Origin of the sequence: Plectonema radiosum NIES-515 (genome assembly GCF_025753815.1) — a bacterium.
Lineage (GTDB): Bacteria > Cyanobacteriota > Cyanobacteriia > Cyanobacteriales > Nostocaceae > Hassallia > Hassallia radiosum_A.
On the sequence record NZ_JAOWRF010000211.1, the window covers coordinates 1 to 87,491 of the forward strand.

Sequence of the window (87,491 nt, forward strand, 5' to 3'; positions counted from 1 at the left end):
CCTCCCCCAACTACAGGCTGGCAAACGCTAAAATGGTTGCTACAGTTAAATTTCATTCACCGATTCATGTTCACAATCGACTTAACCTTAAGAAATACGCCTTTCCCCGTATCAGTACAACGTAAAACATCTGAGGATGCTGAAGCTGTTTACCAATTGATTTTGGCAGCGATGCGCTCTGGCAACCCTGATATTGTGGAATTAATATGTGAAGGCAAGACAGAGAAAAAAATTGCCGTCCGTGCTAGTGAAATTTCTGGGGTACAAATATCTCAGAAAGATGGTGTAGCTGCTGGTGGTGCTAGACCACCTGGTTTCTTTGCCCTAGCGTCTGAGTAAGCCATCGGTGGTATAAAAATGGCGGAACTGGGCATTGAGGTCAAGGATTTAAATTTCAGTTGGACTAATGGAGAGAAAGTTATCAAATCTTGCTCTCTAGAAGTACCTCTTGGTGAATTTTGGATGCTTTTGGGTACTAATGGCAGCGGCAAATCAACTTTGCTCAGATTACTTGCGGGATTATTAGCACCTCAGTCTGGAGAAATTCGGGTTTTGCATCCCGTTGGCTTTGTCTTCCAAAATCCGGATCATCAATTGGTGATGCCAACTGTTGGTGCAGATGTGGCTTTTGGACTGGTGGAAGAAAAATTGCCGCTAAAAATAGTCAGAGCAAGGGTTGAGGAAGCGTTGGGGGCAGTGAATTTGCTTTCACTGCAACGACGCCCCATCTATGCTTTGAGTGGTGGACAGAAGCAGCGAGTGGCAATTGCTGGTGCGATCGCTCGTCGCTGTGAGGTCTTACTATTAGATGAACCTACTGCTTTACTCGATCCAGATAGCCAACTGGACTTGGTAGCTCAAGTACGTCGTTTAGTCAAAAGTCGGAATATGACGGCTCTTTGGGTAACGCATCGCCTAGACGAGTTAAATTACTGTGATGGCGCTTTCTTACTAGAAAAAGGCTCTCTAGTTGATCAAGGTGAAGCTTCACGCTTGAAACAACGTTTGATGGAGGTACACAACGAAGCCTCTTAATATTTACTTGTCCAGCTTTCTTTTATCCCAAGCTAATAATTAATCAATTAGGAATTACAAACAACTGCAACGCGCCTTTTAAAAGGCGCGTTTTCAGTTTATAGAGCAACTTTACACAACTCCAGTACATTTTTTGTTTTCTGTAATATAGTGTTACAACCAGTGCTTCAATTACTATAAAAGTTATGAATGAATTTTGTTAACTCTAGATAATTGTGATTAAAAACCATGCCCCCCTCCTTACTTCCAGCCGTTTTGTTAGTGGACGGCTACAATATAATTGGCGCTTGGCATTGCCTGAAAAAAACCCGTGACCATGTTGGATTAGAGGCAGCACGCGGCGAATTGATTGAAACTTTAATCAGTTACACTGCTTTTGAGGGTTATGAGACTCAAATCGTGTTTGATGCCCAATATCAAAATTCCTCTAGCAATAAAGAAATTATTACAGAGCTTTTATCAGTTCATTACACTGATTTTGGACAGACTGCTGACACGTACATCGAAAAAACCTGTGCGTCTTTGCGCTCTTCATTAGCACAGTCTCTGATTTCTCGCGTAATTGTTGCCACATCAGACCGGGCACAACAGCTGATGATACTAGGTTATGGTGCCCAATGGATGTCCGCTCAAAAACTATGTTGGGAAGTGGAAGCCACTGTGTGTCGATCGCGGCAAAAGTATCAAACAAGAAAACAACCTAAAACTAGATTTCTCGCAAATTCTATCGATCCCAAAGCGCGGCAGCGTCTGGCGCAATTGCGAATGGGAGTAAATTAAATATTAAGATTAATTTATCGCCAAGTTACCTCTGTCATTGGGTTTGGATGGAAAGGATTATGGACTCTAAGTATCTTGGAAAAAGTTTTTTGGAAAAATTTTCGCTCAGGTACTTGCCAAATCCTATCTTTACCCTTAACATAAGAAATTGTGATCCTCAGTAGCTCAGTGGTAGAGCGATCGACTGTTAATCGATTGGTCGCTGGTTCGAATCCGGCCTGGGGAGTTAAAAAAGTTAGGAGTTAGGAGTGATGAGTTAGGAGTTGCTAACTTATAGCTTCTGAGTAAATGCATGTTCCAGAATACGCTTACTGAATACGAGACAGGCAAGTGGGTAAAGTTATGGTTGCTTGATTCATCGGTAACGTTTCTGAATCATGGTTCGTTTGGTGCTTGTCCTAAGGCTGTGCTGTCAGGGCAGCAACGATTGCGGGAGCAGTTAGAACAAGAACCACTGCGATTTTTTGGCAGGGAGTGGGAAAAGTTGCTGGATGAGGCAAGGAGGAAACTAGCGGAATTTGTGGGTGCGGATGCCGAAAATTTGGTATTTGTTCCAAATGCGACGACTGGTGTAAATTCTGTGTTGCGATCGCTTGTCTTTCATCCAGAAGATGAAATTCTCACAACTAACCATGAATATAACGCTTGCCGTAATGCTTTAGATTTTGTCGCTAGTCGCACTGGGGCGCGGGTGGTGGTGGCAAAAATTCCTTTTCCTTTAGAATCCTCAGAACAAATTTTATCAGCGGTAATTGAGCGAGTTTCACCCAAAACACGATTAGCACTTTTGGATCATGTTACCAGCCAGACTGGGTTAATCTTCCCGATTCAGCAGTTGGTGAAACAGTTGCAACAGCGCGGTGTGGATACGCTTGTAGATGGTGCCCACGCGCTGGGAATGCAACATTTAAATTTATCAGAAATTGGGGCGACTTATTACACCGGGAATTGCCATAAATGGCTGTGTGCACCAAAAGGTGCGGCGTTTTTGTATGTACAACCCCATAAACAGTTAGAAATTCGTCCGTTGACAATTAGCCACGGTGCAAATTCACCACGAACTGATAAATCACGCTTTCAGTTGGAATTTGATTGGATGGGTACAGACGATCCTACAGCTTATATGTGCGTACCGGAAGCGATCGCTTTTATGGGTTCTCTGTTACCTGGTGGGTGGAGTGAATTAAGACAGCGAAATCATCAGCTAGCATTGCAGGCAAGACAGCTACTTTGTGAAGCGTTGAACGTGTCGGTGCCATGTCCAGATGAGATGATTGGTTCTATGGCAGTTGTTCCTATGCCTACTGTGTTGGAAAGTCGCAATTTTATGTCTTTGCACGATGAATTATTTGATAGATTTGGGATTCAAGTGCAAGTGGTTCCCTGGCAGGAAAAACCGAAGTTACTGGTAAGGGTTTCGGCGCAAATTTACAATACACTGGAACAGTACGAGTATTTGGGAAAGGCGTTGAAAGAGTTAATTCTTAAAAATGTTAATTAACTGTTGTTATATCGTGGGAGCGCAAATCACACATACGCTCTGAGACGTTCCACACAGAAACGTCTCTAGGACGGTAGGTAGGTTTTTATTGCTGTTAATTAAACAGATATGATATTAAATACCTATAAACCTAGTAGTTGTAGGATTGCTTGCACTGTACCTAATACTAACTCAAACTGAGTAGATAGTTAATGAAAGTATACATTTGACTATGCAAAAAGTAACTATGATTCAACCAATCTACCCTATAAGTAGAATTGTTTAAATGCTTCGGATGGAAACATGAGAGTTTGGCTTGCCTGCTTTTTCGTGCTGTTTGCCCTAGCAAAATTGTTTGATTGGGTGCAAGAACTTTCTCTACCGCTGCCAATCTATATTTTAGGTGGGGCTTTTTTAGCCGTTGCTTCTAACTACGATAAGATTGTCGGCTCTTACTTCAGCGATGCTATTAGTGAAGCGCTACCTGAACAACCGCAGGTAGATTCATCTTCTGTCGAAAAAGTCAATACATCGTTATGAAAAAATAATTATACAGGGATGGTGAATTACCTCAGAAACAGATAAAGTACTATAAGTTGATCGAGACAGTGTATTATCACGCGAAAACGCCAAAAAAGTAAGCGATGACCTGAGTGGAAGCGGATAAGTAACGAGTGAGTAGTTACAACATGCGGCTCAAGGCTATAAATCGGTGTTCAATTTACTTGAAATAATTACACAGAAAAGTTAATTTACTAACCTGTGAGTCATGAATTCAACACTCGGTCGTTTGGGTGAAGTTGCCACACTGTTTTTCAAATTGGGTATCATCGGTTTCGGGGGTCCGGTTGCTCATATCGCGATGATTGAAGATGAGGTAGTTAAGCGGCGCCAGTGGATGACACGAGAGCATTTTCTGGACTTAGTTGGAGCAACAAATTTGATTCCGGGTCCGAATTCTACAGAAATGGCAATTCATGTAGGATATGTCTACGCGGGATGGTTGGGACTGATTGTTGCGGGTGTTTGTTTTATTTTACCTGCGGTGTTAATTACAGGCGTATTTGCCTGGATTTATGTTAGCTATGGCAATTTGCCCCAAGTCGCTCCTTTATTGTATGGAATTAAGCCTGCTGTTTTAGCGGTGATTTTGGATGCGCTTTGGCGTTTGGGAAAAAAAGCTGTAAAAAGTAGTCAAATGTTGGCGATCGCCTTGGGTGTAGTAGTCTTATTATTGGTGTTGAAACTCTCGGAAGTGATTGCCCTATTAATTGGGGGTATCTTAGGTATGATTTGGTTGCGTAGTGGCGATCGCAATAATACCCCACCAAACACAGCAAACTTTATCATTGCTAATTTAACTTCTTGTGCGGCTTTTAAAACAACAGCTTCTTGTGCGGCAACTAGTGCACATACAATAGCAAACGTCTCTTTGTGGAAATTAGGTTTATTTTTCCTGAAAGTCGGTAGTGTGTTATTTGGCGGTGGTTTTGTGTTGGTAGCGTTTCTCGAAGGTGGATTGGTTCAGGAATACGGCTGGTTAACGCAACAGCAGTTGCTCGATGCCATCGCGATCGGTCAATTTACCCCAGGACCAGTTCTTTCTACCGCTACCTTTATCGGTTACATCATTGCAGGTGTTCAAGGTGCAATTGTCGCTACGGTGGGAATTTTTCTGCCGTCGTTTTTTTTCACGGCTATTCTTAATCCCCTTGTTCCTCGCTTACGCACATCTTTATGGACAAGTGCCTTTCTTGATGCGGTGAATGTCAGTGCTGTGGCATTGATGGTTGTTGTCAGCTTGGAATTAGCAGCAGCGACTTTAATCGCAAAAACTGCGTATAAAGTGGACTTTTTAGCTGTGGCGATCGCTATTATCTCAGCCGTTTTGCTGATTCGCTTCCGCATCAATGCTGCATGGTTAGTTTTCGGTGGTGCTTTCATCGGATGGGTAGCTTCGCTTTTAGGTTACACTCCTTGATCCCCAGAGCGAATATGAACAGTTTCAACTGTTTGATTGAAGCGTGAATCTCCGTCCTTTAAGGACAAAGAGGATGTTAACTATTTAAATTACGATTGCTTCGGACATTTGATAAGTAATCAACTTCATATGGTATGATGACTCTGAGATTAGAAGTTGGTTAAATTATCAGCCGCTTTGCGATCGCACAAGGATTAAGACGATATAGGGGTTCTCACTCCCATGAGATAGATAAAAACGCTGATCTAGCAATAGCTTTAGTCCCAAAAACTGCACTTTTTCAGAGCAGGAAATGCGGTAGTATATGAGCTAGCCCATTAATATCCTGTCGTCTGCCCTCTGTCTTTCTTTGTCAGGTCAGAAACCTCAAATAAAAATATTACATCAATTGTCAACTCAAATAATGAATAATTTCTCTTTAGTTCCAAATATCATCGCAGAGGTTACACAGAATTTGCCTTCAATGCCGCTTACGAGTCCTTGGAAGACGTTAGTAATGAATGCAATTGTAATCCTTGTATTGTATATTTTTATCTTTTACATTCTTCGCTTCTGGTTTCGTCGATTCCGCTCAGATGCAGCGATTATGGCGCTGAATGTCTCGAAAATCCCCGCCTTAATTGTTAGTATTCTTCTCAGCCTAAAACTCTTTTTCGTGTCACTAGGAACAAGCCAGTTGCTGGCACAGGTTCAGAAAAGTTTCTCTGCAATCATCATCCTTACAGTAACTTTCTGGCTAGTTCGTTTTATGACCGAAGTAGTTGTCTACTATCTAGTGGATTTTGCCGAGAAAAGTGAGGCGCAGTGGGATGATGTCTTTGTACCACTGCTGCAAAATGTCTTGCCAGTGATTATCTACATAACTGGAGGGTTATTCTCTCTTCAAGCTTTTGGTGTCGATTTGACTGGATTGTGGGTTGCTCTGGGAGGAGCAGCCTTTATTCTCGGTTTTGCCTTAAAAGATATCTTGGGTAATTTTTTTGCTGGTTTGGTGTTATTGATTGATTCTCCGTTCCGTTTTGGTGATGTGGTGATTCTAGGGAGTGGAAAACAAGCAATCATCAAGAAAGTTGGGTTACGGTTGACTACTTTTTATGTAATTGATCAACACTGCGATTTATATGTACCCAACAATTCAATTCAAAGTGAATCGATTCTTAACTTAAGTCGTCCCACAGCCCATTACTACTACACCCTTTCCTTTCCTGTAAAGAGTGATGCCGATCCATCTCGTGTGATTCAACTGATGCAGTCAGTCATTCTTGCTCATCCGGATACCTTAGGCAATGTGGATCACAAGCTTCAAATGCTGAATGAATATTTTGGAATGTCGGAGGAACCGACTAAAGCACTTGAAAAGCGAGAGGCTGGGCAGTTGCGATTGTTGGCTGAGAAGGAGGTCAATGCTCTGTTAGCAAAGGTGGAACAAGGATTTGATGATCTTTCAGATAAAATTGCTCGCATGGAAGATGGAGGTTTAGATAAAGAAGAGATTAGAAACCTTCAACGGGTTTTTATGGATGTTTGTCAAATGATTGGGATGGAGGTATTATCTGACCGCTTAGTTAGGAGCAAACGTGTGTGGTTGGAGGAATCCCCCCAAGCAATTGCTGCCGAGGGAGCGCTGATTGGTTTAATCCGCTGTTGGTATCAATCTTGGTTAAAAGATCCAGATTTGCTCCATGAGGATCGAGTTCAGCTACCGAAGTATTGGGAGCAAAAGATTAATCTGCTCAAGATCAAAATGAATAAACTTTTTGTGAGAGTGAATAAAACTTCATCAGACGATACTCGCTTGGATGATGCCATGACATCTCTACGGATGTGGATGCAAGAAAATTTCAAAACTACCCGCAACGAATGGCAAGAACCTAAAATTTGGGTTAGCGAAGTTCAGCAATCAGAGCGAAATTTTAGCGTTAAGTTCTACGTGGACGATATTACCTTAGAACACTGCGAACGGGGCGTGCGAATTAAGAGTGAAGTCAATCGAGAACTGACCTGGCAATTGAGACGGTCTTACCTTTCTTTGTAGGTTCAACATCGCCTTTACCGGTTAATTAGTTATTATGGGCGTGCATCTGTGCAAAAAGTTGAAAACGCTCTCCCCCTGCACTATGAAGCCCCCAAGCTGCGGTCTGAATAACAACGCTCTCCCCCGTCTTTAAAGACGGGGTTTATCCCTATAAGTCTTTAACCGGGGTTGATCCAAACCAGTTATGTATGCGTTTTCCGCAAATGTCCACTAAATCAGCGATTAGAGGTATAGCGATCGCTGTCGCAAAAATACCAAATTCATCAAGAGATTGCCTTGCCTAGCCATGACCCTAGTAAAAGGTCGTACTGTGTAAGCATAAAGGTAATATAGAGGCAGACCGACATGACTATTGAAACAGCCACGAAATATTACATAGCCAATAAGCCAGTACGCCATAAAATATTAGGAGAAATGTTCATTGTCGATTTGTACCCGTCTAGAGTTGGCAGCGTGCGGGTAAAACTTGCCAACGGTGTAGAGATGGATTGCCAGCTAGAGTTTCTAGACCCTGTGTAATACTCAGGGCAAACGGATCTAAATTTGCTTTAACTCACCTGTTGCATCAAGCTCCAACACCAGATATTACTGTATTAAAAACACGCTTTATCTACGTGATTTAGGTCAAGTTAAGGGTTTCTTAGCTTGCCTAATCGCGGGCTTTGTTAGTATAGTCCCAGGCTAAAGCGTCTGAGGGCAAAGACGATGACAGATAAAATTATTCAACAACAAATCGCGTATTACCGTGCCAGGGCAAAGGAATATGATGAGTGGTTTTATCGGCTTGGTCGCTACGATCGCGGTGAAGAATTCAACCAGCGCTGGTTTGACGAAGTTGCTGTTGTCAAAGCCGCATTATATCAACTTCAAGCCGCAGAGAACATCTTAGAATTAGCCTGTGGAACAGGTATCTGGACGCAAGAACTTGTAAAGATTGGCAAGAAAATTACTGCGATTGACGCTTCAGAGGAAGTAATTGAAATTAATCGCCAAAAGTTACTTTCATTTCCTGTGAAATATCACCAACTTGATTTATTCACATGGGAACCGGACATTGAATATGATTTGGTATTTTTTGCTTTTTGGCTTTCTCATGTACCACCAGCATTACTTGATTTGTTTTTGAGAAAAGTTTATAATTCTGTTCGCGTTGGCGGACAAGTTTTTTTGGTAGACTCACGCTTTGAGCCTACATCTACAGCCAAGAATCATATCTTTGAATCCGACAAAAACATTTATCAAACCCGGAAGTTAAATAATGATGAAGAATTTCAGATAGTCAAGATTTTTTATCAGCCTGATGAACTTTATAACAAGTTGCTAAAAGTTGGATTTAAGGCTGATATCAAGGTAACGAACAACTATTTTATTTACGCTAATGGAACAAAAATTTAGGTATAAATTAAAATACTTACTTTAAAGGTATCAGTTTTGACCAAAATTATTCATGATAAAACTTCATATTTTTTTACAAACGATTTATTATATTTATCCGTCAGCTATGATCTACAAAGATATATTTGACAAGCAAGGTTTAAAATAATTTTTTCCCATAAAATTATTGATGAGTTGCATTATTTAAGCAACATTTGAGAAATGAAAATACATAAATATCAGCAAAAAATACTACAAAAGCTTAAGTGGACAATTGGAATATTTTTTGCTGTATTATTGGGTATCATTCTATCCATTCAGCAAGTTTTATCGCAGCAGCCAGTAGTTTTGAACTTGTTGATGACGGCACCCGATGCCCAACCTTGGAAAATAGGCATTGTCAAAGACTTTGAAGCGAAAAATCCGGGAATTCGGATCAATGTTATTGAAGGACCCAATGCCACAAATTTGCTTGAAGACCTTTATACTTCGGCTTTTATTTTGGGTGACTCTCCTTATGACCTAGTAAATATGGATGTCATTTGGACACCGAAATTTGCAGCGGCTGGATGGTTGCTTTCTTTGAGCGATCGCATCACAAAAGAAGAATTAGCCGCATTTTCTAGAAAAGATGTAGAAGCCGGAATTATCGAGGGCAAATTATATCGAATTCCCATGCGAAGTGATGTGGGAGTACTCTATTATCGGCAAGACTTACTCAAACAAGCAGGATTTCAACCACCAGAAACCATTGCAGATTTGCTGAAAATTTCTCAAGCGCTGAAAAAACAGGGCAAAACTAATTGGGGTTATCTTTGGCAAGGTCGGCAATATGAAGGTGCTGTAGCGATGTTTGTCGAAGTTTTAGAAGGGTTTGGGGGATTTTGGGTAAATCCGAATACGTTAGAAGTTGGACTGGATCGACCAGAAACATTAAAAGCGATCGCCTTTCTCAAACAAACAACTCAAGAAGGCATTTCTCCACCTGGAGTCACAACATACATCGAAGAAGATACAAGGCGAATTTTTCAAAGTGGTCAAGCCGCATTTTTACGCAGTTGGCCCTATGTTTGGTCTTTAGCAAACGCCAAAAATTCGCCAATTCAAGGCAAAATCGGCATTAAATCAATGGTTGGTATTGACAAAAAAAATGGCGCAGCTTGTTTAGGTGGTTGGGGTTTAGGAATTAGCAAATCATCAAAACATCCCGAAGAAGCTTGGAAAGCAATTAAATATTTTACAAGCGAAGAAGCACAGCGGCGATTTATTTTGAACGCCGGTTTTGTCCCCAGCCGACGCGCATTATTTACAGACCCAGAAATTATCGCCAAATATCCCCACTACCCCAAATTATTAGAAATAGTTGATAAAGCAGTTTTACGTCCACCTATAGCCCAATATGCCCAAGCCTCAGACATTTTGCAACGTTATTTAAGTGCCACTTTAACAAATAGCATGACTCCGGAAAACGCCATGAAAGCCGCTGCAAATGAAACACGGAGATTGTTGAAATAGATAGTGGATAGTGGATAACTGTTGACTGTCAACCAACAACTAACAACCAACAATTAACAAATATGCAAACAATTCGAGGTAGAGAACAACGCACAGCATTAATTTTATTATTGCCCGCTTTCTTAATGCTATTGTTTGTTTTTGGCTACCCGATCGCTCGTGCTTTTTGGTTAAGTTTGTTTACTCAAAATTTGGGAACGAAACTGCAACCTGTCTTTTCTGGCTTTGACAATTACGCACGAATGGTGGGAGATGGTCGTTTTTGGCAAAGTTTTTGGACAACTTCAATATTTACTACAGTAACCGTGTTTCTAGAATTAATTCTCGGAATGGGTGTTGCTTTGATTCTCAACCAGCCTTTTTTGGGACGCGGTGTAGTGCGAACCATCGCGATTTTACCTTGGGCTTTGCCAACAGCGCTGATTGGTTTAGCTTGGACGTGGATTTTTAACGACCAGTTTGGTGTTGTCAATGATATTTTGCGGCGATTGAATTTAATTCAAGTTGATATAAACTGGTTGGGAGAACCAACATTGGCAATGATAGCGGTAATAGTTGCTGATATTTGGAAAACTACGCCTTTTATTAGTATTCTACTATTAGCTAGTTTGCAGTCAATTTCATCAGATTTGTATGAGGCTCATGCCATAGATGGTGCGACATCTTGGCAAAGTTTTCGGCAAATTACGCTACCGCTGTTGATACCGCAAATTCTCATCGCTACGTTATTTAGGTTTGCTCAAGCTTTTGGTGTATTCGATTTGATTGCGGTGATGACTGGGGGTGGTCCTGGGGGTGCAACCGAAGTCGTATCGTTGTATATTTATTCTACCATTATGCGCTACTTAGATTTTGGTTATGGTGCGGCGTTGGTAGTATCTACTTTCAGTTTGTTAATTTTTATGGTGGCGATCGCACTTTTTTTTCTCAACAAATATCGGAAGTAGGGACGCTTGGACTGTCTAAGAGATATTTTTATTCCTATAGAAAATCTAAAATCCAAAATTGCTATGGCTGTAATTCCTGAAGTAACTCCCACGACTCCCAAACCTACAACTAAAGTAAAGAATCCTAGAAAAAATATCTTGCTTTGGATAGCGATCGCTTGTGTGGTAATCTTCTGTTTAGCACCTGTAATGTGGCAATTGTTGACTTCATTTAAGGTAAATCAAGATATTTCCCAAGTTCCCACCGTTTACTTTCCGACTCGCATCACCCTCAATCACTACACAGAATTATTTACTCGCCGTCCGTTTTGGCGCTACATTTTAAATAGCGCTTTCGTCTCGATTATTTCTACCGCTTTCTCTCTAATCTTCGGCGCACCTGCTGCTTACGCATTAGCAAGATTGCGTCCTTGGGGTGGAAAATTAATTATAGCGAGTATTCTGATTATCACCTTATTTCCGGGAATTTTATTATTTTTGGGGCTGTTAGAAATTATTCAAAAGCTACACTTGGGGAATAATTATTTAGCTTTAATTATTCCCTACACCGCAATTAATTTACCTTTAACAATTTTAGTATTACGTAGCTTCTTTGAACAATTACCAAAAGACTTAGAAGATTCGGCAAAGGTAGATGGTTATAATACCTTAGAAATGCTCTTACAAATTTTATTACCAATGACAATTCCCGCTTTAGTCACAACAGGAATTCTCACCTTTATATTTGCTTGGAATGAGTTTATCTTTGCCCTGACATTTATTACTCGTGAAGAGATGAAAACAATTCCCGTAGCCGCAGCGCAATTAGGTGGTGCAACCCAATTTGAAATTCCCTATGGTCCGATCGCCGCAGCAACAATTGTCGGGACATTGCCTTTAGTTTTACTTGTTTTGTTCTTCCAACGCAAGATTATTCAAGGTCTAACAGCTGGTGCTGTTAAGGGATAGAGTTAAAAGTTAGGAGGAGCGGAAGAACCGGAATTAGGTAGAGACGTGACGCCGGAACGTCTGTACGGTAGGCGCGGAGTTAATAATTATAAAGTATAAATCAGAAATTTTCCCCCAAATTTTATCAAGATTAATTTAAAACTATTAATTACTCACTCCTAACTTTATTTAACTCCTCACTCCTAACTCCTAACTCCAAACTCCAAACTCCTAACTCCAAACTCCTAACTCCTAACTCCTAACTCCTAACTCCAAACTCCTAACTCCAAACTCCTAACTCCTAACTCCAAACTCCTCACTCCTAACTCCTCACTCCTAACTCCTAACTCCTCACTCCTAACTGCTAACTCCGCTCCTCCGCTCCTCCTAACTAAATAAAATCATGGCAAAACTTGAACTAAAAAATTTAAATAAGACCTATAACCCGAAAGTTATTCCAGTTAAAGACATTAGCTTAACTGTCGATGACAATGAATTTCTGACTTTACTTGGTCCGAGTGGTTGTGGAAAATCGACGACGCTGCGGATGATAGCGGGGTTGGAAGAACCTACCGAGGGTCGAATTTTGCTTGGTAGTGAAGATATTACATGGAAACGACCAGGCGATCGCAATATGGCAATGGTCTTTCAAAGCTACGCGCTTTATCCTCACATGACCGTCTTTGAAAACCTTGCCTCTGGACTAAAGCTGAAAAAAACACCCCGATCCGAAATTCAACAGCGGGTCACAGAAGTATCTCAACTTTTAGGATTAGAAGAATTATTACAACGCAAACCTGGTCAATTATCAGGGGGACAACGGCAGCGAGTTGCAGTCGGACGAGCGCTGGTGCGTCGCGCTCAAGCGTATTTATTAGATGAACCGCTGAGTAATTTGGATGCGCTACTCCGCGAAAGAGTCCGCGCAGATATCAAGCAAATATTCGCCGCTCAAAAAGCCCCGGTAATTTATGTTACTCACGACCAAACAGAAGCGATGACGCTTTCCACGAAAGTCGCAGTTTTAAACAATGGTTATGTGCAGCAACTCGACCCCCCAGAACGCATCTATAACCATCCGGCTAACTTATTTGTGGCTGGATTTGTTGGCAGTCCACAAATGAATTTGCTGACATTGCCTTGTCAAGAAGGTTACGCAATATTAGGGAACTTTCGCGTAAATTTACCACATATACCGACAGTTCCACCGCAAATTGTCCTCGGTATCCGTCCAGAAAACGTCCGCATTGCCCGACCAGAAGATACACAAACGATTCAAGGTCGAGTTTATCTAGTGGAAAACTTAGGTATGCACAATTTGGTCAGCGTGCGTGTTGCCAGTTACCAGACAGAATCGCCAACTGTACGTGCTTTGTTACCTACAGACCAAAATTGGAGTGATGCCGAAATTACACTAGCTCTACCGCCACAGAATATCCACTGGTTTGATGTTCAGTCGGGGGATGCATTTGGCTAAGTTAATCAAAGCAACTTTGATTAATTAAAATAGGTGAACTTGGAGCCAACAGTAGAGCAATTAAGTCTAAAAACTGAGGAGAGCTATTTTTTCCAAGGTAGCTTAGTACCCATCTCAGTTAGCGCCGAGAAGACGAGATACAAGACGAGTACACCAATACTAATAATAAAAATAAGTAGGTCTTTATTCATTAGAATATGCTATTCCTAAATGAATTGTAAAAATTAATATTTTGCAATATAGAAATGTTTAAACGGTAAATTTAACGAATGATTAATGGTGATGAAATAAGCCTGCGGTGATTATTTTTAAATTATTTTGCAGTTCTGACACAAGGCGCTTCATTATTGGAAGGAGGGTCAGCGTAAATTGCTAAAGTGCTATATTCGGGGCTACCCTCGCCATATATTACTCGAAATGCATACAACTTGGTTTTGCCTTGTTTTTCAGTAACTACTGTTAAAAGCGTATTACTAGTATTCGGTAATCCAGCAATTTTCAGCTTGGGAATTCGTCTAAGTTGAATTACATTCGCGGCTGAGTTTTTACAATCTCCCTGACTAACATTACGGTTTTGACCAAACTGCATACAGATCGGACCATCAAAATCTATAGTTACCTGTGAAGGGTCGTTTAACCAAACTTTCTTAATTATTTCTCCAGCTTGAATAAAACTTAAGTTTGTTCCTTGTTGATACCAAATATCGATCTGAGGTGTTGCTCCCCCCAAACCCTGTGCTTGGCAAGAAAACATCGAACGAAGAACGGCATTATTAGCTAAAACACGACCTGCAACTAATAAAATTGCAGTTGAAAAAATCAAGGTAGCCAGATGTAATAAATAAGATTTATCTGGAGTATTTCCTTGTGATGTCTCGTTTTTCATGGCTGCAAAGATTGAAATAGATAAATAGTTCAAGCAAATTAAATGCGGGCGTTATTAAATGATATCATGTCATGCATTAATAAAAACACCTTAACCCTTCTAGAAACGTTCCGCCGAATTAGTAAAGACGTTCCGCCGGAACGTCTCTACCAGAGATTAGGTATTTCATGTCTTAATTCAGCAACGCCGAAATTTTTAATGTTTCATTCTCAAAATTATAAATCTTAAAACTGTGTTGTTTGATTGATATATACTTCAATTTCTTTGCCTGCGGGCAGAAACCAAACGTTAGTGCGTTGCGCCAGTCTTTTAGAGATATTTTGTTGATTGCGTTGGGAAATTTGTTGAGCTATATTAGTCGCACCACCTTCCAAAACGCCGGCTAAGATGTTGCGTCTGGTGTCGGTGGTTTGAAAACAATTATTAGTAACAATATTAGTTCCATTAGTAGTAGTATTATTAGCAGTATTAGTACTATTATTGACGCACTGGATTCTGGTATCAGGACGATTAAATATCTCTGCTGCTTTACCAGCACCATTCAAGACGAATACTCCTACATCCGCTATCCCTACCCCAGACCCTCCTTGATTGGAATATTGGCTTGCGATGAGAGGTTTGCCTTGAGAAGCGCGAATTGTTATTGCATTTGGCGGTAAGCTTCTTTCGGTGAAGGTGTTATTATTTGGGAGAATAACTTTGACTACATCCAACTGTAGGAAGCCTTGCTCGGAAATAGAACGAACTTGAGCTAAGAACTCGGTTTTAGCAGGTAAAGCGATCGCACCATCCACGGATTTTAATGGTTCTTTCAAACGCACTACAAATACATCTTTGCCGCTTTGGTCTTTTTTATCATCCCTACTGGTTGACCTAGTAGTTTCCCCAAATACAGCGGTCGCAAATACAGCTTTTGCCTTAGTTCCTACAGCTACGGATTTCGCGGTCTGCTGTTTTGTTTGGCTGACCGCAGGGGTTGACTCTTCTTCTGGTTCGTCGTCTGGGTTGGTATTTGTTGCCTGTAACCGAGTATTATTTACAGGTACAGGTGTAGGTGTAGGTGTAAGTGTAGGTGTAGTTGCTTTAACACTATTTTCAGTGATAGTAACCATACCGTAGCTACCTAATTTTGCTAACTTTGCCCATTCCTCAAGCGGATCTGGTGTGGGTTTGGGAGTTGCTGTAACTATTGGCTGAGTGTTTGCTGCAACTATCGGCAAAGGTGATGGTAAAATTTTCGAGTTAGCAGGCTTTTGTGGAATAGGCTTTTGTAGAATAGGCTTTTGTGGAACAGAGGGTACCTTAACGACACGCTCAACAGTGACTACGCGAGGCACATAAACTGTTCGCACGGGTGTTGGTATCCTTTGCAGTGGTATCCTGACTGTATTGACAGAAGCTGATGGTTGTGGTTGTGAAACTGGTCGAGATGCAACCTGAGGAGAAGGCGTTGGTTTTTGAAGTCTCAGCTTTTGTTGTGCTGCTTTCACCGCTTCTGCTTGTTCAGTCAGGGCTAATTTAGTTTTTAAAGTCTCTAGTTCTGATTGTAGCTGTTGCGGGCGGGAATCGCTGATTGGTTGCGATCGCGTAGAAACAGAATTATTCTTTTTTGGCTGTTGCTTGCCAGTGTTCATTAGCTGCGACAAAAACACCCCAGCCACCAAAACTATACCCAAAGTACCAGCACCCACCAAGCCTAACTTAGCAAAGGGGTTAGATGAGAGAGATTCCTTAGTGCGAACTTCTTGAGGTTCAGACAAAGGTTGCAACGAAGAAGTTGATTCTTCTGCTGCTTCTTTGGTATTAGCTTCGGAAGATTCTTCTACCAAGCCAACCAATCTTGCCATCCGTGATTCCCAATCTAAAGTGTCCAATTCGGGTGGACTAACTAGATTTTGTGGCAAATTTTCTGAAGGAATTGAATATCGAGTCATATAGTAATTTTAAATTTAAAATTCAATAATGACATTATGGCAGGCACCTTCAGCGGTGAGTATAAATTCAACAAAGTGCGATTAGAACGAAAACTCCGCGTCCTTTTGCACTTAGCGATCGCGCTCCTCTGCGTTGAAAAACGCGCTCGGATTAATGCTCTTCTGTACTTAGTATAGTTTAACTGAAAATTTTATGAACATTTTTTATCTTGTATCTCACAGATATTATAGATTTTTAATCTAGCTTCACCAAGGCGATAAGCTGCCAAGTTCAAAGGTAACGGAGAGTTTGGTAGTGAAGCAGCTTGTTCATCAATTGCTCTCACTAAAATTATTTTATTAAACGAAACTGACTTTCCCAATCTATCAGAATTTGTAAAAATTATTTGATTAGCAAACATTTCCACTTTCCACTTTCCATCTTCTATTTTTGTGGGTTGAGAAATACTTTGTATAACCAATACATTTTCAGTTCCTTTACTTAAGTTTTCAGTGGGACTAATTTCTGATTGTAATTTTGGCTGTAATTCATTCGCTATTAGTTCAGAACTAACTTCCCAGACAGTTTTTGGCTGCTGTTGCTGCGACCAAGTAAGCATTAAGGTCATAGTTTCACCAACAAAGCGCCGAATTGTCTCTGGATGTCGCTCTAAATTCTGTTTGGGGTCTACTGTTATGGCATGTCCATCAGCAAGTTGCACTAAGCTTTGAGGTGTTAATCGTCGTTGTAACTGCTGCAACATAGACCAGTGGAAAAACAGTACTAGTAAAGTGAGCAGATGCAAACCAAATGTTGCGACGGCAAATAATGGTAGAATACCGCTTTTCTTATTTTCCGACTTAAGTATCTGCATTAATATTCTCCCAAATAATACAACGCAAAAACTCTCTCAAACTCTTATCCCTTCTCCTTACGGAGACGCTTCGCGAAGGCTTCCTTGGCGCCCTTGGCGGTTCGTTTTTCATTATCATAAATAAATTTAAATATTATTTAATAAAATTATCAGTTTTTTGTCTATTCCCGCATACATTTATATCTTGATTCTGGTTATTGTATTCATCGATTAAACATAAGTTACGAATTTCGTAAATTTCTAGTTGATCGGCGCGGACGCTATAAATTGCTTTTTGCAGAACAGTGGTATTATCAACTTGTGGATAAGCAAAAGAATCTACCGCACGGACAAGTAAATCTTTATTAAAAGGAGTTACTATTGTTCTATTGTCAGCTTGTTTTTTTTGAATCAGGTCGGCTACCATCCCAACTCGCCATTTACCCAAACCAATTTTTTCTGGTGGATAAACTCGCTTAATAACTAACTGTCCGGAAATATTTTGACTGGGGTTATTATAAAAAACTTCTGGTGGTGTCATTTCTGCAATTTTACTTAAGAAACCTTTGCGGAAATCTTCAGATAAAGCAAAACTGGCTATCCAACTGGTGGTGCTAATTTTTTTGCTACCCCCTCGTGAAGTTTGAATTGATATTCCTGCATCTGCTTGAGGTTGTGTGACTTCTTCGATAGATTGCGGTGGTAGTTTTCCCGACCAATTAAACATTGATGTCATCGTTTTACTGACGAATTGTTTCATTGCTTCAGGTTCTCTTTCCGCATCAGTAACATTTGCTGGTTTCCCATCTATCAGTTGGACAAAGTTGGGAGGTTTTTTTGAACTGAGTTGGCGAATATTTATGCCTTGAAATATTAATAAAAATATAGCTGAGAGATGCAAACTAAAAGTAGCGATCGCAAAAATTGTTAAAATACTTCCTGTTCGTTGTCTTTTCTCCAGTAAACGTACCATTTAGTCATCCCCCTTACTTGAGATTTATACCCTCTCCTTCACCCACGAAGCCGTATTGTTAATAGCACTAAAGACTGCAAATCCCCCAGCAGCAGCTACAAATAAAGATACAATCGGGGCTAAAATTCCCAGAAAAATTATAAACCACATTAAGTCTGGATCGGCATTCACATCTTGTCCCGGTCCATTAACAATAACTGCGGCAGTTAATCCGGCAATAATATTAAATGAAATCTTAGAAATTCCTATCGATAAAAAGCCAGTCAGCCATGCAAAAATGGGTTTACCAGCTACAGGTAGTAAAGATGCACCCACAGCTAACGGTCCCAAAGCTGCTATCAGCAACATTGTCGCTTCTATCAAATTTTGGAAAGCATATTGCAATGAAACTAAAAAGTTTTTAATACTAATTTGGACTGTAGAACCTAAGAAAGAATCAAATGAATTTTCGGAGATGCTAGCTGTATTATATGTAATATTATTTACTTTATTTTCTAGTCTATCTATCCAAGGTTTATCACCGTATAAATTTCTATATTCCACCCAAAGGGTGTCAGCTTTTTCCTTAGCTTTCACAAAGCATTGATTTTGTTGCTCACCAGTTAGTGACTGACAAGGACGCAATAAAGAACCGGCTATTTCTTCACCTACAGTCATATTCAGTGCTTGCTGATAAGTTTGATTAGCGTCTGCTGTTGTGACTACTTGCTGATTCACCGTATTCAGAAAATTCCTTACTCCTAATGTTAAATTGGACAATACAGTGCCGTTTCCGGAATTAGTTAATAGTATCACTACTACAAAAGGCCAAATTAAAGCTGATATTGGACGAGAATAATCGCTATTTATAGCATCTTGTAGCCACTGTACCATAAAAAACAGTAGGGTTCCTACGGCAAAAAAGACACCCAGATTTGTGATCGCTCCATATAAATTATTAATAGTATCATTTTGTAATAAATCTACCCATTGTTTATCCCAACCTTCGGCAATACTTCTAGCAGTTGTGGCTCCATTACCGAGAACATCATTTATACCGATTTGAATTAATAAAGTTGGGAAAATATCTTTCATTTCTATAGCTTTCCTTTAAAAGGAAGTTAAGGCTCAATTAAATTATGTATGATAAGTGTAAATAAAGGTTTCTCGTAGTCAGGGCTTCAGCCCTTAAAAAGGAAGATTTGAGCGGTAAACCGCTCACTACGTAAGAATACGTTATTAATCATGATTTTTAGTTGTTAACTTTTCTGCCAAACAAATCTGCTTGAGAAGTGGTTCGCAAAAGTCGCGCTGCTTCTGCGGATGCATCTACTCTTCGAGCACGATTTGTATCTTCTATTTGTTGAGAAAGACTTGCGAGATTTAAGTTAGAGTATTGCAAAGATTGATTTGTCTGTATTGTTTGACCAAGTGTTTCGGCTACAATTTTTACTTGTTCGCGTTGAATTTTAGTTTGTTGGTATTGTAAATTGGTTTGCTCGCGGATACCAAGCAGTTGTCCTACTTGTCCTGCAAGTGAAGCATTACTCGCAATTTTAGCAATTTGATCTTGAATATCATTGAGAAAAGTTTGCTGATTTTCGTCTAGGTCTTCCTTAAACACACCAATATTTTCTAGTCTGTTTTCAGTATCTTGTAACTTTGTTTTTGACCGAAGTTGACCATTTATACCCAATACACCTGCGGCTGAACTACGAGTAATTAAACGATTTATTTCATTACTAACTAAAGTTGAACGTACCACAGGATTATTTTCAAACTTACCTGATAGAGAGTTGAGAAATATATCACTAGTAACTCTTTCTCCAGCGTCAACAGGATTAGGTATACTCAATTCTCCTGTTGCACCAGTAATGGCATTTTGAGATTGAAATTCTACAGGTTTTAAACTGTCGTTTACATTATTTGTTAAATAATTTTGTAAATCTGTAGAATATGATTGAAAATCAGTCCAAACTTTGCCTAGTTGGGCTGTTGCTGGTAGGATGATGAGGAATGATAGAGAAAGTGTCAAAAGGGTGATTTTTTTCATAGGTCTGAATCGTGAAAAAATATCTAGAAATTATATAGGAATTTTGTACTTTATTTTATTAAGTACTTCAATCATATTAAAGGCAAAACCTCTCCCTGACTTTGACTGGTGTCAAAGTCGTCCCTCCCCTACAAGGGGAGGGAAATATACTCCCCGTTATGGAGGAAATGTACTCCACCTTCCCTACAAGGGAAGCGGGTTGGGGGGTTAGGTCTTTTTAAGATTGCCATGTTAACTACCACGTAATGAAGCCACTAACTGACGTGCAAATGTAGAAATTGCTTCATATTTATCGCTGTGTTCTCGCATTATTTTACTCCGTGCAGCTTGTTCATTGGGGTTGTTAGCAACTACTGCTAATTGTTCGTAACCTGGATAATAGCGGCAAAAGGTATAAATACCGTTATTATCTAATAGCCATTGGCTATAAATGCCTTCTTTGCGAGGAAAGAAGCCTTCTGAAGCATTACGAGAAATAATTTCACGGGGATATTTTAATATTTGCATGAAACTATCGACGGCAACGGGTTGAATGCGTCCGATTAATCGTGTTGATAAGTTTTGTAAAATTTTCGATGCAGCTTTAGATTTGGCGATGGTATCGGGGTCTTGTGCTGATAAAATAACTCTAATTCCAGCTTTTGCACCATTGGCACAAATTCTGCCAACTAAGTCAGCAATTTGGTCAAATTCAAATAGAATTGGTGCTTCATCAATGAAGAATATGGAAGCTGGACTGCTAAGTGCGCGTCGTAATGCTGCTGAATAGGCACTTAAAGATAGGATTGCTGCATCTTCATTATCTGAGAGGTTTCTCAAAGCAAAAACCAAAAGTTGTGCATCGGTGGGAAAGCTAGATGGTGCAGAAATCGATTGTCCGACACGACTAGAAAGCCAAAATCGCAAGCGCAATTGAATTTGACTTAAGGCATCTTCAACTCTGCCACTTACAGAATTAATTTGTAGATGTTCTGTTGTGCAAAAATAAAGAAAATCTCTTAATGTGGGGGTTTTCTGCCAAGCTGGAGTGCCAAATCCCCCTGCAATTGCGATTCGATATCGCTCTTTTATCCCTTCATCAGCAAAGAAAGCTGTTAAAGCCAAATTAAGAAGCGATCGCACGGTTTGCGATAACAGTGGATTTTCTGTAGATGAGCCTAAAACCATTGTCATTAAGGCTGATTCTAAAAAGGCAGTATAATCGAGCAGACGATCGCGCTGTTGTTCTGGATCTAGCGATCGCAAGTCTGGCTGCTCAAATAAGTTATTCGATTGTTTAGAAATATCAAAATATGCTCCACTATCCTCCATAAACTCTGTATAGTCGGTGAAGGTAGATGTACCATCTGGTTTGGGGAAATCTAACGCCACTACCGGAATACCATGCGCCAAAGCTTGAGTTAATATTCCTGACACCAATACTGATTTACCAGCACGAGTTGTTGCGAACAGCGCTAAATTTTTATGCTCGTTAAATAAATCTAAATATACGGGTGTTCCTCCCTCTTCGGCAATCAATTCAAAACCTTGGCGATCGCCTACTTTCGTTAATACTAAAGGCATTAATCCGGGAACTTCACTTGTTAAATACAACTGCCGACGGTTGAAGGGTTTTGCTAACAAACCTTCCCAAACTATCGGTAAAGTTTGCAGCCAAATTTTCCAAGCATATTCTGTTTCTCTAATTACCCTTGCTGGACGTTGAAAACAGTTTTCAATATATCTTGTTGCTTCGTCTAATTTCTCCACACTTGGACGATGTACAAAAATCGCTATCCCCGTATAAATAGGTACTGCACCTTCATATAATTGTTCTTGTGCTGCAACGGATTTTCTTAATTTTAATTGAGCGTTGACATCAATAGTTCGGCTTTTTTCTTGAGCCATTGTTGCTGTCACATTCGACTGCTTCAGCACTCTTTGCAAAGTGTTTTTTACTATTGCTGGATTTGCCGCAGTTAACTCACAAAAAATCTCTGTATCAACAACTGTTTCTCTTGCTAACAATTCCCATAAATAGCGCAGTTGAGAAGATTTATTCTGCCAACCGCCAGGTTTTTCTAAAAATGTTAATGCACCAATATAATTATTCTTAACATGAACCCACGAGCGATCGGCACAAGGTACACTAGATTCCATCAGCAAAGTTGTACTGTGGATATTATCTACAAGTAATTTGGTACTAGCTAAATCTGAATAACCTTCTTCGTGCAGTCCATTTTCATCTAAAGTCATTAATTGGGGAATATCTATCGGTGGAGTATCATTAAATCTTCTCCAGATTTCTCCCCAAAGTTCCTCACTAGTTAATGGCTTAACATCCAACGCCATTTGATTAGATAAAATTTGTTCCCAGCGACAAAAACCTTGTATGTAAGCATTGCTCACAATGGTTTCTATACGCTGATTTTCAACTTCTGCCATATCTCCTTTGAATTTCAACCACCACAATTCAGCTTTGACTAAAAGCTTTTCTATCGAATCATCTGTATTGGTGGAGTTTGGTTCTACGGTATAAGTGACATAAATTTTGAGAAATTTAGGTTTGCGAATACCAGAAGCAGTAAGTTCTTTTGTTCTTGCTCTTTCCGCCATTAACAAGTATTTTATATCTTTTGATGGCGTTTTTTTGATAATTGAGTTTAGTTCTTTTTGTCGCTTTTCATCGGAACTAAAAGAACTCAAATGAAAGGTTATTCTTTCATTGCCGGGAATGTCTTTTAAACCAGATTCAATATTATTAACAATTACATCTATTTGGTCTGTTCTTAAAGTTGTATGAATACCTCGACATTCAAAACCAAAAACAAAGCAAAATCTATTTTTTTGAGTTCCCTTTGTCAAAAGATAAGCACCTATATCACGTCCACCAAGTGAGATTCGCAACATTGTCGCTAGGTGTAAAGCATCTTCAAATGGTGTTAATCTCTCACTACCTGCGACGCCGACGCTTTGTTTTCCGATTTTTTGCTTCATGGTTAACGAATAGTATGCTTTGATAACGAGCAAAGCCTCTAGTCCAAGCAGGAACACCAACAAATTTACTTAAAAAACGCCAACTCCTACCACCTGTTAATATCCACCAAGTTGCCATTCCCCAAATAGTAATTAGTACCGTCCACAACCATTTTTGAAAGTCGTCTGGAAAAATTCCCCCAAAAATTCCATTGATGATAAAATAAGCTGCTAAGGCAATAAGCGTCCAAGGAAGGACTTGATCGGCGGGAATTGGTCCTAATGAAGGTTGGCTTCCTAAAATTTGATTGACTGGACGAAAGTCTTTTTCTTTGTCTTGAGTCATGGAAAATTTTTCAGCTTTTTTTCATTTTATCTAAATAAATTATGGAGTACTATTAGGAGTGCCAATTACAAAGCCTGTGAGAACATCAGCAATTGTGACAGCGACAACTACTAATAAGGGAGTTCTAGCGATAGTTTGCCAATCTTCATCTTTGCGAACTGCATTAATAACACCAATCAAAGAAACTGCTATGTAAAGTAGGTAAAGTGCTCGCAACACGTTGAATATTAAACTAACTGCTTGGGTGCCATTGTTTGCTCCTGCATCTCCAGTTGTGGTTAGAGTCTGTTTAAAGAAATCTTCGGCTTTCTTAAAAAATTGGGCTTGTGCGGGAACTGCAAAATAGTCTAACCAAAATAAACTCAGGACGATGGCTACTGCTAAGATTTGTAACAATATAAGCGATCGCCTGGGTAGATGAATCTGCTGCCCAATTTGCTGTATAGTTATTGTGATTAAACTACCTACAAGTAGACAAAAAAGCAGGATAGGGCTTTTCAGGCTGATAACGCTTATAAATACTGCACAAGCAATCAAAAATGGAACAGATGAAATCAGCCGAGAACGCCAGTATTCGACTGTTCCTGTCAATTGACGAGATATTTTGCTCGCACTACTAGTCAAGGTTTTGAGAAAAATTATCTCATGAATACTTTGTCTGGACATGAATTTTACTGTTACTGGCGACAAACATATTTTATACATTATAGAAGAAGTAGCATAAAAATTATTCCTACTAGGCATAACTGCCAGTATTATAGTTAATTTATTCCATGAGTTGCTGGATAACTTCTGTCAAGCTGAAAAAAATCGCTTTCAGGGTTGTGAAAATTAATCAAACGATAAAAAAAGATACATTAATCAAGGTTGATGTCAAGTCTAAAATAGATGCGATCGCCAAAAATCCCAAAAGACAACAACAGTTGTTTAAAATCTTCAAGGAGGGTAGTAAAATTGGTAAGGGTATCTGCCGCACAGTTGTCGATTCGCTTGGGGCGATCGCCAAAAATCGCAACACTCGAAACTTACATCTGGCACCTCGACGAAGCATGTTAAAAATTGTTCCTGATTATTCGGCTTGGTTCTAGTCCGAGAGGGATTGTAAAGCCCTGTCTCATACCTAAACCAAATAATCAGACTAACAATATAGTTAAATAAATTCTAAATTTATATTGATTTTTACACTTAAAAATTAAAAGACGCGATACCCAAGCGTCTCTACAAAAGATATCTCCAGAGTCATACGTAGAGACGTTGCATGTGCCACGTCTAATCAAGGGTTTCGGGCAACGCATATAACAACGCTCTCCCCCGTCTTTAAAGACGGGTTTTATCCCTATTAATTTGTGCAGATGTCTAAAGGGTTTCGGGTAACGCATAGTTAATTTTCGGAAATGCCTATTAGACGTTTCCGAAAAAGAATGTAGAGACGTTAAATTTAACGTCTCTAAGTAGGAGAACTAAATTAAACTTCAGATCGGAGTAAGGACTTTAGTCCTTAGAATGCTTTCCCAGAGGGATAAATCGCTCACTACGAACTCATATTTTATTTTATATTTAATTATGTCCACCTACTTACAAGGGTTTCGGGTAAAGCATAGTTAATTTTCGGAAATGCCTATTTAATATCGTTGCGTTCTACATAATAAGAACCCAAAACAATAGCATCCATATGAGTTCTTAAGAAGCACTTGATAGCTTCATCTGGTGTCCGGACGATGGGTTCATTTTCGTTGAGGGATGTGTTTAGGACAATGGGAACACCTGTACGTTGAGCAAATGTATTAATCAAGTCCCAATAGAGGGGATTGGTACTGCGACTGACACTTTGTAAGCGTCCTGTGCCATCAACATGGGTAACAGCAGGAATTTGGTCTCTTTTTGCTGGGTGAATTTTAAAGACTTTTTCCATAAAGGGTGCCGGTTCATCGATTTCAAAGTATTCGCCGACTCTTTCTTCTAAAATGCTAGGAGCGAAGGGGCGAAACTTTTCTCGGAATTTGATTTTCAAGTTGATTATATCTCGCATATCAGCGCGACGGGGATCGGCTAAAAGGGTTCGATTGCCTAAAGCTCTAGCTCCAAACTCCATTCTGCCTTGGAACCAACCGATTACTTTACCTTCACAAAGAGTATCAACAACATGATGTAAGAGTGCATCCCGCTCTAATTTTTTGGGTTGTAGATTGTGATGTTGCAAAGCTAACAAGCATTCCTCATCAGAAAATTCTGACCCCCAGTAAGCATGGTCTAGGACAAATTTTCTCGGTTGCTTTAGCAGTTGATGCCAAATATAGAAGGCTGCACCAAAACATGTGCCGTTGTCAGCTGCACCTATGGGAGTGTAGACATTTTTAAAGGGGGTATTTTGAGTTATTTTGCCGTTAGCGACAGAATTCATGGCTACACCACCCACCAAACAGAGATTTTCGCTTTTGTAGCGATCGCTTAAACACCTCAGCAGATGAAAGATAATTTCTTCAGTCACAGCTTGCACAGATGCGGCAATATTTTGATGCTTTGATGTCACTTCCGATTTCGGATCTCGCGCTGCACCGAGTAATTTTTCTAACTCTGGGCTGTGGAATGCCTGGACAGTTGGAGAACCACTTTCCCAGTTCATCGCAATACCTTGGGTGTGGTGGTTAAAGTAGTCGAGATTTAATTCAAAGCTGTCTCCTTTAGGATATATAATGCGGCGAAAGGCTTCCAAGTATTCAGGTTCACCATAGGGAGCCAATCCCATAACTTTATACTCATCACCGTAAGCCGGAAAGCCGAGGTATAAAGTAATAGCGTTGTAGAGGTAGCCGACGGAATGGGGATAGTGAGTGCGAGAAAAATATTCTAACTCGTTACCGCGTCCGGCAGCCGAGAGAGTGCTGACAAAATCTCCCATACCGTCGATTGAGAGAATTGCCGCTTCTTCAAAAGGAGAAACAAAAAAACCACTTGCCAAATGGGTGGTATGATGCTCTAAGTTGTGGATTTTGGCGCGGATATCTTCTGCTTGGCAGTGACAGGCATCGGCTAATTGTTGCAGAAGACTCGCAGATTTGCTTTGCTTGTTAAATCGATCCAAAAGCGATCGCACCGAAGGACGATTTTGCAGAGTAAACAGTAGCTTGCGATTTAAGTTGGCTTTGGGATTGAAGGATACAGCGACATGCTCTAAATCTGCGGCACTAATACCACCCACTTTTAAGCAATAGCGAATAGATTCTGCGGGAAATCCAGCCCAATGTTTAACTCGATTAAATCGTTCTTCTTCAACTGCGGCAACGAGTTCACCGTTTTGGAGCAAGCAAGCTGAGGCGTCACCGTGGTAAGCGTTAATTCCGAGAATGTTCATGTTGGTTTTAATGTACTAAATTATAAGTTTTTTTCAGTTCTGCTCCAGTGTAGCCTGTAAAAATCCACACTATAGAACGGATTAAATCACGTAGGATGTGAGTTCTCTTTTCTGGTGGATTGATCGATGGAGCAGAGACAGGAGTAAATGTTATACCTTGGCTACCAAGGATGATGGTGGCGATCGCCTTTGCTCTGGGCATATGAAAGCTGGAAGTAATTAGAAATAAGTGTTGTATATTGTGTTGTTTGAAGTCATTCACTAGAGAGGTAAAGTTAGTGACTGTATCAACAGCACGACGATCAATATGCACGCGTGTCAGAGATATACCTGCGGTTTGAAAAGTTTTGTGTATCTCGTCTCGGCTTGAGCCAGAAGATATCCAGATATCTAGGGATGGATACCACCGTGCTAGTTCCGCAGTCAAACTTTCCCGCTTTGATCCACCACCTAAGGTAAGGAAAGCTTGAGGTTGGGGTGTTTGGTAGGAGGCGATCGCTAATCGAATTGGAATGATGCTCAGTAGGGTGAGGATAAAACCTACAAGAGCAAATATCCAATATTTCTTGGCTAGTAAATAAAATCGTTTCATCTAAAACCTTGTCAATTGACTGCTGATGTTCCAGTCAGGCGATCGCTACAAATCCATTGACATGACAAACTGATTTTGAATGATGGATCTGGTAGCTTAAGAGCTTTAATTCTGCCTTGTGCCCACAACTAACGGCTTAATAGGTTAAGAAATTTCTTCCGGATCAATCCCCATAACCCGGAGTCTTTCAGCTAATCTAACAGCTTTTTGTTCGGCTTGTTCAGCCCGTTGACGTTCTTGTTCAGTCCGTTGACGTTCTTGTTCTGTCCGTTGACGTTCTTGTTCAACTAACTCACTTCCCCAAAGCAATAAATTTCCAGATTTATCCCACCAGCGTAACCAATAACCCTCAAACTCCGCTTTTTTACCCATCCACGTACCCAGAAATAAGTTCAAAGCTTCTATCCAAAAGCGTTGATTTTCATCTGGGGATTGTGCTTCGTACTTACCATTCACCAAGTTGTAAACTTCTAAAATAGCTATTTGCGGATGGAAAATCACGTAAGTGGGAATTTTTAAAATATGTTCGTAAAAATACCACTTTCCGTAGGGATAATGAGGATTAATCGAGTATTCCCCTCCTTCCGTTGCTGAGATAAATTCCATGACAATAGTAGGGTTTTCTCCCTCAGCATGAGGAGTGTAGCTACGGCGAATTTCCCCTGGGGGTAAAGGCTTAACTGATGGGACATAAACCCAATCAGGAGCTTTGACAACAGTTTTGTCGCCAACTGTAGCACAAATACCAAAATTGGTGGCAATTAACATTGATTCGAGAATTAAGTCAGCTAATTCTAGAGATTCTCGCAGAGCAGCAGCGAGCAGGGGTTGCAGGTTATTTTCCACTGGTTCATCCGGTAGGGGAAAATCCGCCGGTAGTTTCTCCCAGGTTATAGGGGGTAGGGTATTTCGCGGCTGAAGTTGCAAAGGTGTCATGGTCAGATGCGATCGCTAAAGGTATCCATTTCTTCTATGATAATTTGTACTTCTGACAGGGAATTATCGATGGTGCGTTACGCTGGTAAAGGGTTTTCATCCGTAATTGCAGAGTAAACTGAGGAAAGATTTTGAGCGATCGCACTCCAAGAGTATCGGCTATTCACCAGACGTTGACCATTTTCACCTAACTGTTGCCGTAGAGCCGCAGATTTGAGTAATTGAGCGATCGCAAATGCTAGAGTATCCTCTTCTCCCTCCACAACTAATCCAGCTTCGGATAAAGCAATTTCTGGAGCTATTTGCACACCAGGAGTAACAATTACTGGTAATCCCACTGCCATAGCTTCTGCGACTGCAATGCCAAAGTTTTCTGAAAACGATGGCAAAACAAAGATATCAGATCCTTGGAGGAGCAATTGTTTATCCTCACCTGTGACGAAACCGGCAAATGAAGTTTGAGAAGTTAAACCGCAGTTTGCGATTAAATTTTTTAAATCATCAATATAGTCTGGCTCTCCTCCACCAGCTAAAATTAGATGGAAATTGTCATTTTTAGCAGCCAATTGCTTAAGCGATCGCACCAGCAAATCCGGACGCTTTTTGTAATGGAGACGAGAGAGAAACAACACTACTGGTATCTCACTCTCGATTCCATAAACATAGTGCAGCTTCTGTTTAGCTTCTGGCAAATAAATTGGCTGATTCACTCCTAAAGGTAAGGTAATCGTAGGAGTTTTAATACCAAAGTTGCGGACATCTTCGGCTTCACTAGCTGACGTGCAATGTATAGCAGCAGCACGATTCAAATTATGTCGTTCAATCAAAAGTGTATATATTTGTTTTTTGAGCCTACTTTGGGCTAAAGCCCAAGGCTCTAATTGTCCCATCGCTCGGACTGTGTAGGGAATATTTTGCCATCTAGCAATTGTCCCGGCACAGCTAGAGCCATAAGAAAATAAATAGTGGATATCCAACAAGTCGTAATCTTTCATATGCTGCCAAAGCCAACGAGTCAGTGCTTCCGAGAAGATAAACTCTTTCATTCGATGAGAATATCGGGGCAAAAACCATACAGGAACTTGCTGATATTCGACACGTTGATTGAGGGGTACATCTAACACTAATTCATCTGGACCATTATCATTGGTCGTGGCAATTTCAGTGTCAACACCACACTCACGCAAAGCTTTAACTAAATTCAAAACTACTTCGGTTGGTCCCCCTAAACTTGGACTGACTGAAGGAATAACATGTAAAATTTTCACCTATAATTCATTAAGCTAGCTAGGGTTTGTTTGAACTTCTCAAATCCGAAAGTATCAATTACTTTCTGCCGAAGAATTTCCGGCTGATACAAGATAGGATGGAGATAAGTGCCTTTTAAAATTTGGATCAAAGATTGGGCGATCGCTTCCACATCATCTGGGTTGACTAAAACACCTAATTCTCCCCCGCAAAGAGCATCAATTGCTCCATCTTGGTTTCCTCCCAGAACGGGTTTGCCACAGGCTAATGCTTCTAAATATACAATACCAAAGCCTTCGCCTTTACTGGGCATGGCAAAAACATTACAAAGATTGTAGTAGTCACACAGTTCATTATCAGGGACGAATCCTACTAGAGTAACGCAATCTTGCAAACCCAGTTGAGTAATTAGTTGCTCAATTCTGCGGCGATCGTCGCCTTTACCAGCTATTATATAATGGACATCTGGAAGCTGACGCCTAATTTCAGGTAAAGCTTGAATAATTTTGTCATAACCTTTGTAGCCATCAGCACTTGCTAATCGAGCTACGGTTAAAATAACTGGCTGTTCAGGTTTTAGTCGGTATCGGTCTAACAAATATTTCGGTTTCTCAGTAATTTGGAAACCACTGACATCAAATGTATTAGGTAAAATATCGATTTTACTAGGATCTAAGTTTTGTTCTTTTAGCAGGCGATCGCGTGTGTAATTGCTCACTGCTAGAATGCGATCGGCATGAAATAAAGCAGTTTTGAGGGCAGGGTTTCTGATATTCCAAGCATCAACACCGTGAGCAACAGTCCAGTAAGGTATACCAGTTAGACGTTTTAGTAAATAGGCAACGACCGTAAAATTCAGATGGGAAGAGATAATTAGATTAGGAGATTGCCAAAAACTAAATTGGAAAATTTGAATAGCAAAAGCAAGCGTCCTTAACTTTATATGCCACTTACCTGCAAAGTGAAATCGGGTATTATTTATCAATGAAAATTTGGAAAAGCTGCGAGTATCGTGTTTGAGAAAAACATCATATTCAATATGAGGATATAAACTTTGTAACGCTTCCAGTAAGAAAGCTGAATATACCTGTACACCACCTTTAAATTCAAAAATATTAGGAAACCATATGTGTAAATGCTTATATTTTTTATATTCCCGATTATTTGTGATGCTTATATGCTGATTTAAAAAATAATCGGAGTCAACATTTATCTTCGTCATACCAGAGATTTATTCACATAATTTTAGCTTTTTTCAAAGATTTGTCGCCAATGACTTGTTGATAATTTTCAATATATTGACTAATCATTGTTTCAACTTGAAATCTTTGGCAATTAACAAATCCTTTTATTTTACATTCTTCCAATATAGGAAAATAGTCAATGATTTTTTCTGCGGCTTTTTCAGGATTATCCGGTTCTATATATATAGCTGCATCTCCTCCCACATCATTCATCGGAAGACGGTTTGATGTAAACACAGGACAACCACAAGCTTGAGCTTCTATAATAGGCCAGCCAAACCCTTCATAAAGGGAGGGAAATAGTAAGGCAGTAGCAGAAGAATAAAGCGATCGTAAATTTTCATTATCAATATTCACTAATTCTATAATCTTTTGAGTCATATTATGCATATTGATAAACTGATGCATTTCTTCTGTCATCGGTTTACCAGCCATGACTAAATAAAAATCTCGTTCTTTGAGTTGTAGCATTAAATGATAAAAAATTTCTAAAACTCCTAGCCGATTTTTGTACCAAAAATTTCCCCCAACATGAAGAATAAATTGGCAATCTGGAGGAACTCCTAAAGCTTCTAAACGTTGCTTGGCTTCTATAGTTGTCATTGGGGTATAGGGATAGTTTAGCCCCATAGAAATACAACATACAGCACTTTCAGAAAGAGAACTCAGCCTTAACACATCGCTTCTAGTTTCTTGGGAAACGCAGACAACTTTTTTAGCTTGATTCAGTCCCTTCATCATCATTTGCTGCAATTGTTTCCCACTCCATCCAGTTTTATATTCAGGAAACTCTCCCAAACCCGAACGAACGGCTAATAAATCATGACAAGTCACAACATGAGGTATGTTTGCCAAATATTTTGTGTAAACGGCATTGCCGTGATCGCATATATGAACTACATCTGCCCAAGATAATGCTTGACGCAATTGCGATGGAAAGAGAATTAATTTATCAATATAACCTAACCATTTTTTTAATAACTGCGAAGATAAACCAAGCCTACCATAATACGGTATTGGACGAATGACACGCACTTCGTGACCAAATTTAGTTAAATAAAATTCCAGCATAGAAGCAAACCTATCCATGCTTTGTATTGCATCTGACTGATAATTACCTATCACTAAAATTTTCATTTCTTTTGATAAATCTGGCTTATTTATGATTATTTATTTTGTTTGAGATCCCATAATATTCGCTTGGCATTAATAATTACGTTAGCAGGCAATAAAGAATTTACTATATATTTGAAAAAAGCTTCTACTGTTTGAGGTAATAACCTTTTTTGTAGTGCTAATATATCTTGAGGTTTCAGAGTAGCAACTGAAGAGTTTGGGAAAGCCGGATAAGTTCTTGAAAAACCAAATCCGAGATAATCCATTACTTCTGGAGTTAAATTATCAAGATATTCAGTATTAACTAGATTTTTTTCACCATGTCCTACATATTCACTACCAACTTGATCCACTTGAAAAAGTAAAGTAGTTCTGTTATAATTATCATCCTGAAAAGGTTCAGCCCGATGAATACCGTGAATATCAGAAATTATCAAGCTTCCCTTTTTCATGGGGAATGAAAGTATATCGGGTTTGTAATTTTTTTCGATAAAATCATCACTTAAGTAAATTTCGTGGTCATATTTACTAGACCACTTATGAGAACCTTTAAGATATTGAAATGCATTTGTTGTCACATCCGAGAAATAAATTAAAAATAATAGACCAGGCATATTATGCTTGGCAGCTAATTGCTTACCACTCTGCAAGTTATTGTCTGTATGCCAAGGCATATGAGCTTTTTGATTAACTTGATAAACTCGATGATTTGTTAATTTATAATTATCATCAAAATATTCCTTACAAATCTCTAAAATTTTTCTAGATGTAATGATATCGTATGTTTTTTTAGAGCTCGCTAGGCAATGGGTGAAAAATTTAATATTTTGGGCAATAACTACACCAACATCATTATTGTTGACTAAAATCGAGTTGAAATCTACTTCTTGAAGTAGTTCATCAATATATTGTTCTTCCAATGCTTCTTCAGCAGCAAAATATCCCTTGTTTTTGAGGTCATTAACTATTTGAGTAGTACTGGCATTTGTAAAATTTAAATTAAACACCAATTAATATCTCCTTTTTGATATACATTATTTCTGATTGAATAAATAGTAAGAGGTTTCAAAAGTTCAAACAAAGAACGATTTTTTTGATTTTATCATCTCAATTAATTCATAGGATATATATAGGAATATTGATTTTTATATTTGTTTAGATTGACCTCCCAATAACAATTTAAACATTAAATATAAACCGAAAGAAATATTAACTGCTGCTCCTATCATCAGAGACAAATTAGACTCTTGATAAATTAGAGGAAATAAGATTGTAGCTCCGATCACAACTTCTAGTGAATCCATTCTAGAAGCATTAAGTTTTTGCTCAAGAAAGGCTAAAAATAATCCTACCAGTGGCATTCCTATCAGCACACCTAAAGAGCCAAAGTTAGCGTACATTTCTACAATCCAGGGAAGGTTCCATGCGGTGGTATAGTCGTTACTTCCTAGATACTTATAACGTCTACCAAACTCATTTGCTATCTGTTCTGTAGGTTTATCAGGCCACAACGCACGAGGAATATAACTGGTCAATAAGTTTGAGTAAGTTTTGCCACCCCAGTAAGGGACTATAGTTGGTGTGTCATCAACTATATTTGAGAATAGGAGAATATGTGCTGTTCGCTCTGTAGCGGAAACTTTATGCGAGTCTTTTTTTTTGTATTCAGCACCAAGATTAGAGTATTGCTTAATAACAAGATCTGTGAATAATTTAACCTTTTCGATGGGATTTGAGTGAGAATATTTTCCACCCCATGTTAAAGCACGAAATTCGTATTTGACTGGATTGAAAATTATATAAAATATAATTGAAAGACTTATCAATGTAACTGGAAAGCGCTTACGCTCATACCAAATAACTATAGTCATGAATAGACCTAGAGTCATCATTTGGGCTAAAGCGCCAGTAGCAAGACGAGAAATTAGTTCTATTGGCAGACATACACCTAAAAATACCCATGTTTGAAAAGATGGTAGTCGGCTACGCGACCAAAGAATATAAAGTATCCCAAAAGCTAAATATCCAATTGGCTCTAGTAACTGGTTTAAAGAGGGAATTGCTCTAATAAATGGAATAAATAAACCAGCCAAGTGTAACAGAAGTAGTTGCCAGACAATAGTTAGGAGTTTACTTTTTGAATATGCTCCTGATAGCTGAATAGGAGAAATTTTCTGCAATAAAGATGATTTAGAAACATAGTAGGAAATATTCATTCCAAGTAGACTTATAAATACTAAAATTAAAGCTTCATTAGTCACATTTGCCAAAGAAAAGCGCTTGATAACAGCAAATTCTAGTTCTTTAGAAAAGATAGGTAAACCAAAGCTAGTGACGTAAAAAATACCAACTAGTGGGAAAAATGGTATCGGTGGTCGTTTGCGGTCTGATAAATACTGTATACTTGGCAAAAAACCTACCCAAATTATCGACAATGCCATGAGTGCTTTGTCAATAGAGATTGGTTCTGGACGATGCTTCAGCAGGTAACCACTAGCTACAACTAAAATAAAGATGAGAAATAGGCGCAGTCTTCTAAAATAACGTTCTTGCTTTATTTTCGCTTGAATAAGAGCAATTTGCTCATAATTTTGCGACTGATTTAAATCACCGTCAATTTCACCATGATAATTATACACAGTGTTTAATTACCTAAAGTTTTTCTATCTGGAATTCACTAAGTCTTTAATTTTGCACAATAGAGGAGAAAAAGCAGATTCATAATTATACCTTTCTTCAAAAGCTTGTCGAGCGGCTAAACACATTTCTTCGTATTTGCCAAAGTCACTCAGAATATCCTGAACAGCAGATGCAATAGATTGAGGATCGTCAGGATCTGCAAAACGAATCCAACTCTCATTAATAAGATATTCTTGGTAATTTGGAAAATTACTGACAATTACTGGTACTCCACAAGCAGCATATTCATAAATTTTATTACAAGCAGTTACGCAAGCTACGCGATCAAAGCTAATATTTTTGTAGAGAGCAAAACCTATTGTTGCTAACAATGTAGGAGCTTGTAAATCTTTATACGGCAGGGTTCCTAAATAAGAAAATTTGGTTGACATCTTCAGATGTTCCACCCAATTCCCAAGTTTTTCAGCATTATCAGTGGTAATAAAACCAACAAATTTAATATTTAAATTTTTGTTTAACAGTGAAGCGGCAGTTACAATTTCCTGCATAGCACTGGCATTTGAAATCGACCCTCTGTAGAAGAACGTGATAAACTCCCACCGCTTCTTGATTACCATAACCCAATCTTCTGGAAGGTTGAAAACACATTTTAACGGAAAGTTAGGAACAATTATTGGTTCTTTTTTAATCTTAGTAACTTTCTGAAAAAATACTGCCCTATCTTTATCAGGAAATACAGTAACCACAGCTTTATTTATCCAGGTTCGTTCTGCTCTATGAGTCCATCCAGATAAAGAAGTTAAAGGAGCCAGATGTTCGCTAGTTTCATGGCTTTGGTATACTATGGGAACTCTTTGAGGGAGGGATAGTTGGCAAAGATAAGTTACAGTGTAGGCAAAAGTATCATAAGCATAGATGAGAGATACGTCTTTTAAAAGATCGCGTGCTTGACCAACAAAATTAATATATTCCCAAAATTTAGCTTTTGCTGATGCTTGCTCTCGTTCTTTTACTGTTGTATATTTTCCCAGTCGGTATATCTTAACATTAGAAGGATATTCGCGATCAGGAAGTTCTTGATTACGACCGATCAAAACCACATCAAAGTGTTCTGATAATAAATGAATAGCGTTAACTGTTGGAGGATAGTGGTCGGGATTTGCATAGATAAGCATTCCGATAATTTTTTTACCCATTCTTACACCTTATTTGAAAATTAGGCTAGTACACCAAGCGCGGAAATCTGTTTTATTTATGAGCGAGAAGGTGGTAAACAGAGATATTCGTCATCCTCTAAGGTTTCTAGGCAAGAGGCATGATGGTTGAAGATTTGATACCCTGCATCCTTTCGATCTGCTGGTAGTGAGATAAAACCCCAATTGGCTCCGATATCCCAAAAAGTATCTCCTGTTTTTAACCATTCTTTCAACCAAGCTATGAGATGAGGCTCGTATGTATCTGTATATACGGCTAAATCTGGAACTAATTTATAGATTTCCCCATTCACACGCTTACGGATAAAGTTTTTAGCCGGATATTTTAATAAAGCTGAGTGATAAAAATTACTGGTAAAACTCATGAAACTATCGGCTCCTAATCTTTGTAGGAAGGCTTTGATCGAACGAACTGTAGTCACAAGTGGTGTATCAAAAATCATAATTCTCGAAGGTTAAGTACTTGTATGGAATTAATAATTTTAGATATAAAAATCTAGATGAAAAAGAGGGCATACACTTAGTTAAAAAGATACAAATAATTATTAACTATCTTTTCACCATATTCATCCCAAGACAGAGACTGACGTGCTTGTTCTAAGGCATTTCTTCCCATCTGCTCTCGCTTATCTGGGTTTTCGTAGAAGAAAAGTATTTTTTCTTTCAAAGTTTCTACAGTCCGAATTGGGACACAAAAACCATCAATACCATCCCTGACAATATCCTCCCCACCTGTATTAGTGGTATGAATTATAGGTAAACCACATGCCATTGCTTGCGGTTGAACCATTGCCAAACCTTCTTCAATTGATGCTAGACAAAATACTGAACATTGCGAGTAGAACCATCGCAGTTGATTTTGAGGTTGCTTACCTTTGTAGATAATACGATCGCTTTGATATTTAGCTAAAAAAGGTTTGATTTCGGGAGCAATTGCACCTACAAGCCACAACTCTGCTTTGGGTAAGTTTAACTCATAAAAAGCTTGCAATAAATACTGTATACCTTTACGTAGGTTAATACCACCACAGTGGATAACTCGAAAGATATCATCTTCTTTTGGAACTGGATAAAACTCTGCAAGAGAAGTTCCATAGGGAACATGAATTAGTTTACTTTCTGATATTCCCTGTTCTAAAAAAGTACGTTTCGCAAATAAGCTGGGAACAGTAATTTTGTCAGCATCAGCATAGGATTTTATTTCTCTTTCGTATATTCCAGGATGAGTTTCGGTAAATTTTAATCCCCATCTTTCATATTCTTCTTTAAGAATTTCTGTTTGATAATGCATGTGGCTACTACCGCGCTCAATTATTGTTTTTGCACCTAGTTCTTTAGCCCTATGCAGAGACCAAAAATTATATCCTGACCAACCCACAAATAAATCAAACCCAGATGATAAGCTATTTGTTACTGAGCGGTCAAACTCCTCTACAAACCATAGTTGTAGGTTGCGATCGCCTCTTAGCCAAACTGGTAATCTATACCAGCTGCGAGATAGAGCTTCCAAATGCCATATAGAATGAATAAACTGTTTATCAATACCAAACTTAGTAATGGCAAAACTTGGATAGGTAGAGATTAATTTATGTAAATATTTTTTTGTTTGTAATTGTTGGGCTAAGTTAAATGCATGAAAGCGTCCGCAGACTGAAACAGTTACCTTCATTGACTTACTATGTATTTTTATAGTGCAATATTCTGAACTTGACTATTTTGATCAAATATTATTTCTTGATAAAGATTAGCAATTTCTGTAACTCTATCACTAATCGTATTTTCTAACGCCTTCTTATAACCAGCCTCAGCAATAGATTCAATTAGAGCAGGATTTTGTAACAGATATTGAACTTTCTGCCTCAATTCATCAGGATTAGAAAAATATACAGCTTCTTTATCTTCAGCAAATAAATTCACTAACACTTCACTCCGTTCACTCAACATCAGTGTTGCTGTCGCAGGAATCTCATATGTTCTAATATTGTGCCCCTCTTCATTCTGAGGACGCAAAATATTTAAACCTATTTTGGCAGAGCCTAAAATTTCCGGAATTTCTGTATAACTGCACATTCCTTGGGACAGACCTTTTAATCCAGGTTCTTTACAATGACTATTCCAGTAATTAGACCCCCAAAGTCCTAAACGATAATCAGCGATCGCCTTTAAATATTGCTCTCGCTTTCGGCTAGCATCCCAATTACCAATAAACGTTACATCATAAGCGGGGTTAGCCTGTTTTTTGGGAAAGTGATATTCAACATCGCTACAAAAGGGATGAAAAAAAGCTTTTTTTACACCATTGGCAATTAAGCGTTCAACTAGTTCTTGACTCCAGATAAAAGCTGCATCCCACAAGGTAAATCCCTGTTCTACCCAGGAATTAGTGTGGGTATGATGTGCATCTACGGGATTGTCAGTAAAAAAGACAAAAACTAGACCATGTTGCTGCAAAGCCAGAATGCTGTCAGGATTAATTAAACGAGGTGAAATAACTAAAGTTAAATCAGGCTGAAACTGATTTGCTATGTCCAGTAATTTCTGATTTGCTAATTTTGCCAGTGGTTGCCATGCCAACCGCCAAGCTACTTTATCCCACAATGAAGCAGAATATAAACTCGGTGCAGCTGCTTTCCAGGTGAAATGTTGCACTTCACAGCCAAAGGCAGAAAATCCTCGTCCGTAAACTTCTTCGGTACGCCCTATTTCTAGTGTATCTCCAACTATCAAGACTTTTTTCATTTAAGCTTTGACCTGCAAATAATTTAAGGCTTGTTTGAGTCCCTGCAAATCTTCCTGATAGCTCCACTTTTGGATCTGTTGAAAGCTGATATCTCCTGCCGAAGACTGGTTGGTGATGCAAAACCGAATTGACTCTGCCAAAGCCGCAACATCTCCTACAGGAAAAGTTCGTCCATTTTGCCCCTCTTTCACCAAGTCAGGCACACAGCCCACGCGATCGCTCACAACTACCGCTTTGCCAGCATTCATCACTTCGTTGATTGCCAATCCCCAAGGCTCAAAATCAGATGGTAAGACAAATACGTCGCACAAGTCATAAACAGCAGGCATTTGGGACTGATTGCGAAAACCTAAAAAGCGAATGGATTGCCAGTTTGTTTCTTTGGCTTGGGCTTCCAGAATTGGACGCAAAACTCCATCTCCCACAAATAACAAGTAAGGGTCTGGCTCTTGCACACCATCAGATGAGAGCAATCGATAAGCTGCGAGCAAATCCTGGGGACGCTTTACATCAATGAGTTTGGCAGCATAGAGAATTATAGGTCTATCTGGATCTAAATTGAGCGATCGCCGTAGTTCTTCACGATGGGCATGAGCTACTACAGCTTGCTTTTGGAAGTAATCATTATCAACGGCATAGGGCACGCAAAATAGCTGTTTATCCTCAACTCCATACCTCTTGTAAAACTGACGATTAAAAGTCCCGATGTAGAGAAAACCAGCAATCTTCTTAAAAAGCCAGCCTAAAAAAACTTTTTTTGCAATTTTTTTAAACGCATTAGTTGGTTCACTTATACCGTTAGACTCTCCCCGAATCAACACTGGAATGCCCAATTTATTAGCTGCCAGCACTGCTTGTATACTACACAGCCAAGACCACCCATGCACCCAAATTGCATCGAATTGTCCTTGTTTTAACTGTTTAGAAATATCCTTAGCAAAAGATTGTTGTAAGACATTTTGCTGTTTCTTACTACCCCAGCAGTCTAAAAAATGATAATCGTAACCCTGTGTTAATGGCACATCCCATTCAATTAATCGCCCAAATCCCTCATCCTGATAAGCCTTCAAGGAAAAATCGCTGTAAAAAAAAACCTTTAGCTCAATTTCTGGATCTGCCGCGATCAGCCGCAACAAAGGAGCTTGATACTGAATGGGATGAGAGACAAAATAAGCTAAACGTAGCATGAGCAAAGTTGTAATTTTAAAGTATTAATTTGATAATATTCTTACTATTTTTCAAGTCATATTTGCTAGCTTGAAAATTTCCCACACACGGGTCTCCCAACTCCAATTATCTGCTAATCTTTCTCTATTTTTTAAAGCAGATTGAAAATAAATATAACGATTTTCCCATAGCTCTTCCCAAATTAACTTTAAATGCTCCTGACTTTGCGTATAATCGATTGGAATTACTAAATCAGAACCAAATATCTTTTCAAATTCCGGCTCTTTAGGAGCTTGACCAACAATCACTGTGCCACTGGCAGCGGCTTCAAACCATCTACAAGTCATTGGACTAAATGTCAGAACTCTTTTAGGATTAGTTAGCTCTACAGGCCAGGAAAAGGTAAAAAAACTGTGTGCCAGATGCCATGCATATTGTCTATAATTTTCGCAGGGGTCTAGTTGCGGTTGTAGACCAGTTGTTGTGGTGTATTCATAATACTTATCAGTTTGCAAACAATATTCTTTGATACTATGATGAACATTTTGTAGCCGACGACCATACGCAGAAAAACTAATTAATTTTTCTTCTTTTGCAACTGGTTTAAACCGATCAAGCTTCACACCTTGAGGCACGGCATACCATTTGTGTTGTGTTTGTTCCTCCAAAAAGGGAAGCGCTCCATGAAAAGAAGTGATGGCAAGATCCCATTTTGCTGACTGTAAAACCCGACGAATTGAAGGTAGTTGTGCCTCAAAAGTATCAAATATGTAAAGTATTTTAACTCCAACATGTCGATCCCAATTTTTGAATAAATCGAGAGGGAAGTTTTCGGGACCCATGAGTATCAGCCAAAGAACATCTGCTTTCAGGTCACACTCAACTTTGGGAATAAATTTTCGCAAGTTACTATATCGAGTTCCATGTCCTATACGATCCTCAATAAACGTTGGTAATTTTCGCTTTGGCATTACTACAGGATGTCCACTCGTAACACGAATTATTTCCTCCTCAAAATCTCGAAGCATTCCATATTCAAAACCGTTGAGAGCTGGGTCAGTAAGTACAATATGCTTTAAGTTCATCATCCTTGTTAGTCAGTCATCAAAGGAGAGCAAAAATAGAAAGTAGGTGAACCATGTTTAACTACAATCTGTACTGCCAGCTCTTGTAAATTTCCTCGAAAATATCATCTAATGATTTGGTGAGACTCCACTCTGGATATTGAGCCTGCATTTTGCTTAAGTCGCTGATGTAGCAAATGTGATCTCCCTCGCGGTTTTTATCAACATATTCGTACTGCATCTTCTTGCCGCTAAGGGTAGCAATTCGCTCAAAAGCCTCTAAAATTGAGCAACTGTTCTGCCTACCGCCACCTAAATTATACACCTCAGCGCAACGGGGATTTCCCCAAAAGGCGTGAATGAACCTAGCTACATCCAGGGAATGGATGTTATCTCTGACCTGTTTACCCTTGTATCCATAAATGCGGTAAAGTTTACCTTCCAAATTGCACTTAATTAAATAACTCAAAAATCCATGTAACTCAACACCACTATGATTTGGTCCGGTTAAACACCCACCACGCAAACAACAGGTTTTTATCCCAAAGTAGCGTCCATATTCTTGTACTAAAACATCAGCTGCTACTTTAGAAGCTCCAAAGAGGCTATGTTTACTTTGATCGATGGAAAAGTCTTCAGTAATACCATTGTAGTAATCTGGATCGCTATAGTCCCAGCGAGTATCTAACTCCTTTAAAGGGATAGTGTTGGGTCGATCGCCATAAACTTTGTTGGTACTCATATGAATGAATACTGCTTCCGGAATGTGTTGGTGAACAGCTTCTAAAAGGTTGAGAGTACCAACAGCGTTAACATCAAAATCATCGAATGGTCGAGATGCTGCTAAGTCGTGACTGGGTTGAGCAGCAGTGTGAACTACCATGTCAGGTTTTAAGGACTTTAGACAATTGAGAATCCCTAAGCGATCGCGAATATCAAGTTCAACATGCTGAAAGTTTTGATGATTTTCTAAAAGACGTTTTTGGTTCCAGCGGGTATCACCAGCAGCACCGAAAAAATCGGCTCGCTGATTGTTGTCGATACCATAAACTTGCCATCCTTCTTTGCAGAAGTAGTCAACAACTTCTGAGCCTATTAGACCGGAGGAACCTGTCACAAGTAATTTATTCATTGTTCTTAAAAGCAATTTTAAATCTGGTTGATTGTTAATTCAATTATTCATTATCGCCGAAAATAATGTTTCTTTTTTAAAGATTTTATAAATTTACACGAACATCTTTTTTAGATAAAATTATATTTTTCTATCTCCCAATAAGAATCTGGTAAAGATAGATTATGTTTGACGATCTTTTTGCCTATGTAGCCAAACCTCGAAGCAACTATATTTCGAGCTTTAGGTATTTTATCAAGCTTCAATGTGATTGATAAATTTGTGTAAATATTTGGAGAGTAACCCAATTGATCTCGCATAATAGATAGGACTTTTTCCGCTTCACTGGCATACGCTAATTTATCTGTAGTCTTCTGTTTTGATTGGCTGCGAAAACCACCCAATGGTGAATATGTTCCATATAGTTCTGCATGAAAATAAAAACGTGACCAGAGTTCAAAGTCACTTGCTAATTTTAAATCTGTACGTACATAACTTCCCGCTTTTTCCCATAGACTGCGACGCCAAAAAGTAGACTCCTGCTGTATTATCCAGCATTTATCCTGACTCTTTCTACCCCAAGGAACGAAATAACCATCCAAAAATGCTTGCCTGGAATAACCAGGAATTGAGCCAAATCCTGTACAGAAACCATCCCAATCCCAGCCGCCAGGATTTAACGTTCCTAGCCACTCAACTTGCGGAAGTTTAGACATAATATTGGCTACTGTTTTTAATGTCCATGTACAATACATATCATCACTATTCAGCCATGCCATAATCTCACCATTGGCATAGGCGAATCCCTTGTTGATAGCATCATATTGACCCTTGTCAGGTTCACTGCACCAGAAGTGCAGATAGCTTTCGTATTTTTTAATAATTTCTAAACTGCCATCTGTTGATCCACCATCAATAATGATATATTCAAGATTAGGATAATTTTGGGACAACACACTTTGGATGGTTGCTTCAAGAAATTCAGCTTGATTGAAAGAAGGAGTTACTATAGAAATTTTTGGCGCTTCTTTAAGCATTATAAATATTTAGCTAAGTCTCATAATGGGTAATTTTGGTCTATCGCTGCTAGGGTTGAGCGTTCCGAATAGTAACAGTTTTGCTCTATGCGTTCGCGTAGCGTGACGGAGAAATCGTCTTCTAATTTTGCAATAGCTGACTGTATAGTTCAATATATCGCTGCGCCTGCACTTCTAGAGGGTATTCCTCTAGAGCGATCGCTCGACAATTTTGACCCATGCGATCGCGTTCTTCACCGTCTTCAAGCAGTTGAATAATCCCATTACAGAAATCTTCTACATCTTCTGGTTGTGCTAGATAACCAGTAATACCAGGACGTACTAAATCGGGAACCCCACCAATCTTAAAAGATACCATCGGCGTACCACATGCCATACTCTCCTGTAGTACCAAAGGTAAATTATCAGCACGGGTGGGAAAAATAAACAGGTCAGCAGCAGAATAAGCTATTGACTTAAGGCGATCGCTGCTAATGTAGCCTAGATTCAAGTTTGACATTCCAACAAGATCCGAGATTGTTTCACTGCTACTGCCAATAGTCAGTAATAAAATTTCTGCTTTCAACGACTCTGGTAAACTCTGCAAGACCTTTAATAACAAGTCACCACCCTTGCGATCATTTTTCAGATTGTCTGCTCCAAACATTAAAACTTTTTTATTTGGTGGAATGTCAAGAATCAAACGACATTGTTTGGTATCTATAGGTTGATAGGCTTGTGTATCAATTCCGTAAGGAATGTAATGAATTGGGAAGCAATTGAGCATACTCTGCTTTGCTTGCTCTGCTAGCCATTTACTTGGAGTAACAATAGTTAGGTTAGACCTGCTATAAACCCAGTTTTTCAGTTTCCACTCAAGATGAGTATTATCTTTGCTAACAGCCGGATAAATATCTGGATAAGGACATTGACCACAACCAATTTTCCAGCGATCGCAGTCAAAACTATAGGCACAATGCCCAGTGAAGCTCCACATATCATGGAGTGTACAAATAGCCGGTTTACTCTCAGTTAATGAAGGTATTGCTAAGTAGTTAAAGTAATCACTATGAAGGTTGTGAAAGTTGAGGACATCTGCTTGTTTGTAGAAGCTATGTTTAGGAATATCAAAGCTACTGATTTTGTTAATATAGTTAAGTCCAAAACCCCAAGTGAAACGATAAAGCTGATTTTCGATGTGGCGTCTAGTGTGAGGAACAACTGCTACGCGATCGCTGCTAGTTTTGACTGTTTCTACGAGTAAGCGCGAATCAATACCCTGATCTAGCAAACCTTGATGTAGTCGGTAGCCTGCGATCGCAGCTCCACCACCAATATCTGATTGATTAATATGTAGTACATTCATATATTAATAACAGAAAAATCCTTTAGCTAATCTTTTCCAAGCAAACATATAACGTATGTCCTGGGATGAAATTACGCAGCAAAGGAGAATTTTTCAGAACAGGTTGTAATATCTGATAACCAAATCGAAAGGCTAAACTTTGCAATAGACGTATTTTGGGCACTTGAGATAATTGTACTGAAATATACCAACCAACGTGATAAGTAGCTAGAGGTTCTATTCTGAATTGCTTAAGCCGAAGAGGAAAAATAGAAGTAAGGCTCTCGAAAGTTGCTTGACACCAGCGAGTCATATGATGAGGAGGTTGATCGAGTAGATTATTCTCGCAATATTGCAGGAAAGATTCAGAATTTGGGACAGATATTATTAATTTTCCGCCAGGCTTAACTAGCTGGATCAAGGATTCTAGAAAAAGACGAGGATCTGAAACATGTTCTAAGACTTGGAAAGCACAAACGGCATCAAATTGGTTTGCCATTTTATGAGAAAATTCATTTAAATTTATCTGAGAAACTGGAATTCCTTTTTGTCGAGCATAGTTAACAGCACTTGAATTAATTTCAATTCCTTGAGCCTCTAATTTTGCTTCTTTACATAATCGGTCTACAAAAGCACCTCTTCCACAACCCACTTCTAATACTTTGTGACACCCCTGTAAATCTTGTAGAGCTACGTCATGCTCCCATTTATTAGGCATATAGTACCAATCGTACTTTTCAAGTTGCTCATAGAGCTTATCAGAGCCAACCGTATTATCAGGCATGAAAAACTGCAACTTTGTTTGATTGCACTGATATAGACAGATTTCTTCATATTCTCCGAGTTCTTCAGCAATGTCTATTTGAAAAACCCGCTTCCAATCAGAGATTATTTGCGTTGTCTGAATATTTTTAAGCCGGGTTACATAGCCTAACTTATTGAGAGGACTAAATACAGTCATTTTTAATTATTTGATTAATTAAGTAGTAACTAGATGATGTTCTTTCCAAGGTAAATCAACTATGACAACACCCATAGAATTGTGTTTGTCGTATTTTGCTAACCGAGTTCCAGTTTCATTGATATTAAAACTGAGAATATGCTCGTGAAGCTCAAAAATTTGTACCATTGGCTGGTGAGCACCGATTGTTATGAAGTAAGAGCCTGGCATTAAAAACATAGCTGGAATTTCTATCGAAGCCTCATATATTCCTGGATTCCGTTCATGACATATATTCGGATGACAATCTGATTGATTAGTTGTAAAAACTGCTCTGACATCATCGGTTTCGATCCGCAATGAAATCTCAGCATTCTGAAGCCTGTCTGTCACTTCATAACTTAAGTTAATCTGAAAAGGATAGCGAACATCTATTTCTGAAGAAATTTTACCTTCATGATTAGAAACTGAAAATTCTTTGAAAAAGATTGGCTTATTTCTACTTGGACTTAGCTTTTTATAGGCATTATTATCACTGTCTGATGTTAAATATTTAGAGACAATTGAGTTAACATCGCCAACATATTTAATTTGACCTTGATTGAGATAGATTGCCTTGGTGCATAACTGTGTTATTGTCCCCATATTGTGGCTGACAAATAATACTGTCCTCCCTTCCTTACCTACGTCCTCCATTTTCCCTAGGCACTTCTTCTGAAACTGGGTATCCCCTACTGCCAGTACTTCATCCACAATCAAAATTTCTGGCTCCAAATGGGCAGCAACCGCAAATGCCAACCGCACATACATTCCAGAAGAATAACGCTTAACTGGCGTATCTAAAAACTTCTCTACTTCGGCAAAAGCAACAATTTCATCAAACTTCTTTTTTATCTCAGCTTTGCTCATACCCAAAATAGCACCATTGAGATAAATATTTTCTCTACCGGTTAACTCTGGATGAAACCCCGTTCCAACTTCTAATAGACTTGCCACTCTTCCTTTAATAGCAATTCTGCCCCTACTTGGTTCGGTAATGCGGCTCAAAATTTTCAATAAGGTCGATTTTCCGGCTCCATTGCGACCAATAATGCCAACTCTATCACCTTGCTTAATTTCAAAAGAAACATCTTTTAAAGCCCAAAACTCTTCTCGTGTTGGGTTAAACTTTGATTCGCTTGAATGACGAAGCTTGCGACCAATTGATTTTGCCCCATTCGCAATCACGTCCCGTAACGCTTTGTAGCTATTTCCTCCTTCTTGATGCTGCAAGATATACGTTTTGCTTAAATTTTCAACTCGAATGATGGTATCAGACATTTGCTTCGTACACTCTCATTGTTCACAAAATTGTCTTATGAAAAGCTTGATGTCTTTGGTCTTATCCAAAAACTATCTCAGGTTTTTGAGGAAGCAAAACTTGCCCTAAATTAAAGAATATAAATATTCAGTATTAACTGCTACTTAAATATAACTTAAGTACACGAACCAATGATTTCAGCAATTTTAGCAGACGCCTTACCCTCGCCATAGAGTGTAGGAGCTTCTGAGGGAGGAGTGAAGTTAGCGATCGCTTGACATAATGTCTCAGGCTGTACCAGTTGATTCCAACCCACCTCTACCGTTTCTTTCCATTCTGTTTCATTGCGGAGTGTCAAGCAGGGACGACCTAAAATATAGGCTTCCTTTTGTATCCCTCCAGAATCTGTAATCACAGCTTTGCAAGCACTTTCCAGCATCAGCATATCCAGGTAACTAACTGGTGGAATTGCCAAAATTGAGTTGGTATTAAGATAGTGACTCAATCCCATTTTTTCGATTTTAGCCTGGGTGCGAGGATGGATCGGAAAAACAACCGAAAAATCTAATTTTGTCAAATTATCGAGAATCGAACTCAGACGATGGCTATCATCTGTATTACTAGGTCGGTGAATGGTAGCAAGATAAAATTTGTTTGGTTGCAATTGATACTTCACAAGAATTTCAGAAGTCTGCTTTGCTTTAGCCTGATAAGTCAAAATAGAATCCATCATAACATCTCCAACCAGGTGGACTCCTTCAACAATCCCCTCTTTTTGGAGACATTCCACTGCTAAAGGGGTAGGAGCAAAGAGAAGTTGCGAAAGATGGTCAGTTACAACTCGATTAACTTCTTCAGGCATTTGGCGATTAAAACTTCGTAATCCTGCTTCTATATGAGCAAGTGGAATACATAATTTTGCAGCAACTAAAGCACCTGCCAATGTGGAGTTAGTGTCGCCATAAACACATATCCAATCAGGTTTGACTTGAAGTAAAAATTCTTCTAGTTTTTCCATCATTCGACCTGTCATTGCCCCATGATTCAGGCTATGAATGTTCAAATGATAATCAGGCTCAGGCAAGCCTAAATCTTGGAAAAAGATATCAGACATTAATGAATCAAAGTGCTGCCCTGTATGAATAATTTTTTCATATATACCAGCACTTTTCAAAGCAGAACTAACTACAGATGCTTTAATAAATTGCGGCCTAGCACCCAATATTGTAGCGATTTTCATCAGTTATTTTTAATACTATAGCATTTTTTAGTCTGCTGAGGTACAAATTTATCTGCGTCCATCAGCGTTTATCTATCTTCATCTGCGGTTAATTCTTTCTTTATTTCTGTACCTGATGAATGTGGGAATCGCTACATATCCATATCGCAACATCCAGGCTTTTTGGGGTTTCAATGCTTGTCGCACAATGAGTTGAACAATGTACTTTAAGTGACTCAAAATCACTCTTGTGACACGCAGCTTAGACTGCCCAAACTGCCTACGACTCAATTGTGCTGGATATTCTACTACTTTATATCCCCTTAACATTGCTTCTGCTACTATCTCTACCAGTCCAAGAAATCCTGGATGTGTGATTGGCACTGTTTCTAGCACTTCCCGTCGGTAGGCTCTAAACATACTTGTATAGGTATAGAGCTTTTGTGGCAATACTAACCTATAAAGCTGTGACAAACCTTTACTGAGAAATAAACGCCACTCTGGAACATTTTTCACCCTACCTTTGGGATGGTAAGGAGAAGCTGTGACAATATCAATATCTCCATGCATTAAATTCAAAAGACCAAGAAGATCTTCAGGATCATAAGTGCAGTCACTATCTATAGTGCAGATAAGATCGGCTGTCGAGTGTATCAAACCAGTTTTTGTTGCTGCTGAAAGTCCTTTATTTTTGGGATGACGGATGATCTGGGCTTGTTGACCAAAGTATTGCTCTAATTTCAAAAATGTGTCGTCGCTGCTACCATCATCAACACAAATAAGTTCCACCGACCTCTCTAAGCGCAGCTTTGCTAATACTGGCAACAGCTTTTCCTTGAGAAATTGAATACTTTCAGACTCATTAAAGCATGGAACAATAATACTTACTGATAGTTTCTCTTTGGTATTCTTCAATTCTAGGGATTGTAAGTTCATTTTTTTAGCTTTTATTAATGACAAAGAGTAGTTTTGAGGACTAACGAAAAATCATCCGTAAATTTAGAGAAAAAAAATCCTTCCTATTTCTAGGAAGGGGTGAAGAGTGGGCTAATGAATACTTTTTAATGAATTTAAGTACAAGCAAGTACAAGCTTATTTATCTTTTGCATGTCAGATAAATAAGCTCTATAAAATCTTAGATATTTGAGAATTTTCGATTTGTCTTACTTATCGAGTAAACGCAATTTTATCTACCGCGACTTTTGACAAAAGCGTCATTTCTCCTGTTTTCCTATCCACAGCTAAAAGAGAATTAGTTTTATCGTTTTCAAACCTAGCAAGTGCAATCAGTTGACCTGATGGAGAGAAAGTTAAACTGAGTAAGTCATTTGGCAAAGGCTCTTTGTTGTAAGTTAATTGTGCCAGTTTGTTAATTAATAATCTGCCAGTAAGTACCGAGATTCTTTGTGGGTCTAGTTGTACTAAAGTTGTGGCGTCATCACGATCAAGGGTGGTAGCAAAAAATGTCCCATCAGGGGCTAGAGCAAGATTGCTAAACCGTATATCTGGTGGGAGATCTGGCAGCTTTAATTCAGTATCATAAGTGACCTTACCATTCTTTGGGTCAATAAGTACCAATTCAAAAGGAGGAGGTCCTCCAGTTTGGCTAACTACACTAATAATTTTGTCATCTTTAGTGGCTACCACATACTCAATAGTACTGTTGCTTTTTTTAAAGCCTGATACTTTTTTAGATTTATTAGATTTTGGAGACTTTTTATCGGTAAATAACAGCTTACTGTAATTACCCTTTTGGTCTGATCCTACGGTACTAGTAATAATTGTACCATCTGAGAGGACAGCCAAACCAGTTATCCGTTCACTGGGTTGACTATGTATAGCTTTACTAACTTTCTCAGTTTTTGTATCTTTATTATCAACTGTTTGGGTTGGAATCTCTGTACTCAGTTTTTCTTCACCACTTGAGAAATCTGAAGAAACTGAGAAATCTAAAGATACTAAGGTCAATGCTGGAGTGCTATTTTCTACATCAGTAGAGACTTTCTTGCTCTGCTTAGTTGTATTAGAGGAAAAGCGTACCCCAATCAGCGATTGCGAGTTTTGTGCAATGCTCTTACCTGCAAAATTGGCGATCGCAGTTGTAGCCGCGCTGACAATTACCATCTGACCAAATCTGCGACGTCTTATTATTAGATTCATGATTTTTGCTCTTACCGTAATTTATTCTACTTTCGTGATAAAAAGTTAGTTTTTGTTGAAAACCCAAAGACAACACAAGTAATGTTCTGGCTATATTTTCGATTTTTCCAACTTACGAGGAAACACTATTTTGTCTACCGCCACTTTTGATAGCAGGCTCATCTCTCCAGTTTTCATATCTACAGAGAAAAGAGAATTATCTTTCTCATTTTTTAAATTAGCAAGAGCAATAAGGTGACCTGATGGAGAGAAGGTTAAGCTAAGTAAGTCATTTAGTAGAAGCTTTGCTCCCATGAGGGACTGTGAAAATTCTAACCTTGGTCTTACCTCCTTTCTTTGGCGATCGCTGTCCTGGGTAACATGAGATTTTTCGCAGGGGGTGGCAATTATTTGCCACCCGCGTTGTCTTTATTTTAAGGTACAATTATGCCGGCATCTGGCGTTTGTGGTCTGGCATTCATATCTGCCAGAATATTGACAACCATTTGCTTGACACGAATATCTGTGCGTGGCGTTGGCACAGTATCACTATCCAATCCAAATGCAAACTGGATAGAACCAGTTGAAAAGACTTTAGCACCACTAGTAGCCGTGTAGCGGACTGCGTTTGAGATGTTGAAATTGGTATTCGCAGGAAGGGTTTGTTGGTTGGACGGTTCATCATCGATCGCCCTTGTTTCAAAGATGACTGGCGACTGCGATAGAATAACTAACCCGCTTGGGGTAAAGCCATTGTTAACCACCGCATCCCATTCATAACCTACTAACTGACCGAGTGAGTCACCGTTGTTTAAGTTGGTATGGGCGTAGTAAGGATCTGAACTGTTGCTCACGATAAAGTCGAACCCACCGTAGAGGACGCTGCTTTTATCTCCGGTGTACAGTACCCCCAGCAATGCATTTTCAGGTCTGTTAATCTGTGCGCCACGGAACTTGTTGGTCGCATTAGCCGAATTCTGTGCTGCAAGCGGATCTACAATCCAATCATACTTGTAGCACGCCATGATTCGGTTGCTTGTCCCTGTACTGGAGTTCTCAAGCCGCACTCGCCAGTAAGCTGTATTAGCGCAGAAAAATCCCAAATTGACTCCAGCATCGCGAGCTTGCTCGACATTATTGCGCTCTTCTAGCGACCAGTACTCGTCATGTCCGACCGATAGAAATACTTTGTAACGCTGGAGCAACTGCGAATTAGCGTGGACATCCACATTCGTGACGTAGGAGACGTTATAACTTTGGGATTCCAACCACCGCACCATATTGTATTCCCAGCGCGTCATAGTGTTGTATTCATTAGTTCCAGCGCCATTGTAGAAGGGGCGATCGTAGGAAACCTTAAACGCTCGCTGACCAGAATCGCTGTTAAATCCATACACGCTGTAACCGCCAGTATTCGTATAAGCCAGATAATTGTTAAAGCTAGCCTGGAACAAAATATCAGCAGTGCGGCTGTCATCGCGGACGACAAACCAAATTGGGAATTGCACTCCGGTCTGGTGAGTCAGTTTGGCAATGTACAGACCACTAGTCCAGTTTGAACCTATCTGTAAGGTATAAGAGGTTGACCAGTTACATTCAACCAGACGAGTGCTAGAGTCCACAGTATAGGGTGGCTGGGTAATACCGTTGAGGGAACCACTGCTAAATATTAGCCGTCCTCCTGCACCGCCGTAATAACCTAAACGGTAAACGTCGATGGTATACGTTCCTAGCTCTGCTAGGGAAACTTTGATATCCAGGCTACCGCCCTTATTGACGCTCGTTGCCGCCGTGTAGCCTACAATCTCATTGTAAGCGTAGTTCGTAATCTTCCAGTTGGTCGTGCCAGGGTTTTGGTTTTCTATATAAATAGCATTGGAGTTAGCAGGAGCCGCTTTGGCTGTGAAGGTGGTATTGCCTATGCCTGAGGCAGTTGCAGTCACAATCGCAGCATCATTTGGTCCACTAGGTATCGCTCCCAAGGTCAACACCGTGCTTGCTTGACCATTGGCAGCGGTTACTGCACTAGTCGGGGAAACAGAACCACCACCACTGGTGACTGCAAAGTTTACAGTGACACCTGACTGTGGATTACCAGCACCGTCTTTAACTTGTACAATCAAGGGGTTGGATAAAGCAGTTCCTACAGTACCAATTTGATTATCACCACTCACCTTGATGATGCTACTACCAACGAGGAATACAATATCGCGGAAATAGTTGCTATTTCGGTAGGAATTTGTTGGCAGAGTATTGGTAGTACCGTAAACGCCGTTGTTGCCGTCAGCTACTGAACTGAGATCCCCATTAACAATAGAGTTTGTAAGTTGATCGTAGGTGAGGGGGAAATAGCTATTGCAGTTAACGCTGACTACGTAAGTTGTGTTAGGTTCGATTGCCAATGGGGTGTTTAAAAGCTGCTGCTGCCAACCTGAGACTGTCTCATTTAAAAAATTAACAGATGCCAGATTTTGACCTGTTGATGACCAAATTTTGCCTACATGGTTTCCAGTTTCACTAGCTGCTTTCCAATAGCGAATAGCTCTAATTTGGCCTCCCTTGGCACTACGAAATTTCATCCCAAGTTCATAGGGAGCACCATCACTAACATCAGGGATGCTTGGTGTCTGATTTGTAAAAATAGTTTGATTGTTGGTTCCCCCAGCAGGATTAGCTGTGGCTGTAAAGGAGACGCTGCCTATGCTAGATGCCGTTGCACTTACAGTATTTGTCACAGGACTTGTTGCACCAGATGCAGCCCCCAATGTGAGCACCGTGCTAGCCTGACCATTGGCATTAGTTACCGCACTAGTCGGGGAAACTGAACCACCACCAGTGGTGACTGCAAAGTTTATTGTCACTCCTGATTGGGGATTTCCAGAACCGTCATTAACTTGCACGACCAAGGGGTTAGGCAAAGCATTTCCCGCTGTACCAGTTTGATTATCACCACTTAGTTTGGTAATTGTCGGAATATTGCTAACGGCGGCGAATACTATGTCACGATAGTAATTGCTATTCCGGAAAGAATTGCTTGGCAAAGAATTCGGATTACCAAACACTCCATTGTTGCCGTCAGCAACTGAACTGAGATCCCCATTGACAATAGAGTTTGCAAGTTGATTAGAACTCATGGGGAAATGGCTATTGCAGTTAACGCTAACTAAATAAGTTGTGTTAGCTTGAATATTCAGTGGGGTACTTAGAGCCTGCTCCTGCCATCCGGAAGCTGTCTCATTGGAGAAAGTAACACTTGCCAGGGGAGTGCCACCCGTTGCTGCCCAGATTTTGCCTACATGGGTTCCAGTTTCACTAGCCGCTTTCCAATAGCGAATTGCGCTAATTTTACCTACCTTGGCACTGCGAAATTTCATGCCCAGTTCGTAGGGTACGCCATCGCTAACATTTTGAATACTTGGTACTTGAGTTGTAAAAATATTTTGGTTGGCCATGATTCTTGCCTGGGATACATTTGTGAAAAATGAAGAAAAAATCAGTTTGATAAATAGTAATTACACTAAAAATCAGCCCGTTTATGGAGTATCAAAGTCAGATGATGACTGACTTTTTCGGGTTAGAATGAGTGATGCTTTTAAATACTTATAATTGGAGTTGAGACTAATTTTGCCTATTAAAGCGCCAAACCTTTATGTAGACAGGCTTTCCTAATTGACAGGCATTTTATCATTCGGAATGAGAAAATGCTTACTACACAATGGTTGTAGCCTTACAAATCGAATTTAGTCTAAACTCCAGTTATAAATATGACGCGATGATCATCTGAAAAATTGTGTTTTCTAGCATTCGATAAAACTTACCCATAACTACCTAAATCTAGACTTAACTGGACAATCATTTGTTTTGGTGTTTACTTCCAGCACAGTCAAGGTGGCGATCGCCAAAAAATATGACTGTCAACAAAAAGCATATTATCAATAATGTATTGAATTTATTCTTAATAAATTCAATACATTACAAAAAGAGTGTTTAAATAAAAAATATGGAGCTGAGATACTTTTTTGACAAACATTCTGATAATTACGCATATTCTGACTATTACTCATGCCTCGATAAGCCTTAGGATTAGAAAATACCTCCCGAAAAATATCGACTATCTCACTGATGAATTCGCTGATTCCTCAATTACGAGCGTAAAGCCGAATCTCTCCCTGATCCATCGAGTCATTCACTGGAAAGGTATGCACTAACCGATGTTGTTGAGTAATCCAGCGATCAACCAGTGGATTGAATTCTGCATAGTTTTTATAGCTCCACTCCGAGAAAGAACGGGGCAAATACACAATCAGTTCAGGTGCATTAGCTTGCATACGTTTCAGAAATTCCTGCTCTTCCTCAGCAGTTGAAAGAACTGATGGAAAAAAGATAAATTCTCGACTGGGGGAGTGAGTTGCTGTCAGAAAATTGAGGAAACTGCTTTCGGGTAACACCAGAACGGAGGAAGCACCATCCTTTTTGATCGCGCTGATAGTTTCTTGGAATGCGTGTGAAAGGGAAGGATATTTAGTATAGAAAGTTCCATAAGATGAATTGACTTCGTAGCGGTACTGACTTAACTCGTGTAGTTGCAGACCACCAGCGATTAGCAGACAAATCAGCAAGTAACGCCCAATGACTTTACCACTCTGCTGAACTATCTGGTAAAGCAGTGTGAAAAATAGCAGGATTACTGATGGGGCATATAGTCCATAGGCAAAGATGCGAAATCCCCAACGGGCATTAAGCAACAATGAGAAAACTAGCAATGCCCACAGAAGTGGTGCATTTTTATCTTGGGGTAATCGGGGCTGCCTGAAGGTGAACCATCCGACGAAAACTGGCAGTGACCAAGACAAATCCGCTAGAGGCTGGTAAATAGACTCGAGAGAATAGTACTTGAGCACTGACGATTTTAGCCCGGTTAGTCCCAAAAGGGAGAAACCGACACTTACAGATGCTTCGGTTAAGCTCATAAACCATCTAGAACTCTTGACCCATGTGAGCTTTGAGATCAAGTGAGCGGCTATTACTGATGCCAAAACGATCGCAGAACTAAAAAAGAAAGCCTTGAAGGGACTATACCAAGCAGAAAAAGTTTTGGCTGGTGAATTCTGAAAAATAGTACTTTGACTCAAAATGCTGAACTTAGGAGATGGAAATAATGATAAATAAAGCGTTTCCCAGGAAACTTGCGTCGCAAGTAAGGTAAGTGGGAGAAACGCACAGATACCTGCTACTAAGATTATGATTATACTTCGCCACACTCTGGTGCGGAGATTTTGAGGAGAGTAGAGGTTGACACCGACTAATACACCTCCAAATGCAGCGACTCCGTACTCCTGCTTGGCAAGTCCAGCCAGTCCACAGGCGATCGCAGCTGCCACTAACCATCCTACTTGTTTACCTTTGCTACTGGTATAGTAGTCGAGGAAATTGAGAGCTAGAAAACAGAATACTATTGCATAAACTGACCCATAACTATAAGGCACGATAAAATTCAATGGACTTGCACCTAAAGCACAGTATATCAACATACATAGGGTGCAAAGAGCTGCCCAATGCCCACTAGTAAGCCGCTTAGCTAGGCGATAAAATAGCAAGGTTGTTAACAAAGCTAAGACCAGACCTACTAAGTAAAACACTTTTAAATGGTGTCCAAATAGAAAAAGGGCTAGTGCATTGGCATAATAAGGAAGTGGACCATAATAGGTTTGTAGATCTCGATAGAGTAATTCCCCTCTCAAAAGTCGAGCCGAAATTTCAACCTCGCGACCAAAGTCTCTGATTGGTTGGTTGAGCATTTTGCCCCAACTAGCCCAAGCAAAAAGGGTAAACCAGCCAAGTACGGCAACTAGCCAGGGATCAAGTTGTGAAGAAACCTTCAACAAATGCTTCTTAACTTTAGAAATTTCGGACTTAGCATTATAAACCATTGTGCGACAATATTCGGATTTTTAAGTCAGATTAATTCGCTCCGAACAATTCACTCGAAGCATTTATTTTTGCTTTTACTCTTCAACAAGTGTTTCTCGAATGATAAATTTTTTATATTTTAAATCGATTCAGTAATTACAGTTTTGATTGAGTCGAAGTTGGGGTGGCGTGTCGCGCCACCCCAACTTGAGAGTGCGCGATCGCCTAAATTGATGATGAAGATACGCCCCGAATTTGATAACCCAAGTTGCGGGTTATTATCCCAATAAAGTGAAATTTCCGGCTACAACTAAACAGCTAGCAAGAGTGGTTGTCCTCACCACTTGGGTCAAGAATGTATATACCACTGGTCCCATTCTCGAATTGAGCATAGAAAACAAATTTGCCAGTATTGTTCAACCCCTTTTTCGAGAAGAAAAGGTTTTTCACATTGGAACCACAGAGATTATCACCCACAGCAATCACTTTATCAGCAACTGGGTCTGACCCCTTGAAAATGCCAACTGTACCATCATCTAAAATAGCCTTGAAAGCAACTTGACCTGCGTCGTTGATTGCGGGATTTTCAAAAAAGTCAAATGGACCCCTATTATCAACAATTTTAGTAGGACTATTCCCAGCGCTAACAGTATAAATGCCCTCCCCTGCAAGCCCCTTTAGAACTCCATGAAAAGCAATACTGCCTGAGTTGTTCATGACGGGAGGGTACAAAAAGCTAAAACTATCATCGCTGGAGTCAATAGTAGTGTTGGAATCAACAATGGTGGTTGTTGCCCCGTCACTATCGACGGTGAATATACCACTACCTCCCGTCTTTAAGCTAGCCGAGAAGCTAATAATGCCTAAGTCGTTGATGGAGTATCCATTAAATTGGCGATAAGCAATGTTGGTGTCAGCAATGGGAGTTGTGACTCCGACTTGATAGAGCAAAATTTTCTGAACGTTGTCTACGTTAGACAAAAAAGCTACAGCACCATTGTTGTTTATTACTGGATCTTGATATACACCTCTAGGCTGGCTGCTCTCGGCGATAGTGGTAACTACTTCATTCTCAACAGTAAATATGCCACTACCTATGGTATTCAAGTTAGCTTGGAAGGGCAGTGTACCTGCATCGGTGATTGTAGGGGTATTTTCAAACAAACTAAAGGGGCTATTATTGTTAGCAATGTTAGTAGTGACCCCACTGCGACTGATGTAAATACCAGTAGCTTTACCTTCAACCAGGTTTGCCGAAAAGACTACAGTGTCTTGATTGTTTATTGTAGGAGAAGACCCGAAACTATTAAATAAAGGGTCATTACTGTCAGCAATTTTAGTGTAAGTGCAAGCAAAAGCCTCACTGGTAACTAGCAAGCTCAGAGAAAGACAAACTGCGGTAGCCACTGAGAACCGTTTTATTGCAATCATGGAATTTTATTAGTATGAAAACATACAATGTTTAGGTATTTTACCTCATTCAAAAAAAATTCAGGCAGGCAGGTTAATTAAATTAATCTTAATATACAAAGTAGTTAATAACTCTTCCATCAAGTTGAGCATTTATACTGATCGCTAAATTTTTGGCTAAATTCGTTAACGTGGGCGACAACTGTATTGTTATTTAAAGTGTCATTGACAAACTGTGAAGTGTTGAGAACGAAAAAATCATCGTGTTCGGTGACTATCTTTGGTACCAAGTGGGAATAGTTTAAGACCTGTAGTGGTTGCATTTTCGTGGCACGATTAATATGTGCTGCCACGATGTCATCTGCTTTAAGTTGTGGGAACATTAAATGCAATCCCCGAAAAAATAATGAGCGCAATTCTTCGTCTGTTTGTTTTAAGAGAGGATCGTCGGAATGTACGTATTTTGGTAAGTAGGTAAGATGCAGTCCCGCTGTCTCCTGTAAAGAGACTAAATTGCTCATACCCAGAATTCCTGTAAAGGGAATACGTTGATCGGCAAGATTAACTATGTAATAAGGAACCAAAGCCTTGCGGGTAATCACTGACATACAGATTACACCGAGATATTCTACTGTAGAGTCGCCAATTTGTACCAAGCTGCGATCGGCAATTTGTTGCAGAATATTTACAGGTCCAGTAAAGATTACTTTGTCAAAATGCTCTTTTGTCTGCTTATATTCAACCCACAGTCCACCTTTTGAATCTGGTTTAACATATTTAACTGCAACACCAGTGCAAATATTACCCCCAGCAGCACAAATTAATTTTTCTAATTGGTCAAAAACAGTTTTGTAACCACCGGCTACATAACCAAGTTGTTCTTTATGTAACTTGCTATCACGAGCGGAAAACAGACGTTTAATATATGACCAAATAAAGACTGCTGAGACACGCTTATAATTCTCTCCTAGTTTGGCTAACAATAAAGGTTGCCAAAGCTTTTCGTATGTATTTTTGCCGGATATTTTTAACAGCCAATCTTCAACAGTAATTTTCTCCAACCGTTGCCAATTATTAATTTTGGAACCATATAGCAAAGTTAAAGCTAACCGAAACTTGCCGATAATAGTTAGTGGCGGAAAGCGCAAAAATTCTATAGTATTGCTAATTGAATACAATTTTTGGTCTATGTAACATCCTGTAAGAGTAGGACGCCAACGCAGCTTATCCCCTAAATTAATCTCCTTCAGAAAATTTATTAACTGAGTATCAGATGGGAGAATAACGTGATAAAATCGATCCCAAACGAAGGAACCGTAATCATGGTAAGTAGCAAGTCCGCCAAGTTGGTTGTTGCTTTCAAAGACGGTTACTTTATGACCTTGCTGCGAAAGTCGGTAGGCTAATGTTAGCCCCATGATTCCGCCGCCAATAACAGCAATATTCATGATTTAATATTTGTAGAGATTAAGACTGCGATGCCATGCAATAGTGCGAGACAGCCCTTCTTCTAATTTCACCTCAGCTTTGACACCAAGAATTTGTTCGCAACGGGTGCTATCGGGTACACGTCTTCTCACATCTTCGTATTTGTTACCTGTAAAAGATTCATAGGGAACAAATTTCACTTTAAGTTCTCCAGGTGTGTTACTAAGTCCCTTGATGGTTTTAGCTAAATCGAGGATGGTTATTTCGCGATCGCTACCAATATTGAAAATTTCCCCATTAGCTTCGGGTTTAATCGTCGCAGCGTAAATACCTGCTACAGTGTCGCTCACATAAGTAAAACTCCGGGTTTGCAATCCGTCACCATGAATGGAAATTTCACCATCGTTTAATATTTGTTCAATAAAAACTGATTGCGGTCCCCCCCACCAAGACAGGTGATGGCGCGGTCCATAAGAACCAAAAAAGCGTAGAATTACAACTGGAATATCATAGCTATCTTGATAAGCAAAAGCTAAATGTTCATCAAACAACTTAGATACAGCATAGCTCCAACGAGCTACTTTCGATGAGCCAATAACTGAGTTATCGTCTTCGTTAAAAGGTAGTTTGGGATTACGACCATATACGTCAGAAGTTGAGGCAAGGACGCATTTACAATTCAAGTTTCGTGCTAATTCTAAAACGTTTTCTGTACCTTGGTAATTAATTTTGAGAGTATCAATTGCTTTGCCGTAACGAGGTATTTTGAAAGCGGCAAGGTGAACGATGCAATCGATATCATTTTCTAAATTTTCAAATGTGCTTTTTTCCGTGACATCTTTTTGGATAAATTGAAATGCTTTATTGCTCAAATGTTCAGCAATATTTTCTAATTTCCCCATTGAGAGGTTATCGATCCCGATGACCTGATGACCCGATGCCAATAGCTTATCTAGCAAGTGAGAACCAAGGAATCCAGCGACACCTGTAACTAAAATTTTGTGAGGAGCTTCAGCCATAAAAGTTTCTTTTTGTTAAATTTAAAAAAGTAAGTCTGGGCTGATTTAATTATGTTTGGACAACAAGAATTACACCCGCTACAATCACAGCGATTCCTAACCATTGGCTAAACACAACATTTTCACGCAGAAAACGATGAGAAGCCAACGGTACGAGAGCAAATGTTAATCCTAGCGCTGGAAATGCCTGACTCAGAGGAATTGTCCGCAATACAATCAGCCACAATACGGTAACAACTACATAAGAGATAAACCAAATCCAAAAATAAGGAGAAAATAACAAGTCTCGAACTGAATTGCTTGTTTCCTTAGCGGAACTAGAACTTTGAAATGCATACTTTAGCGAAAGTTGCCCTGCTGTACCCAGCACGACTATAAGTAATAAAATCAGCCAAGGAATTATATTCATAAATGAATACCTTTCGTGTAAGTTATTGTAACTTTAACTAACTCCTTTCTGGATTTGGCTATTTTTAATTGGAAGCGCTACCAAAAGAACTCCCAAAAAAATTAGAACTACTCCAACTACTCGAATTAGGGTAATTTTTTCATCAAAGAAGTAGTATGAACCGAAAAGGATGCCGACGTAGTTTAAGCTACTAAGAGGATAAGCAATACTTAGTTTGACAGTTCGTAGAGCAAAGATCCAATTGACTATTCCGAGACTATAAACACTCAAAGCCAAGACTAATTGCTGAATAAATGTCCAGGTAAATAATCCTTCACTTTTATTGCTCATAGTATGTTTCATCAGCAATTGTCCAACGATACCAAAGGCAATGCTGAGAAACAAAGTTAAATATGAAATTAATTTCAAACGAGAAGGAGATGATTCAGCGTTCATCACAAATTACCATAAAAAATCAACGTATGGCGCTGTTAAGTTAATGCAAAAAAAGCTTGACTTACAGATTCAACAACTACTTTTTGTGCTGATGCAGTCAATTCTGGAAACATCGGTAAAGATAAAACTTCATGGCTTAATTGTTCACTAATTGGTAGTGAACCAAGGGGATAATTCAAGTTAGAGTGTACCTGTTGTAAGTGGAGAGGGATAGGATAGTACACCATTGAACCTATTCCTTTTTCTTTGAGAAATTTCTGCACGTTACTGCGTTGTTTATCTAAAACCCTGATGGTAAATTGATTCCATACTGAATTTCCTTCCTGCACAGTTGTAGGTAGGACAATGCCTTTAACATTAGCGAGTTGATTTCTGTAATAATCTGCAATTTCAGCCCTCGCAGAATTCCATCGATCCAAATACTGTAACTTGACTAAAAGAACAGCTGCCTGTATTGTGTCTAAGCGGCTATTGAGTCCTAATTCTTCATGCTGATATTTAACTTTACCGCCATGCCTGCGTAAATACTCAACTCGCTCTGCAATTACTTTATCAGAAGTAGCGATCGCACCACCATCGCCAAAGCATCCTAAGTTTTTGGTAGGGAAGAAGCTAAAACAACCAACATCTCCAATTGTCCCGACTTTTTGACCTGACCAGACAGCACCGGTTGCTTGAGCGCAATCTTCAATCACTTTTAAATTATACTTGCGGGCAATTTCCATAATTGCCGTCATATTGCCAGGGCGACCGTACAAATGCACTGGTAATATAGCTTTGGTGCGCTCTGTAATTTTGGATTCAATTAGCTCAGTATCGATATTGTAGGTATTTAAATCAACATCGACAAAGACAGGAGTCGCTCCCACTATACCAATTGCTTCTGTGGTGGCAATAAATGTGAAAGGTGTCGTTATCACTTCATCACCAGCACCAATCCTCAAAGCTCTCAGAGCTAAATGTAGCGCATCTGTTCCAGAGTTACAGGAAATTACTTGATCGCAACTCAAATATTGAGCAAACTCTAATTCAAACTCTTTGACTTGCGGACCCATAATGTAGCGTCCACTAGCCATGACTGCACAGATATTTTTTTCTATCTGGGCTGCTATACTTTGATATTGACAAGTTGCGTCAAATGGGGGAATATTCACAATCGTCATTCCATCCTTTTAATTTGATTTTCACTGCAATATTCATAGGTGCGATCGCAAGCTTTACAAATAGTAGTTTTTTCAAATTCATCTAACTTCGCACCGCACTCACACATCCAACCAACTTGCTTTGCCGGATTTCCATAAACTAGTGCGTAATCGGCAATATCTTTTGTCACAGTTGAACCAGCACCAATAAATGCATAACGTCCAATTGTATGACCGCAAACAATTGTTGCGTTTGCACCAATTGTCGCTCCTTGCTTCACCAAAGTTACTAAATAATCATCGATTGTATTGCGAGGAAAAGCAGAACGCGGTGTATTAATGTTGGTAAAAACACAACTAGGACCGCAAAAAACATCATCTTCTAAAATTACACCCGCATAGAGAGAGACGTTATTTTGAATTTTGACATTTTGCCCAATTTTTACCTCAGAAGCAACAAATACATTTTGTCCTATTTTACACTTTTCACCAATCACCACATCTTTCATAATGTGGCTAAAATGCCAGATTTGACTTCCCGCACCAATCGTACACGGCAAATCAACATAAGCTGATTCATGTACAAAATAATCTAAACTTTTTGCCGTTGAGGCACTATCCGTTGACAACTTGAACCTCCTTTAAGTAAACAGCTTTCCCTGAAGATTCTAGCGATTCTTGAGCGGACTGTAAAACAGTCAAAACATCAATTCCGTTTTGAACGTTGGTTAGGGGAATCTGTCTGCTTTCTACACAACTAAGAAAATGTTTGCATTCTTGCGTTAGAGGTGATACTGCCTCAAGAGGAATGACAATTTGAGAATTTAATTTGAGTACGGGAATATCATCTTGCAATTCAGCTTGCTGGTCGTAAAAAGTCAACTTGGCATCAACAGAAACATCATCAAAGACTAATGTACCAGAATCTCCAACTACTACAAGTCGCTGTTCTTTAAAAGGATGCAACCAACTGACAAAAATATGAGCTTTGATTTGCTCAAATTCTAGATTCACAAGACAAAAATCTTCAACTTTGCCTAAGGTAGCACTACCTACAGCTTGTACAGTTCTAGGTAATTTGCCCACAAATCCGAGAATTGAACATATGTCATGAGGAGCGAAGCTCCAAAGCACATTTTCTTCAGTTCTCACTTTCCCAAAACTTAAGCGATTGGAATAAATATATCGCAGTTTACCAATTTTTCCTTCAGCGACAAGAGCGCGAAGTTTAACTAAAGCTGGGTGGTACTCTAGTAAATGTCCAACCATGAGAATGCGATCGCTTTTAAAAGCAGCATCTATCAAAAGTGCATCTTCTAGCGTCAAAGCCAAAGGTTTTTCAACAAACACATCTTTGCCGGCAGCTAATGCTTGCACTGCTAAACTTGCATGAGTTGGTGCTGGGGTAGCTATTACTACCGCTTGTACATCTGGCATTGCTAATACTTTGGCAAAGTCAGAAACTGCCTCAACATCAAATTTTGTTTTTAACTCTTCTAAAATTTGCTGGCTGGAATCACAAATTATCCGCAGTACACCTAATTGAGCAAATTCTCGAACTAAATTCTTACCCCAATATCCACAGCCTATTACTGCTACATGTTTATCACAGCGAGGTATCATAAACAATTCAAAATCCCCAATAATCAAAGAAAGCAGATTATTTCGCACTCAAGCAACAACCGTATTTTCTGTTTTTAAACCTTTTGTTGCTAAAACGTTGCGGGTATCAACAATTAAGGATGAATATTCAGCTACCAAATCATAATCGACATTATCATGATCGGTGATAATGATAACGGCATCAAACTTCTGCAAATTTTCTTGGGTTAAAGATACAGATTGTAAGTTTATTTCTGGATAATGACGATGATTGCAACACGTCGGGGCATAAGGATCGTGATATTCTATATGTGCTCCTTGCCTTTGTAAAAGCTGAATTATTTTCAAAGAAGGACTTTCGCGCTGGTCGTCAACATTTTTCTTATAAGCTACTCCTAAAATTAGAATTCGAGAGTTTTTCAAAGGTTTGCCGTGATTATTCAGTGCTGCAACTAACTTATCGACTACATAGTTAGGCATTAAAGTGTTCACTTCACCTGCCAATTCAATAAATCGTAAAGAAACATCATATTCTCTGGCTTTCCATGTTAAATAAAATGGATCTATAGGAATACAATGTCCACCCCATCCTGGACCTGGATAAAAAGCATGGAACCCAAAGGGTTTTGTTTTTGCGGCTTCAATCACTTCCCAGATATCTATATCCATTTTTTGAAACAAAATCTTTAATTCATTTACCAATGCAATATTGACTGCGCGGTAAATATTTTCGAGAATTTTAGTTGCTTCTGCGGTTTCAGTTGATGATACAGGAACAGTTGTGGCAATTATTTGATTGTAGAGAGTTTCAGCTAAATCGCGGCATAAAGTTGTGATTCCACCTACTACTTTTGGGACATTAACTAAAGAGTAATTTTCATTTCCCGGATCTTCGCGTTCGGGAGAGTAAGCGAGTGAAAAATCTTCACCTACTATAAACCCGCTGCGAGAAAGTATCGGTAGCACTACTTCTTTGGTTGTACCTGGGTAAGTTGTACTTTCTAAAATAATCAACTGTCCTATTTTTAAGAAACGAGCGATCGCATAACTTGTATCGACAACATAACTTAAATCTGGTTCTCTATGTATACTTAAAGGAGTCGGAACACAAATGACGATCGCATCAACTTCCCCCAAACGACTCATATCGCTGGTGACATCAATTAAGTTATTTTTTAAATCTTCTGAAGCAATATGTTTTATATATGATTCCCCAGCTTGAATTTGATTAATTTTCTGGTGATCTACATCAAATCCTAATACTGAAAAACCTTTTTTAGCAAAAGCTGTTAAAATTGGCAATCCTACATATCCCAAACCAATAATTCCAATTTTTGCTTCTTGATTTTCGATTTTATCTTTGAGTTCTTTTAAAAGCATCCTGATTTACTCCAAAAAAACGATTTTCAACTCAGCTAGCGAGTAATTTTAGTTTACTCGCTGAAGAAATTTGAAGTTTTACTATTTAATTTGGAATTCTTGATCGATGGGAATATCGCAAATCTTCAACACGCTATAAGGGTGTCGCGTTGTGCGTACAAACCCTGCCGATCCAGGTTCTAAAACCCTTAAGATTTGTAGTCCACCCAGGCAGACTTGGTTTGTGTAGCCCCAAACTTCTAACCTGAGATTGGTGCATTTTTCAATTCCTACCTAAATTACGTCAGCAAATGTCCGTTCCATTTTGCGGAAATACCAAATGCCAGTTATCAGTAAAAATACAACTAGTCCCACAGATAACATGAATCCAGGCAAGTAAAGTTTTGACTCACCACCTAAAATAGCCCAGCGAAAGCCATCAATTACACCCACCATTGGGTTTAAAGAATAAAGCAAACGCCATTGCTCTGGAACAAGGCTGCTAGTAAAACCTACGGGCGATATATATAAGCCAAATTGGACAATAAACGGCACAATATAGCGAAAATCTCGGTATTCTACATTTAAGGCAGCCAACCACAAACCGACTCCGATTGATGCGGCAAAGCCAATGCCGATGAATAACGGTAGTGTAAGTATGCGCCAACTCGGAACAAAGTTATACCAAGCCATCAGCCCCAACAGAATCATGCCGGAAACCATGAAGTCTACAAAGCTGACAATCACTGCACTGATGGGCACAATCAGACGCGGAAAGTAAACTTTAGAAATCAAGTTGGCATTGCTAATTAAACTGTTGCTGCACTCACTCAACGCAGTAGAAAAAAACTGCCAAGGTAGCATGGCAGCAAATACCAAAATTGGATACGGTACTCCCTGCGATGGTAATTTGGCAATATTTCCAAAGACCACGGTGAACACCACCATTGTCAAGAATGGTCGGATCAATGCCCAAGCCATGCCGATCGCTGTTTGCTTGTAACGCACCAAAATGTCACGCCAAGCAAGAAAATAGAACAGTTCCCGATAGCGCCACAGGTCTTTCCAATATTGCCGCTCGGTGCGTCCGGCTTCAATCACTAACTCGTGGTTGGAGCCGATCTCTTGATTATTCATAAATTGATGCTTAACTGACAAATTTAAAATCTTTGATGTTGTTACAACCAACTAGCCGTGAATGCCTGCGAGTGAATTCTCCTACAGAAGGGTTGCCTTGGGGATCGACTACTCCTGCTACCTGTTGCCAAAGCTCCCGTGGTGCTGCTGAAAGTTCATAGGTGCGCTCATCTAACTTGCGAACGTGATACCATTTTGTGTCTTGGCATTCTTGACACCACAAAGCTTCTAACCATTCTCCCTCTATGGTAACTGCGGTTTGGGACTTTACCAGCATCAATGCATTCCGTCGGCTCATACCGCGTTGCTGCAACTGCCCTGGTTGATCGGCAAACAACTGATATTTTTGACTCATGCTATCGAGATAGCAGTTATGAACTGGACAATATATAGCCCGTCGTTTTGAACGTTTCCGATTTCGATCACACCTTCTCTGCAATTTCGACCTCCCAATACCAATAAAAAAATACAAAAGGAAGGTTACGTTGGAGGGACTGAGATCAAAGAGACCATCAAAGCCCAACTCCTAATTTCATAACTTACTATTCAATTTTCGAGTACGCGATCGCCTCCAAAGTTTCCAGTGTCGGCATCAATTGAGAATAATCTCAATCAAGTTATCGCTCACGATTTAACAAACACAAAATCTAGCCGAGTTTTGTTCTGAAGCAGAACTTATTTACTCAATCTATATATGTAATATCTTACACTCTTTTTCGATAACAAATTTAACTCTTAATTAAATTAAATATTAAAATCAAGTGAAGCAATTTTCATGTTTATAGCAGCCGTTGAGAAAGCAAAATTTCGCCAAACCAACCATTCATGCTGGCAGGACAAGCAATTGCAATTGCTGTTACTATCTGCTCATAACTTTTATGAAACTTTATCTGTTCATCATATTTCATCATCCAATATCTAAGTTGATAGCTAGAAAATACAACCATTTTCACCTTTTCTGGAGCCAGTTCCCCATCTTATTTTTGATGGTAAGTAATTGATGAATACATAGTAATTTATATTACTTACCATTGGAAGGATATTTTGATTGGGTAACAAGAGTAATGTAAATCTTTATGTTCCCAAGATGAAGATTTCTTGTGACTACCAAATATCCTAAACAACTTACTCTCCACGGCTTTGAGATACGGTTCTCACGTCTTCAGACAATATTGCTCTTGCCAAAACATCTAAGTATTGTTTGGAGATAATTTTCGGTGTGAAATGCGATCGCAAATATTGACGTCCGGCTTTACCCATGCGTTCTCCTAGTTGGCGATCGCGACTGAGCAAGCGAATAAATTGAGCCAGACCATTACTGTCTCCATTCTCAAAGGTGCTACCACAGTCGGCTTCAGCTATGAGTTGTCTCAGGTATGAATAAGAAGAGCAAATCACTCCTATCGGTCTTCCCGATGCTAAAGCTGAGTAAAGCTTGCTTGGGGTGACTAAATTTTCTGTACACTCATCCACACTTACTAGGGACAGATCGCAAGCTGTTAGTGAGTAGGGCAACACCTGTTTGTCTTGATAGGGTAGAAACATAAAATTGCTCAACCCTAATTGATTCACTTGCGAAATCAACTCATCGCGTTTTGCTCCACCACCAATACAGACAAACTGAATTGGCTCATCTTTAAGTTGCTTTGCCGCTTCTAGGATGGTATCCATGTCATGACACCGACCCAGATTACCAGAGTAAAGCACGGTAAACTTATTAACTAGGTTGTACTTCCAAGCAAACCAGTTTTCTTGCTTGGCAATTGGCACAATCGAGTCAGGGTCTGCCCAACTGTGAATCACAGAAATCTTATCGGCTATCTGCGAACAATTTGCCGCTACCTGGAGTTTCATTGCTGGACTCAGAACGATGATCCCCTTAGCATTGCGCCAAATCTTTTTATTCAGGGCTTGCCATAATCGCGCTAGCCAGTGATGCTTAGGAATTACTCCCAGAGCGATGGCAATATCGGGATAAAGGTCATAAAGGATGCAGATATAGGGAATTTTAAACAACAAATAAGCCAGATATCCCACAAGTGGCAAAAATGGCGGAGCTGTTGTCACCAATAACACGTTGTTGCGATGTCTAGCTCTAAATAGATGCAGCGCTGCCCGCAACGTATACAAAACACCATTGACGGCTTTGCCGCGAATTCGTCCAGGCCACAGTTGAGCAGTGCGCGATCGCTGAATTCGCACTCGACCTATTCGTTCAACTGCTGGAGCAATCGAAGTCCGGAACGCATATCCTGGTTGACTTGTAAAAACTTCAATATCTATCCCAAGATACCCTAAATGTCTCACAAGTTCCTCAATCAACTGTCCTGTAGCCGCATAGTCTGGGGGAAAAAACTGAGTGATTACAGACAATTTGAGCGACTCTGGAGTTTTTAGAGAATGTTGATTCTTACTATCTAACTCTGAAGATATGGATTTCAATAATTTGATATTAATCCATTCATTAAGTCTCATCGGCTACATCCTAAACCTTGATTTGAAACGTCACTTAAATGCTCAAGCCATTAATTGACATGAGAAATTTGCCTGTGTTTATAACTGCGTACAACTTGCTTCAGGCTATGTACGAGTGCTATTTAATGGGTAAAATCCTAAGATTTAGGAAGGTAACGGCAAGCCGACCTCATAATGCAAGCGATTAATACGAAGCTAGACTGATTAGGTCTCGATTGCGATGTATTAGTCAACTGTACAAAAGTTTCCTGAAGCTCAGGGACGACATCGTATTTGCAAACTTTCTTGGTATAAAGCTTATTTACATAACCTCTACATCATTTAACTTGATAATACGCACCTATTTTGGACAGAACAACACATGAAACACACATCAGAACACACAACACAATAATAAATCTAATTAAGAACATGCAGTTGTCTACTACCGAAAGCGTAGAAGCTTAGGTAAGTCGCTCTTTGGGCTGCTAGGGAACTTTTCTCGACTTCCAAAGAGGACTATTAAGATGGTAGCCGTCACTCTAAACTGCTTTTTGGTTAAAAACTCCGAGCACACCTAGAATAAATGAGATTGTAATCATTTTACAATTATTAGTCTTGCAGGTATTTTTATTTTATTACATCTAGTTGTTGTCTGGAAAACAATGTTTCTTTTTTTTCACTCGATGTAATTTCTAACTAGAATACCATGTTTCAAATTTGCTTAGACACTTCATCAAAAATTTATATAAATAGACTTTTTTTTTACACCATCTTAATCACATTAACAATTATTTCCGTATAAATTATGAATAGCCCAAATTTAAAGGATACTTGTTACTAAGTAGCATTACATAAAATTTATTTTCATTGATAGTAGGAATATGATCTTAATTTTCTACTATTTAATATGTCAGATAAATTGTCATCCACAACTATTTAATGTATATTTTTTTACGGAAATAGCTTAAATAACTTTACCTAAAAAAATTATGCGTTTTTCAAATGTTTAGAATCTATCCCATTGATAAAACTCTTTGAATCCAAATATGAATAGTAGGAAGATCAAGAAATGCATTTAAATATACTTTTAGACGTTCACGGTCGTACAGACAGTATTTACATTGATACCAAGCAAAACAAGGTTATTGCTGGTATCAAGTGATAGATATTTTGATTGGTCTACCAATATATTTTCTTAGTTTTCCAAACTATGAATGGTATTTGGGGTCGAATCCCTCGTTTACCTAGACTCGCACGTTTTTGTTTCGAGTCATACCCCTTATCGGCAGTCAATACTTTAAGTCGTAACGAATATCTACCGCGTTTATTTCAAGGTTTTTAATTTGACTTTCGATCAGATGAGCTTTTCGATGCCCACATATCACCATGCGCTAAGTAGCACCATCGACAAGATAGTAATCAGAATGTACAACAGACTATTTAATACACGATGATATGGTGCATGAGGCATTCCTTTACACCTAAGACGTGCCTCCTCCGAAAATATATCTTCAAACAACTTTCATTTCTTCGTCACTCAGTCCTTCAAAACGTCCAGCTAGTGATGCAGCCTGATAACAGCACAACACATTACCACATTTTCATATTAATGGGATAGGTTCATTAAACTTATACTTTTAATCGGAAACTTAATAAAAGTCATAAAGAAAATCTAGTAATTCATGTCATAATATGTGTTATGTAAGGATAAGAATAAATTTGTAAGTCGTAAGCTTGCAGTAACTTATACCATAGTCACTGCATCTAAATTAAGATTTTTGGTATAGTTAAATTATGATTGCGAAAAACTTTTATAAAAATCTTTTTTGACTTGTTAGCAAGTATTCATCAATGATGGAGAATAAATCTTCTCAAGCCTCAAGTTCTGATCAAAATAAGAACTTAAGCTCTCCATTTCTTCAGGCTCAACCTTTTACGGAGTCGGAAGGACTAGGGGATGATTGGAATTTTCGTGATTTTCTGGGTATTTTACGGCGGCGATCGCTTATCATTGCAGGGGTAGCCGTGCTTGTAATGATAGCTGTTGTCAGTTCGTCACTAAGACAAAAACCAGAATATGAAGGCAATTTTCGGCTATTAGTAGAACCTCTTAATGATGACAGCAAAGTGGTGGATGTTGTCAAAGAGGCTAACGTAGACAAGTCTAGCCTAGATTACGAAAGTCAAATACAGGTTCTTAAGAGTCCTAAACTGATCGGAGACATTGTTAAGGAGTTGCAACATTTCTATCCAGAAATAAATTATAGCTCTTTGGCAAATTATCTAACTATTACTCGCTTAGGTGAAACCAAAATTATAGAAGTTCGCTATCGAAGTAGCGATGCAAATAAGATTAAAAAAGTCCTAGACACAATTGCGATAAATTACTCAAATTACAGCAAGGAAAAGCGTCAAACGAAGTTAAATAATGGGATTAAGTTTGTTGAAACACAACTACCATCCTTACAGAAACGAGTTGATGAAATTCAAAAGGATTTGCAAATTTTCCGGCAAAAATACGACTTTATCGAGCCAGACACCCAGGCACAGCAAATTGCTACTCAAGTCAATAATTTATCTGGGCAACGATTAGCAGTTAATCAGCAATTAGCACAAGCTCGTGCTAATTTAGCTGGCTTACAGGGACAAGAAGGAAAACTGGCAGCGCTGAATAATGCTACTGTGTATCAGCAGTTAATTGTTCAGGTGGGGCAATTAGAAACTCAGATTGCTGCGGAGTCAGCTCGTTTCCAGGAAAATAGCCCAAGCATCCGAACATTAAAGGATAAACGGAATAACCTGCTGCCCTTGTTAAGCCAAGAAGCACGGCGATTTTTGGATGTAAAAGTTGCAGAAGTAGCGACTCAAGTTCAAAGTTTAGAAGTGCAGAGCCAAGAGCTTGCCAAAGCCGAACAGAAACTCGAACAAAGACGCAAGCAATTGCCAGTCTTGGCACGGCAATATACAGAAATGCAGCGAAATTTGCAGGTTGCAACTGAAAGCTTGAATCGTTTTCTGACTACTCGCGAAACACTGCAAATTCAGGTGGCTCAGACAGAACTGCCTTGGCAGTTAATTCAACCCCCAACTAAACCTGAAGCTCCTATATCTGAGGATATAAAACGTAGTTTAATTACAGGATTTTTGGCGAGTCTAGCCATAGGAATTGGCATCGCCATACTAATTGAAAAGCTGGATAATACTTATCATACCGCTCTTGCTCTGAAAGAGAAAATCAAAGTGCCGTTGTTAGGAACTATTCCATTTGAAAAGCAGATCCAAAATAGTCAACATGGCACAAATAAACAAAACATTCCTATAGTAAGAGTAGCAGATTCGCTACGTCAGAGTGTTCCTGGGTTAGTCGTAATACCCGACCATAAATATAGCAATTATTCCGGAAAATTTTTAGAAGCTTTACGGGTACTTTGTACGAATATTCAACTGCTCAGTTCCGATCGCCCAATTCGCTCGATAATTATTAGTTCAGCTATGTCTGGTGACGGTAAGTCTACAGTTGCATTTCATTTAGCTCAAATAGCTACAGCAATGGGACAACGAGTACTACTTGTAGATGCCGATCTGCGACAGCCCACGATTCACACTTTATCAAATTTAAATAATCTATGGGGATTGAGTAATTTAATTTCGACAAACTTGCCAGTGGGGGAGGTGATTCGGAAAGTACCTTCGATGAAAGAATTATCTGTAATTACTTCTGGACCGATACCACCCGATCCCACCAAGTTGCTCTCCTCGGAAAAGATGAAGCGACTGATGGAAGAATTTCACAACACCTTTGACTTGGTGATATATGACGCTCCTATATTAGTTGGACTAGCTGATGCTAGCCTGATAGCACCTCATACTAATGGAATTTTGCTTGTGGTAAGGATGGACAAAACAGACAGTTCTGTTCTCAAGCGAGCTTTGGATAACTTGAAACTTTCGCGAATGAGTGTTTTAGGTGTGGTTGGGAATGCTCAGAAAAATAATTAACAAGTTGCAACCGTCGTAGAGACGTAAAGAGTGGAACGTCTCTACAATATGTGTAATTTACCAGACATATATCAGATGCATATTTATCTGAAAGAAAATTCGCTTTTTGTAAATTTTTTGCAATCCTGTTGACTCTCTAGCCGAGTGGAGAGCTGACAATGGAATCAGGAAATCAGATGAAGAAAGTTATGCAACTCGTGTCTTTGAGAAATAGGTTTTTGGCGTTAACCTTGAGTGCGATCGCCTCAACTAGCGGGTTACTTGCAGCTTGTAGTGCTGACCAAAAACAGGCTCAAACACCAAACGCTACCACTACCAATGCTAGCGACAAGCAGCAGATGCACGGAAGTGGGATGAATCACAGTATGGCAATGGATTTGGGTCCAAGGGATGCTAACTACGATTTGCGGTTCATCGACGGGATGAAACCGCACCATCAAGGAGCCATAGAAATGGCTCAGGAAGCACAGCAGAAATCAAAACGTCCGGAAATCAAAAAGCTAGCAGACGAAATCATCAAAGCGCAAAACAAAGAAATTACTCAGATGAAGCAATGGAGAACAGCTTGGTATCCCAAGGCTGGGGATAAACTAATGGCTTATGACTCTAAAATGGGTCAGATGATGGAGATGTCATCTGACCAAAAGAAAGGCATGATGATGAACATGGACTTGGGTGCGGCTGATAAAGATTTTGACTTGCGCTTTATCAATGCAATGATTCCTCACCATGAAGGTGCTGTAACAATGGCACAAGATGCGTTGAAAAACTCTCAACGTCCGGAGATTAAGAAACTCTCCCAAGAGATTATTAAATCACAAAATGCGGAAATTAACCAAATGAAGCAATGGCAAAAAACTTGGTACAACAAGTAAGCTTGATTTCATCCTGATTTCATTTCTCAATGCCAGACTGGGAGTTATCTTCTAGTAAACTATTTACTGGACAAAACTTGACATTTATTGACAAACCGCCCAAAAAAACCTGACAGATAAGCGCAATTCCAACACTTACGGAAGCGCTCCACATAGCTGATGAAATCCAGTACTCAAGGATTATTGAATCGCCATGCCTAATCTGCGTTCCCAAACAGCGATCGCAATTCGCACTAGTTCTGGCACAATCTTAAGCCTTTTTTTGCTGGCTAGTCCCGCAGCAGTTTTGGCACACGGGGGACACGGTGATGAATTTAATCAAGAAAGTGAAGCTACTCAATCTACTGGCTCGATTCAAGTTGATGCCCAAACTGCTCAACGTATAGGAATTAAAATCGAGCCAGTTAAGCGCCAGAAGCTAGCTGTAGGCATTAAAACCACCGGACAGATTGAAACTCTACCCAGTCAAAAAGTAGAAGTAACTACGCCGATTTCTGGGGCGAAAGTGGTTGAGTTGTTGGTGGAACCTGGGGCAACAGTCAAACAAAATCAACCTGTAGCCGTTTTAACTAGTCCTGACTTGGTGACGCTGCGTGTAGAATCTCAAGAAAAACTTGCTCAAGGTCAAGCTGACTTGCGCTTCAGCCAAGCTGACTTAAAGCTAGCAGAGCAAAACTACGAGCGATATCAACAAATAGCTGCTGCGGAAATCGCCCAAACACAAAGTCAAGTATCATTTGCTCAAGAGAAATATAACAAAGATAAGCAGTTAGCTGATGCTGGGGCTTTGCCAAGACGCAATGCTTTGGAATCTCAAACTCAGCTAGCATCAGCTAAAGCTGACCTCACCAAAGCTTCCAGCCGGCGAGATGTAATTGAGGCAGAAAATCAATTACAACGTGCTTCTGCCGCCGTGGAAGTAGCTAAATCGAAAATTAAACTCAGTAATAAGACGTATACAACTCGGCTGCAACAATTGGGAAACCGTGCCAATGACAAAGGACTGGTGACGGTGACGGCTCCGATTTCTGGTAAGGTTGCCGATAGGGAAGTTACTATAGGTCAATCTTTCCAGGATGCGGGGGGCAAGTTGATGACGATTGTCAATGACAGTCGAGTTTATGCCACTGCAAATATTTATGAAAAAGATTTAAATAAAGTAAAGACAGGTCAAGCAGTAAATGTCAAAGTTGCTTCATTACCTGACCGTACTTTCACTGGTAAAATTGCTGTAGTTGGGTCAGTGGTAGAAGGGGAAACGCGGACAGTACCTGTAAAAGCGGAAATAGTTAACTTCAGTGGAGTTCTCAAACCAGGGATGTTTGCAGAACTTGAAGTTTTAACTGACAAAACATCGACAGCGATCTTGGCTATTCCCAACTCGGCTGTTGTTGAAGCCAATAATAAAAAACAAGTTTACGTGCAGAATGGTGATGCTTATCAAGCAGTTGAAGTTACTTTAGGTCAAACCTCTGGGGATATGGTTGAGGTGAAGACTGGTTTATTTGAGGGAGATTCAATAGTTACCCAGCGTGCTACTCAACTTTACGCACAGTCTTTGCGGGGGGGTAGCAAGTCGCAAGAACATGAAGACAAGGAAGCGATCGCACAACCAACGCAAGTCAAAATGCCCAACTTACCAATACCGCTATGGCTAATTGGAGTTGGGGGAGGTGCTGCGTTAGCGAGTGTAGCTTTTGTAGCTGGGAGATTTTCGTTGAGTAAGGGCAGAAAAGAACTTGATGATGTAACGTCACAAAACACTTGGGATGATAATCATCACGTTTTGCAATCGAAAGTTAAAAAATTAAGTCAAGATGCTTAATTCAATTGTGAAGTGGGCGATCGCTCAACGGTGGCTAGTCGTCATCGCTTCGATTATCATCAGTCTGTGGGGATTTCGCGTTCTCACACAAATGCCACTAGACGTTTTTCCTAATTTTGCACCCCCACAAGTAGAAATTCAAACTGAAGCACCAGGACTCGCACCAGAGGAAGTCGAATCTCTCGTCACTCGACCGATAGAAAGTGCGATCAACGGTACTCCCGGTGTGGAAACGGTGCGTTCCTCTTCTGCGGTGGGGATATCTGTTGTCAAAGTTATTTTTAACTGGAATACAGAAATTATTCTGGCTCGTCAATTAGTAACTGAACGATTGCAACAAGCTCAAAGTCAACTACCGAAAGGAGTAGAATCGCCACAAATTTCTCCTACTAGTTCTCCTTTGGGTGCTGTTATTAAATACGCTTTTACCTCGGAAACTACTTCTTTAATGGAAGTGCGTCGGATTATTGACTGGCAAGTTAAAAATAGACTTTTAGCGGTTCCAGGTGTTAGTCAAATCGTCATATTTGGTGGAGATGTCCGTCAATATCAAGTTCTCGCAGATCCAAATAAATTAAAAGCCTTTAATGTATCTTTAAAAGAAGTTACTGAAGCTACCGAAAAAGCAAACGTGAATGCTCCTGGGGGATTTTTAATCAATCCAGACCAAGAACTTTTAGTTAGGGCAATTGGGCGAATTGAGTCTATTGACGAATTGAAGCAATCAGCAATTACTGCTCGAAATGGCACACCAGTGCTACTAGGTCAAGTTGCTGATGTGAAAATTGGTGCGGAACTTAAACGCGGTGATGCAACTTTAAATGGCAAGAAAGCGATTGTTGTGGTAGTTAATAAACAACCTCAAGCTGACACGCCAACTGTTACCCGCGCAGTTGAAACGGCAATGTCAGAAATTAAAGGTGGCTTGCCTAAAGATGTCAAAGTTACTGTTACCTTTCGTCAAGAAAGTTTTATTGAAGCTTCGCTGAAAAATGTAGAAGATTCGCTGCGTGATGGCATTATTATTGTCTCTGTTGTTTTGATTTTGTTTTTGATGAATTGGCGGACAGTTATTATTAGTCTGAGCGCAATTCCTCTATCTCTACTTTTAGGGATGATAATTTTAAATTGGACGGGACAAGGTATTAATACGATGACCTTGGGTGGATTAGCTGTTGCTATTGGTTCGGTGGTAGATGATGCAATTGTGGATATGGAAAATGTCTACCGTCGGTTACGAGAAAATCAGCAAGCAAAAACACCAATTAATCCATTACAAGTTGTATTTAATGGGTCAGTTGAGGTGCGGGTTAGCGTACTTTTTTCAACAGTAATTATTGCTGTTGTCTTTGCACCAATTTTTGCTCTTTCGGGTGTGGAAGGTCGTATTTTTACGCCGATGGGTGTATCTTATTTGCTTTCAATTGTAGCTTCAACTTTGGTCGCACTAACGCTGACTCCTGCGCTGTGTGCGCTGTTGTTGGTAAATCGTCGTTTACCAAATGATGAAACTTGGTTAGCGCGATTTTCACATAAAATATATCGTCCAGCTTTAATGTTTTCTATTCGTCGTCCGCAGATTATCTTAATTGCTGCTACGGCTAGTTTTATCGCTTCAATGTTGATTTTGCCATCCTTGGGACGAGTATTTTTACCAGAGTTTCAAGAAAGTTCACTTGTCATCTCTACTTCTCTTTATCCAGGACAATCTTTAGAAGCAACTAATACAGCAGATTTAGCGATTCAAGATGCTTTGAAGAATGATAAACGATTTGCAGCCTTACAGTTACGTTCCGGACGTGCTCCTGGTGATAGTGATGTCGGTGGTGTCAACTTTGGGGAACTAGATGTAGAGTTGAGTCAGTTGGGAATAAAAGACAGGAAAGCAAGTATTGAAACGCTACGGCAAGAATTTGCGAAAATACCGGGTGTAGCGGCAAATATAGGTGGTTTTATTTCTCATAGATTGGATGAAGTGTTGTCAGGAGTAAGGAGTGCGATCGCTGTCAAAATCTTCGGTTCCGACTTAGAACAACTCCGCATTATTGGGAAGCAAGTTGAATCGGTGATGAGCAACATTCCTGGAGTTGTAGATTTGCAATTAGAACCCCAAGTTCCTATCAAACAAGTACAAATTAAGTTTGACCGACTTGCTGCTTCTCGTTATGGTTTGGCTGTTGGTGATTTAGCTGAAATTATTGAAACTGCTCTCAATGGAAGAGTAGTTTCTCAAGTCTTAGAACAGCAGCAAGTGTTTGATTTGGTTGTTTGGTTAAACGAGAGCGATCGCCAAAATTTACAAATTATCAGCAACTTGTTAATTGATGTCCCCAACAATCAAAAAATTCCCTTAGCTCAAGTTGCACAAGTTGACTATGGTACTGGTCCGAATACAATTAACCGCGAAAATGTTTCTCGTTTAATTGTTGTCTCAGCAAATGTCAACGGACAAGATTTAGGTTCTGTTATCACTAATATTAGAAATCAAGTTAAACAAAATGTACAATTACCTTCTGGATATTACATTCAATATAGTGGTCAATTTCAAGCGCAAGAACAAGCCACACAAACTTTAATTTTCGCTGGAAGTTTAGCATTGATTGCCATCACAATCTTAATTTACTTTGCTGTAAAATCAATTCCAGCAACTTTGATGATTATGATTAATTTACCTTTAGCATTAATTGGTGGTGTCATTTCTGTAGCTTTGAGTGGGGGTGTAATTTCTGTTGCTTCGATGGTGGGATTTATTACCCTTTTTGGTGTAGCTACTCGCAATGGTTTGCTATTAGTTGATAACTATAATCATAAGTTAGCGACTGGTATGGCTTTACAGAAAGTTTTACTTGAAGGTTCAATGGAACGATTAGTTGCTATTTTAATGACCGCTTTTACATCAGCTTTGGGAATGATGCCTTTGGTAATTGGGACTGGTGCAGGTAAAGAAATTTTGCAACCTTTAGCGGTGGTTGTATTGGGAGGATTATTTACCTCTACAGCATTAACTTTGTTAGTTCTTCCCGCTTTGTATTCTCAATTTGCGAGGTTTCTAGTTTCTCCAAATTCCCAAGAAATCAAAAACATGAAAGTTGTCGAAAGTACATTTTCATAATTTTTTTACTTGTTTATCTCAATTATTAATTATTCACAGTATGAGTGAATACCGTTCAGTTAAGAGCGTAGAGACGCGAAATTTCGCGTCTCTACAGGTCTAAAATTACTACCAAAAATCCTTAACACCAAGTGTATTGCAGTAGGAGTAAAGCAATGAAATCGATAAAATCAAGCTTGATTGTTCTCGGAAGTGTCGGACTACTTTTCTTAGGAGCTTGTAGTAACAATAATCAAACAGCTAAGACAGAAAATAGTCCATCTTCTTCTTCACCTATTGCGAAAACAGGGGGACATGGTGAATCTCATGGGGGACAAGTTGTAGAGACGGGAGCCTATCATTTAGAGTTTGTTCCTGAGAAAGAAGCTAATGGAACACATCTGGATTTTTATTTACAAAAAGGAGACAATCACGAGGCAATTCCTAACGCGAAAGTAACCGCTCAAGTTCAACTACCTGATGGAACTCAAAAAAGTTTAAATCTGAAATACGATAATGAAGGCAAACATTATACAGCTTTGCTTCCTGTAAATGCCACTGGTCAATATCAAGTCAAAGTTACTTCTGATGTTGACGGTAAAAAATTAGATGGACGTTTTAATTTCAACAAGTAAATTGTCAGTGATGCATTAGACATCTCCAAAAATGAACTATGCGTTGTCCACAACCCTTGTAGAGACGCGAAATTTCGCGTCTCTACATTGTTTTCCAACAGATGTCTATTCAGTAATAACAAATTTATTCATCAACCAGAAATCTTTTGAATACATGGTAAACTCAACATGAAAAAAACACTAATCTACTCTGCTGCATTAGCAATTACTACATTATTGCTTTCTTCTAACTACGCAAGTGCAAGAAATAATAATGGTAGTGTCACCCATATTGATGGAAACGTGCAATTTCCCCTTACACGCTGGCAGATTGTCAGACATACTTTCCGGATACATGTCCCGAAAAATAGCAAGGCTCTTACCGAGCTAATTATCAATATTCCAGATAATATAACTTTGAGTAATGACATCAAGAATATTGATGTTGTAGATGAAAAGGAGCATAAAATCAACACTAATGTTTCTATCAACGGGAGAACAATCTTATTAGCTTTCCCCGAAGCCGTTGCTCCTAATACTAAGTTTTATATTGAACTAAAGAATGTCAAAAGACCAACTATTAGTAGGAATTCTATCTACCACTTATCGGTTAAAATCGTTGGCAGCGATGCAGAAATTACCATAGGTGTAGCTCAGTTTCACACATATTAATTATGGGTAATTTTTATGAGGGTGCTATTAGTCGAAGATGAACCAGATTTAGGTGCTGCTATTAAGCGAACTCTTACCCAGCACAAGTATTTGGTAGATTGGGTTTTAGATGGTAATGAAGCATGGGCATATTTAGATAATAGCTGGACGCAATATACGGTAGCTATTCTCGATTGGATGCTTCCGGGAATCTCAGGTTTAGAATTGTGCAAACAGTTACGTCAAAATAAAAATCCTCTACCTGTGTTAATGTTGACGGCAAAAGACACAATGGAAGATAAAGTTGCTGGTTTGGATGCAGGTGCTGATGATTATTTGGTTAAGCCATTTGGAATGGCTGAATTATTAGCGCGGTTGCGTGCTTTGCAAAGGCGATCGCCTCAATTTCAACCCCAACAACTTTCTGTTGGCAACCTCACTTTAGATTACGGCAACAGTACGGTCAGTCACAATTTTCAGGCTGATAAACAGGTTATTCTCTTAACTAATAAAGAATTTCAGCTATTAGAATACTTTATGAAACATCCAAATCAAATTGTCACAAGTGAACAGATTCGTTATCAGCTTTGGGAAGTAAGTTCAGAAACTATGAGTAATGTAGTGGCAGCACAAATGCGCTTGCTGCGTCGCAAATTAACTAATAGTGGTTGTGCGAACTTGATCGAAACTTTGCATGGCTTAGGATATCGTCTCAATCTCACGCCATGAATCAAAATAAGCTGTTTAATTTGACCCGCATTCGTTTAGCATTGTCATATGCAATGGTCATGGGTGTGATTTTAAGTTTGTGCGGATTTGGTGTCTATAAAGCAGTATTTCATGCCCATTGGGTAACATTAGACCAAGAAGTAGAATCTGTTGCGGGAACTTTACACGATAGTATTGAACTGAAACTAAAGCAACCTGGACGCATAGAAACAGTCATAGAAGAGCTTTTACCAAATATTTGCGTAGTTGCAGACAAATGCATTCAAGAACAATCAAATCCCAAACGTCATACTCTTACTGCCATTAATCAAGGCTATTATTATGTGCGTTTTTTTGATAATTCCGGACGCTTGATTGCGATCGCAGGGGGAGCACAAAAACTGTCTCCTGTTTTGAATAAAAAACTTTGGCAAACTCTCAAAGATAGCCAGGGCAAGTCATACCACCAAATTTCTTTTGTGCTGCACACCCAAGATAATCGCAATTGGGGATACATCCAAGTCGGGCGAAGTCTGGAAGATTTTAATAGTTATTTAGATGCGGTAAAATTGATTTTAGCATTGGGATTGCCATTAGCAATGGGTTTGGTTGCTGTTGCTAGTTGGTGGTTAGCAGGATTAGCGATGCAACCGATTTACCAATCTTACAGACAGATTCAACAGTTTACAGCGGATGCCGCACATGAATTGCGAACACCTTTAGCAGCGACACAAGCAACGGTGGAATCAGCACTTTTAATGCCGCAACTAGATGAAGCAGAAGCGCGGGATATTTTACAAACTCTACAGCGTCAGAATTTGCGACTGATTACCCTAGTTTCAGATTTGCTGCTGTTAGCTCGTTTGGATAAACAACCGACGCTGCGACAGGAATGTTGCTTGAATGAAATTGTCAGCGATTTAATTGAGGAATTTGCCGCAATGGCGTATACTGCCAAAGTGACGCTGACATCTTCTATAGGAGTGGATGAACCTATAAATATTATCAGCAATTGCGATCAGCTTTATCGTTTAATTTCTAACTTAATTGTGAATGCAATTCAATATACACCAACTGGGGGGAAAGTCACTGTTGTTTTAGATCGCAGTGAGAATTATGCTGTGATTCAAGTTGAAGATAATGGTATTGGGATTGCACAACAAGAGATACCGCGAATTTTTGATCGCTTCTATCGAGTCAATAGCGATCGCTCTCGTAGCAGTGGTGGTTCTGGATTAGGTTTAGCGATGGCAAGAGCGATCGTTCAAGCACACCAAGGCAACTTTAACGTACAAAGCGAATTAGGTAAAGGTAGCACTTTTACCGTTCAATTACCTTTCGATGTCGCTCCACTTGACAGCATTCGTTCTCAATTTAAATCGTTGTATCCTAGCAAATCTAAATTTCAGTAAAATTTTAAACGTAGTAAGCGGTTTACCGCTTAAAACCGAAGCTTTGAGCGGTAAACCGCTCACTACGAAGTAGGAGAGTATTTTAGGTTTAATTTTGCCTACTTACTTCCAAAAGAAGAATAACTCTTGACTTTTGACCAATAGACCTCTGGGAAAATTAAATATGCGTTGTCCAAAACCCCAAGAGACGTAGCACAGAATCGTCACAATAATTGTTTTCCACGACGTTTGTCTAATAACCAATGACCAATTCCTAGTAAAATAACTTGGCATTGCCTTTACATCTAGAGGTTAAGAATCATGGCTCAAGCGAAGATTGGGATTATTGGTGGCAGCGGTTTATACAAAATGGATGCGCTTAAAGATGTAGAGGAGGTGCATGTTGAAACACCGTTTGGTTCACCTTCTGATGCTTTGATTTTGGGAACTTTGTCCGGGACGCAGGTAGCTTTTTTAGCGCGTCACGGTCGCAATCATACGCTTTTGCCTTCGGAGTTGCCGTTTCGTGCGAATATCTATGCCATGAAGCAATTGGGTGTGGAGTATTTAATTTCGGCTAGTGCGGTGGGTTCGTTGAAGGAAGAAGCTAAACCACTGGATATGGTGGTTCCGGATCAGTTTATTGATCGAACCAAAAATCGGGTTTCGACTTTCTTCGGGGAAGGAATTGTCGCTCATATTGCTTTTGGCGATCCGATTTGTGGTAATTTAGCTGGAGTTTTGGGGGATGCGATCGCTTCTCTCAATTTACCAGATGTAAATCTCCATCGCGGTGGTACTTACGTGTGTATGGAAGGACCAGCATTTTCAACTAAGGCAGAATCGCATCTTTACCGCAGTTGGGGTGCGACGGTAATCGGGATGACGAATTTACCAGAAGCGAAGTTAGCAAAGGAAGCAGAAATCGCTTATGCAACTTTGGCGTTAGTAACAGATTATGATTGTTGGCACTCAGATCACGATAGTGTGACGGTGGAAATGGTGATTGCAAATTTACAGCGGAATGCGGTAAATGCTCAAAAGGTGATTCAAGAAACTGTCCGACGGGTGAGTGAAAATCCGCCGTCATCTGATGCTCATTCAGCCTTGAAGTATGCGATTTTGACTAATTTGGAAAAAGTGCCGACGGCAACAAAACAGAAGCTAGGATTGCTGTTGCAGAAGTATTTTTAGACACGAACTGATGAGGGTTATGACGTTGAAAGCACTACCGTCCTAACGCTTTGAGTCCAAGATTCGGGAATAGCTGACTGGCGACGGCAAACTGCACCCATGCGGTTGCCAGTGTCTCTAAAGAGCGGGCGGTTATCAGTTTCCCAGCATCTATAGCGTCGTACCCACACTCCGAAATCAAGCCTGCAACGATCGCTTTTGCGTCGGCATCATCCCCACAGTAAAAGATGCTGGGACGGTCATCGCCGAACTGTCTGGAGTCTGAAGCAATGATTTCGGCAAAGGTCGTATTAAACGCTTCGACCACCTTTGCTTTCGGTGCCAGTTGTTGAATCGTTTCAGCAACCGAAATTTTTAAATCAGTTGCCAAGCCAATCGTTTGACCCGTAAAGTCAGGTTGCAAGGCACTGACACAGGTGATGATAATTTTGCCGTCTAGAGAACCTGTGGTACGGAACACTTCCTCTAAGCTAGGTGCCCACACTGCCAGCACGATCACATCGCTTTCTGCAACCGCTACTTCAGGTGTCCCAACTTTTGCGGTTTTGCCTGCGGACGCGGCAAGTTGGTGGAGCTTACTTTCATCTCTAGAATAAGAAAAGATGATTTGATGTCCGGCTTTTGCCCAGATTTTGCCCAAGCCCCCACCCATATTACCAGAACCAATGATACCAATGTTCATATTTTTTATACTCTAAATTACAGCACAAGCAGTTAACACGCTTCTTGTTGCAATCACCGCGATCGCACTCACAATTGGTGCATACCGCTGCAACGGTTGAAGCGATGGCAAATCACCCAGCCATTGATGGGCATAAACGACGGCAAGTCCAATTGCAGTTATTGACATCTCCCCCGGCTGGAAGCACGGGGGATTCGCGCGCGATGTTGCTACGGGTCTAAAAGACCACTTTGCAACGTTACAATATGATTTATTTAATTGCGTAAACAAATCAATTTGTTGTGGCACTGTCAAAATGCCCTACCCACCTCGACTAGGTTTAGTCCTAGCTGTATGGCTACTTAAAAGTTTAAGTGCGTAAATATGTTTTTTGTTATGGAGTTTTTCATCCTATATGTATGTACGCACTTTGATTTTATCAAAAATGTCTAATAAATTAGACAATTAGCTTTCATCCCCCGGCTGGAAGCCGGAGGTTCTCAGCATAAGTAGGATAGAACTGCAAACCCAAAACTGAAGGCACTGACCAACATTAAACCATAAATCGTGTGATGGAGCGCGATCGCACGCTCGCAACAACACAAGTGCTGAGGCACAAGGAACTAAACCACCTGCAATTCCTAAGGTTAGCAGGTTGTAGGTACTCAATAACTTTCTACCCCTAACTTTAGTACAGACGTTCCTCAGGAACGTCTCTACAACTCCTAATTATTAAACTACCTGAAAAATAAAGCTGAGGCTTGCCCAATTATTTACATTTAAGGCGTAAAAATCGGTACTTTGGCTGGTTGTCTCCCTCGCTGCGCTTGCGTTGTGTAAGTCAAGGAGAAGGGCTTGGGCTACTTCTAAGGGTTTGGACAATTCGATAATGGGTTGTTTATCTGCGGTGGAATATTTCGCAGATTTAAGGGCAGTGAGGGTTTGGGTGAAGGGTGCGGTGCTAAAAATTATTTGGTGTTCGCATTCGTCAGCGGAACCGGGAATTACCCATTCGGAATTAGTGGCACTTTTTGGTAAGGTGATAATTTCACCAGGAGCGATGACGACTTCTTTTAGGGGTGGTTTGGTTTCGGCATTAGGTTCTTGGCTGCTTTGCGTCGGGTAAAATGCGATCGCACTTCTACTACTATTTAATCCTAGTAGCATGAAATATATCGGGCGATCGCTCAAATTTTCCACGCGGTACTGGATCCTGCTACCTATCGGTACGGTGGGAACATATCCGGCTTCCCGAATCAGTAATTTCTGATTCAATTGTCCTGTCACTCGCACTGTCTCGCGTTGCATGACAAAGCGGGGTGTAATACCGCTAATTATCTCTAAACTAGCTTTGAGTGCCAAGCGAGAAGAACCTTCGTTTTCTGTCAGTCGCCATAATTTCGCTGCTAGCAAAGTTTGCAATCTTCCCCCTAAGCGTTGTACTGCGACTTTAGCCGCTTCTCCCTCAACGCCGGCGGTGTTGGGAATCAATTCGCCTGTCAGAGAAAATAAACCGTAGCGACTGGGAGATGCTGGTGAATCAGAAAGTTTTGTTTCTGGTAATTTGCCAAATAGATAATCGGCTGGTTGTTCTCCCGCAGTTACACTAGACACGTGAGAAATCGTCGCAAAACCACTGGTAGCATCTACGCGTTCAATTCTTTCTAGTTTAGTACTCAGAGCAACGCTTAAGTTAATATTTTTGGGTAAAACTCGCTCTTGTTCTTGGACTAATTGCCCGACTTTTAAAGGAGTTGCAGTTTCAATTAGGTCGGAGATTTGCGCTTTTGCGGTTAATCCGTTACGCGATCGCAATACAATTTGTATATTCGCATTCTCGCTGACTAAACTTAGTCGCGAATTTACTCCGTAATACTCCAGCACTTGTGGAGGTATTCCGGCTAACCACACTTGAGCCGTTTTGCCCTCTTCTTCTGTTGCTATCACTACCCCTTCTGCACCAATGATGCTTTCTCTAAGAAAAAGATCGCTAACTAATGTAGATTGATTTTTTTTGCTATTTAATAATGCTGGTTGCTGTTTACCACCGAGTTGGCGCATAGAATTTCCCACCCGCGACAAAGTGTGAATAATTGTCGTTGCTGGGGTTGCTTCCCACAAATACTGCGTCAAAGCGTAGGTAAATAATCCAGCGCTGAAACCAGATAATAGTATTTCCTTCGCCAACTCTTGAGGATTAGAGGTGGCAGATAGCAGTAGCGGTGGGGTTACATCGCCCACACTTTTGCTTTGAAGTTGTTTTTGGAATTCGAGTTCTCCGGCTGCTAGTTCAGCCTCTGCTGGCATTTGATAGGCGCGAATTCGCGATGCTGTTGAAGGAGTGATTAATGGCGCATGATAGCTCGTATCGAGGATTGCTGTTACTCGTGCACTCAGCGATCGCCACAATAACATCAATGTTTCTTCTAATAAACAACAATTGACTATTTTGTTCTTTTCTGATATGTAAGTCCCATCAAAGGGAATGAGAGTGTTTACCAAGGATTCTTCTGCTGCGTTTAATTTAATCCGGCTGCCATAACCGCTAAAGTGGAAGACAACCACATCCGATGGTTTTGCATCCACAAGATGATTTAAAACAGCATTTTCAATCGCAACTCTTGTCGCTTGTTCATCAGTCAAAGTCAAAATATCTGACTCTTGAAAGCCAAAGCGGTAAATCAAAAGTTCCTTTTGCAGTTCGACATCAGTTAAACAGCCACCAAGTGCTAAATTTTGGGGATATTTATTGATACCTATCAATAATGCCAGTTTCCGCGGGCTGGGTTGTGCCAAAGCTTGGTAATAGCGATTACTTAAGGACAACCACCCAGCCTCAGTCACTCCCAACGCCGCCAGTATAAAGCCAATCCGTTGTAAAAACGTTCGTCGCTTCATCATTAGTTATCAACCTACCCTACTAGGAGCCACTTCGGGTCTAAGGAACATTAGCTATCAGCTTAAAGGGCTGAAGTGTGTAGGGTAAAGAAAAACTTGTACTTGTTTAAGTTTACTAGATGTGCATATACCAGCTATCTTCTACGCGCATTGCCCGGGTCAACTCTGCTGCTACTTCCGGACGAGAGAATTCTGGTGGAGGTGATTCACCTCGACGCAGCATTTCGCGTACTTTTGTTCCCGACAAGTGAATGCGTTCTTCTGGTTTGCTGGGACTGGTTTTCGTCGTCGCCATTTGCTTGGTGCGGGTACAATAGAAAGCGTGTTCAAACTTCATTGGCACAATCCCTAATTCACCAGGATCAAACTCATCGAAGATATGTTGAGCGTCGTATGTGCCGTAATAGTTACCCACGCCAGCATGATCCCGTCCGACGATAAAGTGAGTACAGCCGTAGTTTTTGCGGACTAAAGCATGAAAAATCGCTTCCCGTGGACCTGCATAACGCATTGCTGCGGGATTGATTGCTAAAGTGACGCGATCGCGCGGATAATAATGTTCCAGCAAAATTTCATAACAGCGCATCCGCACATCAGCTGCGATGTCATCATCTTTCGTCGCTCCCACCAAAGGATGCAAAAATAAAGCATCCACTGTTTCTAAAGCGCATTTTTGGATATATTCATGAGCACGGTGGATCGGGTTGCGAGTTTGGAAACCAACAATCGTTTTCCAGCCATTGACTTTGAACATCTCTCGTGATTCGGCTGGATCGATTTGGTAGGTGGGAAACTGGGAATGGGGTTTGCGTTGCAATAGCCAGATGTCGCCGGCAAGATTTACAGAACCTTGCTTATATAGTACTTGCACCCCTGGATGGTTGACATCATCGGTGCGGTAGACATTAATTGCTTCGCGCTTTTTGTCGTAGCGATACTTTGAAGTGAGTTGCAAAACCCCGATAAACTCACCTATGGAGTTATCCAACCGAATCAAGTTGCCTTCGGTAAGAGGGGAAGCAATTTCTTCTGTTACCGACAGTGTAATCGGAATTGACCACGGCAAACCGTTGGCAAGACGCATTTGGCTGACAACGCGATCGTAGTCCTCTTGATTCATAAAACCCGTCAGAGGGCTAAAACCGCCGATCGCGATCATTTCTAAATCAGAAACAGCTCGCTCATCTAGTTGCACTTGCGGCAAAACATCAGCTTTGGAGAGAAATTCCTCTCTTTGCTCTGCGGTAGCGATGCGATTCACTAACTGTCCACCGTGGGGAGCAATGGTATCTGGATGGTAACTCAACGTAACCCCTTCTTTGCAACGTAATTATTTTCAACTCATGTACTAACTTATCAAAATGCTGGTACGTAGAGAAAAAA

75 protein-coding genes and 1 tRNA gene are annotated in these 87,491 nt (G+C 39.8%); 24 read left to right on the top strand and 52 right to left on the bottom strand.

Annotated elements, in window-relative coordinates; translation table 11 throughout:
- The 14 genes from OGM63_RS13935 to OGM63_RS14000 form a co-directional block, all read left to right on the top strand.
- A partial coding sequence (locus OGM63_RS13935) for a UPF0367 protein family (RefSeq protein WP_375340486.1) occupies positions 1-339 on the top strand: 339 nt, incomplete at its 5' end.
- Between the two features lie 18 nt (positions 340-357).
- Entirely contained in the window at positions 358-1,035 is a 678-nt protein-coding gene (locus tag OGM63_RS13940) for an ABC transporter ATP-binding protein (RefSeq protein WP_263746179.1), read from the top strand.
- Between the two features lie 228 nt (positions 1,036-1,263).
- Positions 1,264-1,815, top strand: coding sequence for an NYN domain-containing protein (locus OGM63_RS13945; protein ID WP_263746180.1), 552 nt, complete (start codon positions 1,264-1,266; stop codon positions 1,813-1,815).
- A gap of 154 nt (positions 1,816-1,969) precedes the next feature.
- Positions 1,970-2,041: transfer RNA gene (locus tag OGM63_RS13950), tRNA-Asn, on the top strand.
- Between the two features lie 66 nt (positions 2,042-2,107).
- On the top strand, positions 2,108-3,316 hold the full coding sequence (locus OGM63_RS13955; RefSeq protein WP_263746181.1) for an aminotransferase class V-fold PLP-dependent enzyme: 1,209 nt from the start codon (positions 2,108-2,110) through the stop codon (positions 3,314-3,316).
- Between the two features lie 282 nt (positions 3,317-3,598).
- Positions 3,599-3,835, top strand: coding sequence for a hypothetical protein (locus tag OGM63_RS13960; RefSeq protein ID WP_263746182.1), 237 nt, complete (start codon positions 3,599-3,601; stop codon positions 3,833-3,835).
- A gap of 229 nt (positions 3,836-4,064) precedes the next feature.
- On the top strand, positions 4,065-5,276 hold the full coding sequence (chrA, locus tag OGM63_RS13965) for a chromate efflux transporter (RefSeq protein WP_263746183.1): 1,212 nt from the start codon (positions 4,065-4,067) through the stop codon (positions 5,274-5,276).
- Between the two features lie 496 nt (positions 5,277-5,772).
- Positions 5,773-7,311 (top strand): mechanosensitive ion channel family protein, encoded by a 1,539-nt coding sequence (locus OGM63_RS13970; protein WP_263746184.1) that lies wholly within the window; start codon positions 5,773-5,775, stop codon positions 7,309-7,311.
- 345 nt (positions 7,312-7,656) lie between these two features.
- Positions 7,657-7,830: a hypothetical protein gene (locus OGM63_RS13975; protein WP_263746185.1), complete on the top strand. Its 174-nt coding sequence runs from the start codon at positions 7,657-7,659 to the stop codon at positions 7,828-7,830.
- 186 nt (positions 7,831-8,016) lie between these two features.
- Complete coding sequence (locus OGM63_RS13980) at positions 8,017-8,706, top strand: class I SAM-dependent methyltransferase (protein WP_263746186.1); 690 nt, start codon at positions 8,017-8,019, stop codon at positions 8,704-8,706.
- A 201-nt stretch (positions 8,707-8,907) separates the two neighbouring features.
- Positions 8,908-10,200 (top strand): ABC transporter substrate-binding protein, encoded by a 1,293-nt coding sequence (locus tag OGM63_RS13985; protein ID WP_263746187.1) that lies wholly within the window; start codon positions 8,908-8,910, stop codon positions 10,198-10,200.
- Between the two features lie 62 nt (positions 10,201-10,262).
- Positions 10,263-11,147 carry a carbohydrate ABC transporter permease gene (locus tag OGM63_RS13990; RefSeq protein WP_263746188.1) on the top strand — a complete coding sequence of 295 codons (885 nt, stop codon included), beginning with the start codon at positions 10,263-10,265 and terminating at the stop codon, positions 11,145-11,147.
- Positions 11,148-11,210: 63 nt separating this feature from the next.
- Positions 11,211-12,095 carry a carbohydrate ABC transporter permease gene (locus tag OGM63_RS13995; protein WP_263746189.1) on the top strand — a complete coding sequence of 295 codons (885 nt, stop codon included), beginning with the start codon at positions 11,211-11,213 and terminating at the stop codon, positions 12,093-12,095.
- 382 nt (positions 12,096-12,477) lie between these two features.
- Positions 12,478-13,551: an ABC transporter ATP-binding protein gene (locus tag OGM63_RS14000; RefSeq protein ID WP_263746190.1), complete on the top strand. Its 1,074-nt coding sequence runs from the start codon at positions 12,478-12,480 to the stop codon at positions 13,549-13,551.
- Positions 13,552-13,864: 313 nt separating this feature from the next.
- Here the strand turns inward: OGM63_RS14000 and OGM63_RS14005 are convergent, their stop codons facing one another.
- The 9 genes from OGM63_RS14005 to OGM63_RS14045 form a co-directional block, all read right to left on the bottom strand.
- Positions 13,865-14,437: a hypothetical protein gene (locus OGM63_RS14005; RefSeq protein ID WP_263746191.1), complete on the bottom strand. Its 573-nt coding sequence runs from the start codon at positions 14,435-14,437 to the stop codon at positions 13,865-13,867.
- A gap of 224 nt (positions 14,438-14,661) precedes the next feature.
- Entirely contained in the window at positions 14,662-16,371 is a 1,710-nt protein-coding gene (locus tag OGM63_RS14010) for a TrbI/VirB10 family protein (protein WP_263746192.1), read from the bottom strand.
- A 191-nt stretch (positions 16,372-16,562) separates the two neighbouring features.
- Positions 16,563-17,225: a hypothetical protein gene (locus tag OGM63_RS14015; RefSeq protein ID WP_263746193.1), complete on the bottom strand. Its 663-nt coding sequence runs from the start codon at positions 17,223-17,225 to the stop codon at positions 16,563-16,565.
- A 133-nt stretch (positions 17,226-17,358) separates the two neighbouring features.
- Positions 17,359-18,177, bottom strand: a complete 819-nt coding sequence (locus OGM63_RS14020; RefSeq protein WP_263746194.1) for a hypothetical protein — start codon at positions 18,175-18,177, stop codon at positions 17,359-17,361.
- Between the two features lie 24 nt (positions 18,178-18,201).
- Positions 18,202-19,251 (bottom strand): hypothetical protein, encoded by a 1,050-nt coding sequence (locus tag OGM63_RS14025; protein WP_263746195.1) that lies wholly within the window; start codon positions 19,249-19,251, stop codon positions 18,202-18,204.
- A 157-nt stretch (positions 19,252-19,408) separates the two neighbouring features.
- Entirely contained in the window at positions 19,409-20,209 is an 801-nt protein-coding gene (locus tag OGM63_RS14030) for a hypothetical protein (RefSeq protein WP_263746196.1), read from the bottom strand.
- A gap of 231 nt (positions 20,210-20,440) precedes the next feature.
- The gene (locus OGM63_RS14035) at positions 20,441-23,185 is read right to left on the bottom strand and encodes a putative type IV secretion/conjugal transfer ATPase (RefSeq protein WP_263746197.1); all 2,745 of its coding nucleotides are present in this window, start codon (positions 23,183-23,185) and stop codon (positions 20,441-20,443) included.
- The gene (locus tag OGM63_RS14040; RefSeq protein ID WP_263746198.1) at positions 23,142-23,510 is read right to left on the bottom strand and encodes a hypothetical protein; all 369 of its coding nucleotides are present in this window, start codon (positions 23,508-23,510) and stop codon (positions 23,142-23,144) included. Before OGM63_RS14040 ends, OGM63_RS14035 begins: the two co-directional genes overlap by 44 nt.
- 39 nt (positions 23,511-23,549) lie before the next feature.
- A complete protein-coding gene (locus tag OGM63_RS14045; RefSeq protein ID WP_263746199.1) occupies positions 23,550-24,176 on the bottom strand; it encodes a hypothetical protein in 627 nt (208 codons plus the stop codon).
- Positions 24,177-24,283: 107 nt separating this feature from the next.
- On the opposite strand from OGM63_RS14045, the gene OGM63_RS14050 reads away from it, so the two are divergent.
- Complete coding sequence (locus tag OGM63_RS14050) at positions 24,284-24,598, top strand: hypothetical protein (RefSeq protein WP_263746200.1); 315 nt, start codon at positions 24,284-24,286, stop codon at positions 24,596-24,598.
- 530 nt (positions 24,599-25,128) lie between these two features.
- On the opposite strand, the gene OGM63_RS14055 is transcribed toward OGM63_RS14050, so the two are convergent.
- The 38 genes from OGM63_RS14055 to OGM63_RS14240 all read right to left on the bottom strand — a co-directional run bounded on the left by OGM63_RS14055 (position 25,129) and on the right by OGM63_RS14240 (position 68,219).
- Entirely contained in the window at positions 25,129-26,862 is a 1,734-nt protein-coding gene (locus tag OGM63_RS14055; RefSeq protein WP_263746201.1) for a carbamoyltransferase family protein, read from the bottom strand.
- Between the two features lie 7 nt (positions 26,863-26,869).
- The gene (locus OGM63_RS14060; RefSeq protein ID WP_263746202.1) at positions 26,870-27,454 is read right to left on the bottom strand and encodes a YdcF family protein; all 585 of its coding nucleotides are present in this window, start codon (positions 27,452-27,454) and stop codon (positions 26,870-26,872) included.
- A gap of 144 nt (positions 27,455-27,598) precedes the next feature.
- Positions 27,599-28,390: a DUF874 family protein gene (locus OGM63_RS14065; protein WP_263746203.1), complete on the bottom strand. Its 792-nt coding sequence runs from the start codon at positions 28,388-28,390 to the stop codon at positions 27,599-27,601.
- A 77-nt stretch (positions 28,391-28,467) separates the two neighbouring features.
- Positions 28,468-29,658 (bottom strand): glycosyltransferase, encoded by a 1,191-nt coding sequence (locus tag OGM63_RS14070; protein WP_263746204.1) that lies wholly within the window; start codon positions 29,656-29,658, stop codon positions 28,468-28,470.
- A complete protein-coding gene (locus tag OGM63_RS14075; RefSeq protein WP_263746205.1) occupies positions 29,655-30,860 on the bottom strand; it encodes a glycosyltransferase in 1,206 nt (401 codons plus the stop codon). Before OGM63_RS14075 ends, OGM63_RS14070 begins: the two co-directional genes overlap by 4 nt.
- A 13-nt stretch (positions 30,861-30,873) precedes the next feature.
- Entirely contained in the window at positions 30,874-32,019 is a 1,146-nt protein-coding gene (locus tag OGM63_RS14080) for a glycosyltransferase family 4 protein (RefSeq protein ID WP_263746206.1), read from the bottom strand.
- Between the two features lie 29 nt (positions 32,020-32,048).
- The gene (locus OGM63_RS14085; protein WP_263746207.1) at positions 32,049-33,005 is read right to left on the bottom strand and encodes a phytanoyl-CoA dioxygenase family protein; all 957 of its coding nucleotides are present in this window, start codon (positions 33,003-33,005) and stop codon (positions 32,049-32,051) included.
- 138 nt (positions 33,006-33,143) lie between these two features.
- Positions 33,144-34,637 (bottom strand): DUF8712 domain-containing protein, encoded by a 1,494-nt coding sequence (locus OGM63_RS14090; protein ID WP_263746208.1) that lies wholly within the window; start codon positions 34,635-34,637, stop codon positions 33,144-33,146.
- 24 nt (positions 34,638-34,661) lie between these two features.
- A complete protein-coding gene (locus OGM63_RS14095) occupies positions 34,662-35,834 on the bottom strand; it encodes a glycosyltransferase (RefSeq protein WP_263746209.1) in 1,173 nt (390 codons plus the stop codon).
- Positions 35,835-35,890: 56 nt separating this feature from the next.
- Entirely contained in the window at positions 35,891-36,274 is a 384-nt protein-coding gene (locus OGM63_RS14100; protein ID WP_263746210.1) for a hypothetical protein, read from the bottom strand.
- A gap of 98 nt (positions 36,275-36,372) precedes the next feature.
- Positions 36,373-37,521 carry a glycosyltransferase family 4 protein gene (locus tag OGM63_RS14105; RefSeq protein ID WP_263746211.1) on the bottom strand — a complete coding sequence of 383 codons (1,149 nt, stop codon included), beginning with the start codon at positions 37,519-37,521 and terminating at the stop codon, positions 36,373-36,375.
- Positions 37,522-37,538: 17 nt separating this feature from the next.
- On the bottom strand, positions 37,539-38,591 hold the full coding sequence (locus tag OGM63_RS14110) for a CgeB family protein (protein ID WP_263746212.1): 1,053 nt from the start codon (positions 38,589-38,591) through the stop codon (positions 37,539-37,541).
- The gene (locus OGM63_RS14115; protein ID WP_263746213.1) at positions 38,592-39,779 is read right to left on the bottom strand and encodes a glycosyltransferase family 4 protein; all 1,188 of its coding nucleotides are present in this window, start codon (positions 39,777-39,779) and stop codon (positions 38,592-38,594) included.
- A gap of 51 nt (positions 39,780-39,830) precedes the next feature.
- Positions 39,831-40,847: a glycosyltransferase gene (locus OGM63_RS14120; RefSeq protein WP_263746214.1), complete on the bottom strand. Its 1,017-nt coding sequence runs from the start codon at positions 40,845-40,847 to the stop codon at positions 39,831-39,833.
- A 58-nt stretch (positions 40,848-40,905) separates the two neighbouring features.
- Positions 40,906-41,955 carry an NAD-dependent epimerase/dehydratase family protein gene (locus OGM63_RS14125; RefSeq protein ID WP_263746215.1) on the bottom strand — a complete coding sequence of 350 codons (1,050 nt, stop codon included), beginning with the start codon at positions 41,953-41,955 and terminating at the stop codon, positions 40,906-40,908.
- A gap of 110 nt (positions 41,956-42,065) precedes the next feature.
- Entirely contained in the window at positions 42,066-42,971 is a 906-nt protein-coding gene (locus OGM63_RS14130) for a glycosyltransferase family 2 protein (RefSeq protein WP_263746216.1), read from the bottom strand.
- A gap of 121 nt (positions 42,972-43,092) precedes the next feature.
- Entirely contained in the window at positions 43,093-44,316 is a 1,224-nt protein-coding gene (locus OGM63_RS14135; protein ID WP_263746217.1) for a glycosyltransferase family 4 protein, read from the bottom strand.
- A 22-nt stretch (positions 44,317-44,338) separates the two neighbouring features.
- The gene (locus OGM63_RS14140; protein WP_263746219.1) at positions 44,339-45,256 is read right to left on the bottom strand and encodes a class I SAM-dependent methyltransferase; all 918 of its coding nucleotides are present in this window, start codon (positions 45,254-45,256) and stop codon (positions 44,339-44,341) included.
- An 18-nt stretch (positions 45,257-45,274) separates the two neighbouring features.
- Positions 45,275-46,555: an ABC transporter ATP-binding protein gene (locus OGM63_RS14145; RefSeq protein WP_263746220.1), complete on the bottom strand. Its 1,281-nt coding sequence runs from the start codon at positions 46,553-46,555 to the stop codon at positions 45,275-45,277.
- Between the two features lie 155 nt (positions 46,556-46,710).
- A complete protein-coding gene (gene wecB / locus OGM63_RS14150) occupies positions 46,711-47,775 on the bottom strand; it encodes a non-hydrolyzing UDP-N-acetylglucosamine 2-epimerase (RefSeq protein WP_263746221.1) in 1,065 nt (354 codons plus the stop codon).
- A gap of 78 nt (positions 47,776-47,853) precedes the next feature.
- On the bottom strand, positions 47,854-48,690 hold the full coding sequence (locus OGM63_RS14155) for a glycosyltransferase family 2 protein (protein WP_263746222.1): 837 nt from the start codon (positions 48,688-48,690) through the stop codon (positions 47,854-47,856).
- A gap of 231 nt (positions 48,691-48,921) precedes the next feature.
- The gene (locus tag OGM63_RS14160) at positions 48,922-49,914 is read right to left on the bottom strand and encodes an SMP-30/gluconolactonase/LRE family protein (protein WP_263746223.1); all 993 of its coding nucleotides are present in this window, start codon (positions 49,912-49,914) and stop codon (positions 48,922-48,924) included.
- 90 nt (positions 49,915-50,004) lie between these two features.
- Positions 50,005-50,208 carry a hypothetical protein gene (locus OGM63_RS14165; protein WP_263746224.1) on the bottom strand — a complete coding sequence of 68 codons (204 nt, stop codon included), beginning with the start codon at positions 50,206-50,208 and terminating at the stop codon, positions 50,005-50,007.
- Positions 50,209-50,327: 119 nt separating this feature from the next.
- A complete protein-coding gene (locus OGM63_RS14170) occupies positions 50,328-53,345 on the bottom strand; it encodes a N,N-dimethylformamidase beta subunit family domain-containing protein (protein WP_263746225.1) in 3,018 nt (1,005 codons plus the stop codon).
- A 687-nt stretch (positions 53,346-54,032) separates the two neighbouring features.
- The gene (locus OGM63_RS14175) at positions 54,033-55,823 is read right to left on the bottom strand and encodes an ArnT family glycosyltransferase (RefSeq protein WP_263746226.1); all 1,791 of its coding nucleotides are present in this window, start codon (positions 55,821-55,823) and stop codon (positions 54,033-54,035) included.
- A gap of 298 nt (positions 55,824-56,121) precedes the next feature.
- Entirely contained in the window at positions 56,122-57,234 is a 1,113-nt protein-coding gene (locus tag OGM63_RS14180) for a DUF7453 family protein (RefSeq protein WP_263746227.1), read from the bottom strand.
- A 119-nt stretch (positions 57,235-57,353) separates the two neighbouring features.
- Positions 57,354-58,661: an NAD(P)/FAD-dependent oxidoreductase gene (locus tag OGM63_RS14185; RefSeq protein WP_263746228.1), complete on the bottom strand. Its 1,308-nt coding sequence runs from the start codon at positions 58,659-58,661 to the stop codon at positions 57,354-57,356.
- A gap of 3 nt (positions 58,662-58,664) precedes the next feature.
- Positions 58,665-59,660, bottom strand: coding sequence for a GDP-mannose 4,6-dehydratase (locus OGM63_RS14190; protein WP_263746229.1), 996 nt, complete (start codon positions 59,658-59,660; stop codon positions 58,665-58,667).
- A 49-nt stretch (positions 59,661-59,709) separates the two neighbouring features.
- A complete protein-coding gene (locus OGM63_RS14195) occupies positions 59,710-60,069 on the bottom strand; it encodes an EamA family transporter (RefSeq protein ID WP_263746230.1) in 360 nt (119 codons plus the stop codon).
- A gap of 33 nt (positions 60,070-60,102) precedes the next feature.
- Complete coding sequence (locus OGM63_RS14200; RefSeq protein WP_263746231.1) at positions 60,103-60,504, bottom strand: EamA family transporter; 402 nt, start codon at positions 60,502-60,504, stop codon at positions 60,103-60,105.
- Positions 60,505-60,539: 35 nt separating this feature from the next.
- Positions 60,540-61,667 carry a DegT/DnrJ/EryC1/StrS family aminotransferase gene (locus OGM63_RS14205; RefSeq protein WP_318528459.1) on the bottom strand — a complete coding sequence of 376 codons (1,128 nt, stop codon included), beginning with the start codon at positions 61,665-61,667 and terminating at the stop codon, positions 60,540-60,542.
- Complete coding sequence (locus OGM63_RS14210; RefSeq protein ID WP_263746232.1) at positions 61,664-62,275, bottom strand: acyltransferase; 612 nt, start codon at positions 62,273-62,275, stop codon at positions 61,664-61,666. The genes OGM63_RS14205 and OGM63_RS14210 overlap by 4 nt, the downstream gene beginning before the upstream one ends.
- Positions 62,262-63,269 (bottom strand): Gfo/Idh/MocA family protein, encoded by a 1,008-nt coding sequence (locus tag OGM63_RS14215; protein ID WP_263746233.1) that lies wholly within the window; start codon positions 63,267-63,269, stop codon positions 62,262-62,264. The genes OGM63_RS14210 and OGM63_RS14215 overlap by 14 nt, the downstream gene beginning before the upstream one ends.
- Positions 63,270-63,317: 48 nt before the next feature.
- Positions 63,318-64,628 (bottom strand): nucleotide sugar dehydrogenase, encoded by a 1,311-nt coding sequence (locus OGM63_RS14220; RefSeq protein ID WP_263746234.1) that lies wholly within the window; start codon positions 64,626-64,628, stop codon positions 63,318-63,320.
- 273 nt (positions 64,629-64,901) lie between these two features.
- Positions 64,902-65,744, bottom strand: coding sequence for an ABC transporter permease (locus OGM63_RS14225; RefSeq protein WP_263746235.1), 843 nt, complete (start codon positions 65,742-65,744; stop codon positions 64,902-64,904).
- A 10-nt stretch (positions 65,745-65,754) separates the two neighbouring features.
- Entirely contained in the window at positions 65,755-66,099 is a 345-nt protein-coding gene (locus tag OGM63_RS14230) for a hypothetical protein (RefSeq protein ID WP_263746236.1), read from the bottom strand.
- Positions 66,100-66,523: 424 nt separating this feature from the next.
- A complete protein-coding gene (locus OGM63_RS14235) occupies positions 66,524-66,691 on the bottom strand; it encodes a hypothetical protein (protein ID WP_263746237.1) in 168 nt (55 codons plus the stop codon).
- 178 nt (positions 66,692-66,869) lie between these two features.
- On the bottom strand, positions 66,870-68,219 hold the full coding sequence (locus OGM63_RS14240; protein WP_263746238.1) for a glycosyltransferase family 4 protein: 1,350 nt from the start codon (positions 68,217-68,219) through the stop codon (positions 66,870-66,872).
- 1,833 nt (positions 68,220-70,052) lie between these two features.
- Here OGM63_RS14240 and OGM63_RS14245 point away from each other — a divergent pair.
- From OGM63_RS14245 to OGM63_RS14285, 9 genes are all read left to right on the top strand, one after another.
- Positions 70,053-72,200 (top strand): GumC family protein, encoded by a 2,148-nt coding sequence (locus OGM63_RS14245; protein ID WP_263746239.1) that lies wholly within the window; start codon positions 70,053-70,055, stop codon positions 72,198-72,200.
- Positions 72,201-72,358: 158 nt separating this feature from the next.
- Positions 72,359-73,075: a DUF305 domain-containing protein gene (locus tag OGM63_RS14250; protein ID WP_263746241.1), complete on the top strand. Its 717-nt coding sequence runs from the start codon at positions 72,359-72,361 to the stop codon at positions 73,073-73,075.
- Positions 73,076-73,268: 193 nt separating this feature from the next.
- A complete protein-coding gene (locus OGM63_RS14255; RefSeq protein ID WP_263746242.1) occupies positions 73,269-74,900 on the top strand; it encodes an efflux RND transporter periplasmic adaptor subunit in 1,632 nt (543 codons plus the stop codon).
- A complete protein-coding gene (locus tag OGM63_RS14260) occupies positions 74,893-78,012 on the top strand; it encodes an efflux RND transporter permease subunit (protein ID WP_263746243.1) in 3,120 nt (1,039 codons plus the stop codon). The genes OGM63_RS14255 and OGM63_RS14260 overlap by 8 nt, the downstream gene beginning before the upstream one ends.
- Positions 78,013-78,167: 155 nt before the next feature.
- Positions 78,168-78,626: a hypothetical protein gene (locus tag OGM63_RS14265; RefSeq protein ID WP_263746244.1), complete on the top strand. Its 459-nt coding sequence runs from the start codon at positions 78,168-78,170 to the stop codon at positions 78,624-78,626.
- 168 nt (positions 78,627-78,794) lie between these two features.
- The gene (locus OGM63_RS14270; protein WP_263746245.1) at positions 78,795-79,277 is read left to right on the top strand and encodes a DUF2808 domain-containing protein; all 483 of its coding nucleotides are present in this window, start codon (positions 78,795-78,797) and stop codon (positions 79,275-79,277) included.
- A 15-nt stretch (positions 79,278-79,292) separates the two neighbouring features.
- The gene (gene rppA, locus OGM63_RS14275) at positions 79,293-79,985 is read left to right on the top strand and encodes a two-component system response regulator RppA (RefSeq protein WP_263746246.1); all 693 of its coding nucleotides are present in this window, start codon (positions 79,293-79,295) and stop codon (positions 79,983-79,985) included.
- Positions 79,982-81,376: a two-component system sensor histidine kinase RppB gene (gene rppB / locus OGM63_RS14280; protein WP_263746247.1), complete on the top strand. Its 1,395-nt coding sequence runs from the start codon at positions 79,982-79,984 to the stop codon at positions 81,374-81,376. The genes rppA and rppB overlap by 4 nt, the downstream gene beginning before the upstream one ends.
- A gap of 300 nt (positions 81,377-81,676) precedes the next feature.
- Positions 81,677-82,549, top strand: a complete 873-nt coding sequence (locus OGM63_RS14285; protein ID WP_263746248.1) for an S-methyl-5'-thioadenosine phosphorylase — start codon at positions 81,677-81,679, stop codon at positions 82,547-82,549.
- A gap of 34 nt (positions 82,550-82,583) precedes the next feature.
- On the opposite strand, the gene OGM63_RS14290 is transcribed toward OGM63_RS14285, so the two are convergent.
- The 5 genes from OGM63_RS14290 to sat all read right to left on the bottom strand — a co-directional run bounded on the left by OGM63_RS14290 (position 82,584) and on the right by sat (position 87,414).
- Positions 82,584-83,231, bottom strand: coding sequence for an NADPH-dependent F420 reductase (locus OGM63_RS14290; protein ID WP_263746249.1), 648 nt, complete (start codon positions 83,229-83,231; stop codon positions 82,584-82,586).
- A gap of 12 nt (positions 83,232-83,243) precedes the next feature.
- The gene (locus OGM63_RS14295) at positions 83,244-83,399 is read right to left on the bottom strand and encodes a hypothetical protein (RefSeq protein ID WP_263746250.1); all 156 of its coding nucleotides are present in this window, start codon (positions 83,397-83,399) and stop codon (positions 83,244-83,246) included.
- 276 nt (positions 83,400-83,675) lie between these two features.
- Positions 83,676-83,879, bottom strand: a complete 204-nt coding sequence (locus tag OGM63_RS14300) for a hypothetical protein (RefSeq protein ID WP_263746251.1) — start codon at positions 83,877-83,879, stop codon at positions 83,676-83,678.
- A gap of 63 nt (positions 83,880-83,942) precedes the next feature.
- Entirely contained in the window at positions 83,943-86,111 is a 2,169-nt protein-coding gene (locus tag OGM63_RS14305; protein WP_263746252.1) for a caspase family protein, read from the bottom strand.
- A gap of 112 nt (positions 86,112-86,223) precedes the next feature.
- Positions 86,224-87,414 (bottom strand): sulfate adenylyltransferase, encoded by a 1,191-nt coding sequence (gene sat, locus OGM63_RS14310; RefSeq protein ID WP_263746253.1) that lies wholly within the window; start codon positions 87,412-87,414, stop codon positions 86,224-86,226.
- Between the last annotated feature and the right edge of the window lie 77 nt (positions 87,415-87,491).

What these genes read in the sequence shown, in the direction of transcription:
- OGM63_RS13940 (WP_263746179.1), top strand. Translation starts at nt 358, where the DNA reads ATGGCGGAACTGGGCATTGAGGTCAAGGATTTAAATTTCAGTTGGACT.
- OGM63_RS13945 (WP_263746180.1), top strand. Translation starts at nt 1,264, where the DNA reads ATGCCCCCCTCCTTACTTCCAGCCGTTTTGTTAGTGGACGGCTACAAT.
- OGM63_RS13955 (WP_263746181.1), top strand. Translation starts at nt 2,108, where the DNA reads ATGTTCCAGAATACGCTTACTGAATACGAGACAGGCAAGTGGGTAAAG.
- OGM63_RS13960 (WP_263746182.1), top strand. Translation starts at nt 3,599, where the DNA reads ATGAGAGTTTGGCTTGCCTGCTTTTTCGTGCTGTTTGCCCTAGCAAAA.
- chrA (WP_263746183.1), top strand. Translation starts at nt 4,065, where the DNA reads ATGAATTCAACACTCGGTCGTTTGGGTGAAGTTGCCACACTGTTTTTC.
- OGM63_RS13970 (WP_263746184.1), top strand. Translation starts at nt 5,773, where the DNA reads ATGAATGCAATTGTAATCCTTGTATTGTATATTTTTATCTTTTACATT.
- OGM63_RS13975 (WP_263746185.1), top strand. Translation starts at nt 7,657, where the DNA reads ATGACTATTGAAACAGCCACGAAATATTACATAGCCAATAAGCCAGTA.
- OGM63_RS13980 (WP_263746186.1), top strand. Translation starts at nt 8,017, where the DNA reads ATGACAGATAAAATTATTCAACAACAAATCGCGTATTACCGTGCCAGG.
- OGM63_RS13985 (WP_263746187.1), top strand. Translation starts at nt 8,908, where the DNA reads ATGAAAATACATAAATATCAGCAAAAAATACTACAAAAGCTTAAGTGG.
- OGM63_RS13990 (WP_263746188.1), top strand. Translation starts at nt 10,263, where the DNA reads ATGCAAACAATTCGAGGTAGAGAACAACGCACAGCATTAATTTTATTA.
- OGM63_RS13995 (WP_263746189.1), top strand. Translation starts at nt 11,211, where the DNA reads ATGGCTGTAATTCCTGAAGTAACTCCCACGACTCCCAAACCTACAACT.
- OGM63_RS14000 (WP_263746190.1), top strand. Translation starts at nt 12,478, where the DNA reads ATGGCAAAACTTGAACTAAAAAATTTAAATAAGACCTATAACCCGAAA.
- OGM63_RS14005 (WP_263746191.1), bottom strand. Translation starts at nt 14,437, where the DNA reads ATGAAAAACGAGACATCACAAGGAAATACTCCAGATAAATCTTATTTA.
- OGM63_RS14010 (WP_263746192.1), bottom strand. Translation starts at nt 16,371, where the DNA reads ATGACTCGATATTCAATTCCTTCAGAAAATTTGCCACAAAATCTAGTT.
- OGM63_RS14015 (WP_263746193.1), bottom strand. Translation starts at nt 17,225, where the DNA reads ATGCAGATACTTAAGTCGGAAAATAAGAAAAGCGGTATTCTACCATTA.
- OGM63_RS14020 (WP_263746194.1), bottom strand. Translation starts at nt 18,177, where the DNA reads ATGGTACGTTTACTGGAGAAAAGACAACGAACAGGAAGTATTTTAACA.
- OGM63_RS14025 (WP_263746195.1), bottom strand. Translation starts at nt 19,251, where the DNA reads ATGAAAGATATTTTCCCAACTTTATTAATTCAAATCGGTATAAATGAT.
- OGM63_RS14030 (WP_263746196.1), bottom strand. Translation starts at nt 20,209, where the DNA reads ATGAAAAAAATCACCCTTTTGACACTTTCTCTATCATTCCTCATCATC.
- OGM63_RS14035 (WP_263746197.1), bottom strand. Translation starts at nt 23,185, where the DNA reads ATGAAGCAAAAAATCGGAAAACAAAGCGTCGGCGTCGCAGGTAGTGAG.
- OGM63_RS14040 (WP_263746198.1), bottom strand. Translation starts at nt 23,510, where the DNA reads ATGACTCAAGACAAAGAAAAAGACTTTCGTCCAGTCAATCAAATTTTA.
- OGM63_RS14045 (WP_263746199.1), bottom strand. Translation starts at nt 24,176, where the DNA reads ATGTCCAGACAAAGTATTCATGAGATAATTTTTCTCAAAACCTTGACT.
- OGM63_RS14050 (WP_263746200.1), top strand. Translation starts at nt 24,284, where the DNA reads ATGAGTTGCTGGATAACTTCTGTCAAGCTGAAAAAAATCGCTTTCAGG.
- OGM63_RS14055 (WP_263746201.1), bottom strand. Translation starts at nt 26,862, where the DNA reads ATGAACATTCTCGGAATTAACGCTTACCACGGTGACGCCTCAGCTTGC.
- OGM63_RS14060 (WP_263746202.1), bottom strand. Translation starts at nt 27,454, where the DNA reads ATGAAACGATTTTATTTACTAGCCAAGAAATATTGGATATTTGCTCTT.
- OGM63_RS14065 (WP_263746203.1), bottom strand. Translation starts at nt 28,390, where the DNA reads ATGACACCTTTGCAACTTCAGCCGCGAAATACCCTACCCCCTATAACC.
- OGM63_RS14075 (WP_263746205.1), bottom strand. Translation starts at nt 30,860, where the DNA reads ATGACGAAGATAAATGTTGACTCCGATTATTTTTTAAATCAGCATATA.
- OGM63_RS14080 (WP_263746206.1), bottom strand. Translation starts at nt 32,019, where the DNA reads ATGAAAATTTTAGTGATAGGTAATTATCAGTCAGATGCAATACAAAGC.
- OGM63_RS14095 (WP_263746209.1), bottom strand. Translation starts at nt 35,834, where the DNA reads ATGGGTAAAAAAATTATCGGAATGCTTATCTATGCAAATCCCGACCAC.
- OGM63_RS14105 (WP_263746211.1), bottom strand. Translation starts at nt 37,521, where the DNA reads ATGAAGGTAACTGTTTCAGTCTGCGGACGCTTTCATGCATTTAACTTA.
- OGM63_RS14110 (WP_263746212.1), bottom strand. Translation starts at nt 38,591, where the DNA reads ATGAAAAAAGTCTTGATAGTTGGAGATACACTAGAAATAGGGCGTACC.
- OGM63_RS14115 (WP_263746213.1), bottom strand. Translation starts at nt 39,779, where the DNA reads ATGCTACGTTTAGCTTATTTTGTCTCTCATCCCATTCAGTATCAAGCT.
- OGM63_RS14120 (WP_263746214.1), bottom strand. Translation starts at nt 40,847, where the DNA reads ATGATGAACTTAAAGCATATTGTACTTACTGACCCAGCTCTCAACGGT.
- OGM63_RS14125 (WP_263746215.1), bottom strand. Translation starts at nt 41,955, where the DNA reads ATGAATAAATTACTTGTGACAGGTTCCTCCGGTCTAATAGGCTCAGAA.
- OGM63_RS14130 (WP_263746216.1), bottom strand. Translation starts at nt 42,971, where the DNA reads ATGCTTAAAGAAGCGCCAAAAATTTCTATAGTAACTCCTTCTTTCAAT.
- OGM63_RS14135 (WP_263746217.1), bottom strand. Translation starts at nt 44,316, where the DNA reads ATGAATGTACTACATATTAATCAATCAGATATTGGTGGTGGAGCTGCG.
- OGM63_RS14140 (WP_263746219.1), bottom strand. Translation starts at nt 45,256, where the DNA reads ATGACTGTATTTAGTCCTCTCAATAAGTTAGGCTATGTAACCCGGCTT.
- OGM63_RS14145 (WP_263746220.1), bottom strand. Translation starts at nt 46,555, where the DNA reads ATGTCTGATACCATCATTCGAGTTGAAAATTTAAGCAAAACGTATATC.
- wecB (WP_263746221.1), bottom strand. Translation starts at nt 47,775, where the DNA reads ATGAAAATCGCTACAATATTGGGTGCTAGGCCGCAATTTATTAAAGCA.
- OGM63_RS14155 (WP_263746222.1), bottom strand. Translation starts at nt 48,690, where the DNA reads ATGAACTTACAATCCCTAGAATTGAAGAATACCAAAGAGAAACTATCA.
- OGM63_RS14160 (WP_263746223.1), bottom strand. Translation starts at nt 49,914, where the DNA reads ATGAATCTAATAATAAGACGTCGCAGATTTGGTCAGATGGTAATTGTC.
- OGM63_RS14165 (WP_263746224.1), bottom strand. Translation starts at nt 50,208, where the DNA reads ATGGGAGCAAAGCTTCTACTAAATGACTTACTTAGCTTAACCTTCTCT.
- OGM63_RS14170 (WP_263746225.1), bottom strand. Translation starts at nt 53,345, where the DNA reads ATGGCCAACCAAAATATTTTTACAACTCAAGTACCAAGTATTCAAAAT.
- OGM63_RS14175 (WP_263746226.1), bottom strand. Translation starts at nt 55,823, where the DNA reads ATGGTTTATAATGCTAAGTCCGAAATTTCTAAAGTTAAGAAGCATTTG.
- OGM63_RS14180 (WP_263746227.1), bottom strand. Translation starts at nt 57,234, where the DNA reads ATGATTGCAATAAAACGGTTCTCAGTGGCTACCGCAGTTTGTCTTTCT.
- OGM63_RS14185 (WP_263746228.1), bottom strand. Translation starts at nt 58,661, where the DNA reads ATGAATATTGCTGTTATTGGCGGCGGAATCATGGGGCTAACATTAGCC.
- OGM63_RS14190 (WP_263746229.1), bottom strand. Translation starts at nt 59,660, where the DNA reads ATGGCTGAAGCTCCTCACAAAATTTTAGTTACAGGTGTCGCTGGATTC.
- OGM63_RS14195 (WP_263746230.1), bottom strand. Translation starts at nt 60,069, where the DNA reads ATGAATATAATTCCTTGGCTGATTTTATTACTTATAGTCGTGCTGGGT.
- OGM63_RS14200 (WP_263746231.1), bottom strand. Translation starts at nt 60,504, where the DNA reads ATGAACGCTGAATCATCTCCTTCTCGTTTGAAATTAATTTCATATTTA.
- OGM63_RS14205 (WP_318528459.1), bottom strand. Translation starts at nt 61,667, where the DNA reads ATGACGATTGTGAATATTCCCCCATTTGACGCAACTTGTCAATATCAA.
- OGM63_RS14215 (WP_263746233.1), bottom strand. Translation starts at nt 63,269, where the DNA reads ATGATACCTCGCTGTGATAAACATGTAGCAGTAATAGGCTGTGGATAT.
- OGM63_RS14220 (WP_263746234.1), bottom strand. Translation starts at nt 64,628, where the DNA reads ATGCTTTTAAAAGAACTCAAAGATAAAATCGAAAATCAAGAAGCAAAA.
- OGM63_RS14225 (WP_263746235.1), bottom strand. Translation starts at nt 65,744, where the DNA reads ATGAATAATCAAGAGATCGGCTCCAACCACGAGTTAGTGATTGAAGCC.
- OGM63_RS14230 (WP_263746236.1), bottom strand. Translation starts at nt 66,099, where the DNA reads ATGAGTCAAAAATATCAGTTGTTTGCCGATCAACCAGGGCAGTTGCAG.
- OGM63_RS14235 (WP_263746237.1), bottom strand. Translation starts at nt 66,691, where the DNA reads ATGGTTGTATTTTCTAGCTATCAACTTAGATATTGGATGATGAAATAT.
- OGM63_RS14240 (WP_263746238.1), bottom strand. Translation starts at nt 68,219, where the DNA reads ATGAGACTTAATGAATGGATTAATATCAAATTATTGAAATCCATATCT.
- OGM63_RS14245 (WP_263746239.1), top strand. Translation starts at nt 70,053, where the DNA reads ATGATGGAGAATAAATCTTCTCAAGCCTCAAGTTCTGATCAAAATAAG.
- OGM63_RS14250 (WP_263746241.1), top strand. Translation starts at nt 72,359, where the DNA reads ATGGAATCAGGAAATCAGATGAAGAAAGTTATGCAACTCGTGTCTTTG.
- OGM63_RS14255 (WP_263746242.1), top strand. Translation starts at nt 73,269, where the DNA reads ATGCCTAATCTGCGTTCCCAAACAGCGATCGCAATTCGCACTAGTTCT.
- OGM63_RS14260 (WP_263746243.1), top strand. Translation starts at nt 74,893, where the DNA reads ATGCTTAATTCAATTGTGAAGTGGGCGATCGCTCAACGGTGGCTAGTC.
- OGM63_RS14265 (WP_263746244.1), top strand. Translation starts at nt 78,168, where the DNA reads ATGAAATCGATAAAATCAAGCTTGATTGTTCTCGGAAGTGTCGGACTA.
- OGM63_RS14270 (WP_263746245.1), top strand. Translation starts at nt 78,795, where the DNA reads ATGAAAAAAACACTAATCTACTCTGCTGCATTAGCAATTACTACATTA.
- rppA (WP_263746246.1), top strand. Translation starts at nt 79,293, where the DNA reads ATGAGGGTGCTATTAGTCGAAGATGAACCAGATTTAGGTGCTGCTATT.
- rppB (WP_263746247.1), top strand. Translation starts at nt 79,982, where the DNA reads ATGAATCAAAATAAGCTGTTTAATTTGACCCGCATTCGTTTAGCATTG.
- OGM63_RS14285 (WP_263746248.1), top strand. Translation starts at nt 81,677, where the DNA reads ATGGCTCAAGCGAAGATTGGGATTATTGGTGGCAGCGGTTTATACAAA.
- OGM63_RS14290 (WP_263746249.1), bottom strand. Translation starts at nt 83,231, where the DNA reads ATGAACATTGGTATCATTGGTTCTGGTAATATGGGTGGGGGCTTGGGC.
- OGM63_RS14295 (WP_263746250.1), bottom strand. Translation starts at nt 83,399, where the DNA reads ATGTCAATAACTGCAATTGGACTTGCCGTCGTTTATGCCCATCAATGG.
- OGM63_RS14305 (WP_263746252.1), bottom strand. Translation starts at nt 86,111, where the DNA reads ATGATGAAGCGACGAACGTTTTTACAACGGATTGGCTTTATACTGGCG.